The sequence below is a fragment of the Psychromarinibacter sp. S121 genome (genome assembly GCF_049801035.1).
Classification (GTDB): Bacteria; Pseudomonadota; Alphaproteobacteria; order Rhodobacterales; family Rhodobacteraceae; genus Psychromarinibacter.
The window spans coordinates 220,385-333,149 of sequence record NZ_JBNAGE010000003.1; the positions used below are offsets into that span (position 1 = coordinate 220,385).

The following is a 112,765-nucleotide window of genomic DNA, read 5'->3' on the forward strand; positions in this document are numbered from 1 at the left end:
ACCACCAGCACGCGCCGGTCTATGAAGCGGTGCGGGTTGCGGTATTCGGACGCGTGCATCACCGGGCCGGGAAAGCTGTCTAGGCCGGGCCAGCCGGGCCGGTTCGGTTGGCCATTCAGCCCGGTTGCGAAGACCACCACCTCTGCGACGTCGTCGCCATGCTCGTGGCGGACGACCCAGCCGCCATTCTCGGGATCGACGCGGTCCACGGCAAAGCCAAGGCGAACGTCCAGATCGAAGGTCTGCGCGTAGGTCTCAAGATAGGACGCGACATCGGCCCGCGACGGGTACTTCCCGGCGCTGCGCGGGATCGGCAGGCCCGGCAGACCCGAGCGGCCCCGCGAGGTGTGAAGCTTGAGGCTGTCGTAATGGGTGTGCCACGCCGAGCCGACGCGATCGTCGCGTTCCAGCACGGCGACCTCGAACCCCGCCTTCTGCAGGCAGACCGCCGTGGCAAGACCCGAGGGGCCAGCGCCGATGACGATCGCGTTGCGCGTCATGTCAGACGGTCACGGGGATCATCGTCCCCTGCAACATCGCCACGTGGGTACTGTCCTGCCCGGCATCCGCCCAGACATCGGCGGCCACGACGATCAGGCGCTTTTCCGGTTTGATCACCCGGCCCTCCGCGCGCAGGCGGTCGCCTTTCGCCGGGGCCAGCAGGTTGATCTTCATTTCAACGGTCAGAACCTCGTCGTGCTCGTTCAGAAGGGTCAGCGCCGAGTATCCCGCCGCGCTGTCTCCGATACCAAAGCTGACGGCGGCATGAGCGAAGCCGTGCTGCTGGGTTGCGGTTTCGAGGATCGGCGTGGTGATCGTGACGCGGCCCAGACCGATGTCGCCGATCTCGGCGCCGAAGGTTGCCATCAGGCTTTGCCGCGCGAAGCTGTCGCGCACCTTCGCAGCGTATCCGTCGAAACGCGGTTTCACGAGCACCGACCCGGCATCGGGATTTCAGCCGTGAACGGGCCGGTCAGGATCGCCAGCGCCTCGGGGCGCATCAGCCCGGCCAGCGCGGGCGCGTCGGTGCGCAGGCCGCCGGTGTACGTGCCGAAGGCGGGCAGGATCACCCGGTCGCTGTCATACAGGAAGCAGGGCCGCGTCACGGCGCGGCCACGGGCGTTCAGCGTCGCTTTGGGGTGGTAATGGCCCGAGACCTCTCCGCTGGCGCCGGGGCGCGCGATATGCCGGAAGCTGAGCGGCGCGTGCTGAAGCTCGGCCAGATGGGTGCCGCCGATGCTGACGGGGCCGGGATCGTGGTTGCCTTCGATCCAGACCCAGCGACGGCCCGCCATCAGGCGGTTCAGCCACTCGACCGCCTCGACGTCCAGCCCGTCCCGCGCGGCGCCGTCGTCGAAGCTGTCACCAAGGCAGATCACGCTGCGCGGATCCAGCCACTCGATCTCGGCATCCAGCCGCGCAAGGGTATCATGCGTCTCGTAAGGGGGCAGCAGGCTGCCGCCGCGCCGGGCGATGCGCTCCGATTTGCCAAGGTGCAAATCCGAGACAACGAGCAACCGCTGCTCCGGCCACCAAAGCGCGCCGGTGCTACGGGCGATCAGCTCGGTACCCGCCAGAGTGAACGTCTGTTCGTTCTGTAATTGTTCTGCTCGCATGCGCCAAGATAGACTCTGCCGAATGGCAGTCGTCAATAGGGCACACGCCAGCCGCGGCGGGGATTTGCCGTTTCGCTCTCGCCAAGCCCCGCGTCCTGCATCAGGCGCTCTGCTTCCTCGGCGACAAGGCGGTCGGTGGCCATGCCGTGAATGGGTACCTTGCCGACCTCAAGGAACATCGGCGCGGCCAGCGGGGTCACTCGGTCCAGCGTTACGTGGTCGATGCGCCCGCGCGTCCGGTCGAGCATTTCCTCGATGCGCCCGAAGTCGACAAGGCCCTTCAGCGCCTCTTCCTTCGTGATGTCGAGAAGCAGGTGATCAGGGTCATAGCGGCGAAGCGTGTCGTACAGGATGTCGGACGAGAACGTCGCCTGCTTGCCGGTCTTGCGCTGGCCGCCGGTCTGCCGGTCGATCAGCCCAGCGATCACCGCGCTGGCCTTGAAGGTCCGTTTCATCACGGCATTGCCACCCAGCCACGTGTCGAACGCCTCGCGCAGGTCGCCGGGCTCGAACAGCGGGGCGGGGTCGTCAAGCCGGTCGAGGCCCCAGATCAGCACGGCATAATCGGTCGAGACGAAACCCAGCGGATGCAGACCCAGAACCTCCATGCGCTGGGTCAGCAGCAGACCAAGCGTCTGCATCGCGTTGCGTCCCGCGAAGCCGTAGATGCAGGTATGCTCGCGGCCGTCCCAAGGAAAGCTCTCGACCAGCAGGCGGTCGGCCTCCGGCATCTTCGAGACCTCGCGCTGCAGGGCCAGCCAATCGGCGGTGTGGTCTGGAAGCTCGGGCCAGCTGTCTTGCTGGAACATGCGCAGGATGCGGTGCGACAGTTGGGTGGAGGTCGCGAACTTCGTTCCCATGAAGGCCGCGACGCGGGGCTTCGAGTGATTGGTCCGCGTGACCTCGACCGTCGTTTCGCGCAGGCCCTCGTACCGGACGATCCGCCCGGCCATCAGAAAGGTGTCGCCCTTGGTGAGCGTGGCGGCAAAGCCCTCTTCGATCTCGCCCAAGGGCTTGCCCTGGCCGCGCATGCGGACCTTCACCAGTTCGCTGTCCTGAATGGTGCCGATGTTCATTCGGATCTGCCGCGCCGCGCGCGGGTCGCGCAGCGCCCACGTCCCGTCGGGCGCCTGCTTCAGCCGCTGCCAGCGATCATAGGCCCGCAGCGCGTAACCGCCCGTGGCCACGAAATCGAGGCAGGCGTCGAACTCTGGCCGGGTCAGGGCGGCGTAGGGTCCGGCGGTGGTGACTTCGGCGTACAGCGCATCCGCGTCGATCGGGCCGGCGCAGGCGGCGATCAGGACCTGCTGGCACAACACGTCGCGCGGACCGGGGCCGCGCGGGTCGCCGTCGAGGTCTCGCGCCTTCGCCGCTTCCAGCGCCGCGACGCATTCGACGACCTCGAACCGGTTGGCGGGCACCAGCAGCGCCTTGGAGGGCGCGTTGTATCGGTGGTTGGCCCGCCCGATCCTCTGGATCAGCCGCTTCACGTTCTTCGGCGCGCCGACCTGAATGATCAGGTCCACGTCGCCCCAGTCGATGCCAAGATCAAGCGTGCCGGTGCAGACGATGGCCCGCAGTTCGCCGGCCACCATTGCGGCTTCGACCTTCTGGCGCTGCTCGCGGGCAAGGCTGCCGTGGTGGATACCGATGGGCAGATCCTCGTCATTCGCCAGCCAGAGGTTGTGAAAGAAGATCTCGGCCTGCGCGCGGGTGTTGTGGAAGATCAACGTGGTCTTGTGCTTCTTGACCTGCTCCAGCACAGCCGGGATCGCATAGGCGCCGCCGCCGCCCGCCCATGGTGGTTTTTCCTCGGTCTCCAGCATGCGGATGTCCGCATCGGGGCCGGGGTCGGCATAGAGGATTTCGCAAGGGTCGGGGTGACGGGCAAGGAAGCGCGCCAGCGCGGGCGGGTCCTCGACCGTCGCCGACAGGCCAACGCGGCGCAGTCCGGGGCAAAGCGACTGCAGCCGCGCCAGCCCAAGCATCAGCTGATCGCCGCGCTTCGATTCCGCCAGCGCGTGGATCTCGTCGACGATCACCCGCTTCAGCCCGGCGAACATGCGCGGCGCGTCCTCGTAGCTGAGCAGCAGGGCAAGGCTTTCCGGCGTGGTCAGCAGGATATGCGGCGGGTCGGCGCGCTGGCGTTTCTTCGCGGTGGCCGAAGTGTCGCCGGTGCGATCCTCGATCCGGATCGGCAGCCGCATCTCGGCCACGGGAGTCGACAGGTTGCGGCGGATGTCGGCGGCCAGCGCCTTGAGCGGCGAGACATACAGCGTGTGCAGCCCCTGGTGCCCGCCATCCGCCAGTTCCGCCAGCGTCGGCAGGAACCCGGCCAGCGTCTTGCCGCCCCCGGTCGGCGCAACCAGCATCAAGGCGGGCGCGTCGGCGCGCTCCAGCATTGCCTGCTGGTGCGGGTGAACGGTCCATCCCCTAGAGGCGAACCAGTCGGTAAAGGCGAGGGGCAGGGCGGCCATGACGCCAGAGATAGGGCAGGCACCGGGGTCGGGGAAGGGGCGACCGGGTGTGCCTAGAAGAGCGCCTGTTTCAGCGGAAGCTTCACCGTCTCGGGAAAGCCGGCGGCAAGATCGTCCCAGAACCTGCCGTGCAGCACCTCGGGGAAGACGTGCCCGTCAGGCAGCGCACCGCGCGTGAACCAAGCGGCGTCCGATATGGACTCGTCCTCTGCGGGGTTGGCGGTCACGTCGATCTCGCCCGAGACATAATCGGCGACGTACCAGAACTTCACCATCCGCCCGTGGCTGTCGATCAATTCGTCGATGTAGGCGAGATGGCGCGCCCGGGCGCGGATGCCGGTTTCTTCGAAGCATTCGCGCTCGGCGGTATGCGCCAGTTCTTCGGCGCCCTCGGCGCCACCGCCCGGCGGCGCCCAGAAATCGTATCGGCCGGGTTTGAAGTGCCGGGCGAGCAGCAAGGCCTCGCCCCGCAATACCATCGCCCCGGCCGAGATCCGGTGCGTCACGCGCGCTGCCTCAGGAGGCGCACTTGCGCGCGAGACCCTCGGCGATCTGGTTCACTTCGTCGGCAAAGCGGTCAGGGCCCACGGCCCATGCTTCGTCCGCCCATGACACGAAGCGTTCCAGCAGCGGCTTGAACGTCTTGCGTTCTTCCTCGGTCCAGCTGGACAGGAATTCGCCCATCACGAGGTACTTGAACCGCCGTACCGCATCGACGATGGCGTGGCCACGGTCCGTGAGTTCGACAATGGTGCGGCGCGCATCGGTCTGGCTGACAGCGCGACGGGCGAGACCCTTGCCGATCAGGTCCGACACCATGCGCGAGGCGCGCGACGGGTCGATGTTCAGCCGCTGTGCGACGGTGGCCACCATCGTTTCCGGCTCGCGATCCTTGCCGAATTCCTTCGACGGCGCCCAGATCGCGATCAGCACGTCCAGTTGCGGCAGGTCGATTTCCGAATCCAGCCCAAAGGCCTGCAACGCGGCGCGTCCCAGTTCGCGTTTGTTTACGCGCCGACGCCAAGCCTGCAGCGAGGCGTCGATATCCAGCGCATCTTCCGTGACGCTGCGCTCGATTCCCGCGGACGCGAGAAACTCCGCGATGACTTCATCCCGAGACGGTATGGTCTTGCCCTCCAGATCTGATCCCGCCCCTATCATACGGCGGAAATGTCTTTTTACAAATACATGCTATTGACATATATTTGTCTTCGGCACAAATATGGACGCAACACGAAGGCATCAAGGGTGCGACTCGCACCAATTCTCGGCCTTCGGCCATATTTCTTGAGGAAAACCACGTGTCACAGGATTTGCATACGCATCCTGACGGCGTGGACCGAGCGAAACTGAAGCTGACCTTCCTGGCCGTCGTTTCGGTCCTCCTTCTGGCCTCTCTCGGTCAGACCGTCGTCACCACCGCCCTGCCGATCATCGTCGGCGAACTGGGCGGGCTCGATCAGATTACATGGGTCATCACCGCCTACCTGATGGCGGCGACCGTCGGCGCGCCTGTCTTCGGCAAGCTGGGCGACCTTTATGGCCGCAAGCGCGTGCTGCAGATCGGCATCGGCGTCTTTCTGGTGGGCTCGCTGCTGTCCGCCGCAGCCGGCACCATCTGGATGCTGGTGCTGGGCCGCTTCGTTCAGGGCCTTGGCGGCGGCGGCCTGATCGTCGTCTCGATGGCCACGGTCGCCGACGTCGTCCCGCCGCGCCAGCGTGGCCGCTACCAGGGTATCCTTGGCAGCGTCTTCGGTTTCTCGACGGTCATCGGCCCGCTGGCCGGTGGTTTCATCGTCCAGCATTTCCACTGGAGCTGGATGTTCCTTCTGAACATCCCCCTTGGCCTTCTGGCCTTCACCATTCTCGCCATCGTGCTGGAGTCGCTCCCGCCGCGCCGGAAACCGGTCATCGACTATGCCGGCGCGGGACTATTGGCGGCAACCCTCTCCCTTGCTGTCGTCATCGCCAGCATCGGTGGCAATCCCGTCCCCTGGACGAGCCCGGTGATGTTGGCCCTGTATGCGGCGCTGGCCGTCGCGTTCGGGGCCTTCATCACCGCGGAATACCGCGCGAAGGAACCGGTGCTGCCGCTGCAGTTGTTCCGGATCAACAACTTCGTGGTGTCGAACACGGTCGGCACGATCATCGGCGTCGCCATGTTCGGAACGATCACCTTCGTGCCGATGTTCATGCAGGTCGTGAAGGGCCTTTCGCCGGCGGCGTCGGGTCTGTTCATCTTCCCGATGATGCTGGGCATGATCACTGCCTCGACGCTGTCGGGCATCTTCATGTCGCGCACCGGGCGCTACCGCATCCTGCCGGTCTTCTCGACCCTGCTGCTGGCGGTGGCGATGGGCGCCTTGTCGACCCTGTCGCCGTCCACGCCAAACTGGATGATCGTCGTCTGCGTGCTTGCGGCGGGGATCGGCATCGGTCCGGTGATGGGGGTCGGCGTGACCGCGATCCAGAACTCGGTGCCGGGCCACATGGTCGGCGTCGGAACGGCAAGCGCCAACATGTTCCGCCTGATCGGCGGCTCGCTGGGAACCGCGCTGTTCGGGGCGATCTTCGCCCACGGCCTGACGCGAGAGCTTGGCTCGGCGCTGGGCGGGGCCAACCCGCGCGGGCTGACGGCTCAGGCGATTGCGGCCATGGATCCGGAACTTCAGGCGCAGGTCGGTCTGGGTATCGCCCACGCCCTGCAACCAGTGTTCCTGATCGGCGCGGTGATGGCCTGCCTGGCCTGCCTTGTGGCGCTGTTGATGGTTGAACTGCCGCTGTCGGACCGCGTGCCCGACCGCAATTCGGACGAGCCGGCCGCGGTGCCGGCGGAGTAGGGCGGAGGAGCCCTGACGAGCGCCGCCCGTTCGAGGAAGGTCCGGGCGCCGCGTTCGTGGAACAAGGGGGCATGCTCGGGCCCCCTTGTTTCATTTCTGGACCCGCGACTGCGGGCTGCCGGGTCAGGCCTTGGCGGCGATGACCGTGATCTCGACGATCATGTTCGGCGCGGCAAGGTTCGCCTGACCGCAGGCGCGGGCCGGAGCGGCGCCCGAGGGCAGCCAAGCGTCCCACACCGTGTTCATGTCGTTGAAGTCGCGCATGTCGGCGAGCCAGATGATCGCCTGAAGCAGGTGGCTTTTGTCCGAACCGGCTTCGGCCAGCAGCGCGTCGATCTTGTCCAGGCAGTCCTGCGTCTGGGTCTTGATGTCGGCGCCGGCGGTGCCGACTTGGCCGGCCAGATAGACGGTGTCGCCATGCGTCACGATCTGGCTCATGCGGTCGTTGGTGTGTTTGCGTTCGATCTCGGCCATGTCGGTCCTCGGAGTTCGGGTTTCTGTCCGCGGCGATCTAGACGCGGGTCCGAGGCAAGGTCCAGAGCGGATGGATGGAAAAGCGAAGGACGGGCAGGGGCGAATGCCGCCCCGGCCTTACTTCACGATCTTCTCGTCCTTCACAAACATGTTCGCCCAAGCGCGATCGATCAATTCGGGGGTCATCTGATAGGGGATGCCCTCGAACTCGCAGATGGCGATCATCTGGTCGATCAGGAAGATCGGCTGATAGTTCGCATAGACGTTGTCGATCGTCGGGTACTTGTTCTTGATCAGGTGCACGAGGGTTTTCTCGTCCAGCGGCATCTTCTTCTTTTTCGCGACGAGCGCGAAGATTTTGAGGAAATCCTTCTGGCTCGGCCCATCGATCTTGATCTTGAAGAAGATCCGGCGAAGGGCCGCCTTGTCGAAGATCTCGTTCGGGTGGAAGTTGGTCGAGAAGATCACCAGCGTGTCGAACGGAACCTCGAACTTCTCGCCCGATTGCAGGGCAAGGATGTCCTTCGATTCTTCCAGCGGCACGATCCAGCGGTTGATCAGCGCCTGTGGCGGTTCCTTCTGGCGGCCAAGGTCGTCGACGATGAATACGCCGCCGGTGGACTTCAGCTGCAACGGCGCCTGATAGGTGCGCGAGGTCGCGTTGTAGACAAGGTCGAGCATGTCCAGCGAAAGTTCACCGCCGGTGATCACGGTCGGGCGTTCGCACAGCACATAGCGGCGGTCATAGCGGTTCGACACCCGGCGCAGTTGGGTCGGGTCGTCTACCAGCTCTTCGGCGACAGTGTGGACGATCGGGTCGTAAACGGTGATTACCTGACCCGAGTAGAACACGGCGCGCGGCACGAAGATCGTGTCGCCCAACGCATCGCGGATGCCGTTCGAGATCGAGGATTTACCGTTGCCCGGCGGGCCGTACATCAGGATCGAGCGGCCCGAACCGACCGCCGGGCCAAGCTGATCGATCAGCGTCGGCGGCAGGATCAGGTGGCCCATCGCGCCGGTCAGCTGGTCGCGCGACATGTGGATGTTGCGGATCGACTGGCGTTTGACCTGCGTGCCGTAGTCCTCCAGCGGGACGGGCATGGCGCCGTAATATTCCGACTGCGACAGCGCATCCAGCGCGCGGGCCTTGCCGGCATCGGCCAGCTGATATCCCATCTCGCCGCCCGAGGTGGCGTGCAACGTGCCCGTAGCCTCGACAAGGCGCTGGGTGCGGCAGAGGTCTACCAGTTCCTGCGTGACCTGCACCGGCAGCGCAAGGACGCGCGCAAGCTCGGTCACCTGCTCGAGATTGCGGCGGAACATGGTCTTCAGCAGGATGTCCCGCATCACCACGGTCGGCAGTCCGGTGTCCTCGAGGCTCTTCGGCGCCGGGGGTGCCATCACCGGGGCGGCTTGCATGTTCATCGACTGCTCTCCAACGATCTTCTTCGGCGGCCTGATCCTGCCGGGTGTTCCGGCCGCGACCCTTGACAGGTTGACTTGGTTGGTTTTCTGACAGGTTACTGTGGCAAAAAAATGGACACCCCAAGGGCATGAGCAGACCTAATCCCGCAGTTTTCATAGCCTTTCTCGTGGCCGTCATCGTCATCCTCGGATCGGTGACGCTGGCCAAGGGAGGGTTCTATCTGGCCAAGCATGAAGGCGACACGCTGCACCTGCTGCAGATCCTGTTCCGCATGGCCAGCGGAGAGTGGCCGCACATCGACTTCATGACGCCCATCGGCCTTTTGGCCTTTGCGCCGATCGTGTTGTTCCTCAACCTCGGGCTGGGTGTCGGCATCTCGATCCTGCTAAGCCAGGTTCTTTTGGCCTTCATCCTGCTGCCTGCCGTGTTCTGGGCGGGGATGAGCCGCCTGCCGCGCCGCGCGGCCTACCTGTTCGGGCTGTCGGTGCTGGTGCTGGTGATGGCGCTGGTCCACGGCGAGTCCGAGCGGTCGGTGTCGATCTCGATGCACTACAATCGCTGGGCTTGGGCCGTCAGCTATGTGGTGATCGTGTTGGCGGTGCTGCCCCCGCGTGAGATCCGCAACGACGTGCTGGACGGGCTGATCATCGGCGTGGGACTTGCGTTTCTTGCGTTGTGCAAGGTGACCTATTTCGCCGCCTTCCTCGTGCCCGTGGTGGTGGGGCTTCTTGCCAACGGCAACGTCAAGGCGCTGCGGGGTGCACTGGCCAGCGGGCTGGGCGTCGCTTTGATCGTGTCGGTCTTCGCGACGCTGGATTTCTGGTTCGCCTACATGAACGACCTACGCGAGGTCTCGGCGTCCTCGGTTCGCCCCGCGCCGGGCTTCGGTCTGCGCACCATCGTTATGGCGCCCGCCTATCTGGGCGCCTCGGCCGTGGCGCTGGGTGCGATCATCCTGCTGCGGCAGGCCGGTGAAATGACGCTGGGGCTGGCGCTGTTGCTGTTGGCGCCGGGCTTCATCTACGTCACGTGGCAGAACTTCGGGAACGACCCCCAGTGGCTGATGCTGCTGGCCGTCCTGCTGTTGGTGCCAGAAGTGCGCCCGGAACTGCGCAACAGCCTGGGCTGGCCGCTGGCGCAGGCGCTCATCACCGCCGCGGCTATCGCGATCGCCTTCGCCGCGCCCTCGATGCTGAACCTCGCCTACAGCCCGTTCCGGCACCTGAGCCTCGACGTGGACGACTACCAGCCGATCCTTGTGCGAAATCCCGAACACCATGACCTTCAGGTGCGCGAGATCCGGGCGAACCGCGTGGATGGGTTGGTGGCGCTGGACGTGCCGGGCTCGGGGCTCGAGGATCGCGCGGGCAAGGCCAAGCGCGACGAAGAGCGGGTGAGCTTTCAGGGCACGCCCTTGCCCTATTGCGAGTTGCAGATGGGCATCATCGCTTGGTTCGAGGCCATCGTGACGGATCTCGAGGAAAACGGGCTGGCAGACAACAAGCGCGTGTTCGTCGCGGATCTGTTCATGGGGCACTGGATGTTCGGAAGCCTGAGCCGGCTGGAGCACGGTGCGCCGTGGTACTATGGCGGCCTGCCGGGGATCGAAAGCGCGGATTACCTTCTGGTGCCGCTGTGCCCGACGTCGCTGAGTGTCCGGAAGGACATTCTGGAGACCATCGAAGAAGCGGGGATCGCCGTGACAGAGGTGCGCAAGGCGCCGCTGTACTGGCTGTATTCCTTCGACCGGGAAGGCTGACGGCCCTCCCGGCGGAGCAGGGCGGTCAGCCGCCCTGCGCGAGGCTCTCGATCTGGCCGCGCAGGCCTGAGATGTCATAGCCCGCATCCGCTGCGGCCGTCAGCAGCGCGTCGGTGGGCTGCGCGCCCGCATTGCTGAGTGCCCAGACGATCGTCGACCGGGTGCCCGAGCGGCAGTAGGCGAACACGGGGCCCGTGGCGTCGGTGATCGACTGGCCCTGCGTGGTGACCATGTCCATCGTCATCGCGCCGTTCACGACCGGGTTCTCGACATAGGTCAGCCCGGCGGCCTCGGCCGCGGCGCGCATCGCGTCGGACTGGTGCGTCGGAGGCACTTCGTCGTCGGGACGGTTGTTGATGACCATGGTAAAGCCCTGCTCGGCGAGCAGGGCCATGTCGGTCGGTTCGATCTGCGGCGAGACCGCGTAGTCGGGGGTGATGTGCCGGATATCCATGCCGGAATCCTTACGACGACGCAGCGATCCCGTCTACCCAACTGCGCACCGGCGGCGCGACGAGCATGCCGACGATCATGGATGCCACAAAAAGAGGCCCCGACCAGCCCGCGAAGGTCAGCGATGCCATTGCCGGGCCGGGGCACAGGCCGGCAAGTCCCCAGCCGGCGCCGAACAGAACCGAGCCCACGACAAGGTTGTGGCCGATGCGCGGGTTGGGCTTTTCCGGGAAGGTGCCGCCAAGCTTCGGCGCGCGTCCGATCGTGAACCGCCACGCAATCGCCATCGGGATGATGGCGCCGCCCAGAACGAAGGCCAGCGTCGGGTCCCAGTCCCCGAACACGTCCAGCCAGCCTTGAACCTTGGCGGTGTCGACCATGCCCGACACAAGCAGACCGGCGCCGAACAGGCCGCCGGAGATCAGCGCAAAGAAAGCCCGCATCAGATCACTCCCAGGATGTGCTTGAACAGCAGGACCGAGATACCGCCCGCCATCAGGTAGAAGACGGTCGCGACCATGCCCCGCAGCGAGAAGCGCGAGATACCGCAGACTCCGTGCCCCGAGGTGCAGCCGTTCGCCAGACGTGTGCCGATGCCGACCAGAAGGCCCGCGGCGATCAGCACGGCGGGATTGGTCGAGATATGCGTGTCGACCTCGGTATAGATCGGCAGCATCAGCAGGGGCACGACGATCAGCCCCGCGATGAAGGCCGCGCGTTCTGTCCAGTTCGATTTGCCCGAGCCGTCCACCAGCCCGCCGAGAATTCCCGACGCGCCCATGATGCGGCCGTTAACGAGAAGAAAAAGCGCCGCGGCGCTGCCGATCATGAGGCCGCCGACGAGGCCCCAGATCCAGTCCTGTTCGATCATGTCTTAACTCCTTGCCGCGCCATGCTTCCGCACCCCGGCGGGCGCGCTCGGCGGCTGTCCGCGACTTCATATAGCAATTGCTGCATGTGTTGCAATGGCAGCGCCTCCGGCTCCCGCAATCTTGACCTGAATCAAGGCCCGCCGGAAGCCGCCCGCCTATTGTCGCGCAAAGGGAGAAAACTGAATGCCCATGACGACTACGGAAGAACGCCGCAAGGTGCTGGAACGCCGCTTGGCGGAACTCGAAGCGCGGCTCGACGGAATCGAGGCCGAAATCGATTCGCACCAGTCGAAAGACTGGGAAGATCTGGCGACCGAACGCGAGACCGATGAGGTGCTCGAAAGCCTCGGGACCAGTGGTCAGGTGGAGATTTCCATGATCCGCGCGGCTTTGGAACGGATCGACACGGGCGAATACGGATTCTGCGCACGCTGTGGCGAAGTGATTCAACCAGAGCGGCTTGATGTGGTACCCTATACCCCATTGTGCCGTACCTGCGCGGGGGCGACGGCCCGGTCCTGAGGGGGAGCCGACCGGACGATCCGCCACGCGGTTGCAGCTTGCCAGACCGAGAAGGAGGACGCGGAAATGGCATTCGAAAGGTTCAAGGCAACGGTCAGCGGACTGCTGGACGAAATTCAAAGGCACCCCGAAAACCGGGCGATGCTGCAGGAACAACTGCGGCGGACGCTGGCGGAATACGAGGCGCTGGGGCTGCCGCTGCCGGAAGATTACGTGCGTCTCAGCCGCCGGCTGGAAGACGAGGACACGGACGAATTCTTCGACAACGTGCCGGTCTAGACGGGCTTCTCAGCCGCCGGGGCTGAAGTTGGCGGTCGGGCTAAACCCCGACCGTCGTTAAGCCATGTGTCGTTGCTGGGCGCCGGGCCGGCTTGGCTTCGCAGCGCGGCTTGGTCTTCAGCCAAGCACGATCCCGAACACGATGATGATCAGCCCGAACACGGACAGCAGCAGCGCGCCCATGTTCAGCGGAATGACGCGGCGCACGCGGTCGCGCAGTTCGTCGTCGCTCAGTTTCTGACGCTTCGCCCGAACCACGATCGCGATGCACCAGACAAGCCCCGCGAGCCCCACCAGCGACACCGCCGCACCAAGCCAGATCAGCCACTCCATCGCGCTCTCCCGTCAATACGCCCGGTGCGGGTACCCCGGAACCCGCCCACGGGCAAGTCTGCCCCTTGCGGGACGGGGGGGCGGGCGGTAATCCGGAAAGCCAAGAGGCCGGACATCAATGGCCAGAGCAGGAGACCCGCGGAATGGACGACATCGACAACACCCCGCCCGAAAGCTACCGCGTCACCGCCGACGAGCTGCGCCAGTTCATAGAGCGCTACGAGCGGCTGGAGGCCGAGAAGAAGGACATCGCCGATCAGCAGAAAGAGGTGATGGCCGAAGCCAAGGGGCGTGGCTATGACACCAAGGTGATGCGCAAGGTCATCGCGCTGCGCAAGCGCGAGCCCGACGACATCGCCGAGGAAGAAGCGGTTCTCGACATGTACAAGCAGGCGCTTGGCATGGGCTGACCCTGCGGGGTCCTGCTGCGCGGGGCGCGCTTCGACCGGTGCGCGCCCGCGTGGGTTTCTTGACGAACAACGAACCTGCATCGCCCCCCACGGCCGACCGCCGCCGCTGGACAACGGGCGGGGCGACGGGATAACTGCCGGGCATGTCCGGAGAGATCCTTCAGGGGAGCCGGCCGCGGGTGCGGTGGCGGGCGGACCGGTGGTCGGTCGGCGCGGCGGTAATCGCGGCGCTGGTGGTCATGCCGATCCTCTCGGTGATCTGGATCGCCTTCCACCCGACCGAGAACATCTGGCCGCACCTCGTCTCGACGACGCTGCCGCGATACCTTGGCAATACGCTGCTGCTGACCCTGTCCGTGGGCCTGATCTGCGCCGCGACCGGGGCCGGGCTGGCGTGGATCCTCGTGATGTACCGTTTCCCCGGCTCGAAGCTGCTGCAATGGCTGAACCTGCTGCCGTTGGCGATCCCGGCCTATGTCGGTGCCTATGCGCTGGTGGATTTTCTCGAATACGCGGGGCCGGTGCAGACCGGCCTGCGCGGCGCATTCGGTTGGCAGACGGCGCGCGATTACTGGTTCCCGGAAATCCGCTCGCGCTGGGCCGCCATCGTGGTGCTGTCGGGGGCGCTTTATCCCTACGTCTACCTGCTGGCGCGGCAGGCGTTTCGTGACCAGTCGGGCAGCACCTTCGAGGTGGCGCAGGCGCTGGGCGCGGGCCCGTTCCGCCGGTTCTGGCGGGTCGGCCTGCCGCTTGCCCGTCCGGCCATCGCCGCCGGCACGGCGGTTGCCATGATGGAGGCGGTCAGCGATTTCGGGACGGTCGACTATTTCGCGGTCCAGACCCTGACCACCGGCATCTTCAGCGTCTGGCTTCAGTCCGGCAACGCAGGCGGCGCGGCGCAGATCGCAAGCGTCATTCTGGTGCTGATCCTGCTGCTGGTGGGGCTGGAGAAACTCGGCCGTCGCCGCAGCCGGTTCTACCGCATGTCGCGTTCACAGCGCCCGGTCGAGCCGCAGCGCCTGCGGGGCGGGGCGGCGATGCTGGCGCTGGCCATCTGCTCTTTCCCCTTTGCGCTGGGCTTTCTGCTGCCGGGCGGCGTGATCCTGAGCCACGCGCTCGACAACCCGGAACACTGGGTCGATCGCGGGTTGCTGCTGGCCCTGTGGCACACGCTGACCGTCGGCGGCATCGCTTCGGTCATCACCGTGGCGGCGGCGCTGTTTCTCGTCTACGGCGTCCGGCTGGCCCGCAGCGGCGTGCCGCGCGCGCTGCTACCGATCACCACCATCGGCTATGCCGCACCCGGCGCGGTGCTGGGGGTCGGCCTGCTGATCCCGATGGCCACCGCCGACAACGCGATTGCCGACGCGGTCGAAACTGCGACCGGCTGGGACATCGGACTGGTCATGACGGGCTCGGCCTTTGCCATCGTCTATGCCTACGCGGTGCGGTTCTTCGCCATCGCACAGGGCGCGGCGGACGCGGCGATGGGGCGGGTCTCGCCGAACCTGCCGATGGCTGCCCGCTCGCTGGGCCGCACCGCGGGTGGCGCGCTGCGCGAGGTCTACGTGCCGCTGATCAAAGGCTCGGTCGGCACCGCGCTGCTGCTGGTCTTCGTCGATTGCGTGAAGGAATTGCCCGCAACGCTGCTGCTGCGTCCGTTCAACTACAACACGCTGGCAACGCGGGTACATGAGAAGGCATCGCTGGAACAGATCGGCCAAGCCTCGCCCGCGGCCTTGCTGGTGGTTCTTGTCGGACTGATGGCGGTGCTGCTGCTGGCGCGGACGAACCGCTAGCGGCCCGTGCCACGGGCCGTGGGCAATCGCCCCCCAGCAACTCTCTGTCGTGCTGTCGTGGTGCCGGCGGAGGGACTCGAACCCCCGACCCCTTGATTACAAATCAAACGCTCTACCAGCTGAGCTACACCGGCCACGGAGCGCGGTGTAGCGCGCCGCGCTGTCGTGGGCAAGATGGCTGCGACATTCCGGGAGGGCAGGCAGGCTTGTTCCGGTCCTGCCAGCGCTGCGGCCCCGCGCCAGTTCACCCGTAGACCAGAAACGTCTCCAGCAGGTCGGCCCGGTTCAGCATGCCCACCAACCGGCCGTCCTGTAGGACGGGGTAGGCGCGGAAGGGCTGGTCTATGAAGGCCTCGGCGGCGGTGACGATGTCAGTGTCGGCAGGCAGGCTGTGGACCGCCTCGGTCAGATACTGCGCGACCGTGCCGGACCACTGCTGATAATAGCTGGCGTTCAGCGCAGAGCGGAAGCAGTCCTTCTGCGTGAGAATTCCCACAAGCGTTCCGGTGTCATCGACCACGGGCGCGGCGGGCGTGCCGTCGTTCAGAAGTTTCCGCACCGCGTCGCGGATCGGCATCTCGGGCGTCAGGCGAAGGAAGTCGGTGGACATCACCGAAGAGATACGGGTGTCGGGTGTCATCCCCGTTCCCCCTCTGCTGGCGTACGGCGAACAGGGCCCCAGTCCTCCAGAGGAAAAGCGATCGCGACGAATACATCGTATGTCATTCAGCACCTCCCATGACGCTAGGTAAGACGTTGCCGCGCTGTGTCGAGGGGCGCAGTTCGCGGGCAAGGTGCACGGCATGCATCCCTCAGATCCCGAAGTCGTCGTTGAAGATCGCGCTGCGCTCGACGCCCAGCCGGTCGAGCATCGCGAAAACGGCCGAGATCATCACTGGCGGGCCGCAAAGATAGTATTCGCAATCCTCTGGCGCCGGGTGGCGCGACAGGCGGGCGCGGACGATCTCGTGGATAAAGCCCGTCTCGCCCGTCCAGCGGTCGCCCGGAGCGGGGTCGGACAGGGCGGGGGTCCACGTGAAGTTCGGATGCGCCGCCGCGATGGCGTCGAATTCCTCGACATAGAACAGGTCGGCGGCGGTGCGCGCGCCGTAGAAATACGACATCTTCCGGTCGGTGCCCTTGCCGATCTGCTCGTGGATCATCGCCCGCAGCGGCGCCATCCCTACGCCGCCGCCGATGAAAACCATCTCTTTTGCGGTGGGCTGCACGTGGAATTCGCCGAAGGGGCCGGAGCAACCGATGGTGTCGCCGGGCTTCAATGAGAAGATGTAGGACGAGACCGCGCCCGGCGGGATTTCTCCCTCGTGGCCTGCGGGCGGCACCGCGAGGCGGATGTTGAACACGATGCGCCCGGCGTCCTCGGGCCGGTTGGCGATGGAATAGGCGCGGGTCACCGGTTTCGAGGACTGCGCGGTCAGGCGGTCCCAGCGGTTGATCGTCCATGTCTCGCGAAACGGTTCGGGTACGTCGAACCGCGAGAAGTCCAACGCGTAGGGCGGGGCGGTCAGCTGGCCGAAGCCCCCGGCGCGGAAGTCGAAGGCGCGGCCCTCGGGCAGTTCCAGAACGAACTCGCGGATCAGCGGGGCCAGCATCCGGTTCGAGAGGACCTTGCAGTCGAAGGTTTCCGCCGCCAGCACGTCGCCCGGCACCGTCACCTGCGCCGAGCCGCGCAGCACCGTCTGACACGCCAGCCGCACATTCGCCCGCCGCTCGCCTGCGGACAGCACGCCCATCTCGGTCGCCTGCGGAAGGCCCGCGCCCTCGCCGGTGGCGGTGACGCGGCACAGCCCGCAAGTGCCGTTGCCGCCGCAGCCCGCCGGAATGCCGATGCCCGCGCCGTGCAGGACCGACAGCAGCGTCTCTCCGCGCGCCGCCGCGATGTGGCGGGTGTCGTTCACCACGACCTCGACCGCGCCCTGCGGGACCAGCCGCCTGCGCGCAGCCAGCAGTCCGACGGTCAGCGCCATGACAAGGCCGATGATGACAAGGCTGCCAAGGAGGATCTCGTTCATGGGGCCACCATCTGCGCGAAGGACGAAAAGCCCAGCGACATCATCCCGGCAAGGATGAAGGTGATCCCCAGCCCCCGCAGCCCGGCGGGCAGGTCCGCGTAGGCCAGCCGCGCCCGGATCGCGGACAGCAGCGTCACGGCCAGTGCGAAGCCCGCGCCCGAGCCCAGCCCGAAGGCGAGGCTTTCCACCGTGTCGAAGCTGCGTTCCACCATGAACAGCGACCCGGCGAGGATCGCGCATTGCACGGTCAGCAGCGGCAGGAACACCCCGAAGGCGGCATGGATCGAGGGAAAGAACCGCTCCAGCAGCATCTCGAGCAACTGCACCGTCGCGGCGATCACGCCAATGAATGCCAGCAGCGACAGGTAGCTAAGGTCGATCTCGGGGAAGCCCAGCCACCCCAGCGCGCCGGGGGCGAGGACGGCGGCGTAGATCAACTGGTTCAAGGGCGTCACCACCCCCAGCACGCCGATCATCGCCACGCCCAGCCCGATAGCGGTGCCCGGCCGCTTCGACAGGGCGAGGAAGGTGCAAAGGCCCAGGAACAGCGTCAGCGGCATGTTCTCGACGAACATCGCGCGCAGAAACAGCTCTCCGAAGCCGCTCATTGGCGCGTCTCCGCCACTTCGGGGGCGGGAAACTCTGGCGCGTCGGCCTGTTCCGGGCGGATCGAGCGGATGGCCCAGACCAGACCGCCCAGCAGGAAGAAGGCAGAGGGCGCCAGCAGCATCAGCGGCAGCGGCGTGAACCAGCCGCCGGTGTCGGTCGTGGGCAGCACCTGGTAGCCCAGCAGCGCACCCTTGCCGATCAATTCGCGGATCGCGCCGATCAGGCACAGCACCAGCGAGTAGCCCAGCCCGTTGCCCAACGCGTCAGCCATCGCCGGAAGCGGAGGATTCGACCGCGCGAAGCTTTCGGTGCGCCCCAGCACAAGGCAGTTGGTGGTGATCAGGCTGACGAAGACCGACAGCCGCTGCGAGATGTCGAAGAAGAACGCCTGAAGCACCTGGTCGATGACGATGACCAGAGAGGCGACGATGACGATCTGCACGATCAGGCGGATGCTGTTCGGGATGTGCTTGCGGATCAGGCTGACGATGCCGGCGGCCAGCACCACCACCACGGTCAGCGACACCGACATGGTCAGCGCCGTGTCCAGCGACGTGGTGACGGCGAGCGCCGAGCAGATGCCAAGGATCTGCAGCGTGATCGGATTCTTGCGGACCAGCGGTTCGGTCAGGGTGGCAAACAGCGCGGTCATCAGAACTCGCCCCGCTCGATGGCGTCCAACAGCGGGCCATAGCCGTCCGGGCCCAGCCAGAACCGGACGATCCGGCTCATCGCGTTCGAGGTTCGCGTGGCTCCGGTTATGCCGTCGACCTCGTATTCGCTGGCCGACGGACCGCGGGCGACCGAGAACCGCATCACGCCTGCGGCGTCTTCCCACCGCTTCCCGGCAAAGCTGGCCTGCCACGTCGGCTCTTCGATGCGCCCGCCAAGGCCCGGTGTCTCGGACTGTTCCGTGATGGTGATCCCCGCGATGGTCTGCATGTCGCCATGGATCGCCAGCATCGCCTGTATCGGACCGTTGTACCCCGCGCCGAAGATCGGAAGGATCGCCAGCGACACGTCCTCGTCCGCGTCTTTCAGCAGGTAGATCTGCGCAAGGTTGGGGCGTCCGCCGATGCCCGCCATGTCGCGTTCCGGGGTCAATTGCGTCCAGTAGGCCGGATCATCAAGCGCCGTGCTCAGTTCGGCGGGTGTCATGCCGGGGACCGCGTCTGCCTCTTCCAGATCGACGATCACCGTCGAGGCGTGGCCGTCGCTTCCGGCGAGAATGGCGCTCATGCCGGGAATGGCCGCGATCAGCGCCTCCAGCCGTAGCTGCTGTTCCGCCGCGCGGTTGGCCTGCTGGATGGGGCGAAGTACCACCGTCGCGCCGGTGACGGCGAAGGCGCAGGCGGCAGAGACGATAAAGGCCATCGCGACGGTCTTCGGTCGGCTTTCGTTCGGCAGCGCCAGAAGCCGCCGCCACAGCGTGATCGGGTTCAAGTCAGCCAAGGCGTTTCCTTCGGGCAAGCCAGAGTGCGATTGCAAATTCATCAAGCAGGGGCGCGGCGAGCGAGGTCAGCAGCGCCGCCGAGACAGCCGCCTGAACCGGCGCGGCGGTGTCCCAGAACACGGCGAACAGCGCGATCAGCAGGGCATAAAGCAGGCCGTTCAGCCATCGGCCAAGCCCCGTCGCCGCGCTTGCGACGGGGTCGCATACCAGCAGCATCAGCGCCACCAGCGCGCCGGTCCACACCGCCGTCAGGTCGAGACCGGCAAGCATCGCCGCCGCAAAGCCCAAAGCCGCGCCCGCAAGCAACCGCAGCGATGTGACGCCGAACACCACGCCGATCGCGGCTGCCGGCCATGCGGCCCACCCCAGTTGCACCGGCAGTTCCGGCCACGGCGCTGCCGGATAGCTGAAGCCGAGGAAGGCCAGGGCAATGGTCGCCGGGTTCAGCACGTTGCGGCCCCAGCCCCCGAAGGCCAGTTCCGCCATCACGACCCCGAAGCTTGTGCCAAGCAGCAGGGCGAACAGACCAAGGTCTTCGGGCGCAAGCATCGCGATGGCCAGCGCGGTCAGCGCCCCGGCAAAGGACGGCGGCTGTGCGCGGGCCAGCATCCACAGGACATGCCAGATCCCCGCGACCACGAGAAAAAACAGCAGCCGTCCCGCGGCCTCCAGCCCGCCCGCGATCAGCCACGACGCACCCATCGGCAACATCGCGGCCAGCAGCGTAAGCGCGATGGTCTCGCGGTCCCACAGGCCCCGGATCATGCGGGCTCCTCTTCTGCCTGCACCCTGTCGAGCAGGCTGCGCAGCAGCCGTGCAAGGCCCGGATCGGCGTTCGAAACGTAGTCGGCCAGCGCCAGATCCTCTTCCAACAGCGACAGCGCGCCAAGGCGGACGGCGGTTTCGGTGTCTCCCGCTGCAAGCGCACGCAGGAAGGGCATCACCGGCAGCGCCTGGCCCATCGACTGTTCCAGCGCCGCGTTTGGCACCAGCGGCATCGGTCGCGAGGCGAGCCGCAGCGCCGACAGGAACCAGTGACCCTTGTCGTTGCCGGGAACCGGAGACATCACCGAAACCTGACGGTCGCGCGGCCGAAGCCAGCGTGCCTCTTCCCCGTCAAGCGGAGAGCCCGACAGGATGCGGTGCGGACCGGGAACGGTATGGGTATAGGACAGCGCGCGCAGATCGGCGCCCGGCTGGCAGCGGACAAGCCGCGGCTTGGTCAAAGCGGTGCCGGTGACGGCAACCATCCGGGTCTCTGGCACAAGCCCCTCACGCAGCAGCGTCCCGAACGCGGCCACGTCCTCGGCGTGAATGTCCCAGACCGGCCGCCCCACGCGGGCGGGGTGGCGGGCGTGGATCTGGTATCCCGGCAGCCCGTGCGGATGAACGTGGCGATCCGTCACGACGCGCAGCCTGTCCGAGAACCTTGGTTTGCCGACCAGTTCCTCACCCTCGTCCTGACACAGGAAGACGGGGCCGCCGGTCAGCAGGAACAACGACCGCAAGCCACGCTCGAAGTCGGCCTGAACCTCGTGCAGAACGGTGCGCGGGTCGGGGGCCAGAGGCCGCGTGTCGATCGCCATCACGAAGATCGCCGACGGGTCTTCGGCCACCGGCGGCACCCGACCATAGGGCCGCGACCGCAGCCGCCGCCACAGGCCGGACGCCAGAAGCAACGCCCGCAACCGGTCGCTGTCATCTTCCGCGCCAGTCGGATCGAACTGCCTTCGACCCGCGCCCGGTTCGTGGAAGAACTTGATCGACGACAGCCGGTGCCCCGGGCCCAAAGTGATCTCGGCGACCCGTCCCGGCACCGGTGCGGTCACCATGACGTCGGGCTCGCGGCGCGACCGCAGAACCGGCGCGCCCTGCTGGAGCAGATCGCCCTCGCGCACCAGCGGTTCCACCCGGAAATCGTCAGCCGGACGCGCAGTCAGCGCGCATTCGTCCGTGATCGTAAGCTCTGCCGGAAGTCGCGCAGGCGCCTCCTCCGAAAGTCGGAGCAAAAGTCCGGCTGAAGAGAGCCTGGGCACCCTGCGTCTCCTTTTGGGTAAAGGTCAGATATGAATGTAATGCGACACGTGATTGTCGCGAAGCATGTGTTTTGGTACGCTGAGCGTAGCAATTCATTCCAGCATACAGCAAGGTCAGCCATGCGTGAGCAAAGCGAATACTGTCCGACCGCAAGAATATTGCGGGCCGGATTAAAAGTTGCATTTTCAATACTTGTTTTGGGAACGCTCCCAAATGCTGCAATTGCACAAGATGCGGCGTCCACAACGGAAGCCGCCGGCGAAGAGCCCGCATTCGTGATGCCGAACAGCGGCCCGTTCTCTCCCGAGTCGATCCGCATTCCCAACGCCATCGCGATTGGCAACTGGGCGCGGTCCGGGCACAGCGATTCGTCCACCGAGGCGTTTCGTCACTGGGATGAGGATGGCGAAATTCCCGCCACCTGCGCGACGTGCCACTCGGGCTCGGGCTTCCGGGCGTTTCACGGGCTGGACGGCAGCGCGCCGGGGAATGACCAAGCCGTCGCCGTGGGCGGCGTTGTGGATTGCGAGACCTGTCATAGCCCCGGCATCGCGGAAGTGACGGAAATCACCTTGCCGTCGGGCGTGGTGCATCCGGTCAACGGAGGCGAGGCGGCCTGCACGACCTGCCACCAGGGCCGCGCGGCGGGCACAACCGTTGCCGGCGCTATCTCCGGGCTGGAAGAAGACACGGTGTCGGCCGACCTGGGCTTTATCAATCCGCACTACAACATCGGCGCGGCCACGATGCTGGGCGGTTACGGGCAGGTGGGCTATCAGTATCCCGGCAAGACCTATTCGGGCCGGTTCCTGCACGCCAAACCCGTGGCGACCTGCGTGTCGTGCCACGATCCGCACAGCCTTGAGATCACCGAGTTGACCTGCCTGACCTGCCATCAGGCCGATGACCCGATGGACATCCGGATCTCGCGGACAAGCTACGATGGCAGCGGCGACGTCTCGAAGGGGATCAGCGCCGACATCGAGGCCAACGCAGAGGTGTTGATGGAGATGATTGGCGAATATGCCGCCGAGGTGGCCGGCACGCCGATCATCTACGACGGTGCGCACTATCCGTATTTCTATGCGGATTCGAACGCAGACGGTGTGGTGGATCAGGCCGAGGGGCGGGCGACCCGCTACGCAAGCTGGACCCCGCGCCTGCTGCGGGCGGTCTACAATTGGAAGGTCGTGACCGCAGACCCGGGGATCTTCGTGCACAACCCGCACTACGCGCTGGAGTTGTTGTACGACTCGATCGAGGATCTCTCCGGTCCGCTTGGCGCCGATATGGCGTCGATGGGGCTCGTCCGCTGACGGGCCCCACGGTGGCAAACGGAGCGCATCGCGGCGCGTTGTGCTGCTTGGGAAAGCGGCGCGCCTGCGAATACTGAAGCGAGCGAAGCGCAAGGCGCAGCGCCGGGGCAGGGTCAAGAATTCCACCATTGCCCCGCGCATGCGCAGCGATAGTCTGCCCGGATGATTGCTCCGCTGATCTTGGTTCTGCTTTCACTGGGCGCGGTTGCTGCCGCGCTGGCGGTGCCCGCCTACAGCGACTTTCTGCTTCTGGCCGCGCCCTGCGCGATCGCAAGCCTCATTCTGCTGGGCGTTTCGCTGATCCGCGAACGTCGCGCCCGCAAGAAGACCGGCCTGCGCTGGATCCTTGTGGATGGCTCGAACGTCATGCACTGGGACGACGGAACCCCGAAAATCGCTCCGGTGGTGAAACTGGTCGAGCATCTGTCGCAGGCCGGCTACGAGCCCGGCGTCGTGTTCGATGCCAATGCGGGGTACAAGCTGGGCGGTCAGTACATGGACGACCGCGCGCTGGCTCAGAAGCTGAACCTGAACCTGAACCGGGTCATGGTGGTGCCCAGAGGCACGCCGGCGGATTCATTCATCCTGAATGCGGCGCGTGAATTGGGCGCGACGGTCGTGACCAATGACCGGTTCCGCGACTGGGCCGAAGATTATCCGGAGGTGCGAGAGCCCGGATATCTGATCAAGGGAAGCTATCGCGCGGGAAAGCTGAACCTGCGGTTCCCTGCGGAGACATGACACGGGCCGTGCGCTGATCGTCAGCTTGTCGGTTTGCCTCAGTCCGGCGCGGCGGTTGTCACCGCAAGACCGTCCACGAACACGTCAAGCAGGCGCGTCACCGTGGCCTGCCAGCCGTCGCCCTGCTGCATGTAGCAAATCGCGAGAAACGCGCGCATCACCTCTTCCGGCGGCACGTCGCCCCGCAACCGACCCGCGTCGATGCCCCGCTGCATGAGGTCGGCAACCGCCTTGCGCAGCCGCGCCGAGCGCTCGGCGAAGAACTCGGCCGATCCGTCCGTGCTGGGCGCCAGCGCCGTCAGCATGCCGCGTTTCCTGGCCACCATCCGCACGCTCGCATGCATCCAGCGGCGAAGCGCGGCGACGGGATCGTTGCTTTCGGCGCAGAAGGTCTCGGCCAGTGTCACAAGTTCGTCGACCTCGCGCGCATAGACTGCCTGAAACAGCGACTCGCGCGTCGGAAAGTGGCGGTAGAGCGTGCCGATGCCGACGCCTGCCGTCTTCGCCACCGCCTCGAGACTGGCGTCCGGACCGCCGGCGGAAAAGATTTCGGCGGCCGCTTCAAGCAGTTTTTCGCGGTTGCGGATCGAATCCGCCCGCGGCTTTCTGCTTGTTTTCTTGGGTTCGCCGTCCATCTCGTACATCCGAAAGCCCGCCGCGACAGCGACGGGGTTGATAAACGGAGGGTGCCTCCGTATATTGATCTCAGCGGGCACGAAGCCCCGCGTCAAGTCTGCACCGATACAGGCCGGGGCGAAAGAGCCCCCGCCAAGGCCCCCGGGCATCTGCCGCAACGACATCCAACATTCGGAGGGATCATGACCCTTTCCATCAGCCTTACCGTCAACGGCGAACGCCGTGACGTGCCACTGGAGGACCCCCGCGCCACGCTTCTGGACGTGCTTCGCGAGCGGATCGGCCTGACCGGAACCAAGAAGGGCTGCGACCGCGGCCAGTGCGGTGCCTGCACCGTTCTGGTGGACGGACGCCGCATCAACTCGTGCCTTGCGCTGGCGGTCAGCCACGACGGCGCCGAGGTCACGACCATCGAAGGGCTGGCGCAGGGCGACGAGTTGCACCCGGTGCAGGCGGCCTTCGTCGAATGCGACGGCTTCCAGTGCGGTTATTGCACGCCGGGCCAGATCATGAGCGCGGTGGGCCTGATCGCGGAAGGCGGGGCGGACGACCCCGAGCGTATCCGCGAAGGCATGAGCGGCAACATCTGCCGCTGCGCCGCCTATCCGGGGATCACCGCCGCCGTGCAGGACGCGCAAGAACGCATGGCCGCCGAGGAAAGGAAATCCGCATGAACATCTTCGACTACGTGCGGCCCGCCTCGGTGGACGAGGCCGTGACGGCCGGGGCGCAGCCGGGTGCGGCGTTCCTTGCCGGTGGAACCAACCTGATGGACCTGATGAAGATCGGTGTCGCGCAGCCGGGCACGGTGGTCGACATCACCCGCCTGCCGGGGCTCGACGGGATCGATACCTTGCCCGATGGCGGCTGGCGGATCGGCGCTCTGGTCCGGAACTCCGACCTCGCCCGCGATCCGGACTTCGCCGCGGCTTGTCCGGCGGTTGCAGAGGCTTTGCTGTCCGGTGCCTCTGCGCAACTGCGGAACGCGGCGACCGTTGGCGGAAATCTGATGCAGCGGACGCGGTGCAGCTACTTCCAGGACCCGATAAGCGCCTGCAACCGGCGTGAACCCGGTTCGGGATGTTCGGCGCTGGGCGGCGTGACCGAAAGCCACGCGGTGCTTGGCTGGACCGACAAGTGCATCGCCACGCATCCCTCGGACTTCTGCGTGCCGCTTGTCGCGCTGGGTGCGCTGGTCGAGATCGCGGGGCCTGGCGGCAGCCGCGAGATCGCGCTGGAGGACTTTCTGGCGCTGCCGGATGACGAAGGTCCCGGCGGGGCGCAGCTTGGGGCTGGTGAACTGATCACCGCGCTGATTTTGCCGGAAGGCAGCAGCGCCTTCGCCGCCAACGCCCGCTATGTGAAACTGCGCGAGCGGACCTCTTACGCCTTCGCGCTGGTCTCTGCCGCCGCGATGCTGCGGATCGAGGATGAAACCATCGCCGAGGCGCGGATCGCGCTGGGGGGCGTCGCGGCGCGGCCGTGGCGGGTCGCCGCCGCAGAGGCGGCGCTAGCCGGAAAGGCCGCCGTTGCGGACGCCTTCGCGGAAGCCGCCGACCAGCTCGTCGCGCGCGCCACGGCGTCGGGCGACAACGCCCACAAAATCGAACTTGCGCGCCGGATCGCGGTGCGCGCGCTGACACTGGCGGCCGAGGGCACGCCCGCGCGGATGCCCGCGCTGCCCGCATCCGTCTTCGCGAATGGAGCAGACGCCCATGCCTGATACGCTGAACCCCACAGCCGGCCACGTGAAGCTTGGCTCGAACTCCGGCCAGCCGATGAGCCGCCGCGACGGTGTCGCCAAGGTGACCGGCGCTGCCACTTACGCCGCCGACAACCGTCCAGACGGGCTGCTGTACGCGGTCTATGCCGGGGCAGGGATTGCCCGTGGCCGTGTCACCTCGCTGGGCGTCGGCGCCGCCAAGGCGCACCCCGGCGTGGTCGAGGTGATGACGCCCGAGAACCGGCCACCGCTTGCGCTGGACCCGGACGAGAAACACCACTTCTTTGCGTGGCGGATCGAGGCGTTGCAGAACGATACGGTGCGCTATGCCGGGCAGCCCATCGCGGTTGTGATTGCCGAGACGCTGGAAGCCGCGACCGAAGGCGCGCGGCTTCTGGCACCAACCTACGACGAGGAACCGGCTCGCATCGGTTTCGACGGCGGCGAGGCCTATGACCCGCCGACCGTCGGCATCGGCGGCAACCCGACCTTCGAGAAGGGCGATGCCGAGGCCGCCGAAGCGAGGTCCGCGAAGGTGGTTGAAACCAAGATCGCCACCCCGATGCAGTACCACAACGCGATGGAGCCGCATGCGATCGTGGCCCAGTGGGACGGTGACCGGCTGACCATCGACACCCCGAACCAGGCGATTGTCATGGCGCGCGGCGGCTTCGCGGCCTACTTCGGCATCCCGCCGGAAAACGTCACCCTGCGCAGCCCGTTCCTTGGTGGGGGCTTCGGCTCGAAAGCGATCCTCGTCGGTCCGCAACTTCTTTGCATACTCGCCGCGAAGCTGACCGGCCGTCCGGTGAAGCTGACGCTGCGCCGGGATCAGATGTACGGCCCGGTCCAGCACCGGGGCGCAACGCGGCAGACGGTGACGCTGGGCACGGATGGCGACAACCGGCTGACGATGATCAAACACCACTCGGTCGCGACGACCAGCAGCTTCGACGAGTTCATCGAAGGCGCGGCCAACGCCTCGCAGAACACCTATGCCACGCCGGTGCTGAAAAGCAGCCATGGGGCTGTGCGGCAGGACACCGGCACGCCGGGCCCGATGCGCGCGCCGGGCGAGGCGACGGGGTCCGCAGCGCTGGAGGTCGCGATGGACCGGATGGCGGAAGAGGCGGGGATGGACCCGCTGGAGTTCCGCCTGCTGAACTATGCCGAAACCGATCCTGCCTCGGGCAAGGAATACTCGTCGAAGAACCTGCGCGAGTGTTACGCCGAAGGGGCAAAGCGGTTCGGCTGGGCTGGCCGCCCGCTGACGCCGGGGATGATGAAGGACGAGCATGGACGGCTGAAAGGCTGGGGCATGGGCACCGCGATGTTCCCGGCGCCGATGTTTCAGGCTCAGGCGCGGGCTGTGCTGAAGGCGGACGGCACCGCCGTTGTGGAAACCGCAGGTGCGGACATGGGGCAGGGCGCATGGACGGCGCTGGCCCAGATCGCGGCGGACGGCGTCGGGCTTCCGGCGGACAAGGTCGAGTTCCTGTCCGGTACCTCGGACCAGCCGGACGGCGGTGTCGCCGGTGGCTCGGGTCACACCGCCACGGCGGGCAGCGCGCTGTTCGCCGCGGGTTCTGACGCCGTGGCGAAGCTGGCCGAAATCGCGATGAAAGACCCGGACTCGCCGGTGTTCGGTGCCGATAACGCCGGCGTCGAGGCGCGGGAGGGGCGGCTGGTGCGGCTGGACGATGAAAGCCGGTCGGACAGCTACGCCGACATCCTCGCGCGGGCGGGTCTGTCCGAGATCGAGGGCAACGGAACCGGCGCCCGCAACCCGGCGGATGCCGAGGCGCGGGCGATGTTCTCGCATGGTGCCGTCTTCGCCGAGGTGCTGATCGACCCGGACCTGTACCAGATCCGCGTCAGCCGCCTTGTCGGCGCTTTCGCCGCGGGCCGGATCATCAACCCCAAGCTGGCCGCAAGCCAGTTGAACGGCGGGATGATCTGGGGCGTCGGCTTTGCTCTGCACGAGGAAGGCATCCACGACCCGCGCACGGGGCGGCCGGTGAACGGCGATCTGGCCGGCTACCACGTTCCGGTGAATGCCGACGTACCCTTTGTCGAGACGCTTCTGATCGACGAGGAAGATCACTTCGTCAACGCGCTGGGCGTCAAGGGCGTGGGCGAGATGGGCATCTCGGGCACGGTCGGGGCTATCGCCAACGCTGTGTGGCATGCGACGGGAAAGCGGGTGACGTCCTTCCCGATCCACATCTCGGCGTTGCTGTAAGACACGCGGCCCGCGGCGGTGACGTCGCGGGCCCTACGCTTGAGGCCTAGCCCTGAAGCCCCCGAAGTTCCTCGCGCTGTCGCTGCATGAGGCGGAAGGCATCGTAATCACGGTCGTATGCCTTGGCGCGTTCCGGTTCGAATCGGGTGGCTCCGCGCCGCATCGCCTGAGCGGCGGCGGGCAGGTCGGGGAAGAGCCCCGATGCGGTGGCGGCGGCCATGGCTGTTCCCAGCATTACCGTATCCGGCGCGTCCGGGCGCAGGGCTGGCAGCCCGCAGCAGTCCGCGAACAAACGTGTCAGCAGGTCCGACCGCGTCAGCCCTCCGGCGATGGTCAGCGCCTCTGCCGGGTGACCCGCCGCGCGGAACTGATCGACGATCTGCCGCACACCGCAGGCCAGCGCCACCGCAGTCCGCCAGTACAATGCGCACAGCCCGTCGAAGCTGCGGTCCAGCGACAGCCCGGAGATCACGCCAAGCGCAAGCGGATCCGCCAGCGGCGATCGGTTGCCGTTGAAATCCGGCAGCACGTCCAGCCCGCGCCCGAAGGCGGGCCCGTCGCGACCGACGAGTGCCTCCAGCCGCGACAGAACCGCGTCATGCCCGGGCGCTGCCGCACCGTTGTTGCGCGGCCAGCTTGCAAGAACATGGTCCAGAACCGCCCCGGCGGCGGATTGCCCTCCCTCGGTCACCGAGTGGCCGGGCAAGATCGCATTGCGCAGCGGTCCCCACAGGCCGGGGGCCGCGCAGGGCGTGGGCGTCATCGCCATCACGCAGTTCGACGTGCCGGTGATCAGTGCCAGCGTCGACACGGGATCTTCTGCCGAGGCCAGCCCGCCCAACGCCCCCGAGAAGGCATCGACCAGCCCGGCGCCAACCGGTGTTCCGGGCCGAAGCCCAAGTTCGGCGGCTGCGTCTTCCCCCAGTTCACCAACCCGGCTGCCCGGCGGCGCGACCGGATCGGAAAGCCCGGCCCGTTCGGACAGATCGGACAGGCCGACCGTGTCGAGGAAGTCCTGCTGCCAGCCGCCAAGGTCCGGGACATAAGCCCACTTCGCGGTCAAGGTGCAGGCGGACCGGACAGGCGCGCCGATTGCGCGCGAAGTCAGGTGGTCGGTCAGATCCTCGGCGCGGGTCAGCGACGCCCAAAGGTCGGGCCGGTTCCGCTTGACCCACATCAGCTTGGGCGTCTGCATCTCGGGCGACATTGCGCCGCCCTGCCGGTCGATCAGGGGGTGTTCGGTCGCGGTACAGTCCTGCGCCTCGGTCAGACCACGGTGGTCGAACCATGCGATCGTGTCGCGCCCGTCGGGGCCAAGCGGCACGCCGCCCGTCAGCACCAGCGAGCAGGTCGCATCGAAGGCAAGCCCCGAAATCTCGGACGGTGGGATACCGGCGGCGGTAATCGCGCGCTGGACAGCGCCGCAGACGGCCTGCCAGATCTGGTCCGAGGCATATTCGCCATGGCTCGCGCGCTCGGAATGGAAGACGATCTCCGACACTTCGCGCGAAAGCTGCAGGCCGTCTTCAGCGAAGACCCCCGCGCGTACGCTGCGCGTACCGACATCGACGGCACAGAAGTGACGCGCCATCTCCTCCCAATCCTTCTAGGCGTTCCCCTGCAGGACTGCAGGCAGATCCGCCATCGCCGAGATGATGGCGTTCGGCGCGAGATTTGCAACCGCCTGACGCAAATCGGCCGGTTCTGCATGCGCGCCGCCCACGAAGGCTACGACGCGCATGCCCGCGGCCTTGGCGGCCCGAATGCCGGCGGGGCTGTCCTCGACCACCACGCAATCGGCTGGCGCGACGCCCATCTGTCGTGCGGCGTGAAGGAACAGATCGGGCGCAGGCTTGCCGTGTTCGACCATGGTGGCGCTGAAGATATGCGGGTCGAACAGGGGAAGCAGGCCGGTAAGGTCCAGTGACAGGCGAATGCGGTCCGGTTGGCTGGACGAGGCGACGCAAGCCGGGCAGGGGAGCGCGGCGACGGTCTGCGCCACGCCCGCGATGGGTTGCAGATCGGACCGGAACCGTTCGAACAGGCGTGCACGCAGCCGGGTTTTCATCGCGTCATCAAGATCGACGCCATGTTCCTCGCGCAGCCATCGCGCCACGCTGGCCAGCGAACGGCCAAGGAAGCGGGCGTATCCGGTCGACAGGTCAAGCGGACAGCCTTCCTCGGCCAGAACCTCCAACGTGACGGCCAGCGAGATCGGTTCAGAGTCGACCAGCACGCCATCGCAATCGAAGATCACGAGGCCGGGTGGCCGCGTCCAGACCATGCCTCAGCCGTCGCCAAGGTAGTTGCGGAGCGTCTCTGCGGTCCCCTTGGCCCACAGGCTTTCCAGCCAGCAGGCGAACGGACCGGCGAAACGAGGGTCGTTTCCAAGGTCGCCGTAGATCGCCTTTTGCTCCAGCCATGCCTGCGGCCGTTCCCGGGCGGCAAGCGCGACCGGAACCAGCGCGTCCCAGTTGGGATCGTTCGGCTCGATCACCGCGCCGCTGTCGGTGGTTCCGGCGCAATACCGGCACCACAGCGCGCTTTCCAGCGCCAGACCGTCGACCGGGCCGCCGCCCTTCAGCGCATCGCGCAGCGTCGGCACGATGAACTTCGGCTGCCGGTTCGACCCGTCCAGGCACAGCCGCCGAACGGTGTCGCCGATCTTGGGATTCGAGAAGCGCCGTTCGATCAGGTCGAAATAGTCGGCCAGATCGGTGTCGGGCACCGGCGGCACGTTCGGCATGATCTCGGTTTCTTCCAGCTTGCGCAGGAAGGCGCGGACAAGGTCGTTCTCCATCGCCTCGTGGACGAAATGGATGTCCATCAACCCGGCGGGGTAGGCGATGGTCGCATGGCCGCCGTTGAGGATGCGCAGCTTCATCAGCTCGAAGGGCGCCACCTCGGGCACGAACTGCGCGCCGGCCTCCTCGAACGGCGGGCGGCCAAGGGGGAAGTCGTCTTCCAGAACCCACTGGGTGAAGCCCTCGCAGAACACCGGCCAGCCATCCTCGACACCGAAGTCGTCGGCAAGGATCTTGCGCTCGCGGTCGGTGGTGGCCGGGGTGATCCGGTCGACCATCGAATTCGGGAAGGACACGTTCGCGACGATCCAGTCGGCGAACTCCGGGTCGGACATCCGCGCAAGGCCGGTCAGCGTGTTGCGCGTCACCGTGCCGTTGTGGGGGATGTTGTCGCAGCACATCACGGTAAAGGGCGGCAGCCCGGCGTCACGGCGGGCGCGCAGCCCCTGAAGGATCATGCCGAACACCGTCACGGGCGCGCCGGGGTTCTTCGCGTCGGCCACCATCGCGGGATGCGTCGGGTCGAACCGGTCGGAACTGTCGAGGAAATAGCCGCCCTCGGTGATCGTCATCGACACGATGCGGATGTCACTCTGCGCCATGCGGGCGATGATCGCGGGGGCGTCGGCGGGCTCGATGAAGTCGATCATCGAACCAAGCACGCGGGCCTCGCTGTGGTTGGCCTCTTGCTCGACAAGGGTGGTCAGCCAGTCCTGCGCCTCAAGCACGGCGCGGCCCTTCTTCTCGCCCTCGAAGACGCCGGCGCCGACCAGCGCCCAGTCCTGCGCCTTGCCCATCGACATCAGCTTGTCGAGGTACATCGCCTGATGCGCGCGGTGGAAGTTGCCCACGCCGAAATGAAGGATGCCGGCGGACAGGTCCGCGCGGGCATAGGCCGGGCGGCCCACGCCTTCGGGCAATGCGTCGAGATTTGCGAGGGAAAGTTTCACGGACATATCAGTCTCTCAGCTCATCCACTGGCCGCCGTCGACGTTGTAGGTCTGGGCGACGATGTAGTCGGCCTCGGGCGAGGCCAGGAAGATCGCCATGCCGGTCAGGTCGTCGGCCGTACCCATGCGACCGAAGGGAACGGCCTCGCCGACTTCCTTTTTCTTCTGGCCGGGGGCCTTGTTTTCGTACTTGGCGAAGAATGCATCGACGCCGTCCCAGTGCTCGCCGTCGACGACGCCGGGCGCGATGGCGTTCACGTTGATGCCGTGCTCGATCAGGTTCAGCCCCGCCGACTGGGTCAGCGAGATCACGGCGGCCTTGGTCGCGCAGTAGACCGCGACCAGCGGCTCGCCGCGACGACCCGCCTGGCTGGCCATGTTGATGATCTTGCCGCCGCCGCCGCGTTCGATCATGTGGCGGGCCACCGCCTTCATGGTGAACAGGACGCCGCCCACGTTGATCGAGAACACGCGGTCGAAGTCGGCGCGTTCGATCTCGACGATAGGGGAGGCGGTGAACAGGGCGGCGTTGTTGATCAGGATGTCGATCCGGCCGAGCATCGCCACGGTTTCGGCCACCGCCGAGTCGATGCTGGCCTGATCGGTCACGTCCATCTTCACGGCGATGGCGGCGTCACCCAGTTCGGCTGCGGCGGCGCGCGCGCGGTCAATGTCGATATCCGCGATGGCCACACGCGCGCCTTCGGCGACGTAGGCCTTCGCGAAGGCAAGGCCGATGCCCCGCGCCGCGCCGGTGATCAGCGCGCATCTGCCGTCGAGACGGTTCATGCCAGTCGCAGTCCCTGTGCGTCGAAGCGGTGGATCTTGGCGGGGTCGGGCGTGCAATAGACGGTGTCGCCGTGGCGCACGTTGAACTCGCCGGTCGCGCGCACGGTCAGGGGGTCGGCGACGCCGGGGGCGTGGACGTGGAGGAACGTATCCGAGCCCAGATGCTCGGCGACGCCGACCGTGCCCTTCCACTGACCCTCGGTCGTGGAAAGCGCGATGTGTTCGGGACGCACGCCGATGGTGTGTGCGTCATGTTGCGCCGCCTCGGCCCCTTCGACGAAGTTCATCTTGGGCGAGCCGATGAAGCCCGCGACGAACTTGTTCCGGGGCGTGTTGTACAGCTCCAGCGGGCTGCCCACCTGCTCGATCAGGCCGGCCTGCAGCACGACGATCTTGTCCGCCATGGTCATTGCTTCGACCTGGTCGTGGGTGACGTAGATCATCGTGGTCTCAAGCGTGTTGTGCAGCTCGGAGATTTCCAGCCGCATGTTCACCCGCAGCGCGGCGTCGAGGTTCGACAGCGGTTCGTCGAACAGGAACGCCTCGGGCTCGCGGACGATGGCGCGGCCGATGGCGACGCGCTGGCGCTGGCCGCCCGACAACTGGCCGGGCCGGCGGTCGAGGTAATCCGACAGGTTCAGCACCTTCGCCGCGTTGGCGATGCGCTTTTCTTGCTCGGCCTGCGGCATGCCCGCCATCTTCATCGGGAACGCGATGTTCTTGCGCACCGACATATGCGGGTACAGCGCGTAGGACTGGAACACCATCGCCAGCCCGCGCTTGGCGGGGGGCACAAAGGTGGCGTCCTTACCGTCGATCTCGATATGGCCCGAGGACACGTCCTCCAGCCCCGCGATCAGGCGCAGCAGGGTGGACTTGCCGCAGCCCGAGGGGCCGACGAAGACCACGAACTCGCCGTCGTTGATTTCAAGGTCCAACGGCGGGATGACGTTCACTTCGCCGAAGCTTTTCGTCACCTGTTTCAGCGTGATGCTGCCCATTGGTCAGTCCCCCCTTTATTTCACCGCGCCGAAGGTCAGGCCGCGGACGAGTTGTTTCTGGCTGAACCAGCCAAGGATCAGGATCGGCGCGATGGCCATGGTCGAGGCCGCCGAGAGTTTCGCGTAGAACAGCCCTTCGGGGCTGGAGTAGCTGGCGATGAACGCGGTCAGAGGCGCCGCTTTCACGGTCGTGAGGTTCAGCGTCCAGAACGCCTCGTTCCACGCCAGGATGATGTTCAGAAGCACCGTCGATGCGATGCCGGGCACCGCCATCGGGGTCAGCACGTACAGGATCTCTTCACGCAGGCTGGCGCCGTCCATCCGGGCCGCTTCGAGGATCTCGCCCGGGATTTCGCGGAAGTAGGTGTAAAGCATCCACACGATGATCGGCAGGTTGATCAGCGTCAGAACGGTGATCAGCAGGATGTAGCTGTCGAAGATGCCCAGCGTCCGGGCGATCAGCACGATCGGGAACAGCACGCCCACGGCAGGCAGCATCTTGGTCGACAGCATCCACAGCAGGACGTCCTTGGTGCGGCGGCCCGGCACGAAGGCCATGGACCACGCGGCGGGGACGGCGATGATGATGCCGACGATCGTCGAGCCGACCGACAGGACCACCGAGTTCCACAGGAACCGCAGGTAGTTCGACCGTTCCTGAACGACCGCGTAGTTCTCGAGCGTCCAGTTGAAGAACAGGAAGCTGGGCGGGTCGGCGATGGCCTCTGCCTCGGTCTTGAACGAGGTCAGGATCGTCCAGAGGATCGGGAAGAAGATCAGCAGTCCGACGATCCAGGCGGCGGCGGTGGTGATCGCCTTGCGGCGGTTGGTGACAGCGCGGGCCATGTCCGGTTCCTCCCCTTACTTGTCCAGGTTCTTGCCGACGATCCGCATCAGGAAGATCGCGATGATGTTGGCGAGGATGACGGCGATGATGCCGCCGGCCGAGCCCAGGCCGATGTTCTGGCTTTCCAGCACGCGCTGGTAGACCAGGTAGGTCAGCGTCCGGGTGCCGAAGCCGCCCGAGGTGGTCACGAAGATCTCTGCGAAGATCGACAGCAGGAAGATCGTCTGGATCAGGATCACAACGGTGATCGCACGGGCGAGGTGCGGCAGGATGATGTAGAAGAAACGCGACAGCACCGGCGCGCCGTCCATCTCGGCGGCTTCAAGCTGTTCGCTGTCCAGCGACTGGATCGCGGTCAGCAGGATCAGCGTCGCGAAGGGCAGCCATTGCCACGACACGATCAGGATGATCGAAAACAGTGGCGCCGCCGTCAGGAAGTCGAACGGCTCTAGTCCAAGGAACTCGAACCCATAGGCGAAAAGGCCGTTCACCGGGTTCATGAACATGTTCTTCCAGACCAGCGCCGACACGGTGGGCATGACGAAGAACGGCGCGATCACCAGGATGCGCACGATGCCCTGACCCCAGATCGGCTGGTCAAGCAGCAGGGCCAGAAGGATGCCGCCGATCACCGTGATCAGAAGGATGCCGCCCACCATGACAAGCGTGGTGATCACGCTGTCCATGAAGGCGGACGAGGTGACGAACCGTTCGTAGTTCTGGAAGCCGACGCAGCATTCGAAGATGCCGCGCAACGGGCGGTAGTCGGTGAACGAGAACCACAGGGTCAGGACCAGCGGCACAAGCATCCATCCAAGAAGGACGATCACCGCCGGGGCCATCATCATGCGGGCCGCGGATTTGGAATGCTGGGTTGCCATCTGGCGGTCCTCCCCCCGTTTCTGGCGCGTACGGCGTACCGGTCTGTCTGACGACTGCGTTGTCGTGGCCGGTCGGCGCTTGGCGATCGCCCCGCTGCGGAAACGCGCGGGCAGGGCGACGGCAAAACGTGGCCGGGGCGGGTGAGGGGGCGAACGTGCCGCCCCCTCTGGTCCTTCGGGAGAAGTTTAGCGGTAGCCTGCGGCTTCCATCTCGTCGGTGGCAAGCGCCTGAGCCGCTTCGAGCGCCTCTTCAGCCGACTGCTGGCCGGCCAGCGCTGCCGAGAACTCCTGACCCACGAGGGTGCCGAGGCCGGCGAACTCGGGGATCGCGACGAACTGCACACCGGTGTAGGGAACCGGGTCGACCGTCGGGTTGGTCGGGTCCGCGGCGTTGATCGACTGCAGCGTCATCTCGGCGAACGGAGCGGCCTCCTGGTAAGCCGGGTTCTCGTACAGCGAGGTGCGGGTGCCCGGCGGGACGTTCGCCCAGCCTTCTTTCTCGGCGACCAACTCGGTGTAGGCCTTCGACGTAGCCCATGCGACGAACTCTTTCGCGGCTTCCGGAGCGTCGGTGCCTGCCGGGATGGCCAGCGACCATGCCCACAGCCAGTTGCCGCGCTTGCCGAGGCCGTTGTCGGGCGCCAGCGCGAAGCCGACCTGATCGGCGACGGTCGAGTCGTTGGGGTTGGTCACGAAGGAGGCCGCCACGGTGGCGTCGATCCACATGCCGCACTTGCCCTGCTGGAACAGCGCCAGGTTCTCGTTGAAGCCGTTGTTGGCGGCGCCCGGAGGACCGTAGTTGGTCATCAGGTCGAGGTAGAAGCTAAGAGTGTTGGCCCAGGCTTCGCTGTCGAATTGCGGCGCCCAGTCCTCGTCGAACCAGCGTGCGCCGAAGCTGTTGGACATGGCGGTCAGGAAGGCCATGTTCTCGCCCCAGCCGGCCTTGCCGCGCAGGCAGATGCCGTAGACTTCGTTGTCCTCGTCGGTCATCGCCGCCGCGGCTTCCTTGATGAAGTCCCAGGTGGGGGCTTCCGGCATTTCGAGGCCGGCGGCTTCCATCAGGTCCTTGCGGTACATCACCATCGAGCTTTCGCCGTAGAACGGCGCGGCATACAGGGTGCCGTCAACGGTCAGACCGCCGCGGATCGCGGGCAGCAGGTCGTCGGCGTCCCAGTCTTCCGGCAGATCGTCAAGGCTGACGAGCCAGTCCTGCGCGCCCCAGATCGGAACCTCGTAGGTGCCGATGGTCATCACGTCGAACTGGCCACCGTTGGTCGAGATGTCGGTGGTCACGCGCTGACGCAGCACGTTCTCTTCCAGCGTCACCCATTCGACCGCGATATCGGGATGTTCTGCGGTGAATTCTTCGGTGAGGCCCTGCATCCGGATCATGTCGCCGTTGTTCACGGTGGCGATGGTGATCGTGGTTTCCTGCGCGGTGGCAGCAAAGCCGATGGCGGTCAGGGCAGTAGCGCCCATCAGGGCGCGAATGGTCTTGGTCATGGATGTCCTCCCAAACTGAGCAATTGCCAAGCTCACGGGCAAAAATTCATTTTATGGTGCAACCTGTCAACAGCAATTCGTCGCCGCAGCGCGGCGCGCGGCAACAAATCTGCGATTAAGTTTTTGTTAATGCTTTTATTTTTCGAGCGTGGCCGGCAGGTGGTCAGGCTGTTAGCGCAACCGCAGTGTCCTCGTCCGTGATAAGGCCGTTCACCAGTTTCCCCGTCAGCGCGGCTCGAATCGCGCCCACTTTCTCGGGGCCGTTCGCGGCGGCGATGGTCGGGAAACCGGGGTCGGGGCCAAGGTCGGCGCTGCTGACCCGGTCGTTGATTTCGTCGTCCAGAAGCCGCCCGTTCGCGTCATAGACGTAGCCCACGATCTCGCCCGCCGCGCCCTTGTCGCGCAGCCGCTTCTGTTCTTCGCGGGTGATGAACCCGTCGATGACCAGCGGCGCGGTCTCGGTGATCGGCCCGACGCCCACGAACCGTACGTCGGTGCGCGCCGACAGGTCGCGGGGCGCGCGGATCATCTTCTGGCTCAGAAGCGCGTCGCGTTCTTCGCGCGAGGCCGCGATCACTGGCAGCGGAATCGGGAATGTCGGCGCGGACACCTTGTCGGCGATGGTGAACAGCACGTTGTAATAGGCCGTCGAGCCGTCCTGCGTCACGTTGCCCGTCAGCGAGACGATCCGGTGTTGCGGGCAGTCGAGATGCGGCAGATGCTCCACCGCCGCGCGCAGCGTCCGCCCGGTGCCGAGACCGATGATCGTTGGTTCATCGCGCGACAGCCAGCGCTCGAGGTGATCGCCGGTAGCATGGCTGACGGCGACACCCGAGTCCTCGACCGAATGAAGCGACGGCACGACTTCGCAGGTCTCCAGCCCGTAAGCGTCGCGCAGGACGCGGGCCAGTTCGAGACAGCGCGCGATGGGATGGTCGATACGGACCTTCACCAGCCCCGCCGAAAGCGCCTGCGACACGAGCCGTTGGGCGGACTGCCGCGAGATACCCATGATCTGCGCGATCTCGTCCTGCTTCAGCCCGCCGACATAGGCCAGCCAGGCGGCGCGGGCCGCGTCGTCCAGTCGTCGCTCGGTCGATGCCATCGGGCGGCGGCCCCTTGTCCTTCAAATTCCGTCAGAGCGTCGGCACATCGTGCGAAGGTGCGCGCGGTTTGGCAAGGGGGCAGCGAACGCCCCTTCGGGGCGTGCCTCCGGCGGGGATATTTGAAGACCGAAGAAGCCTTTCGATGCCCTTCCCGGCAAGGGCGGAGACCTTTGGGGCGAAGGACGCGGAGGCGCGCAAGAGGGGTTGCGGGAGGGCAGGGAGCATGTCAGAAGGTGAGGTATGTTATAACGTAACGATGTTGGCGTTCCGGGATGTGCTCCGAGGCGCCGGGTCGAACGTGAAAGAGATGTTGGCCCGCTAGCCCTGGCAGGAAAGAGGGTCGACGGCCGGGGACGCTGGAAGCCGTCCCCGGCCATCTTTTTCAGGTTGAGCCGCTACATCAGCCCCTTGGCCCAGCCCGCCGCGCGCGATGCCATGGTGGCCATGTGGTCCGCGGCGGTCAGCCCGGTCACGCGCTTGCGGGGCTTCAGGTCGTGGTCCCCGTCATCCAGCCACAGGATCTCGATCGTGGGCGAAAGCGGGTAGCCGGGCACTTCGTCCCTGGTGCCGAAGGGGTCGCGGGTGCCCTGCGCGATCAGGGCGGGGCAGGACAGCGTTTCCATATGCGCGGTGCGCAGGGTCTCGGGCTTGCCGGGCGGATGGAACGGATAGCCAAGACACAGGACGCCGAGAATGCGCCCGGCTGCATGCAGCTCGTCGGCCAGCATCGTCGCGACACGGCCACCCATCGACTTGCCGCCGATGATCAGGGGGCCGGGCGGCAGGGCGTCGACGGCGGCGCGGTATTCGTCCAGCAGCTTGTCGGCGCGGGGTGGGGGTTTGCGGCTGCCGCCGGTCCGCCGGGCGGCCATGTAGGCGAACTCGAACCGGGCCACAGCAAGGCCCTGCGCCGCCAGCGCCTCGGCAGCGGCGGTCATCGCGGGCGCATCCATCGCGGCGCCCGCGCCATGCGCCAGCAGGACGGTCAGCGGCGCGTCTTCGGGGCCGTTCCGGAGGAAGTCGGTCATCTGGGCCTCTTGCCGGTCGTGTCCGGCGGAGGCTGCGCCGGCAGGGCCGCCGGCGCAAGGGGTCAGTAGTACAGCTCTTCGGCCGTGACGCCGGCCAGCAGCAGCTGTTCGCCAAGGGCCGAGGTGATCAGCAGGCTGTCGGCGCTGTCATAGGTGGTCTCGGTAAACGTAAAGCCATCGCCGGGCGTACCGCCTTCGCGGAAGGTCTCGAACGCTTCGGCGAAGCGATCCTCGGGGTCACAGTTGAACACCAGCCGGTCGCCCTCGGAAAGGTCGAAGTCCAGCACGACGTTCTCGCCCTCGGTCCCGACGAAGGTATCCGCCCCCGCATGGCCGGTCAGTAGGTCGCTGCCCTCGCCACCGACCAACGTGTCGTCCCCATAGCCGCCGTGCAGGAAGTCGTCTCCAGCCTCGCCCAGCACGATGTCGTCGCCGTGCATGCCAAGCATCCGGTCATTGCCGCCCGCACCCTCCAGCCGGTTGTCGGCCGCATTGCCCATCATGTGATTGCGCATGTCGTTGCCGACCGCGTCGATCTCGCCGGTGCCGGTCAGTGTGAGGGCGTTCAGGTTCGTGCCCATCAGGGCAGAGACGTCGCTGTATTCCCGTTCCCATCCCGGATTGCCGGTCAGGTCGGCGAAATCGTCGCCGCCTTCGGTCTGAAACACCGGCGCGATGGCCATGGCCGTTGTGCCCACGCTATCGGCATCCAGTTCCGTGCCGTCGAACACCACGTAGTCCACGTCGACCAAGCGTGTCTCGCCATAGGCGCCGCTGACCACGAGAACCGACCCGGACCGGTACGTCTGGTAGTCGTCCAGGCTGCCCGCGAAATAGACCGTGTCGTCGCCCTTGCCGCCGTAGACCGTGTCATCCCCCCCGGAGGCGTACAGAACGTCATGACCGGACCCAAGCGAAACCTTGTCGTCGCCCGCCCCGGTATAGACGACGTCCGCCGACTTGCGGGTGGCGATCACCGCGCCTTCGTCGGATGCATAGACAAGGTCCGCGCGCACGGTTCCGGTGACGTAGTCGAAGGTGACCGTGTTGGCGTCCGGATCCGTCGGCGCGCCATAGCTTTCACCTTCGTTGAAGAACAGGGTCGAGCCCATGTAACCGACCTCGTCTCCGGTCCGGAGCGAGGTGTGGACGGTCACGGTGTTGTCCTGATCCAGCCCGCCATGGAAGTTGATGTCGCGGTTGGTGTAGTCGACCTCGATGGTGTTGCCGGTCGCGCTGGAATAGCTGGCGAACAGCACGGCGTGGCGGGTGTCCGTGATCTCGAGCCCGCTCAGCGTGCTGTCATAGACGTCGCGGATCCAGACGCCATAGCCATTGCCGCCGGTCCCCTTGTTGTGGCTGCCGTCGACCGTCAGGCCGGTCACTGTGACTTCGCGGGAATCGGCCAGCGTCAGCCCGTGCGAGGCTGCGTCCTCGATTGCGATGTCGGTCACGACGGTACCGCTGGTGCCGGCGACAATGATCATCGACGCGCCCTTGGCGTTCCCGATGGTGTTCGAGAAGTCCGAGGCGTCGGGTTCGCCCCAGCCGCCCTGAACCGTGAAGCCGCCGATTGTGACGTCCTCAACAATCACGCGCTCCTGCACCTCGGTCAGCGCAGGGTCGAAGTCGAAGTTCAGCGCGCTGGTCAGGGTCACCGTGTTGCCGTCGACCGAGGCGACCTCGACAAGGATCGTCGTCAGATCCTTGTCCTTGCGCCACTCCTCGTCGCCGATGGCATCGAACAGTTCGTCGGTGTTGTCCTGCGTCAGGTACAGGAAGTCGCCGGCCTGTACGTCGTGCCCCTCTGCAAGGTCGATCGCCGTGTCGCCAGCCGCGGCGGACGCAGCGAGGCTGTAGGTGTCGACCGTCTCGGGCGAATGAAGATCGTGTCCGACCTGGATCGCGGGATCATCGCCAAGCTTTTCGTCGGCGATGATGATCGTTTCTCCGCTGCCCGCTCCGATCAGCGAGATGTCGTTGCGCGCGACCGTCACCGTCTCGGTGAAGGTGAAGGTTCCCGCGCCAAGTTTGATCGTGGCTCCTGCGGGCGCGTTGTCGATGATGGTCTGCAGTTCGGACGCGGACGTGCCGGGTCCGACCGTGATGGTGGTTGCTGTCATAACACTGTCCGTTGTGAGGGGAGGGAATCACCCTAAAGTTGTGTTACGCGGCAGTGCAGAAATTGTGAATCAATCGGCATAAAAGTGTGGCGGTGGGCAAAGAAATGCCTAGGCGCGATTAATTTCCAATCGCTTGGTGGTCAAAGCGACGGCCTTCGTGCAGCTTTCGGGAACAGATCGGAATTTGCCCTTGGCGCATGGCCAGGTGTGACTGACGATCTATCTATATCAATCAGATGCCGAGCTGGGGCTGCCTGCATCTACGTCAGGAAAGGTTATCGTGAAGCGGACGGCGCGCGCGTGTCGTCAGGGGAAGGGGACACAGCGCTTTGGTCGGGCGCGAACGGATCCGGACCCGTCGTAGTTGGTACGCGAGTATACAACCTTAGGGAGGGTTAACAGGTGGTTTCCGGAAGGACCAGACATGGCAATCGAGCGTCAGATCGCACCGACCAGCGCTGCTGCGAGCGACGGACATGGACCCGCTCAGAGCGGCGTCAGAAACATCATCTTCTTCGACAGAAACCGGGCCTTCTGCGAGATGCTGGCACAGCAGCTGTCGCATCCCGGCACATTCCGCTGTCACGGCCATTCGGTCGACGCGGATCTTCTGAAATCGGTCAGGTCGCTTGAACCCGACCTGTTGGTGGTCGATCCCGTTCACCTTGATCTCAACCACACCCACGATCTTTCGGACTTCACCCGCGCGGTGAAGGCGGCTTGCCCGACGACACGGATCATCGCCTACAGTTTCGAGGTCTCACCCAAAAGCGCTCGTGCGACGCTGGAGGCTGGCTTTCTTGGGTGTTTGTCGAAATCCTCCAATCTCAGCAGGCTGGAACTGGCGATTGCGGCGGTGCTGGATGGGGGAATGTTCTTCGATCAGGAGTTCGGTGCGCAGTTGCGTCCGCTGCTGAACGGTGAAGAGGGCAAGGACGAAATCCTGAGCGAGCGCGAAAAGGAAGTGCTGGTGATGATCGCCCGCGGCCACGGCGCGAAGCAGATCGCCTACGAGCTGAAGATCAGCACCAAGACCGTCGACACCTACAAGGCGCGCGCGGTGCAAAAACTGGGTCTTGGAAGTCGCGCGCAGCTGGTCGAGTACGTGATCGACAACGGCTGGATCTCTTAGGCTCATATCACAAAATACAACCTTAAATTGAATAGCCGTCCGATTGCAGCGCAGTCGGGCGGCTTATTGCTGCCCTATTGTCGCTGCAGGGCGGCATAGAGCAACATATTGCTATATCACGTAAAAAATTCCCCTACGCTGTAGGGTTTTTTCCTGACTGGTGGGTTGTCGCTGCATTGCGGCAGGGTTGTGTCATGCCCAGGACGGGCGATTTGATTCAGCTTAGACGAGGATGGAATGGCCCGTATCAGCATATTCGGAATCGGCTACGTCGGCGTTGTCGCGGCGGCCTGCCTGGCGAAGGACGGACACGATGTCATCGCGGTGGATGTCGACCCCGGCAAGATCGACGCGATCAACAACGCGAAGTCGCCCATCGTCGAGAAGGGACTGGGCGATCTGGTGAAAGAGGTGGTCGAGGCCGGCCGCCTGATCGCCACCGACGACGTTCAGCACGCGATCGACAACACCGATGCCAGCTTCGTCTGCGTCGGTACGCCCTCGGCGCCGGACGGATCGGTCGGACTGACGTATGTCTCCAGTGTTTGCGAGTCGATCGGCAAGGCGCTGGCGAAGAAAGACGCCTTCCACTCGGTCATCATCCGCTCGACCATCGTGCCGGGCAGCACCGAGGGCACCTGCATCCCGGTGCTTGAAGCCGCGTCCGGCAAGACGGCCGGCACCGACTTCGGCATGGGCTACTACCCGGAGTTCCTGCGCGAAAGCACCGCGATCGAGGACTACTACGATCCGGGCCTCATCGTGTTCGGCGCGCTGGAAGACAAGACCGCCGCAATCCTGACCGAGATCAACGCGCATCTCGGCACCAAGATCCACGTGGTCGACCTGCGCACCGCCGAGATGGTCAAGTACACCTCGAACACGTGGCGTGCGGTGAAGGTCACCTTCGCCAACGAGATCGGCAACATCGCCAAATCCTGCGGCCTCGATGGCCAGACGGTGATGGAGATCCTGTGCTCCGACACCAAGGTGAACATCTCGCCCTACTTCATGCGCCCGGGATTTGCCTTCGGCGGCTCTTGCCTGCCCAAGGACGTCCGTGCCCTGCGCCATCTGGCCCAGACCCGCGAGGTCAAGTCGCCGATGCTGGACGCGGTGGTCGAGGCCAACGAGGCCCAGATCGCCAAGGCCGAGCAGATGGTCGCAAAGGCGAACGCCAAGAAGGTCGGCTTCGTCGGCATCAGCTTCAAACCCGGCACCGACGACCTGCGGGAGAGCCCGCTGGCGGAACTGGCCGGGCGCCTGATCAAGTCCGGCGTCGCGGTCGAGATCTACGACCCCTTCGTGCACGAAGCCTATGCAAATGCGAATTCGACGGCGGGCCGTGGCAACGACGTCGTGCCCGATCTTGCCGACCGGCTGGTGCCTGAACTGGGCAAGCTGATCGAAGGCTCTGACGCCATCGTGGTCGGCAACCTTTATAAAGAGACTGTGGCCGAGCTGGACAAGGTGTCCGGGTCCAAGCCGATGGTCGACCTTGCCCGCCTGCGCCGCGATCTGGTCAGCCAGGGCGGCTACGAAGGCATCTGCTGGTGATCCCCGCGATGCTTGGCCATCTCGCATATATCTCGGTGATCGTCCTTCTGGCGTCGCTGGTTCCGCCCGCCCTGCTGGGCGAGGCGGCGGCCGGGCTGCTGGTCGTCGGCGCCATCGGGGCATGGCGGTATAGCTGGGCGTCGATCAACTTCACCCGTGCGGTGATCTTCCGGCGCTGGGCCTACCCGCGCCGGAAGGCCAAGGCGAACGCGGCCTATGCCGCCAAGCCATTGCGCGCGCACGCCTATTTTCTGACGACCTCGTACAAGATCGAGCCCGAGGTGACGTTGCCGGTCTATCGCAGCATCTTCACCGCCGCCGCCAACTCGGAAGCGGGCGCGACCATCGTCGCCTCGGTCGTGGACGGCGCGGACGAAAGGCTGATCCGGCAGATCTTCGCGACCTCGCCCGAGGACATGACGAACGTCCGTCTGATCGTCGACCGCATCCCCGGCACCGGCAAGCGCGACGCGCTGGCGCGGTCGCTGACCCTTATCGCGCGGCAATGCCCGACGCGGCACGATATCGTGCTGTTCGTCGACGGCGACAGCTGCGTTCCGCCCGATGTCGTGGCGCAGTCCGCGCCGTTCTTCACCAACCCGAAGATCGGGGCGCTGACGACCGACGAGGCCGTCAGCATCCCGCAACCAGGCCTGTTCCGCGACTGGTTCGAACTGCGCTTCGACCAGCGGCAGGTGATGATGTGCTCGATGGGATACGGCAACCGCGTGCTGACCCTGACCGGTCGCATGTCGGTATTCCGCGCCGACCTCGCGACCGACCCGGATTTCATCAACCTCGTGCAGTACGACCACATCGACCACTGGCGGCTGGGGCATGTGAAGTTCCTGACCGGCGACGACAAGTCGACGTGGTTCTGGCTGATGAAGAACGGATACGAGATGGCCTATCTGCCCGACGTCCGGTCGAGCAGCATGGAAACGCAGCCCAAGCCCACGTTCATCGGCAGCGCCGCCGCGCTGATGGTCCGCTGGTTCGGCAACATGCTGCGGACCAATGGCCGCGCGCTGGAACTGTCTCCGAAAGAGATCGGCCTGTTCACCTGGTGGTCGATCTTCGACCAGCGCCTGTCGATCTGGAGCACGCTGGCGGGCCCGCTGTCGGTGATCGTCGCCGGGATCTTCTTCGATCCGCTGGTGCTGCCCATCTACTTCGGCTGGGTCATGTTCACCCGCTACGTGTTCTGCTGGATCATCTGCGGCTTCCGGGGGCGGACCTTCCCGATCACCTATCCCTTCCTGCTGTACTTCAGCCAGCTGTTCGGCGCCTGCGTCAAAAGCTTCGTCTTCTTCCGGCTCGACCGGCAGAAGTGGACGCGGCAGGCGGCGGCCACCGGCAGCGGCGGCGCCCCGGTGCCGCTGGGCCAGCGGATGGCGTCCATGGGCTCTGCCTATCTCCACTTCCTCGCACTCGGATGGCTGACCGTGGCCGTCCTGTTCCTCACCGGCGTTCTGTGACGCGCCGCCCGACACCGACACAAGGACCGAACCATGAGTGACACCGACATGACCCTTTCGGACACCCCTGCCAGCCGGACCGCCGTGCCGGACGGGTTCGTCCACGATGCCGAACACCCGCAGATCCCGGTGCCCTTCACGGCCGTCATCGGCGACCGCCGGATGGAAGGCCGCAGCCTGTCGGTGACCGGAGCCGTCGTGACGGGGCTGCTGCCGCCCAACGCCGAGGGCGGGGTCCGGCCGGTGACGCTGCGCTTCGACTTCGAAGGCTTCTCGACCAACCTTTACCCCGAGGTCCGGGTTCTGCGGCTGGGCAACGAGGCCGACGCGACCTACGAACTGCGGTTCACCGATCCGACCGCCGGCCATCTGGCGCCGCTGCGGTACATCCTGAACAGCGCCATCGCGGGCGACCTCGTCTCGATCGGACAGATGCTGGGCTATACCGGTCCGACCAAGGTCAAGGCGCAGCCGCCCAAGGTGCAGCGCGGTTTCGCGGGCCGGGCGGGCAACGGTTTCAAGCGTTTCGCGATCCTTGGCCTCAGCGTCGGCCTACTGCTGGTCGCTGGGCAGGTGATCCACAACCGCGTGATGTTCAGCTACGAGGGCCAGCCGGTCATGGTGTCGGTCCCCGGCGAAACGCTGCGGTCCACCGCGGCGGGCCAGATCACCTATGTGAACCCGGACGCCGGCGCCGGCGACGTGATCTACTCGATCAGCGCCAACTCCGGAGACTTCCTCAGCGTCGAGATGCCCTGCGACTGCGAACTGGAACCGCTGCCCGACTTCTACGAGGGCGCGACCATTCTGCCGGGTACGGCCCTGGTCAAACTGGTCGAGGCCGATGCGGGGCTGGAAGCGCGTACTCAGATCAGCTTCGAGGGCGTCGCGCGCATGTTCGCGGGCGATAGCGCGGAACTGGTGCTGGCCAGCGGCGACGTTGTGCCGGTGACCGTCGCGCTGATGCAGGGCGAGGCGGCCGAGCCGGGGGACACCGTGCCCGCCGACCTGACCCTGCCCGACAATGTCGCCGGTACGCTTCAGCCGGGCACCACCGCCCGTCTGCGGTTCCGCCGTCACCTGTTGCCCGACTGGCTGGGCGGCACGTGGAAGAATGCAGGCACTCGGATCGGGGGCGCTTGGACCGCGTTGGTCAGCGACCTGACCGAGGAATGATTTCCAAACGTAAAGACCCCCCGGCCGAAAGCCGGCACGGGATGGCACAGGAGGCCAAAGATGAACAGTGATATTCACCCGGTCGTACTTTGTGGTGGTTCGGGATCGCGCCTTTGGCCGATGTCCCGGGCGCAAAGCCCCAAGCAGTTCCAGTCGGTGAACGGCGCGGGCTCGCTGACCTTCTTCCAGGCGACGGTGCAGCGGCACCGGGGCGGCGTGTTCGCCGATCCTTACGTCGTCACCTCGGCGCAGCACGCGGTGGTCGTCCGCCGCCAGCTGGACGCGCTGCAATGTCCGGCCACGGTTCTGGCCGAGCCGGTCGCGCGCAACACCGGGCCCGCGGTTCTTGCCGCAGCGCTTGAAATCGCGCGGAAGGATCCGAAGGGCCTGATGCTGGTCCTGCCCTCGGATCACGTCATCATCGGCAACCTGAACACGCCGATCATGCAGATGCGGCAGGCGGCGCAGGACGGGCGGATCGTGATCTTCGGGATCAAGCCGACCTATCCGGAAACCGGTTATGGCTACATCACGGACGGCGGCAACTTCACCGAGCACAAGGACCTTCACCGGGTCGCCGAATTCGTCGAGAAGCCGCCGCTCAGCCGCGCCGCGCACCTGATACAAAGCGGGTTCGCCTACTGGGCCTCGGGCATCTCGCTGTTCATGGCAGAGACCATCATCGAAGAGTTCAAGAAGCTCGACCGCACCACATATGACGCGGTCAGCAATGCGCTGGAACGCGGCGAGCAGGGCTTCCACGCCTTTGAGCTGCACGCCGACAGCTTCCGTCGCGCAACCAACGAGCCGACCGAGCGGAACATCTTCGAACGGTCCTCTGCCGTGGCGCTCGCTCCGCTTGACGTACAATGGAGCGACGTCGGCTGCTGGACATCGATGCACTCCATCGGGGCGCAGGACGAAAGCGGCAACGTGCTGCATGGCGACGTGATCACCATCAACACGGAGAACGCGCTGGTGAAGGCCGAGAAGCGGCTGGTCGCGGTGGTCGGTATGTCCGACGTCATCGTGGTCGACACGCCCGACGCGGTTCTCGTGACCCAGCGCGGCATGTGCCAGAACGTGAAAGAGGTGGTCGAGACGCTGAAAGAGGAGCAGCGGATCGAGGCGGTGCGCCATGTGACCCGCGATCACGATTGGGGGCAAAGCCACCAGCTTTTGAACAACAGCGACTACGACATGTCGGTGATCCGTATAAATCCGGGCGCCTCGATCAGCGTCGACCCGCTTCCGGGCCGCCAGCTGATCTCGGTCCATGGCAAGCTGGAAGTGTTCGACGGCCTCAGCCGCCGCAAGCTGGAGGCGGGCGAGCGCGTCGTGCTGGAGCCCGATGGCAGCGCGCATCTGACCAACACCGCCAACGATCCCGTCGAGGCGCTGCTGGTCACGATGAACTCGGCCCTGATCGCCGCGCCGGAGATCGTGCGCCATGGCTGATCTGCGGCGGACAGGGAGGCTTGGCCGGCTGACGGCCCCGCTTCTGGGCGCTGCGCTGGCCACGATGGCCTGCGCGACGGCCCAGGCCCAGGCGGTGGATCGCTACGCCGAGTTGCGGCGCGGCATCGTCGGTGCCTACGCCACCCTGTCCGGCGCGGCGCACACGGCGGAGGGCCTGTCGGCCCTTCCCGACCTCGGCCACGCCGACGGCATGCAGATCCTGCCGCCCCCCGTCGACGTGCGCTATGACACGCTGACCTTGCTGCCCGACGCCCACATTTCGCTGATCGACGTACGGGTGACGCTTTTGCAGATGTCGCAATCGGCGGGCGCGAACGGTCAGTTGATGGTTCTGCGCGCCCAGCATGGCGACACGCCCAAGGCTATCGCGGTTCAGGACGGCACGATCTCGCTGGCGGATCTGATGCGGACCCCCGAGGTCATGGACGCCAGCGGCCCCGACGGCCTGACCCTTCCGCTGGTGATCTGGCCCGGCGCGCGGCTGATCGTCGGCAAGGGAGAAACGTTGAAGCTCAGCCGATCGGACGGCGCATTTCTTGCGAACTTCGGCGCGCTCGTCGTCAACGGCGGCGCGATCGAGGGGGCAGGGGGCGAACATGCCGAAGTCCCGGAGTTCGCGCCATTCGTGATCACCGCAGGTACCGGCCACATGGTCATCCGCAACGCGCGGCTGGAACACCTTGGCTTCGACGTCTCGCCGGCCTTCGCGGGGCTGACCCAGTTCACCGGCGGGCTTTACCCCGCCGAGGATCGCACTCTCGTCACCGGCTCGGTCCTGCGCGACGTGCTGTCGGTGACGTTGAAGGGTGCCACCGCGCCGGTGGTGACCGGCAACCTGTTCCACGGGATGCATGGCGAGGCGGTAGAGCTTCGCGCCACGCAGGACGCCGTCATCGCGGGCAACCTGTTCATCGACGGCGCACAAGGCAACGCCATCCGGGTGACCGACGCCTCGACCGGCACCGAGATCGCCGACAACCGTATCTTCCGCGCCGGTGGCGGCGCGATCCGCGTCGACGATGCCAGCCACGAGACCCGCATTTTTGGCAACATCGTCTGGGGCAGCGACGGCGTCGGTATCACCGTCGAGGCCAGCGATTGCGCGGTGCTTGCGGGCAACGTCGCGCTGGAGAACCGAATGAAGGGCATCTCGCTGCGTGCCGTCCGCGCGGGCGTGGTGCGCGACAACCGCATCCTCGCCAACGGCAGCGCCGGTCTGTTCGTTGCGGACCAGCCGGGCGAGGTTCCTACCCTGGTCGACGCCAACCTGTTCGTCGGCAACCGCGCCGGTCTGGACAGCGCTTCGGGCGGCAAGCTCGCGCTGCGCGGAAACGACCTCACCGACCAGTTCCCCCGCTTCTTCGACGGCGACCTCAACGGGCTGACCCCCGAGATCGTCGGCAATCTCCGGGGCGAGACCGACATGCTTTTAAGCGTGGGACACGCCCCGCGCGACGGTCTGGCACCCCTGTCCTGCAGCCCCGAACAAGAAAGCTGACGCGATGGTCTTCTCTTCGGAATCCTTCCTGTTCCTGTTCCTGCCGGTGTTTCTGGCGGCCTACTACCTGACTCCGGCAAAGCTGAAGTCCTACACGATCCTCGCCGGTTCTTATGTCTTCTACGCGTGGTGGCGGGTCGACTTCCTTGGCCTGCTGTTCCTGACCACCGCCTTCGCCTATGTCGTTGGCCAGCAGGTCTCGAAGCACCGCGGCACCAAGGCGGGCCGCGTCTGGCTGGGCATCGGCGTCGCCGGATGTCTCGGCGTCCTGGGTGTCTTCAAGTACCTGAACTTCTTCATCGACAGCTTCGCGGCCCTGATGGGCACCGACGCGGCCGGGCTGGGCGTGCACTGGCATCTGATCCTGCCCATCGGCATCTCGTTCTACGTGTTCCAGGCGCTGAGCTACCTGATCGACGTCCATCGCGGCGACGCCACCGCCGACGCCAGCTTTATCGACTTCGCCGCCTTCATCGCGCTGTTCCCGCAGCTGATCGCCGGGCCGATCCTGCGCTACAAGGATCTCGAGGACCAGTTCCGCGAGCGTGAGCACTCGGTCGAGATGTTCTGCGACGGCCTCGCCCGTTTCCTGATCGGGCTTGGCAAGAAGGTTATCCTCGCCGACGCCGTGGCGCCGCTGGCCGACGTGGTCTTCGGCGGCGGCGAAGTGGGCATGGCGCTCGCATGGGCCGGGGCGCTGGCCTACATGCTGCAACTGTACTTCGACTTCTCGGGCTATTCGGACATGGCCATCGGGCTGGGCCGGATGATGGGCTTCCGCTTCCTCGAGAACTTCCGCTTCCCCTACATCAGCCGCTCGATCACCGAGTTCTGGCGCCGCTGGCACATCTCGCTGTCGAACTGGCTGCGCGACTACCTCTACATCTCGCTGGGCGGGAACCGTAAAGGGCCGGGCCGCACCTACTTCAACCTGATGGCGGTGATGGTGCTGGGCGGCCTGTGGCACGGCGCGAACTGGACCTTCGTTCTGTGGGGCTTCTGGCACGGCGGTCTGTTGGCGGCCGAACGCTATACCGGCTGGCACAAGCGCGCGGCGGACAGCTGGATCTCGCTGCCGCTGACCCTGTTCTTCGTCCTGATCGGATGGGTGATGTTCCGTGCCACGACCGTCTCGGAAGGGTTCGAGGTCTATGCGGGCATGTTCGGAGCGAACGGCCTGACCGGCGACCCGGCCCTGTGGATGGAGGTCACCCGCGAAAGCGTCGCGTTGGCCCTGATCGCCGCAGTTGTCGTGTTCCTTGAGCCGCATATCCAGGTGTACTTCACCAAACCCGCGAAGGACGCCCCGGTGTCCCATGACGGCACGGTGATCGTGGAAAGCTACGCGGCGCAGGGCACGCTGATGCAGACCGTCTCGGTGGTCGCGGTGCTCGCCATCGGGGTGCTGACCGTCCTGAAGCTGGCCGAGCAAAGCTTCTCGCCCTTCCTCTACTTCCAGTTCTGACCGGAGATCGCAGATGTCGCTTCGCCTTGCTCTGAAACTGACCCTTCCCGTCGCCTTCTTCGGCTACGCGGCTTTCGCCAACTACAGCCTGTTCACCTCGGACGTGGAGGGGCCGAAGTGGGCCGGTCTTTGGTCGGGCGAAGTAACGCAGGAGATCGACTCGATCTACCGCGCGAACCTGCCGCACCGCGAGCCCGCCGTCGGCATCATCGGCGCCGTCCGCTACATCGCGCTGGGCGAGGGGCGTGATGGCGTGGTGGTCGGGCGCAATGGCTGGCTGTTCTCGGACGAGGAATACCGCCCGCTGGCCACGGCCGAGCACGGGCTGGACGAGACGATCGGTTATATCGCAAGTGTCCGTGCCACGCTGGAAAAGGCGGGCGCCCAGCTGGTCGTGGTTCCATTGCCCGCGAAGCTGGATATGGAGCGCGCGCAGGCGGACGATGACAACCAGCCCGCGCGGATCGAGAAGGACTATGCAGCCTTCCTCGCGGCGCTGGACGGTGCGGGCGTCGAAGCCGTGGACACCCGCCCGGTGCTGTCGAAGCGCGCGGACGCCTTCTTTCGCACCGATACGCACTGGACCCCCGACGCGGCTTTCGACGTCGCCGAAGCGGTCGCGGCTTCGGGCCGGGTCGCCATTGGCGATGCGTCTTTCGACGTGGTGCAGGGCGCACCGGTCAGTTTCACCGGCGATCTCGTGACCTTCGTTACGTCGGACGAGCTTGCCCCCTTCGTGGGCCTGCGTCCCGAGCATGTGACGCCCTACGTGGCCGAGGCGGTCTCCGATGACAGCGATGGCGGTATGGACATCTTCGGCGGCGGCGGCAGCGACGCCTATGCCCTTGTCGGCACCAGCTATTCCGCCAACCCCAACTGGAGCTTCGCCGAGGCGTTGAAGCTGTCGCTGGCGCAGGACGTTCTGAACTACGCCGAAGAGGGGCAGGGCCCGGTCGCGCCGATGGCCGCGTTCCTGTCGCGCATAGAGGCGGGCACGGAAGAGGTGCCGCCAGTGGTGATCTGGGAATTCCCGGTTCGTTACCTGACCGACCCGGCGCTGATGGAGCGCGCCGAGGAGGAGACGGATGCGTAAGATTATCCTCACCGCGACTGTCGCCTTGCTGGCGGGTCCGGCGGCGGCGCAGGTCGTCGACCTGAACACCGCAGGCAGCGCGGCCGACCCCGAGGCCAAGCGGATCTCTGTCGAACTTGCGCCGGGCCTCCAGTCCACCCGGCAGCTTCCGTGGAGGCTTCAGCAGGCGCGCCGGCGGCTGCTCGACGGCGGCTCTGTCTCGCTGACGGACCTGCGCCGGATCGCGGACTACGGCGACGGTTTCGCCGCCTACCGGTTCGCCGAACGGCTGATGAAGACCGGCAACCCCGATCTCGCCGATGATGCCGCCCATTACTACGGCATGGCGGCGGCCACCGGTCGGGCCGGGGCGATCTTCGGGATGGTGCAGGCCATCGACGCCATCGAGGACTTCGACGCCGTACCGCCCCGCCGCATGGACGTGATCCGCGACATCCTGCTTGCCTACGCCCGCGCCGGAAACAGCCGCGCCATCGACGCGGTGCTGCAATATCACCTCGCGGGCAAGCCCTTCGGCAGCTTCGGCGACGATGTCGAGCGGTTGGTTTTGAACGGCAGCGGCGACGGCGCGGCGGGCGTGTCGCTGCAACTGGCCACCGCGCTGTTGCAAAAGCCGGATCCGACCCGCGCGGAACTTGAGCGCGCCCGCGACTATCTCGAACTGGCGCAGGCGTCGGACTCGATGCGCATGACCCTGATCGCCGGGAACCTGATGCCGGGCGTCGAGACGGCGCTGGCCGCGTTGCCGGTGCCAATCCCCGAGACGGATGACGCCCCCACGACGGAGGACACCGAATGAAACACCTTCTGACCACCGCCCTGATCGCGCTGGCCGCCCCTGCACTGGCCGAGACGCCCTCGGCCTTCGGCTGCACCGGGCTGGAAACCGACAAGGAACTGCCGACCATCGAAGGCCGCGACGGGGTGTTCTACCGCATTCACGCCGACCTTCGCCTGCACCATTCGTTCTCGGACAAGGTCGTGGCGGACATGGCGGAACTGAGCCGCGCGCTGGCCGAGCGGGGGACAACGCTGATCTACGTGCCGATCCCGACGAAAAGCGCCGTTCTGCCGGAACTCCTGCCGGACGAGGCGCGGCTTTACGGCTTCGACCTCGACATCGCCAACTGGACCCATGACGAGATCATCGCCCGCCTCGAAGAGGCAGGCGTGCTGACCGTCGACGCCCGCACCGCGATGAAAGACGCGCCGGGCGATGCGCTGCCGTTCTTCCGGGCGGACTTTCACTGGACGGCCAAGGGTGCCGACCTGACCGCTGCGGCGATTGCCGACGTGATCCGCGCGCAGCCGGAATACGAAGACCTGCCGAAAACCACCTTCGAAACCGTCGAGACGGGCACGGATATCGCCTTCTCGGGGATGCGCCGCATCCTGCAAAAGCACTGTCTCGACACGCTGCCCGAGCCGCAGACGATGACATACGACACGATCATCTCGAACGGGTCGGTCGATCTGGGCCTTGGCGAAGGCGGGGCAATCGACATCGGGCTGGGAAATGCCGAGGACGACGCGCCGGTCGATATCGGCCTTGGAGACACCGCCGAAGCGCCCGCGTCGGAGGATCCCGGCATCGACATCGGACTTGGCGATGACGAAAGCGCAGGCGGCGGCTTCGACCTGTTCGGCGAGCAAGAGGCCGCTGTGCCGGTCGCTTTGCTTGGCACGTCCTTCTCGGACTCGCCCATCAACAACTTCCCCGGTTTCCTTGCCCAGCACAGCGAGTTGGAGGTCATCAACTACGCGATCACCGGCGGCAACCAGTTCGGCGCGATGATCTCGTACATGACCTCTGCCGAGTTCCAAGAGAACCGGCCGCGGTATCTGGTGTGGGAAAACCCGATCTACAACAACCTCGCCCAGTACGGCGACCAGCCCATGCGCGAGCTGATCGCAGCCGCGCGCGGAGCCTGCGACATCCCGCTGGACGCGACCCTGAACGAGAGCCGCACCGTCCTGACCGCCGACCTGAGCGGGCTGGACCTTGATGCAAGCGACAGCCTGTTCCTCGACACCTCGGGGTCGGCGGGGCTGGAAGCGCGGTTCACCTTCGTCTCTGCCGATGGCTACCGGCGCACCAAGTCGGTGGCCCGTGGCGAGCGTCTTCGCCGGACCGGGCGGTTCTACATGCCGCTCTCGGCCCTTTGGCCCGACGGCCCGGCGCAAGTCGAAATCGAGATGTCCCAGGTCTACGGGGCAGCTCCGACACTTTCCGTGTGTTCCAATCAAAGCGAGGAAAAGTCATGAAGTCTCGTCGTTTCGTTCTGGCCGGGGTGCTGGCCATCTCTGCCGCGGCCGGTCCGGCCTTCGCGCAGGATGACGGCCTGTACCAGGATGTGTTCGACCCGAACTCCAGCTTCATCCGTGTGCTGGCGCCGGGCGAGGCCTTCGCCACGGTCGACGGCACCGAGGTGCGCAATCTGGACGAGGGCGTATCGTCCTACGTGAACGTGATGCCGGGGACCATCGAAGTGGCGCTGCCCTCGGCCACCACCAGCATCGAGGTCGCGCCCAGCAGCTATTACACCGTGGTGCTGTCTGAGACAGGCGAGCCCGAGGTGCTGACCGACGAGATGGTGAACAGCCCGTCGAAGTCTGACGTGAGCTTTTACAACCTCACCGGCAATGACGCGGTCGAACTGTACGTCCCTGCCGCCAAGGCGGTGGCTATCGAGGACGTTGCGCCGGGTCTGGGCAAGTCCGTCGCCCTGAAAGCACCGCTGACGCTGGACTTTGAACTGCGCGCCGGGGGCGAGACGCTGGCCTCGGTGCCGGCGGTCGAGCTGAAGCGCAAGGCCGGCGTGTCCATCGTTCTGACCGAACTGGACGGCGCTTATACCGCCGTCGCGGTTCCCAACAGCTACACCCAGTAAGACGACCAGCCCGAGGGGGGCGAAACGCATGACATCCCAATCCCACCTCTGTCCTGTCCGGCGCTTTGCCCGAACCCTCGTGCTTGCGGCGGCGCTGCCCATTGCGGTAGCGCCCCGTGCCCCGGCGGAAACCATCGATCTGGTCTTTCGCCCGCCCGAGATGGCCCCGCAGGACGTCTGCATCGCCCGCCCGCCGGACGAAGAGACCGTCGCCCTGTGGTCCGCGTGGGACGGCGGCGCGCTGCCCGAGATGGACTCGGACTTCGTCCGCCGCGACCTGAAGCGGCTGCAACAGATCGACCCGCGCCGCTGGTACGGCACCATCGACGCGATGATCGACCGGCTGGCCGAACGCGACCCCAAGTTCGCGGGCCGCAACGCCCTGCTGACCCGTATTCAGGCGATGGAAGACGCGGGCCGCTACGAAGAACTACGCTCGCGTCGGCTGGTGATGGAACTGGCGCGCATGGAAGGTTCGGATTCCCCGCGCATCCAGAACGCCCTGTCGCGGTTCTACCGCGATGGCATTGGCGTGGAACGTGACCGCGCCCGCGCGAACGAACTGCTGATCGCGGCGGGCTACGGCGGCAACGCCGACGCGCTGCTGGCGCTGTCGAAAATGACAGCCGAAGGCCGCGCGCCCGAGGGCTGGGACGTGCCGGTCGATCTTGCCGTGACCATGGCGTTCGGCTCGCTGGTTGGCGAGCTTAACTCGACGATCTGCGACCGGACCTCTCGCATCGCGCGCGAGTACCACAACGGCGAGGTCGTCACCCACGACGCCGGTCTGGCGCACGACTGGTACCGGTTCACTGCCGACCTCGGCGACGACTATGCCGCGTGGAAGGTTGTCGAATACCACATGCAGGCCGAGGGCTTCGAGAAGGACAACGATGTCCTGCTTGATTACCTGACGCAGGCGTCCGACGGCGGGCTGAGCTATGCCCAGATCGAACTGGGCCGTCTTTACGAAGCGGGATCGCTTGTCGAACGCGACCTCGACCACGCGCTTGACCTGTACGAGGCGGCGGCCTCTGGCGGGGGGCGCCCTGGCCTGACCCGCGTCGCGCTGTTTCTTGAAGAGTACAAGGCGCAGTACCCCGACAAGCAGGCCGAACGTATCGACGCCCTGACCGCGATTTCCGAGATGAACGACGCGCCCGGCTGGGTGTTCACCCGTCTTGCGCAGAACGTGCTGGAAACCAGGGGCCGCTGGGCTGGCGAGGCAGAGGCGATGGCGCTGCTGGAAGAAGCTTCGGCCCGTGGCGACCTCGACGGCATCACGCGCCTTGCGACCATGCTGATCGCCCGCCGCCAGTCGCCCGAGGAATTCGAGCGCGCGGTCGGCATGCTGAGCCGCTCGGTGTCGGTCTACGGCGGTGTGACGCCGTCCAAGCGACTGGCCGCGGCCTTCATGTGCCAAGCCGCCGACAGCCCGCGTCTGGAAGAAGCCGCCTATTGGTCCGATACCGAGGAAGCCACCGCATCGGCCAACATCGAGATCCCGGCAGCGCGGCTTATCGCGCTGACGCCCGAGGACAACCCGCAGGAAATCGCCATCATCCAAAGTCAGGCGCTGTATGGCCGCCCAAGCTCGCTGGCGAGTTGGCTGAAGTACCTCGACTACGCGGACTTCGCCGACGACGAAATGCGCGCGTTCTGGCAGGACTATTCCGAGCGTTACAGCGACGTGCTGAACGCGCTGGCGAAGCTGGAACTGCAACTGGCCAGCAACCGCGAACAGCGTCTTGCCGCCTTCGACATGCTGCGGCGCGAGTACCAGCAATCGGGCGCGCCCGCCGCGCTGGAACTGGCGCAGGCGTTGCTGGACTACGAGGCCGTGGGCGACGACACCACCCGCGAAGAGATCCTTGCCCTGCTGCGCGAACCTGCCGAGGCCGGGATCGGGGCCGCGATCCAGCTGATCGCGAACCTCGACGCCGACGCCGAGCACCGGCAGCGGATCTACGACGAATACGCGCAGGTGATCGCGGACAACGGCGATTTCGATGCGCTGGTCTTCGCCGCGCCCTACGTCGAAGGCGACACGCGCGATCTTTACCTGTCCCGCGCGGCTGGCGTGATGCGCTGTGACTACAAGCACGCGATGTCGATGGCGCAACTGTCCAACACCCTGGGCGATGACGCCGAGGTTTCCCACTGGCTCGACATTGCCGAGCATCTGACCGGGCAGAATGCGTGGGCGATGCGCGGGCTGGCCGAGATGAAGATGGACGCGGGCGGACCGGACGCGGCGGCCGAGGCGCATGCGCTGCTGGAGCGGGCCTTCGCGCTGGGCGACGAAAGCGCCGCGCGCGAGCTGTTCGAACTGGCGTTGATGCAGGACGCGCCGACCTATGACCCGGACCGCGCCGTCGCCATGATCGCGGACGCCCGCGACGCCGACGAGTGGGAGATGCTTTCAAGCTACCTCAGCCGCTACCGTGGTGCCGACGCGGCGGTGAAGGAACGGATCGAGGCGATGCTCGATATGCCGGACCTTTACCGCACCGCGGCGGCGAACGGCGACATCTACTCGATGCGGGCCTATGGCCAGTATCTGCAGGACACCGCCGAGAATGGCGCCATGCTGGCCGAGTCGACCGACTGGCTGCGCAAGGCGGCAGAAGGCGGCGACACGACCGCGATGGCCGAATACGGCGAGGCGCTGGCCTTCGGCATCGGCATCGAAGCGAACCCGGCCGAGGCCGTGGCCTGGCTGGAGAAGGCCGCCGCGGGTGGCAGCCGCAAGGCAACCGAAATCACCGCGCTGATCAGACTGAGCGAGGAGAGCTGACCATGACGACCCGCACACTGACCATCTGCCTTGCCGCCGTGGCGAGCCTTGGCATCCCCGCAGCCCCGGCAAGCGCCGCGACAGAGGACGCCTGCACCGTGGCTCCGGACCCCGTGATCAGCCTGTCCTACGGCAGCCGCTACATCGACGACGACGACAGCCGGTCGGTGGTGGACGAGGAATCCGAGCAGGCGGTGAACGAAGCCCTGAAACCAATCGACGATTTCCTGCGCGACCTGACCTCGGACGCCAACGATGTCCTGCGGGGCGGCGGCGACCAGCAGCAGAAAGCCGATTGCGTGGTCGCGGCCATCGCCAAGTGGGCCGAGGCCGACGCCCTGTCCGATCTGGGCACATTCAACGCCGGCCTGACGGTCGGCGCCCGCTATGCCGGTTTCGCCATGGCCTACCGGCAGGTGCGCCCCTACAGCAGTCTGATCGCCGACGGCGAAGTGATCGAGGCGTGGCTGTCCGAACGCATTCACGAGCAGATGACATTCTGGGAGGAAGAGGCGACGCCGGGGGCGAAGACCGGCAATCTCCGCGCCTGGGCCTCGCTGGCGGCGAACCTTGTGGGGGATGTGACCGGCGACGACGATGCGCTGTTCTGGTCTGCGTCCTCGATCACCCACGTCATGTGCACCGCGTTGGAAGACGGCAGCCTGCCGCAGGAGATGAAGCGCGGGAAATACGCGCTGCACTATCAGCTTCACGCGATCTCGCCGCTCGTGGTCACGGCGGCGTTGCTGGAAGAGCAGGGCTTGTCGATCAAGGACAACTGCGGCGACGCGTTGCAACGGATTGTCCTCTACGCCCTGAACGACATCCAGAACGAGGGCGCGGCGGCGATGGAGTATTCGGGCAAGGAGCAGAGCTACTGGGATGGCACCGAAGAGTTGGAAAGCCACGAGATGGCCTGGCTCGAGGCCTATCTCACGCTGTTCCCGGACCCCGAAATTGACGACTACGCAGAGCAATTCCGCCCGCTTGGAAACTCCAAGCTGGGCGGATCGCAATCGCTTCTGTGGGGCACGCCCACGAACTGACGCGGGCGGGCGTCAGTCCTTCCGGGGGTCGTCTTTCATGACGCCCTCTAGATTGACGCCCACCGCATCGCCGATCTTCTTCAGCGCCGGCAGGGACACGGCCATGTCGAGGATCGCGCCGACCGTCTGATCCACCGGCGAACCGCCGGTGTCGCCCGCCGGACGGTCCAGCCCCGAGATGTGGTTGATCGAGATGCCCTTTATCTTCTCGGCGGGCTTCACCATCTCGCCGACGATGCCGGGCAGAGCGGCCAGCCGCGCCTTTTCCATCTCCATCGCGGTCAGAGCCTCGGACCGGGTGTTTTCGGCCGCGATGCGGGCCTTCTCGGTCTCGGCAGCGGCAAGGCGCTCCAGCTTGTCGGTCTCGATCGTCTCGCGCCGGATCACGGACTTGGTCTTCGCAACCTCCTGTTCGGACGCGGCGCGCTTGGCCTGACCTTCGGTTTCCTGCTCGACAGCCACCAGCGACAGACGCTTGCGGCGTTCGGCCTCTGCCATCTGGCGCAGCGTGGCAAGGTGTTCCTCGGCCTCGACCAGCGCGGCGCGGGCGGCGGTCGCCTCGGCCTGTGCGCGGCTTTGCTCTTGGCTTTTGGCGGCGGTCTGGATCGTCTTGTCCTGCTCGGCCATCTCAAGCGCCCGAAGCTGGGCGATCTCGGCCTCGCGCACCGCCAGTTCGCGTGCGATGTTCGCGGCCTGGATTTGCTGCTCCATGCGGATGCGGGCCTGCGCCGCTTCCTGTTCGGCCTCGGCCTTCCGGCGGGCGACCTCGGTCAGCTGCGCCGCCAGCAACAGTTCGATCTCCTGCGTCTGGGCGATCTCGGCCCGGCGCTGTTCCAGCTCGATGTCCAGCTTGCGGCGGTTCGAGTCCACCTCGGCCCGGCGCACAGCGACCTGCGCGTCGCCCTCGATCTCGGCGCGTTCCTTCTTCGACTGGGCGATGACCTCGGCCAGTTTCCGCATCCCAACGGCGTTGAACGCGTTGTTCTCGTCCAGCGAGTTGAAGGGCGTCTGGTCCAAAGTGGTCAGAGAGACGCTGTCCAGTTGCAGCCCATAGCGCGACAACGTGTCGGTCAGCGCCTCGCGCACCTCGCGCACGAACTCGGCGCGGTTTTCGTGCAACTCGTCCATCGACATCTGGGCGGCGACCGCGCGCAGGGCGTCGATCATCATCCCGTCGATCAGCGTGGTCAGCTGATCGGGCTGGAACGTCCGTTTGCCCAGCGTCTGACTGGCACGGGTGATCGCGTCGGCGTCAGGAATGACAGAGGCATAAAACTCTGCACCGACGTCGATCCGCATCCGGTCGCGCGTGATCAGAGAGTTCTCGCCCAGCCGCGACACGTGCATCCGGATCGTCTGCATGTTGACGCGGCTGACCTGGTGGAAGAAAGGTACCGCCAGAAGCCCGCCGTCGATCACCACGCGGCGCCCGCCGGCACCGGTGCGGACAAGGGCGACCTCGTTGGTGGCGCGTTCGTAAAACCATGCCGCCAGCGCCACCAGCGCGGCGGCGACGATGAGGATCAGGATGATCCAACCCAAGGCGCTCATGTTCGTTTCCTCCCATTATCAGGGCAAAAGACCGCAGATCTTTGCCCGAATTGGTTTGTTTGTATAAGCCGGTTTAGAACGCCGGCGGGAAGTGGCGGCCGCCGCGATCCAGCGTGATCCAGCGCAGTTCGGTAAACGCGTCCAGCGACCAGCGCCCGCCGTAGCGACCGACGCCCGAGGCTTTGACACCGCCGAAGGGCACGTGCGGCTCGTCGTTGATGTTCTGGCAGTTCACGTGGGCGATGCCGGTCTCCAGCCGCGTCGCAAGACGCAGGGCCCGCGCTTCGTCGCGGCTCCAGACCGCGCCGGTCAGCCCGTATTCGGTGTCGTTGTTCAGCGCGACCGCCTCGTCATCGGTGCCGAAGGGGCAGACCACGACGACCGGCCCGAAGGTCTCGTCGTGCCAGATGTCCATCGAACTGTCGACGTTGGTCAGGACGGTGGGCTCGACGAAGTTGTCCCACGCCTTGCCGCCCAGTTCGACCGTCGCGCCGCGCGCCACGGCGTCGTCGATCAGCGCCTTCACCCGCAGCGCCTGCCGGTTGTTCACCAGCGGCCCGATCACGTTATCGCGGTCCTTGGTGTGCCCGGTCCGCAGCTTGCGGGCGCGCGACAGGAAGCGGGACATGAAGTCGTCGTAAACGCTTTCCTGCACCAAAAGCTTCTCGGTCGACATGCAGACCTGGCCCTGATGCATGAACGACCCGAAGTTCGCGGCGCGGGCGGCGGCGTCCAGATCGGCGTCTTCCAGCACGATCATCGAGTCCTTGCCGCCCAGTTCGACGCAGGCCTTCTTCAGATGCGCCCCGGCCTTTGCCGCGATGTGACGGCCAACGGCGGTAGAGCCGGTGAAGCTGATGGCTTTCACGTCCGGATGCTCGATCAGAACGTCCCCGACCGCGCCCACGCTTTCGCGCGAGCAGGTGACGACGTTGAACACACCCGGCGGAATGCCCGCTTCTTCAAGGATCTCGGCGAAGTACAGCCCGCCTGCGTGCGGCGTGTCCTCGGAAGGTTTCAGCACGACGGTGTTGCCCACGGCCAGTGCGGCGGCGAACCCGCGCGAGGTCAGGATGCCGGGCATGTTCCACGGCGAAATCACCGACACGACCCCCAGCGGGAAGCGGGTGGCGGTCATGAACTTGCCGTGCTCGGACGGCAGCACCTCGCCAATGTTCTGATAGCAAAGGGCCGAGGCGGACCGGAACACTTCCGAGACATAGCCTGCCTCGAACATGCCCTTCCCGAACCAGCCCCCGCCTTCGGCAACGGCGGCGGTGACGAACGAGTCCTTCCGGCGGTCCCAGACGTCGGCGATCTTCAGCAGCGCATGGGCGCGTTCATGGAACGGGCGCTGCGACCATTCGGGGAACGCCGCCTTCGCCGCAGCGATGGCCGCGCGTGCGTCGTCGGGCGAACCGTCGGGGATGCGTGCGTACAGCGTATCGTCGGACGGGTTCAGGTCGTCGAAGGTTCGGGCGGCAGGGGTCCACCTGCCGCCGATGTACATGCCCTTGATCTCGGGGCTGCTGGTCTGGTCAAGCATCGGTCATCTCCGCTTGGGGTTGGTGGGCCGCCACGTCTCGGCACGCCGGGCGGCGCCTTCGATCTCGGACAGCAACGCGGACAGCCGGTCGCCAGAGGCGGTCGGGCCGGGTGTGGAGGCAGCCGGACGCGGCGTTGCCGGTGCGGACGGGACCCGTCCATTGGTCGCGTGCTCGCGACGGCTGGAGGCCGAGGACGCGCGCGCCACGAGGTCGCCGACATCGGTGCCAAGCAGGTCGCTTGCACTGGGCGCGTCGGGGCGCGGCGGCCGGGGTTCCGACGGCGGCACGGGTTGCGGTGCGGGCCGCGGTTCGGGCTTTGGCGCCGGGGCGGGCGACGGGCGCGGGGCAGGGGCCGGACGCGGCGGCTTGTGCCCCACGGTCTTCAGCGCGGCGGCGGCGATCTCGGACGGATCGGCGGACTTCTGGTGCATGGTGTGTGCCTCCGGTTTGCGTTTCGGGGCCTCGGACGCCGCCGCGCCGCCCAGATAGGCGCGCTGCACGGCGGGGTCGTTCAGCAGGGCGTCAGCACGGTCCTCGTGCACGATCTGCCCGTTCTCCAGCAGGTAGCCTCGATCCGCGATGGCAAGGCTCTGCCGGGCGTTCTGTTCCACCAATAGCATACCCAGCCCCGCATCGCGTACCGCGCGAAGGCTTTGGAACAGTTCCTTGCACAGCAGCGGCGACAGGCCGAGCGAAGGCTCGTCCAGCGTCAGGATAGACGGGTTCGACATCATGGCGCGGCCGATGGCGACCATCTGCTGCTCGCCGCCCGACATGGTCCGCGCCTGCTGGCGGCGGCGTTCTCGCAGTTTCGGGAACAAGGCGTAGACCCGATCAAGGCTGCCGGCCTCTTCGTCCCGTGCGCGTTCGGAATAGGCGCCCAGTGTCAGGTTCTCGCCCACCGTCATGTCGCCGAAGATGCCGCGGCCCTCCGGCACCAGCGCGATGCCCTCCTCGACGATGCGATGTGGTGGCAGACCCGCGAGTTCCTGCCCTTCCAGCGCGATCTCGCCGGACACGCGGCCCTCGCACACGCCCGAGATCGCCTTCAGCAGCGTTGACTTGCCCGCCCCGTTGGCGCCGAGGATGACGACGATTTCGCCCCGGTTCACGCGAAGGGAAACATCCTCCAACGCCCGGTGCTGGCCGTATCCGGCGGAGAGTCCGTTGATCTCAAGCATCTTCGGTCCCCAGGTAGGCCTCGATGACTTCGGGGTCGGACAGCACCGCCTCGGTGTCGCCCTCGGCGATCTTGCAGCCCGACGACATGACAACGCAGCGGTCGCAAAGCGACCGGATCGCATCCATCACGTGTTCCACTAGAATGATCGTCCGGCCTTCGTCGCGCAGCGCGCGGATCAGGCTGATACCTTCTTCCAGTTCTGTGGGGTTCAGGCCCGCAAGCCATTCGTCGAGCAAAAGCACCTTCGGCTCGCCTGCCAGCGTGCGGGCCAGTTCCACGCGCTTGGTGTCGATATAGGTCAGCTGCCCCACCGGAGCCTGCGCGCGGCGTTCCAACCCCACCTTTTCCAGCATCTGCATCGCCTGCGCCTCGGCGTCGTGACCCCAGCGGCGGCGGTGACCGAAGACGGCGCCGGCCATCACGTTTTCCAGTACATTCATCGACGGAAGCAGCCGCACAAGCTGGAACGTCCGCGCCACGCCGCGCCGGGCGATGTCCTGCGCGGGCAGGCCCGAGATTGCGCTGCCGCGCAGGCTGATCGTGCCCGAAGTCGGACGCAGCGCGCCTGAGATCAGGTTCAACGTGGTCGATTTGCCCGATCCGTTCGGCCCGATCAGCCCCAGCACCTCGTGCTCGGCCACGTCGAAGTCGAGATCGTTGACCGCGACCAGCCCGCCGAACCGTTTCGTCGCTCCGCGCAGGGAAAGGACGGTCGTCATGCGAAGCCCTCCCGCCGGTTCACGCGGTTTCGCGCGCTTTGCATCAGACCCACGAAGCCTTTCGGCAGCAGGTAGACGATGACAAGGAACGAAAGGCCCAGAAGAAGCGTGGTCTGGTTCGGGAACGTGCCCGAGATCGCTTCCCACAGGAAGGTGAAGGGAATGACGCCCACGATCGGCCCCCACAGCCGCCCGGTCCCGCCCAGCAGCGCCATGATGACGACCTGGAAGGACAGCATCGGCGTGAAGGCGATGGCGGGCTCGATATAGACATAGCGCGGGGCAAGGATCGCACCGGTGATCGCCGCGACGGCGCCCGGCACCATGAACAGCAGCACCTTGACGCGGGCGGTGTTGATCCCGGCGTGCCGGGCGACTTCCTCGTCGTCGCCAAGGATGCGGACGGCGAAGCCCAGCCGCGACCGCCAGATCGCCCAGCCGGTCAGGAACACCAGCGCGGCAAGGCCGACAAGCTGCCAGTAGATGTGTTCCTCGGTGATCGCGGTCAGCACGTACAGGCCCTTCTGGCCCGAGATGTTCTGGAACCACGTGATGATCTGGCGCACCAGTTCCGCCAGCCCCAGCGTGAAGATCACGAAGTACACGCCCGACAGGCGCAGCGTCGCGATCCCCACCAGCGCCGCCAGCACCGCGCCGATCAGGCCGGCGATGGGCAGCAGCAGCCAATAGGGCAGGTGCTCGATCCCCATACCGGTGACATAGGTGCCGATCCCGAAAAAGGCGGCGGTGGCGAGCGAGATGTAATGCGTCGGGCCCGAGAACAGCGCCCAGCTTGTCGCCAGCACGGTGTACATCGCGATGGTGACGCCGATGGACAGCAGGTAGGCGTCCGAGACGAAGGGTAGGCAGGCAGCGGCGGCCAGAAGGGCGGCGGCAAGGGCGACCTGCTGGATCTCTGTGCGGGTCATGAGCGGCTTTTCCCCAACAGGCCCTGCGGCCGCAGCAGCAGGATCAGAACGAACAGAAGATAGGCGGCGGCCAGCGTCAGGCCGGGATCGATGATGCGCGCGACGAAGGTCTCGAGCACGCCCAGCAGAAGCGCGGCGACAACGGTGCCGCGAATGTCGCCGACGCCGCCCATGATGACGATGATCAGCGCCTTCAGGGTGAAGATCACGCCGGTCGACGCGTCCAGCGTCAGAAACATCGAAACCAGCGCACCGCCCATCGCGGTGATCGCGCCGCCAAGCGCGAAGGCCAGCGCCGACAGGCGCGGCACGTTGATGCCCACCAGTCGGGCGCTGTCGGGCGCAACGGCGATGGCGCGGACCGACATGCCGGCGCGGCTGTTGTACAGCCACAGCCACAGCGCGCCGCACAGGATCACCGCCGAGACGAAGGCCACCACGCGGTTCAGGCCGTAGGTGTCGCCGACAAAGTGCACCGGACGCGCGAGATAGGAATACGAGAAATAGTCGCCCCCGAAGACCGCCAGCATCACGCCGACCGCCACGAAGGACAGGCCGAACGTGGTCAGGATCGCATCGGTTTCCAACTGGCCGCGCGATTTCGCGCGTTTCACCAGCGGGCGCAGGATCACGACGTAGATCAGCCAGTTCAGGGCGAAGGCCAGCGGCGCCACCACGAAGACGGTCAGCAGCGGGCTGACCTGGCTGGTGGTCCAGAACCAGAACGCGCCGAAACCTCCGGCGACAAGCACCTCGCCATTGGCAAGGTTCATGATCCGGGCCATGCCGTATTGCAGGTTCAGCCCCATCGCGATCAGCGCGTAGGTGCCGCCAAGCAGCAGGCCGGTGAAGAGAATGTCCATCAGGGTCTTTCCGGGTCGTGGGTGCGGGCCCCGTCACAGGGGCCCGCGGTCAGGCTTGGATTACTCCCAGCCGTCCTTGAGGATGGGATCGACCGCGCCGTCGCGGCCGGTCGATGCGATGCCGGTGTAGACACCGTCCTGCCATTGGCCGACGGTCCAGTAGGCGGCATTGTTGTTGTTCTCGTCCCACGAGATCGTGCCGATCAGGGTCTCGAAGTCGTTGTCGGCGATGAAGGCCGCAACGTCTGCCTTGTCCACGGACCCCGCGCCCTCGATGGCCTGCTCGTAGATCTGGAAGGTCGAGTAGACCATCGCCGAGGCCCAGTTGTCGGGCTTCGCGCCGGTGACTTCCTCGTGGCGTGCGGCGTATTCCTGGAAGGCCGGGTCGAAGGCGTTGACGCCGCCGATGCCCATCACGCCGTTTGCCGCCGCGCCGAAACGCCCGCCATAGGCCGGGAAGGCGGTGGCGACGGCGGTGTAGAACACCTTGACGTCAAGGTCCTCGATGATCGCCTGCTCGGTCAGCGCGAAGGTGTCGGGCGGATACGAGAAGGCGACGAAGCTGTCCGGTGCGGCCTCTTTCGCGCCGCGCACCACGGGCGAGATGTCCTGCGTGCCCAAGGGATAGCTGGTGTCATAGACGATCTCGAACCCAGCTTCCTCGAAGGCCGGACGCGCGGCTTCGGCCAGTTCGATGCCGAAGGCGTCGGCGACGTTGACCATGGCGACGGTGTTGCCGATCTCGCCCGCCTCGCGCAGCGCGCTCATCACGTCGACGAGGCCGCCGACCATGCCATCGGCGGCGCCGAGGGTGATGTAGAGGTTGGGGAATTTCGACGACAGGTCCGCCACGTTGCCGGTGTTCGCGGTCGAGGTGACCTGCGGATAGCCGAAGCGGTCATAGATCGGCGCCGCGGCAAGGTTCAGGCCGGTGGAGTAGGGCGGCAGGATGAAGTCTGCCTCGTCCTGCGTCGCAAGGCGCTGGACCGCAGCGATGGTCTGCGCCGGGTTGGTCTGGTCGTCGTATTCGACGATCTCGACCATGTACTTGGTGCCGTCGACATCCAGCCCGCCACGCGCGTTGATGTCATGCGCCCAAAGCTGGACGTTGGGCCAGTAGGTCACCGCCGCACCGCCTGCGAGCGGTCCGGTCTTGGGGCCCACGGCGCCGATGGTCAGCGTCTCCTGCGCCGATACGGCGCCTGCGGCCATGGCCAGCACGGTCGCCAGCCCGAGAATGTGTTTCGTCATCTTGCTTCCTCCCTTTGGTCTTCTGTTTCGCCGGTGTTCAGCGGGTCCTCGGCCCGCTGGGTGACCACCTGGCATTCGGTGAATTCGCGGATCGCCTCGTCGCCGCCGAACCGGCCATAGCCCGAGGACTTGACCCCGCCGAACGGCATCAGCGGGTCGTCGAACACGGTCGAGCGGTTGATATGGCCGATACCGGTCTCGACGGTGCGCAGCATCGCTTCGGCGCGTTCCGTGTCTTGGCTGAACACCGACACAACCAGTCCGAATTCCGTGTCGTTGGCCAGCGACAGCGCTTCTTCCGCGTCTCCCGCGCGGATCACGCCGACGATGGGGCCGAAGGCTTCCTCGGCATAAAGCCGCATTCCCGGCGTCACGTGGTCCAGAACGGTGGGCTGGAACGTGGCGCCAAGGCTGTCGCCCCCGGCGACAAGACGCGCGCCGTGGCTCAGCGCGTCGTCGACGATTCCGCGCAGGCGCAAAGCCGCACCGGGGCTGACCAGCGCGCCCAGCGGCGACTTGCCGGGCGCCTGCGCCCGCAGCCCGTTCGCATGGGCCACGAGGCGCTCGGTAAAGGCCGGCGCGACCGAGGCTTCGACCACGATGCGTTCGGTCGACATGCAGATCTGGCCTTGGTTGAAGAAGGCTCCGTGCGCGGCTTCCTCGGCCGCGAGGTCAAGATCGGCATCCGCCAGAACCACCATCGTGCCCTTGCCGGACAGTTCCATCAGGCACGGCTTCAGGTGACGCGCCGCGGTCACAGCGATTTCGCGGCCGACGCGGGTCGAGCCGGTGAAGTTCACGCGCCGCACGGCCGGGTGGGCGATCAGGGCGGCGACGACCTCTTCCGCGTGGTCGGGGGCGTTGGTCACGAAATTCAGTACGCCCGGCGGCAGGCCGGCGTCGATCAGGGTCCGCGCCACCCACTCGTGGGTCTTCGGGCAAAGCTCGGATGCCTTCAGCACCACCGTGTTGCCGCAAGCGAGGGGCGCGGCGACCGCGCGGGTGGCAAGCGTGACCGAGGCGTTCCACGGCGCGATGGCCAGCACCACGCCCGCGGGGCGTCGCCGCACCAGCAGTCGCGCTCCGGGCAGGGCGCCGGGCATCTCTGCCTCGGTCATGTGGGCGGGAAGCTCGGACGCCTGCCGCAGGATCGCGACCGCGATCTCGACGTTGAAGCGGATCCAGTCGGCGGCGGACCCGACCTCTTTCGCTGCAATCGCCACCGCCTCTTCCTGCCGTTCCAGCATCAGCGAGGCGGCGCGGCGAAGGATCGCGCCGCGTTCGTCGGGTGCGGTCCCCGACCAATGGTGAAAGGCGGCGGCAGCGGCGGTGGCGGCGCGGCGGGCATCCGCCGCGCGCGCCGCGCTGGCTCTGGTCACGACGTCGTCCGACAGTGGCCCGCGGCGTTCGAACACCGGGCCGGGAACTGCGGATTCCGACTCCCCATTAATGATCAGATGCGACTGAAACAGCGTTCTCCTCCCCAGGACCCGCGGCCAGCCATGCCAGCGTGTTCATGAAGAAAGCGCTATGCGCGGGTCATAGTAAATGTCATCTTGTGGGAAACGGTTGGCTATTTGGGGGAGGTGAGCCATGCCCAACGCAGCGGAAAGAGCTTTCCAGACCGAATTGATCCGAGGCAAGGCCTTTTCCGGCGGGCTGTGGCCCGTCGTTCTGGGGCGCGCGGACTCGTTGCCGGTGCGGTCCCGCGCGGCGCTGTTTCTCGAGGAAGGCACGGCGCGGCTGGAGACGCCGGACGGCGGACGCGAGATCGTGGGGCCAGCCCTTGCGTGGATCGCGTGGCCCGAAGCGGCGCGGATCGTGATCTCGCCCGGCTCGGTCGGGTCCTTCATGGTGGTTGGCGTTACCACGCTTCTGAACGCTATCGGTCACACGCCCGAGGCCGCCGAACTGCGCGGTTTCGCCGAGCGGGACATGCTGTTGCCCCTGGCCGGAAAACCACAGCTTCAGCGCCGCCTGAACGCCGGCATCGGTGCGATCCTCGACGAACGCGCCGGGGCGGCCGCCGCGGCAAGAACCATCATCGAGTCGCATCTTCGGATCATGCTCGTCCGTCTGTGGCGCGCGCAGGACGTGGCCGGAACGGCTGGCAACCCGAGGTCTCCGGCAGAGCAGATCTTCAACCGCTTCAACGGTTTGCTGGAAGAGCACTATCGCGATCACTGGACGGTGCAGGGCTATGCGCGGGTGCTGGGGGTGTCGCGCGACAGGCTGGGTGACATCTGCCGCCGGATCGACGGACGGTCGCCGAAAGAGATGTGCGCCGCGCGTCTGGCGCTAGAGGCGCGGATGCTGCTGGAACGCTCGACGCATTCGGCCGAACAGATTGCCGGGCTGCTGGGCTTCGCGACATCATCGCAGTTCTCGCGCTTCTTCAGCCGCGCCGCCGGGATGCCGCCGGGCCGGTTCCGCGCTGAACTGCCGCGACAGCGCCGCGAGGCGGAAGAGGCGGGCGCCTTGCACGCGTGGCCCTAGGCGCAGGGCGATATTCGGTTAATGTCATGCGACGGCCCGGTGACACGGGCCGCTGTCTTGTGGAGGAGTAAGACACATGTCGGAATGGATCGACGCCGGTGCGGCGGACGATATCGACGAGGAGGACGTCGCCCGCTTCGATTACGAGGGGCGCACATTCGCGATCTACCGCAGCCCGGAGAACAGTTTTTACTGCACCGATGGCCTGTGTACGCACGAGCAGGTGCATCTTGCCGACGGGCTGGTCATGGATCACGAGATCGAATGCCCAAAGCACAACGGCGTCTTCGACTATCGCACGGGCGCAGCCATGCGCGCCCCGGCTTGCGAGAACCTTGCAACCTATCCCGCGAAGGTCGAAGGCGGGCGGGTGCTGATCCGGATCTGACGCGGATCAGGCGCTGAGCCCCTCCAGAACCAGTTCGAGAAGTCGCTGGGCGACCGGGCTCAGCGGTCGGCTTTTCAGCCGGATCAGGTGATACGGGGGCAGGGTGATCGGCTCGTGGCTGAAAAAGGTCGCGACGCCATCCGCCCGCATCGCGCGCACAAGGTCCGAGACCTCGCGCGCGGCGGGCGAAATCGCATCCGTCTCTGAGATGAAGGCCAGCACCACCAGCAACGAGGCCGAGTTCACCACGTCCTGCGGCGGAGGCAGCCCGGCGGCGAGGTGGGCGCGGTCCACCGCCTCGCGGATCGGCATGCCGGGCGCCTGCACGACCCATGTGTAGTCGGCAAGCTGCTTCAGCGAGGGGCGGGGACCGCCTGCCAGCGGATGCCCGGCCCGGACGAGGAATTCCATGTGCTCGGGACGGCCGCGCAGCACCTGCAACTGGGTGGCGTCGATGCCGGGCGTTACCCGCGACAGGACGAAATCGTACTCTCCCTGCATCAGCCCCTGCATAAGGTCGACGCTGGGCGCGACGTCGACGCGGACCTCGGGATTGCCGGCCTCCTGCTTCAGCCGCCGGATCGCGGGGACCACGAATGCGACCGACGCGCCGGTGACGGCGCCGACACGAACGACGCCGGTCGCGCCCGAGCGAAAGGCCTCCAACTCGTCGGCGGCCTGATCGAGACCGGACAGAAGCAGCCCCGCGTGGCGCACCAGCACTTCGCCCACCGGCGTCGCGGTCATGCCCTTCGGATGGCGGAGGAAGACCGGCGCGCCGACAAGCCGTTCTACCTCGGACAAAGAGCGCGAGGCGGCGGGCTGGGTCATCGCCAGACGCTCTGCCGCAAGCGACAGCTGACCGAGGTCGTCGATGGTCCGGATAAGCTGAAAATGCCTGAGTTGAAGGCGCGCGATGGCTGATCTCATGCGCTAACATACCGATGTTGGTATGCTGAATGCCAGAAAAATCAATTGAACGTTATGAGGATGGGCAACATAGAGTTGCGCGGGGTGCATATCGGCCCTGCAATTTTCATCCTGCACTGCAGGGGGCGGTCCGGAGGAAGGGCTGTCCGACACCGGGAGGACATCATGAAAAAACTGACCCTGGGGCTTTCCGCCCTGGCTCTTGGCGCGTCGCTGTTTGCCGCGCCGGCAATCGCCCAGGACAAGGGCCTGATCGGCATCGCGATGCCGACCAAATCCTCGGCCCGCTGGATCTCTGACGGCGAATCGATGGTCGAACAGTTCGAGGCTGCCGGTTACGAGACCGATCTTCAGTACGCCGAAGACGACATTCCGAACCAGCTTGCCCAGATCGAGAACATGATCACCAAAGGTGTCGACGTTCTGGTCATCGCGGCAATCGACGGCACCACGCTGTCGAACGCGCTGGAGAACGCGCACTATGCCGAGATCAAGACGATCGCCTACGACCGCCTGATCCGCGACAGCGAGTTCGTCGACTACTACGCGACCTTCGACAACTTCCAGGTCGGCGTGCAGCAGGCCACTTCGCTGGTCGAGGGCCTCGAAGAGCGCTTCCCCGATGCGGAAAGCTGGAACGTCGAACTGTTCGGCGGTTCGCCCGACGACAACAACGCCTACTTCTTCTACAACGGCGCGATGTCGGTGCTCGACCCGCTGATCGAGGAAGGCAAGGTCAACATCGTGTCTGGCCAGATGGGCATGGACACCGTCGGCACGCTGCGTTGGGACGGCGCCGTGGCGCAGGCCCGCATGGATAACCTGCTGTCGGCCCACTACACTGACGCTCAGGTGCATGGCGTGCTGTCGCCCTACGATGGCCTGTCCATCGGCATCCTGTCCTCGCTGAAGGGTGTGGGCTATGGCTCGGGCGATCTGCCGATGCCGATCGTCACGGGTCAGGACGCCGAGCTGCAGTCGATCAAGTCGATCATCGCAGGCGAGCAGTACTCGACCATCTTCAAGGACACCCGCGAACTGGCCCGCGTCACCGTGGGCATGGTCGAAGCCCTGCTGGAAGGCGGCGAGCCCGAGATCAACGACACCGAAACCTACGACAACGGTGTGAAAGTCGTGCCCAGCTACCTGCTGAAGCCGGTTCCGGTCGATGCCTCGAACTACGAGGAAATCGTGATCGACTCCGGCTACCACTCGGCCGACGATCTCTGATCGCGACGTGACTTCGCCCCTGCCCGCAACAGGGCAGGGGCACACGGAATTCAGAAGACATTCTTAGGGGGGAGCCCGATGGGCACGCTGCTGGAGATGCAGAGCATCACCAAGACCTTTCCCGGCGTGAAGGCGCTGGACGAGGTCAACCTCCGGGTTCAGGAGGGCGAGATCCACGCCCTCGTCGGCGAGAACGGCGCCGGCAAGTCGACGCTGATGAAGGTTCTCTCCGGCGTCTATCCCCACGGCTCGTACGACGGCGAGATCCTGTATGCGGGCAATCCGGCCCGGTTCGCGGGCATCTCGGACAGCGAGCGCGAAGGGATCATCATCATTCACCAGGAGCTGGCGCTGGTGCCGCTTCTGTCGATCGCCGAGAACCTGTTTCTCGGCAACGAGCGCGCCAAGGGCGGCATCATGAACTGGCAGGAGACCTTCCGCCGGTCCGAGGAACTGCTGCGCCGTGTCGGCCTGAAGGAAGCGCCGGGCACGCTGGTCGACAAGATCGGCGTCGGCAAGCAGCAGCTTGTCGAGATCGCCAAGGCGCTGGCAAAGGACGTGCGGCTGCTGATCCTCGACGAACCGACCGCCGCGCTGTCGGAATCCGACAGTCAGGCGCTGCTGGACCTCCTGCTGGAACTGAAGGCGCAGGGCGTCACCTCGATCATCATCAGCCACAAGCTGAACGAGGTGCGGCGGGTGGCGGACTCGATCACGGTGATCCGCGACGGGTCTACCGTGTCGACCATCGACGCGAAGACCGAGAAGGTCACCGAAGACCGGATCGTCCGCGACATGGTCGGGCGGGATATGTCGCACCGCTATCCCGATCGCGAGCGCCGGGCAGGAGAGGTACTGTTCGAGGTGAAGAACTGGAACGTCTTCCACCCCGAGCATTCCGAGCGCCAGATCGTGCAGGACGTGAACTTCACCGTCCGCGCGGGCGAGGTCGTGGGCATCGCGGGCCTCATGGGCGCGGGCCGTACCGAGCTGGCGATGAGCATCTTCGGCGGCAGCTACGGTCAGAACATCAGCGGCGAGGTCTTCCTGCGGGGCCAGCCGATCAACACGTCGAGCGTGCGCAGCGCCATCGACAGCGGGCTGGCCTATGTCACCGAGGACCGCAAGGAACTTGGGCTGATCCTCGAAGAGACAATCCAGACCAACATCACGCTGGCGAACCTGCCCGGCGTGTCCTCGAGCGGCGTGCTCAACGGCGCCGAGGAAACCAAAGTCGCCGAGCGCTACCGCAAGGCCATGAACATCCGCACGCCCAGCGTGGTGCAGCGGGTCATGAACCTGTCGGGCGGCAATCAGCAGAAGGTCGTACTGTCAAAGTGGCTGTTTGCCGGGCCCGAGGTGCTGATCCTCGACGAGCCCACGCGCGGCATTGATGTTGGCGCGAAATATGAAATCTACAACATCATCAACGATCTCTCCCGCGAGGGGAAAGGCGTGCTGATGATCTCGTCCGAGATGCCCGAACTGCTGGGCATGTGCGACCGCATCTACGTCATGAACGAAGGCGAATTCGTCGGCGAACTGACCGCCGCCGAAGCCAGCCAAGAGCGCATCATGTCGCTCATCGTCACCGAATAGGGAGGCAGGAATGTCCGACACGGTTTCCCCCAACGAGGGGCAGGCAGAGGCAGGCGGCAAGGGCCTGTCCGGCTATCTTCTGGGTCACATGCGCGAATTCGGGCTGCTGTTCGCTCTGATCGCGATCATGGTCTTCTTCGAGATCGTGACCGGCGGCACCCTGATGCGGCCGATCAACATCACCAACCTGTTCCTGCAGAACAGCTATATCATCATCATGGCGCTGGGGATGCTGATCGTCATCGTCGGCGGCAACATCGACCTGTCGGTAGGGTCCGTGATGGGCTTCATCGGGGCTCTGGCGGCGGTGATGATCGTGAACTGGGACTGGTCCGTCTACATGGCCATCCCCGCCTGCCTGCTGGTGGGCGTCCTGATCGGCGCGGCTCAGGGCTATTGGGTCGCGTACTGGAACATCCCCTCGTTCATCGTGACGCTGGCCGGGATGCTGGTGTTCCGCGGCCTGTCGCTGTGGCTGCTGCAGGGCCAGTCCATCGGTCCGTTCCCGCGCGAGTTCCAGGCTCTTTCGACGGGCTTCATTCCTGACCTGTTCGGGGTGAACCGCCCGAATGTGACCGCGCTGGTCGTCGGCGCGGTGGTGGTGGCGATCATCGTCTGGACCGGCCTGCGCAAGCGCAACCGCAACGTGGCCTACGGGATCGAGGCGGAACCGATGCCCTTCTTCGTGGTTCGCAACGCCATCGTGGCCGGGGCGTTTATGTTCCTCGTCTACAAGCTGTCGACCTTCCGGGGCCTGCCGAACGTGCTGATCACCATGGGCGTGCTGTTCATCATCTACGCCTTCATCACCGAGCAGACGACGCTGGGCCGGCGGATCTATGCGCTGGGCGGAAACAAGAAGGCCGCCAAGCTGTCGGGCATCGCGACCGAACGGCTGACCTTCCTGACCTTCGTCAACATGGGCTTCCTTGCCGCGCTCGCCGGCCTGATCTTCGCGGCCCGCCTGAACACGGCGACGCCCAAGGCCGGCTTCGCGCTGGAACTGGACGTGATCGCGGCGGTGTTCATCGGCGGCGCCTCGATGTCGGGCGGCGTCGGCAAGATCGTCGGCGCGGTGGTCGGGGCCTTCATCATGGGCGTGATGAACAACGGCATGTCGATCATGGGGATCGGCATCGACTATCAGCAGGTGATCAAGGGTCTGGTGCTTTTGGCCGCCGTGATCTTCGACGTCTACAACAAGCAAAAGCAGGGGTAGGGCGGGCGCTTCCCCCCTCCCCAACCCTCCCCCTTGAAGGAGGAGGGAGTCAGGACGGTGCGTCTGGCGCCGTCAGGTACAGGTCCCCGACGGGACAGGAGCTGGAAACATGACCTTCAAGCCTGCCGAATGGCCCCGCAAGCTGCGCTCGCAGGAGTGGTACGGCGGCACGTCGCGGGACAACATCTATCACCGCGGCTGGCTGAAGAACCAAGGCTACCCGCACGACCTGTTCGACGGGCGTCCGGTGATCGGCATTCTGAACACCTGGTCAGACCTGACGCCTTGCAACGGTCACCTGCGCGAACTGGCCGAGAAGGTGAAGGCGGGTGTGTGGGAGGCCGGCGGCTTCCCTGTCGAGGTCCCGGTGTTCTCGGCATCCGAGAACACCTATCGCCCTACGGCGATGATGTACCGCAACCTTGCCGCGCTGGCCGTGGAAGAGACGATGCGCGCACAGCCGATCGACGGCGCAGTGCTGCTGGTGGGCTGCGACAAGACCACGCCCTCGCTGATCATGGGCGCGGCCTCGACCGACTTGCCGTCGATCGTGGTGACGGGCGGACCGATGCTGAACGGCTGGTTCCGGAGCGAGCGCGTGGGGTCGGGAACGGCGCTGTGGCAGATGTCCGAGGACATCAAGGCCGGCAAGATGACGACCGAGGATTTTCTCGAAGCCGAACAGGCGATGAGCCGGTCGTCGGGCACCTGCAACACGATGGGCACCGCGTCCACGATGGCCAGCATGGCCGAGGCGCTGGGAATGGCGCTGTCGGGCAACGCGGCCATTCCGGGCGTCGATGCCCGCCGCCGGGTGATGGCGCAGATGTCCGGACGGCGCATCGTGCAGATGGTGAAGGACGATCTGAAGCCGTCGGACATCATGACCAAACAGGCGTTCGAGAACGCGATCCGCACCAATGGCGCCATCGGCGGGTCCACCAACGCCGTCATTCACCTGATGGCGATGGCGGGCCGCGTGGGCATCGACCTGACGCTGGACGACTGGGACCGTCTGGGCCGAGACGTTCCGACCATCGTGAACCTGATGCCCTCGGGCAAATACCTGATGGAGGAATTCTTCTATGCCGGTGGCCTGCCCGTCGTGCTGAAGCGGCTGGGCGAGGCGGGGCAGTTGCACAAGGACGCGCTGACCGTGTCGGGCGAAACCGTGTGGGACGAGGTGAAGGACGTCCGCAACTGGAACGAGGACGTGATTCTGCCCGTCGAAAAGGCATTGACCCAGCAGGGCGGCATCGCGGTGCTGCGCGGCAACCTTGCGCCCGCAGGGGCGGTGCTGAAGCCGTCCGCGGCCAGCCCCGCACTGATGAAGCACCGGGGCCGGGCCGTGGTGTTCGAGGACATCGACGACTACAAGCGCAAGATCAACGACGAGGCGCTGGACATCGACGAGACCTGCGTGATGGTCCTGAAGAACTGTGGCCCCAAGGGTTATCCCGGCATGGCCGAGGTCGGGAACATGGGCCTGCCGCCCAAGGTGCTGAAGAAGGGGATCACCGACATGGTCCGCATCAGCGACGCCCGCATGTCGGGCACCGCCTACGGCACCGTGGTGCTGCACGCCTCGCCCGAGGCGGCGCGGGGCGGGCCTTTGGCCATCGTGCGGGACGGTGACATGATCGAGCTGGACGTGGCCGAGCGCCGGTTGCATCTCGACCTGACGGACGAAGAGATCGCGGCGCGGCTCGCCGAATGGCAGGGACCGCCCGAAGTGCCCGCCGCCGGCTACGCGAAGATGTTCCACGACCATGTCGAGGGCGCTGATACCGGGGCCGATTTCGACTTTCTCAAGGGCTGCCGGGGGGCGGCCGTACCGAAGGACTCGCACTGATGGCGCACAAGATCGCGATTGTCGGCGTGGGCAAGATCGCCCGCGACCAGCACATTCCCACTTTGGCGGCCAGCGACGACTTCGAGCTTGTCGCGACGGCCAGCCGCAATGCGGGCGTCGAGGGCGTGGACCGGTTCGAGGATCTCGGTTCGCTTCTGAAGGCGCGCCCGGACGTGACCTGCGTCTCGCTGTGCACCCCTCCGCACGTCCGTTACGACGACGCCCGGATGGCGCTGGAAGCGGGCAAGCATCTGATGATCGAGAAACCGCCCGGCGCGACGCTGAGCGAAGTCCACGATCTCGAGGCTTTGGCGGCCGATCAGGGTCGTGTTTTCTACGCCACGTGGCATTCGCGTCACGCGGCCTCGGTTTCGGCGGCAAAGGCGTGGCTGGCCGACCGGCGCATTCACAGCCTCGAGGTGCGTTGGAAGGAAGACGTGCGGTTTTGGCATCCGGGGCAGGACTGGATCTGGGAGGCCGGCGGCCTTGGCGTGTTCGACCCCGGCATCAACGCGCTGTCGGTGCTGACCGAGATATTCCCGCGCGGCCTGTTCCTGCGCGGCGCGGACCTGCACTTTCCCGAGAACCGGGACACGCCGGTCGCGGCCGATCTTACCTTCTGCGACCCCGGCGGGGCGCGGGTGTCGGCACAGTTCGACTGGCTGAAGGACGGCCCGCCGGAATGGGACATGCACATCGAGACCGACAGGGGCTATGCGCTGCTAAGCGAGGGCGGCGCGCGCCTGACCATTGACGGTGTCGAGGTCGACGCCCATCGCGGCCCCGAGCTTCAGGGCGAGTACCCCGCGCTGTACGCCCGCTTCGCCGAACTTCTGGCGACAGGTCAACGCGATGTCGATCTGTCCCCCATGCGTCACGTCGCGGACGCCTTCACACTTGGGCGCCGCAAGGTCGTGGCCCCGTTCCACTGGTAAGAGGATCCACCCATGACCCAACCGCTGACCGGCATCCTTCCCGTCGCTCCGACGCCCTTCCACGCCGATGGCCGCGTCGACGAAGAGGGCATGCGCCGCGTGCTCGACTGTCTGATCGATCAGGGTGTCGATGCGATCTGCATCCTCGCCAACTATTCCGAGCAATTTGTGCTGTCGGACGAGGAACGCGCGACGCTGATGAAGATCAGCCTCGAACACGTCGCGGGCCGGGTGCCGGTGATCGTCACGATCAGCCATTTCTACACCGGCATCGTGGTCGAGCGCGCGAAGGCCGCGAAAGAGATGGGCGCGGCGATGGTCATGATGATGCCGCCGTACCATGGCGCGGCGCTGAAGGGCGACGACACTGGCATTTACGAGCAGTTCGCGGCGGTGAACGAGGTCGGCATCGATGTCATGGTGCAGGACGCGCCGCTGTCGGGCGTCACCCTGTCGGTGCCGCTGCTGGCGAAAATGGCGAAAGACCTAGAATACGTCAGCTACTTCAAGATCGAGTGCCCCTTCGCCGCCGACAAGCTGGCGGCGCTGATCGAGGCGGGTGGCGACAACATCCTCGGGCCGTGGGACGGTGAGGAGGCGGTGACGCTTCTGGCCGACCTTGACGCGGGCGCGACGGCGACGATGACCTCGGGCCTTCAGTGCGAACACATTCGGCCCATCGTCACCAACTACCTTGCCGGCGACAAGGACGCGGCGCTGGCCCAATGGGGCAAATGCCTGCCGCTGATCAATCACGAGAACCGCCAGTGCGGCCTGCGCGCCTGCAAGACGGTGTTCATGGAAGGCGGCGTGATCGGGTCCGACCATGTCCGCCACCCGCTGAAGCCGATGTCGCAGCGTACCAAGGATCGCCTGCTGTCGCTGTCGCGCGAACTGGACCTGATCGCGATGAAGTGGGGCAAGTAGGCCGGGGCCGCCCGGTTCCAGTGTGAAGCTTTTCTGACAACCCCGCGCCGCGCCTTGCGGCGTCCCGCGCGGGGCGCTAGCGGTGCCGCGTTCTGGCGGGGCGGGAAGCATGTCGGTCGAGATCAGCGGCGCGGAAAAGACTTTCGGCAAGCACAAGGCGGTGAACGGCGTCAGCGTCGATCTTGCCGATGGCGAGTTCTTCGTCGTGCTGGGCCCCTCGGGCTGCGGCAAGTCCAGCCTGCTGCGCCTTGTTGCCGGGCTTGAGCGCATCGACGCGGGCGAGGTGCGGCTGGACGGGCGGCTGGTCTCGAGCCCGGATGTTCATGTCGCCCCAGAGGATCGCGCGGTAGGCGTCGTGTTCCAGTCCTATGCTCTGTGGCCGCATATGTCGGTGCGCGACAACGTCGCCTTTCCGGCGGAAGCGGGCGGCGCTTCGCGGGCCGAGGCACGGCGGCAGGCGGACCGGCATCTTGAGACCGTGGCGCTGGGGCCGCTGGCAGAGCGGCAACCCGCTGCGCTGTCGGGCGGGCAGCGGCAGCGCGTGGCGCTGGCGCGCTGTCTTGCGGGCGGTGCGCGCACGATCCTGATGGACGAACCGCTGGCGAACCTCGACCCACACCTGCGCGGGCGGATGGAGGTCGAGATCTCACGCTTCCATCGTGAGGCCGGGGTGACCACGCTGTACATCACCCACGATCAGCGCGAGGCGATGGCGCTGGCCGATCGTATCGCGGTGATGGGCGAGGGGCATTTCCTACAGGTCGCTCCGCCGCAAGAGATTCACGACCGTCCCGCGACCGAGGCCGTGGCCCGTTTCATCGGGCAGGCGGCGGTGCTGGATGCCGTCGTCGCCAACGGTATTGCGCGGGTCGGGCCGCTCAGCGCGCCGGTCGCTGCGGCGGACGGGCCCGCGCGGCTGGTGGTCCGACCGGGCGACGTGCGGCTTGGCGACGGAACGCCGGCACGGCTAGAGGCTGCTTTCTACCGGGGCGGCGGCTGGGAAGCCCGTGCGCGGGTCGAGGGGCTGTCCGAGCCGATCCCCGTTCATGCGACCGCGCCGCTGCGGGATGGCGACACCCTGCGCGTCACACTTTCCGGCGGTTGGGTTCTGCCCGGCTAGCGATGTTTCGGGCCCGTCCGGACCCGAGCTTGATCAGATCCGCCAGGGCACCACGCCGGCAGGCAGCTTCCGACCGGCCCGATCGAGCACGGCCATCAGCACGACGGTTGCCAGCACGGTCACGCAGGACATCGCCGACGCCAGCGTGGTATAGCCGCCGTCTTCGTAGTTGAAGATCGCCGTCCCGATCGTCTCGTTCCCCGTGGACCACAAAAGCGCGGACACCGTGACCTCGTTGTACGCCGTCAGGAACATCAGGATCGCGCCCGAGGCCGCCGCCGGCGCCATCAGCGGCGCAAAAATCCGCGCCATGCGTCGGCCGAACCCGGCCCCCGACACTCGCGCGGCATCGTCCAGCGCCGGGTCGAGCTGTCCGAAGGCGGCGACCACAGGCTTCAGGGTGATCGACAGGAAGGCGGTGAGATAGGCGAGGAATATGATCGCCATCGTATTGTAAAGCGACACATTCAGCAGAGGCAGCGGTCGGATGAAGGTCAGGATGAATGCGATAGAGATCACGAGACCCGGAATCGCATAGCTGACGTCCGCCAGCGTTGCCAGCGTTCCGCCGACCACGCGCGGAAGCCGGGCGCGCCGCGACAGGGCATAGGCCACCAGCACGGATACCGACGCCAGCACCAGCGCAGCCGCGGCGGCGGTCAGGGTGGAGTTGGTGAAAGCGCGGACAGTGGACGACTGCCGGAACAGGATCTCGGCGAAGTTGCCGAAGGTCAGCGTCTCGGCGTTCAAGGGCACGCCATAGGTCTTGACCAGCGCGGTGGCGGTCAGCGCCATCAGCGGCAGGACCAGCGTCGCGGCGATGTAGGCCGCCAGCGCGCCCTCCGCCAGCGGACGGGTCCGGCGCAGGGCAATGCGCAAGGGGGGCTGCGGCGGACCGGAGACCTGGGCGCGGAACCGGCGTTGCAGCCATGCCTGCAGGGCGATTGCGGCGACGGCCACGATGGCCAGAAGGATCGAGATGACGGCCACATCGGTCAGCACACGCGGTCCGAAACTCGACAGCCTTTGCCAGATCAGCACCGGCAGCGTCGTGTAGCGCGCGGGGATGCCGAGGATCGCCTGAATGCCGAAATTGCCAAGCGCCGATACGAAGGCCAGCATGAAGGCCGCGACCAGTGTCGGGGCCAGCAGCGGCAGCAGGATGCGCCTCAGCAGGCGCGTGGGGCGGGCGCCGGCGATGCGGGCGGCCTCGACCATCTCGCGCGGGAGGGTGCGCAGGGCGGCCAGCACCACGAGGAAGACCAAAGGCGTGTGCTGGACCGTCAAAAGCAGCATCACGCCGAAAGGGGTGTACAGAGGATGCGGGCTGCCCACGGGGGGCGCAAGCGACAGCCAGTTCAGCACAGGGCTGCCGGGACCAAGCGCCTGCACCCACGCGATGGCGGTCACCTGCGGCGGGATCATCATCGGCAAGAGCAGCAGGAACACCAGCAAGCCTTTGGCGCGCACGTCGGTCAACCCGATGACCAGCGCCAGAGCGGTACCGAGGACCAGCGCCGCAAGACCGGAAATGGCCGAGCTTTCAAAGCTGTGCCATGCGGCGCGCTGAACCGAGCCGCTCGCCAGCGCCTCGATCAGCGGCGCAAGCGAGGGCAGGGCGCCATCGGTCAGGCCGACGCGCGCCAGAAGGCCCAGGGGCACGACGAACAGCACCAGCGCGAAAAGGCAAAGCGCGGCGAGGGACAGCCCCTCGCCGCGCCGCGACACTGACGTCAGGATCTTAGCCACCGAAGATTTCGACGAACCGTTCCTTGTTGTCCTGATCGTTCGCCAGCGCCGCGGCCGGGTCGAAGCCCATCAGCTTGATCTCGTCCAGCGACGGGAAGCCCTCTGGCGGCGAGACGGCCGGGTGCGCGGGCAGATAGCCCATCTCGGACGCCAGCTGCTGACCTTCTTCCGAGATCAGGAAGTCGACGAAGGCCTTCGCGGCGTCGGGGTTCTGGGCGGTCGACAGGATCGCAACCGGCTCGGTCACCGCCGAGACGCCTTCCTCGGGGAAGACGAACTCGACCGGTGCGCCGTTCATCTTCTCGCGGATCGGCAGGAAGTCGACGACGAAGCCGTACAGCTTCTCGCCGCCCGCGATCGCGTTGTAGGTGCCGCCGTTGCCGCCCTGCGGGTTGGCGCCCTGCTCGGCGAGGCCTTCGTAGAACGCCCAGCCCAGCGACGGGTCGGCAGTCAGCGCGGCCATGTGGATCGTCGCGGCGCCAGAAGTCAGCGGCGACGGCATCGCGATCATGCCCTTGGCTTCCGGCTTCAGCAGATCGGCGTAAGAGGTCGGCACCATCGGCGCTTCGGTGTTGTAGATGATGCCGGTGGTGATCAGCTTGGTCGAGAAATAGTGGCCCTCGTCATCCATCAGCGCGGGGTCGTAAGCCGAGGTATCTGCCTCGGTGTAGGCCATCAGGCGACCGTCGGCTTCCAGCGATTCCATCGTGACCATGTCGGCGATCAGCAGAACGTCGGGCTGCGGCTGGCCGGCTTCGAACTCGGCAAGAAGCTTGGCCATCACCTTCGTCGTGCCTTCACGGAACCACTCGACCTCGACCTCGGGGTACTTCGCCATGAAGGCGTCGACGGTCTTCTGGGCGTCTTCGTTCGGTTGCGAGGTGTAAAGAACCAGCCTGCCCGACACGTCCTGCGCCAGGAGAACGGTGGGCAGGGCGGTCGTGGACAGGCCGGCGACAAGCGCGGCGGTCAGGAGTTTGCGTTTCATGGGTGTCCCGTATGTGTCTGCGGTTCGGAGCGTGAGAGGTTGCTCCGAGGCTGGCTAGCAGCGGAGTGTTGCACTTCCTTGACAGTTTGCAGGTCGCCTGTGGGTAACGGGGCGCCGCCCGGTTCGGGCCTTCGTGGCGATCCTTCATCGGACGCTTGCGCAGACGGGCTGGCGGTCGCTGCGCCCGCCTTGCCTGCGTGTTGACAAATCATCTCGTCCATCGCTACGGTGTTCATGTTGAGGAATCAACAAGCGCTGCTGGAGGGCGGCGCGAGGGAGGACAGCTTTCAGGTCGGGACCAAACGATTGCGCGCATCTGCGCGCGACCGTGCTCTGGTCGCATGGCCGAACCAAAGCGGAACCTCACGCCAGTAGATCAAGCCGCGTGTCCGGGCGACCCGGGCACCGGCATCCAAGCGGCAGTTCCTGCCACAACGACACGAAGCACGTGTCGGCGGTCGCATCGGTGCGGGCGCCGGACGGTAGAGCTTTGTCCAGCCCCTGGAGGAGGGGCACACAGGGCGGCCGGCGAACAGGCCGCCACAGGGAGGAAGACATGAACACAACACGCAAGACGGCCGGCGCAATCGGTCTGGCCCTTGGTCTATTCGCGGCGTCCGGTGCGGCGGCGGATACGATCAAGGTCGGTGTGATCGCGCCGTTCTCGGGCCCCTTCGCCCAGTATGGCATCCAGTACCAGCAGGCCATCGAGACCTACGTGGCCCAGAACGGGGCCAGCGCAGGCGAGCACGAGATCGAGTTCATTTACAAGGACGTGGGCGGCGTGAACCCGGACCAGTCCCGCAGTCTGGCGCAGGAGCTGCTGATCCGTGAACAGGTGGATTACCTTGCCGGGTTCACCTTCACGCCCAACGCGCTGGCGGTCGGGCCGATCATCACCCAGTCCGAGACCCCGACGGTTATTTTCAATGCCGCGACGTCGGTCATCAACAAGGAAAGCCCCTTCTTCCTGCGCACCAGCTATACGCTTTGGCAGGTTTCCGCACCGATGGCGGAATGGGCCTATGATCAGGGGCTGCGGACGGTCGTGACGACGGTCAGCGACTATGGTCCGGGCATTGACGCAGAGGTCTCGTTCAAGGCGGCGTTCGAGGCGAAGGGCGGCGAGGTTGTCGACACCATCCGCATGCCGCTGTCGACCACCGATTTCACGCCTGTCATCCAAAGCGTGAAGGATCAGGCGCCCGACGCGGTCTTTGCCTTCCTGCCGGGTGGCCCGCCCACCTTCACCTATACCAAGACCTACAACGAGAACGGCTTGCGCGATGCGGGCATCATGTTCCTTGGCACCGCCGAGACGGAAGAGTCGAACCTTCAGGGGCTGGGCGACATGGCGATCGGCCTGACCACCGCCTATCACTATTCCGCCGCCCACGATTCCGACCTGAACCGCGAGTTTCAGGCCAAGCTGCACGAGTTGCACCCGGACGGGATCATCAACTGGGCGTCGGTCGGCGCCTATGATGGCGTGCACCTGATCTACGAGATGGTGAAGGCCGCCGGAAGCGATGGCCCCGCCGCCGTCGAGGCCGTGCTGGGCATGGAATGGGAAAGCCCGCGCGGTCCGCTGACGATGGACCCGGAAACCCGGACGGTCATCCAGAACGTCTATATCCGTGAGGTCGAGCGCAATGCCGAGACCGGACTGCTTGAGAACGCCGAGAAGGGCGTGATCGCCACCGTCGGCGATCTTGGCTGGGACCAATAACCGAAGCGCCGGGCCGGTCGTTTCCGGCCCGGCGGCACGGTTGGGTGAGAACCAATGGATCTTCTTCTGAACATCGCGGTCGATGGCATCGCCTACGGCATGATCCTGTTCATGATCGCCGTCGGCCTGTCGGTAACCATGGGGCTGATGCGGGTGGTGAACCTTGCCCACGGCGGTTTCGCCCTGATCGGTGGCGCGCTGGCGCATTGGCTGGGAGCGGAACTGGGACTGGGCTTCTGGCTGGCCGCGCCTTTGGCCATCGCCGGAACCGTGCTGATCGCCCTGCCGCTGGAACGCGTGCTCTACCGCCGGATCTACGGCTTTGGCGAACTGCAGCAGGTGCTGGCCACCATCGGGCTGACCTTCCTGATGATCGCTTCGGTGAACTACCTGCTGGGCTCGACCCTGCTGCCGATAGAACTGCCGCCCGCCCTGCGCCAGACGGTCGATCTTGGCTTCCGCCAGCTGACCGCCCACCGCGCCGCCGTGATCGTCGTCGGGCTGGTGGTGATCGCCGGGCTGTGGGGCCTGCTGGACCGCACCCGCTTTGGTATCCGTCTGCGCGCTGCCGTGGACAACCGAGACTCCGCCTCTGCCATCGGGATCAACACGTCCAGCATCTACATGCTGACCTTTGCGCTGGGCGCGGGGCTGGCGGCGCTGGGCGGCATTCTCGGGGCCGAGCTTCTGCCGATCGACGCCTATTACCCGCTGCGCTACATGGTGCTGTTCCTGATCGTGGTCGCCATCGGCGGCATGGGCTCGATCCTTGGCTCGTTCGTCGCCGCGCTGGCCATCGGCGTGATCGAGACCGCCAGCCGCTATCTGGTGCCGGACCTCGCCACCATCGTCTTCTTCGGCTTCGTCATCCTGTTCCTCGCGGTGCGCCCGCGCGGCCTTATGGGGAGCGCCTGACATGCTGCGCCGATATGGATCGCAATACGCGCCCGCCGTCCTGATGATCGCCGTCGCGGTCGCGGCCTTCTTCGCCTTTCCCTTCAACCTCGCGTTCCTGACGCGGATCCTGATCATGATCGTGCTGGTCCTGTCGCTGGACCTTGTGCTTGGCTACGCCGGGATCGCCACGTTGGGGCAGGCGGCCATGTACGGCGCCGGGGCCTATGCGGCGGGGCTGTTCGCCATCCATGTCTGGGCGGACCCGGTCGCGGGGCTGCTGATCGGGGCGCTTGCCGGGGCGGCGCTGGCGGCGCTTGCGGGGCTGGCGTTGATGCGGACGCACGGGCTGACGCTGATCATGCTGACCATCGCGGTGGCGCAGATCTGTTCCGAGATCGCCAACCGCGCCCGCGACATCACCGGCGGCGCCGACGGGCTGCGCGGTATCCGGATGCAACCGGTGCTGGGCATCTGGGAATTCGATTTCATCGGCCGCACAGGGTACTGGTACGCCTTTGCCGTGGCCGCCGTGATGATGATCCTCCTGGCGGTTCTGGTGCGCTCGCCCTTCGGGCTGTCGCTGCGCGGCATCCACCAAAGCCCCGAACGGATGCTGGCCATCGGCGCGCCGGTCTACTGGCGGCGCCACGCGGCCTATACGCTGGGCGGCGGCATCGCCGGGATCGCGGGGGCGCTGACGGCGCAGATCACCCAGCTGGTCAGCCTGGAGACCTTTTCCTTCGCGCTGTCGGCCGAGGCGATGATCATGCTGATCCTCGGCGGCACCGGGCGCCTGTACGGCGCGGTGATCGGCACGGTGATCTTCATGTGGGTGCATCACACCGCCGCCGCCAACGATCCGTTCAACTGGCTCTTCGTGATCGGCGCGATGGTGCTGGCTGTGGTGTTCTTCCTGCCCGCCGGCCTGATCTCGCTGCCGCCCGCGCTGAAGCGGCTTGCCAAGGGAGGTCGCCATGCAGGGTCTTGAGGTTCGCGGCCTGTCCAAGCGCTTCGGCGGGCTGGTGGTGTCGGAGAATATCGACTTCGACCTGAAGCCCGGTGACCGGAAGGCGCTGATCGGGCCGAACGGGGCGGGGAAAAGCACCTTCGCCAATCTCGTCACCGGCATCCTTGCGCCATCGGGCGGGACGATCCGCTTCGATGGGCAGGACATCGGCGGGATGGGCGAGGCGCATCGCGTCAAACTTGGCATCGCCAAGACCTTCCAGATCACCACGCTGTTCCCAGAGATGACAGTGCGCGAGAACCTGCGCCTGCCGATCCTGGAACGCGAAGGGCGCGGGTTCCGGATGTTCCGCCGTGCCTCGGGCGATGCGGCGGTGGAGGACGAGATTGGCACGCTTATCGCGCAGTTCGATCTTGGACCGCTGGCCGACCGTCCCGTTCGCGACCTGGCCTATGGTCAGCAGCGGCTGGTCGAGATGGCGCTGACGCTGGCGCTGAAGCCTCGTGTGCTGATCCTCGACGAACCCGCCGCAGGCGTGCCGTCCAGCGAAACGCACCTGATCACGGACGCCATCGAACGGCTGCCGGAAGACCTGGCCGTGCTGGTGATCGAGCATGACATGGATCTGGTCTTCAAGGTCGCCCGCTCGATCGTGGTGCTGGTGCAGGGCCGCATCCTGACCGAGGGCACACCCTCCGAGATCGCCGGAAACGCGCAGGTGCGCGAGCTTTACCTTGGGGGCGGCCATGACTGACACGGTTCTGGATCTCGTTAACGTCACCGCCGGTTACGGCCCCACCCACGTGCTGCGCGGCATCGACCTGCATGTCCGCGCCGGCGAACGGCTTGCCGTGATCGGGCGCAACGGGGCGGGGAAGACCACGCTTCTGGGCACGATCATGGGGCTGACCAAGCTGCACGAAGGGTCCGTCCGCCTGCGCGGCCAGCCCATCGACCGGCTGGCCCCGTTCCGCCGTAATGCGCTGGGGCTCGGTCTTGTGCCGCAGACGCGGGATATATTCGCCTCGCTCAGCGTGGAAGAGAACCTGCTGGCCGCGATGCGGGGCGATGCCTCGCTGGACGAAGCCTATGCCCTTTTCCCGCGCCTGAAAGAGCGCCGCCGCAATGGCGGCCGGCAACTGTCGGGCGGCGAGCAACAGATGCTGGCCATCGCCCGCACCCTGATGACCCGGCCCGAGATCATCCTGCTGGACGAGCCGCTTGAAGGGCTGGCGCCGGTGATCTGCGAACAGCTGATGTCCGTTTTCGAGGACTTGGCAGCCGATGGCACGCGGTCCGTCGTGCTGGTCGAACAACATGCCGAGGCGGCGCTCGCCTTCGCGACCCGGGCGATCCTGATGGCGAATGGCGCCGTCGTCTGGGAAGGCGCCGCAGAAGACCTGAGACGCAACCCTGATCTGCTGCACCGCCACGTCGGTGTCGGGGTCGAGGCGTAAGGAGGAGATAACATGACACTGATCGAGGGCCACAAGCCGATCACGCCCGCCGATGGCATTCCGGTCTGGGACGTCGACCCGTATGACGAGGACATGCTGCGCGCGCCAGAGACGTTTTATGCCGACCTCCGCGCGAAGGGTCCGGTGGTCTTTATCCCGGCCTATTCGATCCTTGCGTTGGGCCAGTACGAGACCACGCAGAAGGTATTCAGCGACCACGAGAATTTCGTGTCCTCGCGGGGTGTCGGACTGAACGATTTCAAGCTGGAAGAACCCTGGCGGCCGCCCTCGATCATCCTCGAGGTCGATCCGCCCGACCACACCCGGACGCGGCGGATCATGGCCAAGGCGCTATCTCCGAAAGTGGTGCGCGGGCTGGCCGACATGTTCCGCACCACTGCCGAGGAAATCGTGGACGACCTGCTGACCAAGGGCAGTTTCGATGCGGTGACCGACCTTGCCGAACGCTTCCCGGTCTCGGTCTTCCCGCGCGCGGTAGGTATGCGCGATGTCGATCAGCGCAACCTCGTCGACTACGGCGCCTGCGTGTTCAACGCGATGGGCCCCGACAACCGCCTGCGCCGCTGGGCGCTGGAGCGCAACAAGCAGATCGCGCCGTGGATCATGGCCGCCTGCGCCCGCGACCGGCTGACCGATGACGGGCTGGGCGCGATGATCTATGCCGAGGCCGCCGCGGAAGACGCCGCGATCACCGAGGCCGAGGCCGCCATGCTGGTCCGGTCCTTCCTGTCGGCGGGGGTGGATACCACCGTGACCGGGATCGGCAACGCGCTCTGGTGCTTTGCCACCAACCCCGGCGAGTGGGACCGCCTTTGCGCCGATCCGAAACTGGCGCGTCCGGCGATCGAGGAAGTGCTGCGCTTCACTTCTCCGGTCCACACCTTCGGGCGCACCGCCGGGCGGGACACCGAAATCGCCGGTTACCCGGTCGAGGAAGGCACCAAGGTCATCTGTGTCCTCGGCGCGGCCAACAGCGACCCCGACAAGTGGGGCGACCCGGAAGCCTTCCGCATCGACCGCCGCCCGCTGGGCCACATGGCCTTCGGCGCCGGTATCCACGGCTGCGTTGGCCAGAACATCGCGCGGGGTGAGATGGAGGCGCTGCTGTCGGTCATGGCCGAGAAGGTCGCGCGGATCGAACCGGCAGGCGAGGCCGTCTGGCGCCCGAACAACGCAATTCATGCGCTGGACAAGCTGCCCCTGAAACTGATCCCGAAGTGAGGCCCAAGATGGTGAAGGTAACCTATATCGAGCATGACGGCACCGAGACCACGGTCGAGGCGGCCGAGGGCGACAGCGTGATGAGCGCGGCCATCGCCAACGGCATCGATGGCATCGTCGCGGAATGCGGCGGCTCGATGATGTGCGCCACCTGCCATTGCTACGTCGATGACGCCTGGACCGACAGCACCGGCCCGCGCAAGGAGGGCGAAGACGACATGCTGGAAAGCGCGGCCTCGGAGGTGAAGGAGACCTCGCGCCTGTCCTGTCAGATCAAGCTGACGGCAGACCTTGATGGGCTGGTCGTGCACCTGCCGGAGGAGCAGGTGTGACCGACACCCCCGATCCGGGCCGCGTCGTCATCGTCGGCGCGGGGCAGGGCGGCTTGCAGGCTGCCATCAGCTTGCGGCAAGAGGGGCATACGGGGCCGATCACGCTGATCGGTGACGAGCCGGGGTTGCCCTATCAGCGGCCGCCGCTGTCCAAGGCCTATCTGAAGACTGGGGTGGCCGAGCAGTTGACCCTGCGGCCGGAAAGCTTCTTTGAAAAGAAGGACATCACCCTGCGACCCGGCCTGCGCGTCGACCGGATCGACCGGGAAAACCGGCAGGTCGTGGCCGGGGGCGAGGTGCTGGATTACGACCACCTGATCCTTGCCACCGGCACACGCAACCTACGCCCGCCGATCCCCGGCGTGGAGCGTGCGCTGGGTCTGCGGACCTTGGCGGATGCCCGCGCCCTGCGGGACGCGCTCGACACGCCGCAACGCGTCGCGGTGATCGGCGGCGGCTTCATCGGGCTGGAATTCGCGGCGGTTGCCCGCGCGCTTGGCCACACCGTTCACGTCGCCGAAGCCGCGCCCCGCCTTATGAGCCGCGTGATCTCTCCCGAGATGTCGGAACGGTTCCGGTGCCTTCACGACAGCCTCGGCACGGTCCTTCATCTTGGCAACGGCGTCAGCGACGTATCCGGCGACGGGCTGGTCCTGTCCGACGGCACCGAAGTCGCCGCCAATCTGATCCTGCTGGCTGCCGGTGTCCGCCCCAATACGGAACTGGCCGAGGCCGCCGGCCTGATGGTGGACAACGGCATCGTGGTCGACACCCGGCTGCGCACGGAAAATCCGCACATTTACGCGCTGGGCGACTGCGCTGTCTTTCTCGATCCGGCCACCGGCCGCCCGGTCCGGTTGGAAAGCGTGCAGGCCGCAACGGACCACGCCCGCGCCATCGCGAAATCCATCGTCCACGACGCGGCCGATCCCTATGCGGCGGTCCCTTGGTTCTGGTCCGATCAGGCGGACTGGAAGCTTCAGATCGCCGGGCTCGCCACGGCAAGCGATGACAGCGTTCCGGTGGGCGAGGATACGGTCCTACGCTTCGCCGGAGATCGCCTGACTGCCGTCGAATGCATCAACAACGCCAAAATCCATATGAAAGCCCGCCGCTTGCTGGCGCAACCCGACGTGCCGACCCGTGACATGCTGGCACGGGAGACTTATGACCTGACGAGTTTCTGAGTCAGATGGACAACGCATGGTGACCGACACGAGACAGGACCGCATCTCGAGCCCGACGCGCGACCGCGACGGGATCGAGATTCTCGATATCGATCACTACGCGCCGTTCCTGTTCAACGCGGTCAGCGGCGCGTGGCATCGCAAGACCTCGGCCATATACCGCAGCCAGTTCGACCTTGGCATCGTCGACTGGCGCGTGATCGCGATGCTGAACATCGAACCGGACATCACCGCCAGCCGCGTGTGCGAGGTGATCCGGCAGGACAAGGCCGCCGTCAGCCGGTCTCTGAAGCTGCTGCACAGCCGGGGACTTGTCGCCTACGAAGCAGCGATGAACGACCCCCGCAAACGCAGCTGGTGGCTGACCGACGAGGGCCAGCGCATCCACGCCGAAATCATGACCATCGCCTTGGCGGCCGAGGCGCAGATGCTCGAGGATGTGCCGCCCGAAGAACTGGAGATCTTCCTGAAAACATTGCGCCACATGCTGCGGAACCTCGACCGGCAAGCATAGCGCCAGCGGGCCGCGTCGGGCGTTTCCGGATGCCGGTACATCGGACCCGTCCCCAGTGCGAGGGTTCCTGCCGAATGGGAAGATGATGGATCGGTAAGCTGTTGGTGGAAAAGTGAAAAGTCCCGCACCGAAAACCCGGTCGCCAATGCCGTCGCCTTCGCCAAGACTTCCGCCGCACGCCAGCCTCGCAAACCATGGGTATTGCGCGATCTGGCGGTCTACCCCTTCGCCACGCATCTCGCACAAGCCAACGCCGGGCTCCGCTTGACGATGCCAAACGCATGATCTAGACACCGATCCTGCTGAGCGGGCGTCGTATACTGGCTATTACCTCAGCCTTCCAAGCTGATGAAGCGGGTTCGATTCCCGCCGCCCGCTCCAAGCTTGCTCCCGCATGACATACCGCCGAAGACCGCCGCGTGCTGGACGTGTTCCTTGTCTATGGCACAGGGACGGCTGTAGCCTGCGACGGGGCACAGGCTGGCTTCCGTTGCGCCCGAGGCGGTGTGACGCGCTTGCCGATCAGCGCCGGGTTGGCTATGCGGCCTAGGGACGAGGGGGGCATATGGCACGCAATCAGCCGTCGAAAGACGACCGGGAAAAGTCCAAGCGCATCGGCGCGCTGCGTGGGCTGGCGCCGTTTCTGAAACCCTATCGCGGGATGATGGTCGCCGCGATCTGTGCGCTGGTGCTGACCGCGATGGTCTCGCTGGCGTTGCCGCTGGCGGTGCGCCGGGTCGTTGACGGGTTCGAGACCTCGGCGGAACGCCTGCTTGACAGCTATTTCGTTGCCGCCCTGATCATTGCGCTGCTGCTCGCAGTGGGCACGGGTGTTCGGTACTACCTTGTGACCCGGCTGGGCGAGCGTGTGGTGGCCGACATCCGCAAGGCCGTGTTCGACCGGATGGTCGGGATGTCGCCCGCCTTCTACGAGAAGATCATGACCGGAGAGGTCCTGAGCCGGATCACGACGGACACCACGCTGATCCTGTCGGTCATTGGCTCTTCGGTGTCGATTGCGCTGCGCAACCTGCTGATCCTGATGGGCGGTATCGTCCTGCTTCTGCTGACTTCGGCCAAGCTGACGGGGCTGGTGCTGCTGATCGTTCCGGTGGTCATCGTGCCGATCGTGCTTCTGGGCCGTCGTCTGCGCTCGCTTAGCCGCGAGAACCAGGACTGGATCGCGGCGTCTTCGGGCAGCGCGTCCGAGGCGCTTCTGTCGGTGCAGGCGGTGCAGGCCTTCACCAACGAACCCGCCACGCGCCGCAGCTTTTCTGACGTGACAGAGCGCAGCTTTACCGCCGCCCGCAAACGCATTGCGACGCGCGCGGCGATGACCGTCATCGTGATCGCGCTGATTTTCTCCGGTGTCGTGGGTGTCTTGTGGGTCGGTGCGCGGGATGTGCGGGCCGACGCGATGTCGGTGGGCGAACTGGTGCAGTTCGTGATCTACGCGGTGATGGTCGCGGGGGCGACCGGCGCCCTGTCCGAGATCTGGGGCGAGTTGCAGCGGGCCGCCGGTGCGACCGAGCGGCTGGTAGAGTTGCTGGGCGCCGAAGACACCGTGAAGGACCCCGAGCACGCGATGCCGCTGCCCGACCAGTGCCGTGGAGCGATCACCTTCGACAACGTGACCTTCCACTATCCGACCCGGCCGGATGTGTCGGCGTTGGACAACGTCTCGCTTGAGATCCAACCGGGCGAGACGGTAGCTCTTGTGGGCCCGTCCGGAGCGGGCAAGTCGACCATCATCCAGCTATTGCTGCGCCACTACGATCCGCAAAGCGGCGCTGTGCGGATCGACGGCCAGCCGCTGACCGGGATGGCCCGCGCCGACTTCCGCCGCGCCATCGCGCTTGTGCCGCAGGACCCGGTGATCTTCGCCGATACCGCCCGCGAGAACATCCGCTTCGGTCGCCCGGGCGCGACCGACGAAGAAGTCGTCGAGGCCGCGAAGGCCGCCGCTGCCGACGATTTCCTGTCGAAGCTGCCGGATGGATACGGAAGCTACGTCGGCGAGCGCGGCGTGATGCTGTCGGGCGGTCAGAAGCAGCGCATCGCCATCGCGCGCGCGATCCTGCGCGACGCACCGATCCTGCTGCTGGACGAGGCCACCAGTGCGCTTGATGCGGAAAGCGAACGTCTGGTGCAGGCGGCGGTCGACCGGCTGTCGCACGACCGCACCACGCTGATCGTCGCGCACCGGCTTGCGACGGTGAAGAAGGCGGACCGCATCGTCGTGTTCGACGAGGGGCGCATCGTGGCCACCGGCACGCACGCCGAACTGGTGTCGCAGGACGGGCTGTATGCGCGGCTTGCGCGGCTTCAGTTCACCGAGGGTCTCGCGGCGGAATAGCACCGCGAACCCACGCCTGACCCTGCGTCGCACGGCTGTCACCGTGGCGTTTACCTTGCGCACGCGACGAATTGTCACCATTTTTCCAAGCAGTCACGTCGCCGGGAACGGCCGGCGGCCAAGGGGAGGAATTGGCAATGGCGGACTATGCGAGCTGCGTCGATCGTGACGCGATCACCAATGAAATGCCGTGGACCGAGCGAGACGTGCCGCCGACGCTGTACGGGCTTCTGACACGCACGGCTGAACGGTTTCCCGACCGCAATGCCATGACGTTCCAGATGTTCTCGGACCCCGGCGCGCGGGCCGAGACGCTGACGTGGCGCCAGATGCGGTCGCAGGTGACGCAGGCCGCGAACCTGTTCCGCGAACTCGGCGTCGGCGAAACGGACACCGTCGCGATCCTGATGCCGAACTGCACCGAGTGCTTCGTGGCGCTGTACGGCGCACAGGTCGCCGGCATCGCCAACCCGATCAATCCGTTGCTGGAACCGGAACAGATTGCCGGCATCCTGCGTGAGACCGGCGCGAAGGTTCTGGTGACGCTTCGGGCGTTCCCGAAGACGGATATCGCCCAGAAGGCGGCAGAGGCGGTGCGGCTTGCGCCCGGCATCGAGACGGTCATCGAGGTCGACCTGCTGCGCTATCTCGACTTTCCCAAAAGCTGGATCGTGCCGCTGATCCGCCCCAAGGCGCATGCCCGTCATCGCGCGCGGGTCCTGCGCTATGCGGACGAAGTCGCACGGCAATCGGACACGCTCGATTTCGCCGACAGTACCGGGGACCGCATTTCGGCCTATTTCCACACCGGCGGCACCACCGGGATGCCGAAGGTCGCGCAGCACAAGTATTCGGGCTTCGTCTACAACGGCTGGCTGGCAGAGCGGCTGCTTTTCACAGAGGAAGACACGCTGATCTGTCCGCTGCCTTTCTTCCACGTCTTCGCTGCGGTCGTGGTCGGCGGAGCGGTCATGAGTTCGGGCGCGCATGTCGTGTTGCCGACGCCCGCCGGGTATCGCGGCGACGGCGTGTTCGACAACTTCTGGAAGCTGCTGGAGCGGTGGAAGGTGACCTTCGTCATCACGGTGCCCACCGCCATCGCCGCGCTGATGCAGCGGCCCGTGAACGCCGACCTCTCCGCGCTGAAGATCGCGTTTTCCGGCTCGGCTCCGCTGCCGGTCGAGTTGTACAACCGCTTCCGCGCCGCGACCGACGTGACCATCGTCGAAGGCTACGGTCTGACCGAGGCGACCTGCCTTGTCGCCGTGAACCCGCCCGAGGGCGAGAAGAAGGTGGGCTCGGTCGGATTGCCGTTCCCCTATACCGATGTGCGCATTTTGCGGTGCGACGACTCCGGGGCAATCCAGCAAGAGATGGGCGTCGACGAGGTGGGCGAGATCTGTGTGTCGAACCCGGGCGTGTTCGAGGGGCAGACCTATCTTGAGGCCGACAAGAACCGGGGCCTGTTCGCCGAAGAGAAATGGCTGCGCACCGGCGACCTTGGCCGGATCGACGCGGATGGCTATCTGTGGATCACCGGCCGGGCGAAGGACCTGATCATCCGGGGCGGTCACAACATCGACCCGGCCGAGATCGAAGAAGCGCTGACCAGCCACGAGGCGGTGGCCGTCGCCGGCGCAATCGGCCAGCCGGACGCGTTCTCGGGCGAACTGCCCTGCGTCTATGTCGAACTGGTCGACGGTGCGGATGTCACCGAAGCCGCGCTTCTGGAACATGCGCAGCACAAGATCCACGAACGTGCGGCGCGGCCCAAGTATCTGGAGATCTTGCCCGAACTGCCCAAGACAGCCGTCGGCAAGGTGTTCAAGCCCGATCTGAGAAAGCGCGCCATCGCCCGCGTCTACGATGCGGCACTAAAGGAACGTGGGCTTGCCGCCCGCGTTGTGTCGGTCGTCGAGGACAAGAAGCGCGGGCTGGTCGCCAAGCTGGAGCGCACCGGCGAGGTGGACGCCGAGGCGATGGGCCACTGTCTTGGCGAATTCTCGCGTCCGTGGGACTGGGCCGAGAGCGCTGAACGCGGCGGCGAAGGCGCTCGCGCAGCCGAGTGATAGTCTGTGCCGGCAGGCGGGGCGGTCCTTCCGTCTGCCGGGGCGGCTGCCGTGTCACCCACCCAGCGTTATGTCGTTGCAAAGCGCCGTGATCGGGTCCCAGCCTTCGCTCATCCTGACGGCATACCGGGCCGACAGCCGGATCAGCGCAAGCAGTTCGTCGCGTCTGGACTCAAGGATCTCGGTCCGCATCGCGTCGTAGTCCTCGGCCATTCGGGTTTCCAACAGTTCCAGAGCGGCGGCGGACAATCCGATGATCGTGTCGTCGGGCAGGGGGGCGTCGGACAGCATCCCCTCGGCCACCTCTTGCAGCGGCATGGCGCGTGCGATGTTCACCGCGTTGCGTTGCATAGTCAGACGGTCGATACGTTCGTTCTCTGACTCCGGGGGTTCGTCGAGGAAGTAGTATCCCCGCTCCGCCTCCAGTTGGTCCAGCCATCCGGCGTATCTTGACGCCAGCAGCACCTCGCGTTGGGCGGGCGTCGGGTCGGACAGGGTGCCGAAGTCCAGCACCTGCCGCACCGCGCAGCCTTCGAGTTTGGCCAAGGACTGCTCGAAGGTCTTCACCAGCGCAACGGCGTCGCGCAATTCTTCCAGCGTTGCGGGGATCAGTGTGACCTCTCGCGGATTGCCGCGCCGGCCTCCCTGCGCAAGCGTCCCGCCACCTGCGTCCATGTCCAGCATCGCGCCGTCGATGAATTCGTCCAGCGCGCCGTAGATCGTGATCGGGTCGATGTCCGGACGGTCGATGGTCATGCCTTCGCCACTTGCATGGGTCGACGCGTTCAGTGACAGGCGCCCGTCCCAGCTGACCTGCTGCGTTAGCCCCTGCACGACCGTCTGGCACTTGCCGAAGTTCTTGCACATGTCGTCGGTTGCCGGGAAGCCGGTGAAGAACCGCCATTCCAGCGTGTCGGCGGTTGTGGTGACGTGGGCGAAGACCGGCACCATCAGGCCCTCGTTAACGGCGGGGAACACGTCGCCGACCACAGCGAAGGTGCCCTCGGGCAAGTCTTTCGCTGCGGCGGGCGCGGCGAGAGCCGCAAACGCGAGGGCAGAGGCGAGAATGCGCATGTCTCAAATTCCTGACTTAAATGGCTTCAATTCCGGGATAGCCGGGGTCCGCCGTGTCAGGCAAGGCCGGCATTCCGGAACGGATCGGCGGGTTCGGTCGTTGGGGGGGCAGACCGCAATGACGGATGCCCGAAAGGAGGCTGCCATGACCCATACCCTGACGCTGAAAGCCATCGAGCCAGTGACCCACGACGTGAACCACCTCGTCTTCAACCGCCCCGAGGGCTACGAGTTCAAACCCGGACAGGCGACCGACTTCGCGCTGGACAAAGAGGGCTGGCGCGACGAACAGCGGCCCTTCACCTTCACGAACCTGCCGGACGCGAACCGGCTGGAATTCGTGATCAAGTCCTACCCCTCGCATGACGGCGTGACCGAGCAGATCGCCGCGCTGAAGCCGGGCGACACCGTGCTGATCGAGGACGCGTGGGGCGCGATCGAGGACAAGGGGCCGGGTACTTTCATCGCAGGCGGCGCCGGCATCACACCCTTCATCGCCATCCTGCGTGCCCGCCATGCCCGCGAAGGCTCGCTGGACGGCTGTCAGCTTATCTTCTCGAACGACGAGAAGCGCGACATCATCCTGCGCGAAGAATGGGACGCGATGCCGGGCCTCAAGACGACCTACACCGTCACCGGTGAAGACGCCGAGGGTCTGCCGCACCACAAGATCGACGCGGGCTTCCTGGACAGCCACGTCGCGGACTGGTCGGGCGTGTTCTACGTCTGCGGCCCCGACAAGATGGTCGAAGAGATCGAACAGATACTGAAGGACAAGGGCGTGCCTGAAGACCGTATCGTGGTCGAGGCCGCCTGAGGCGGCACAAACGGGGCGATCCCTGCGCCAGTTGACCCGACGGGACCCGTTGGGGCTTTGCGCCCGGTGTCCACGCTGCTAGCGTGGGCCGACCGGATCAACAGGGGGTCCCCGACATGTTCGCACGACTGAAGTTTACCGTGGCCGCGCTGGCGCTTACCGCCGGTGCGGCGGCGGCGCAGCAGACCGACATCACCATCGGCATGCAGCTTGAACCGCCCAACCTCGACCCGACCGGCGGCGCCGCCGCCGCGATCGACGAGGTGGTTTATGCCAACCTGTTCGAGGGGCTGACCCGCTACACCTCTGACGGTTCCATCGCGCCCGCGCTGGCCGAAAGCTGGGACATCTCCGAGGACGGCACCGAGTACACGTTCCACCTGCGCGACGGTGTGACCTTTCACGACGGCAGCACGATGGACGCAGAGGACGTGAAGTTCTCGCTCGACCGGGCGCGCGCCGAGGACTCGACCAATGCCCAGAAGGCGCTGTTCGCCGGGATCGAGAACGTCGAGGTCGTAGATCCGCTGACGGTCAAGGTCACGCTTTCCGGCCCGAACTCTGCCTTCCCGACCAACATGGCGTGGGGTGACGCGGTGATCGTTGCGCCCGAAAGCATCGACAGCGCCGCCACCGCGCCGGTCGGCACCGGCCCGTTCATGTTCTCGAACTGGGTGCAGGGCGACCGGGTCGAACTGATCGCCTATGACGGATACTGGGGCGAGAAACCGGCCCTGACCGCCGCGACCTTCAAGTTCATCTCGGATCCGACGGCGGCCTTCGCCGCGATGATGGCAGGCGACATCGACGCCTTCCCCGGCTACCCGGCTCCCGAGACGCTGGTGCAGTTCGAGGCCGACCCGCGCTTCAAGCTGCTGATCGGCTCGACCGAGGGCGAAACGATCCTCGGGATGAACAACAAGTCCGAAGCGCTGTCCGACCCGAAGGTCCGCGCGGCGATCGCCCATGCCATCAACCGTCAGGAAATCATCGACGGTGCGATGTTTGGCTACGGGACGCCCATCGGCACGCACTTCGCGCCGCACAATCCCGATTATGTCGACCTGACCGGCCTGTCGGACTATGACCCCGAGAAGTCGAAGGCGCTTCTGGCCGAGGCCGGGCAAGAAGGTCTGACCCTCTCGCTCAAACTGCCGCCTCCGTCCTACGCCCGCCGTGGCGGCGAGATCATCGCGGCGCAACTGCGCGCCGTGGGGATCGAGACGCAGATCGAGAATCTCGAATGGGCGCAATGGCTGGAGCAGGTGTTCAAGGGCAAGGACTTTGACCTGACCATCGTCAGCCACACAGAGCCGATGGACATCAACATCTACGCGCGGCCCGACTATTACTTCCAATACGGGAAGCCTGAGTTCATCGAACTGATGGACGCGCTGAACCTTGCCACCGATGCGGCGGAGCGGTCCGAGATCCTGAAGAACGCGCAGACGATGATCGCCGAGGACTACGTGAACGGCTACCTGTTCCAGCTGGCCCGCACCGGTGTTGCCAACGCGAACATCGAAGGACTGTGGGAGAACTCTCCGACGCAGGCCAATGACCTTACCGGCGTAAGCTGGTCGCAGTAACGCGATGGCCGGCCGGGATCGCCCCGGCCGGCCACCTTAGGCGGCCGCCGTGCAAGCCCCTTTCGCCGCACCCGCATCCCGCCTAACGTCCTCCACATGCTTCGCTATCTCCTTTCGCGCCTGATCTCGCTGGTCCTCAGTCTGGCCGTCGCCAGTCTGGTGATCTTCGCGATGCTCGAGATCATTCCCGGCGATCCGGCGGCGGTGATGCTGGGCCTGAACGCCGAGCCCGAGGCCGTGGCCGCGCTGCGCACCGAGCTTGGGCTCGACCTGCCGCTGGCACAGCGTTACGCGGCGTGGGTCGGGCGGATGCTGCAGGGCGACTTCGGCACCTCCTACACATACCGCGTTCCGGTGGCGGACTTGATCTCGGCGCGGCTGGGCGTGTCGCTGCCGCTGACGCTTTACGCGATCTTCCTGTCCACCGCGCTGGCGATCCCGCTGGGCGTCTGGGCCGCATCGCGGCACGGAAGGCCCGCCGACCTTGCCATCATGGGCGTGACGCAGCTGGGCATCGCCGTGCCGAACTTCTGGTTCGCGATGATCCTTGTCCTGATCTTCGCGATCCGGCTGGGCTGGTTCGCCTCGGGTGGCTTTCCGGGATGGGACGCGGGCCTGTTCGCGGGGCTCAAGGCGCTTACCCTTCCCGCGCTTGCCTTGGCGCTGCTGCAAGCGTCGATCCTTGCCCGCGTCATGCGCTCGTCGCTTCTGGAGACGCTGCACCGAGACTACATCCGTACCGCCCGCGCCAAGGGCCTTAGCCGCAGCCGCGCCATCCTGCGCCACGCCTTCCGCAACGCGCTGATCCCGGTAATGACCATCCTCGGGATGCAGGTTTCGGTGCTGATCGCGGGGGCCATCGTGGTCGAGAACGTGTTCTTCCTGCCGGGCCTCGGCCGCCTGATCTTTCAGGCCGTGACCCAGCGCGACCTGATCGTGGTCGAGGCGGTGGTGATGCTGCTGGTCTTCGCGGTGGTCGTGGTGAACTTCCTTGTCGATCTCGCCTACGCGGTGGTCGATCCGCGCCTGAGGCGGCGCGCATGAGGGTTCCCGCAGGCTTCCTGATCGGCGCGGCGCTCAGCGCGCTGTTCCTTCTGATGGCGATGGTGTCCTTCATCTGGACCCCGCACGACGTGACCGTGCTGGCGGTGGCCGAGCGGATGAAGGTGCCGGGCGACGGCTATCTTTTAGGGACCGATCACCTTGGGCGGGACATCCTGTCGATGCTGATGGTGGGCGCGCGCACCTCTATCGGCGTGGCGCTTGTCGCCGCCGGGATCGGTCTTGCGGTGGGCGTGCCGCTGGGCCTGTTCGCCGCCGCCCGGCGGGGCGGCTGGGTGGACGAGATCATCATGCGCGGCAACGACCTTGTCTTCGCCTTCCCGCCGCTGGTCATGGCGATCCTGATCGCGGCGGTGTTCGGCCCCTCGGCCCTGAACGCGATGCTGGCCATCGGGGTGTTCAACATCCCCGTCTTCGCCCGCGTCGCCCGGGCGGGCGCGATCAGCCTTTGGACGCTCGATTTCATCATGGCCGCCCGCGTCGCGGGGAAGGGCGCGGCGCGGATCAGCGCCGAGCACATCTTCCCGAACATCGGAAACCTGCTGATCGTACAGGCAACGATCCAGTTCTCGGTGGGCATCGTGTCGGAAGCGGCGCTTAGCTATTTCGGACTGGGCGCGCAGCCTCCGGTGCCGTCGTGGGGGCGGATGCTGGCCGACAGCCAGACGATGATCGGCCTTGCACCGCACATGGCGCTGATCCCCGGCCTTGCCATCGTGCTGATGGTGCTTGGCCTGAACCTGATGGGCGACGGTCTGCGCGACATGCTCGACCCGCGCATGCGGCGCACGGCATGAGGGGCGCGGGATGCTGAAGGTCGAGGGCCTGTCGATGCAGATCGGCGACACCCGGATCCTGAACGATGTGACGTTCCAGATCGCGCCCGGCGAGGTCTTCGGCGTGGTCGGCGAAAGCGGCTCGGGCAAGTCGATGACCGCCCTTTCGGTGATGCGGCTGGAGCCGCGTGCGGCCCGTCTGTCGGGCCGGGTGGAGTTCGAGGGCCGCGACCTGCTGACCGAGCCGGAACGCGGCCTGAACGCGATGCGCGGGCGCGACGTTGGCATGATCTTCCAAGAGCCGATGACGGCTTTGAACCCGCTGAAAACAATCGGCGATCAGGTGGCCGAAACGCTGCTGGTACACGGCGCCGCCGACCGGGCAGGCGCGCGCGCGGCGGCAGAGGAACGGTTGGCGCGCGTCGGTCTCGACCCCGCCCGCGTGCCGCTGTCGCGCTATCCGCACGAGTTGTCCGGCGGGCAGCGCCAGCGCGTCTGCATCGCGGCGGCGGTGGCGCTGCGGCCCAAGTTGCTGATCGCGGACGAACCGACCACGGCGCTTGACGTCACCACGCAGGCGCAGATCCTCGACCTGCTGAAGGACCTTGTCGAAGACGAAGGCATGGCGCTGATGCTGATCACGCACGACCTTGCGGTTGTCGCCGGTACGGCCGACCGGGTCGCGGTCATGCGCGGCGGCGCGGTGATGGAACAGGGGCCGACCGAAGCCCTGTTCCGCGCGCGGGCGCATCCCTATACCGCCAAGCTGTTTGCCGACAGCCGCCACGTTCCCGACCGTGATGCCGCGTCCGGCGGCGCGCCGGTGCTGGACGTCCGCGACGCCGTTCGCATCTATCCCGGTCGCCGAGGTGGTCTGTTCGGTCGATCCGAGCCGGTGCACGCCGTCGATGGCGTCTCGCTGACCGTCGCCGCGGGCGAAAGCGTCGGGCTGGTGGGCGAGTCGGGTTGCGGCAAGTCCACCCTGACCCGTGCGATCCTCGGGCTGGAACCGCTGCAGGGCGGTGCTGTGCATCTGGATGGCCGGCCGGTCGTGGCGGGCAGGGTGCCGTCGGACCTGCGCCGCCGGATGCAGGTGGTGTTTCAGGACCCCTACGGATCGTTCGACCCGCGCCAGAAGGTGTCTCGGCTGGTGGCCGAGCCGTTCCACCTTGAACCCGTGTCCTCGGAAGAACGCCGCACCCGCGTGGCGGAAGCCCTGGACGCGGTGGGCCTGAAGCCCGAGGACGGCAATCGCTATATCCACGAGTTTTCCGGCGGGCAGCGCCAGCGCATCGCAATCGCCCGCGCCATCGTCATCCGCCCCAGCCTTGTGATCCTCGACGAGGCCGTGTCGGCGCTTGACGTCTCGATCCGGGCGCAGATCCTCGACCTGTTGGCGGACCTGCAACGGCGCTTCGGCCTCAGCTACCTGTTCATCAGCCATGACCTGTCCGTGGTCCGCGCGATCACCGACCGGGTGCTGGTGATGAAGGCGGGGCAGATCGTCGAGGCGGGCGAGACCGAACACGTCCTGCATGCGCCGGCTCAGGACTATACCCGCAAGCTGGTCGCGGCTGTGCCGACCCTGCCGGAAGCGTGGGGCGTCTGAGCGTCAGCCCAGCCGCACGTCGGCCAGCGCCAACGCACGGTCGGCAGCGCCAAGAAGGAAGGCGCGAACGCGGCCCTCGTTGCGCTTTTGTAGCGCAATGCGGAATGGATCGCCCATCTCCAGCGGCGCCATGAACCGGCATTTCAGCATGGCGAGCCGGGCGCCGGGAAAAGCGGCCTCGACCGCTGGCTGCACCAGCGACAACAACAGCACGCCCGGCACGACCGGCGCGGACAGCCCAAGCGCGCGGGCGGCCTCTGGATCGCTGTGGATCGGGTTGCCGTCGCCCGACAGCGCAAGGTAGCGGTCCGTCTGCGCCTGCGTGATTGCGAAGGCTCCCGAAACGGCGGTGTCTTTCAGCATCTGCGGCCGGAACGGGGCAGGCTCTGCATCCGCCAGGGCCGCAAGCGGGAACAGGCGCAACACCGTGCCCAGCGTGACGGCGTCGCTTAGCGTAAAGCGATAGTCGGCCATCCCGGCGTCCCGCTTCGTCGTCACCGCCGCCGTCAACGGCGTGTCGAGCGGCAGGGGCGCCGCAATCTCGAGGCTTTGGTGTTCGTGGATCAGAACCTCGTCCGGCCCGGGCCGGGGCAGGTCAAGCCGCACCTGAAGGTCGGGATCGGCGAACAGCAGGGCGGGGGCAAGCCACGGCGGGGCGGCCAAGGGGCGTGCGGCGATCTCGCCGACAAGCGCCGCCATCGCGTCCACCGTGCCGGACGTCAGGCCACGCGGCAGGGTCGCCGTGATGTCGGGGACCTTGGTCACGCCGGTTCAGAGCCGCGCAGCGCTGCCCAGGATCAGCGAGGCGTTGATCCCGCCGAAGGCGAACGAGTTGGTCAGCGCGAAATCCTGCGCATACTCCCGCGCCTCGCCATGCACCGGCTCGAAGCCGATGGCCGGGTCGGTTTCATTGAAGTTGCCGGAAGGCGGCGCCAGCCCGGCCCGCAGCGATTCCAGCGTGATGATCGTCTCCAGCGCCCCGGCCGCGCCAAGCGCATGGCCGTGAACCGGCTTTGTCGACGACACGGCCAGCCCCTCGAACGCGTTGCCGAACACGTTCCGCATCGCCTGCGTCTCGGACAGGTCGTTCGCCACTGTCGCGGTGCCGTGCGCGTTGACATAGCCGATCTCGGACGGATCGACGCCCGCATCCCGGATCGCGCGGCTCATGGATCGCGCCGCGCCGTCCGGATCGGGGCGCAAAAGGTCGCCCGCATCCGAGGTGGTGCCATAGCCGACGATCTCGGCCAGCGGCGTCGCCCCACGCGCTTCGGCGGCTTCCAGCGTTTCAAGGACCAGGACCCCGGCGCCTTCGCCCAGCATCATGCCATTGCGGTCGCGCGAGAACGGGCGGCAGGCGTCGGGCGACAGCACGCGCAGGATCTCCCAGGCGCGGAACACGCCGGGCACCACGCAGGCTTCGGTCCCGCCGGTGATGCAGCGGTCCATCGCGCCGCCCTTCATCAACTGATAGGCCAGCCCGATGGACTGGCTTGCCGACGAACAGGCGGTGGAATTGCAATACAGCGGCCCGCGCGCGCCATAGGTCATCGAGATCCACGACGCGGCGGCGTTGGTCATGATCTTCGGGATCGACATCGCGTCCATGCGCTGGGTGACGCCGGTCAGATGCTGTTCCGAGAACTTGCGGTAGTTGATGTCCAGCGTCTCGGCGCCGCCGAAGCCAGAGCCGACGATCACGCCGCACTCTTCGCCGAAATGTTCGTCGGACAGGCCCGCCTGCGCCACGGCCTCGGCGGCGGCGACCAGTGCGAAGCCGGTCACGCGATCCTGGAACCGGGGCTTCGCGCCCGTCGCGGCGGCCGCGTACTCGGCGTCCGAGATATAGGCCGCGCGGGTCACCTTCTGGTCTGGGATCGTGTCGAAACGAAGCTCGCGCGCGCCGGACCTGCCGTCACGCGCCGCGGTCCAAAGGGCGTCGACCCCGGACCCGCAGGGCGAAAACGCCCCGGCCCCGGTAATGACGATGCGGCGGTCCGTCATGCGTCGGATTTTTCCCGGATCTTCCTCGATGCCACTGCGAGCAGGTCCTGAACGGTCTTCAGCTCGGTCATCTCGTTATCGACCGAGATGTAGACACCGTATTTTTCCTCGATCGCCATCAGGATCATGATGAAGTCGGCGGACGCGATATCGAGATCGGCCAGCGCGGCCTCGGGCGTCAGCGTCTCGCGCTCGATCATGCCTTCCTCGGCGACGAGATCCAGAAGCTCTTGCTCGAGTTTTTCGGTGTTGGCGTCGACGTTGCGCATCTGCGCTCCCTGCGCGATAAGGCCCGGCGCCATTTCTCAAGCATCAAGGCGGGGAATGCAATAACCATGACCGGTTTAACTCTCGCACCGGCGATAATCAGAGCACGGAGCGCGTTGTATTTTCTGCTTTCCGTGGCGGTAACGCTGTGTTTCCTGCCGACCACCGTTCTGCTGGCCGCGCCGATGTCATGGGCATGGCCGGTCCTGCGCGCCTACGTCGCGATCCAGCTGTTCCTGCTGCGCGTGATCTGCGGCCAGAAAGTACGGGTCACGGGCGCCGAGAACCTCGGGCCCGGTCCCAGCCTGATCGCCGCCCGGCACGAGGCAATGTGGGAAACGCTTTTTCTGCCCATCCAACTTGGCAACCCGGCGGTGATGCTGAAGCAGGAGATCCTGACCTACCCGCTGGCGGGTCCTGTCGCGCGCAAGCTTGGCTATATCGGCATCGACCGCAGCGGCAATCTTGAAGCGGCGAAGCGGTCCTTTGCACAGGCGCGGTCAGCGGTGGATGCGGGCAGGCGGGTGCTGATCTTCCCTTCTGGCACGCGCGATCCCGCGCGGCGCGACCAGTTGCAGGCGGGCGTGGCGGTGATCTATCGCCAGTTGGGCGTTCCCTGCGTGCCGGTGACGCTGAACTCGGGCGATCTCTGGCCGCACAGGTCCTGGCTGAAACGCCCCGGAACCGTCGATGTGCGGATTTGTCCGCCGATCCCGCCGGGGCTGAAAACCCGCGATTTCATGGCGCGGCTGAACGAAGATCTCGGCCCGGACACGCGGCCCTGAGCGGGGAGGGGGCGCTGCCCCCGTCCCGCTGTGCGGGACTCCCCCGAGGTATTTGCAAAGAGAAGAAGCAGGGCGCGGTCGGCGGGTCTTCTTTGGTCTGGAAATATCCCGGGGAGCGCGAGGGGCTGGCCCCTCGCTTCCCTCTTTCTCAGAGATCCCGGCACTCCGGCACGGGGGTCCGCGCCTTGCCGGTCTCGAGCATGTCGATCAGGTTGTCGACCACGAGATCGCCCATCGCCGCGCGGGTTTCGACCGTGGCGCTGCCGACGTGGGGCAGCAGCACGACGTTGTCCATCGCCTTCAGCGCGCCGGGGATCTTGGGTTCTTCCTCGAACACGTCGAGCGCGGCGGCGCCGAGTTTGCCCGACTCGAGAGCGGCGACCAGCGCGGTCTCGTCGACCACGCTGCCGCGGCCGACGTTGATCAGCAGGCCGTCGGGCCCCAGCGCTTCCATCACCTGGGCGTTGACGATGTGATGCGTCGAGGCGCCGCCCGGCGCGACCGAGATCAGGATATCCGCGTCGCGGGCCATCTCTTCAAGGTCGGCGTAATAGGCGTAGGGCACGTCCTTACTGGACCGGTTGTGATAGACTACCTTCACCCCGAATGCGCCCAGCTTTTCGGCCAGCGCCTCGCCGATGCGGCCCAGTCCGAGAATGCCGACCGTCGCGCCCTTCACCGAGCGGGACAGCGGCGCGGCGCCCTGTTTCTCCCACGTGCCGGAGCGGGCCCAGTCCTCGTCATGGCGGAAGTTGCGCGCGGCGGCGAGCATTAGCAGGATCGCGGTATTCGCGACCTCGTCGTTCAGCACGTCCGGCGTATGCGAGACGATCACGCCCTTCGAGGCCGCGTGGGCCGCGTCGATGTTGTCGTAGCCGACCCCGAAGTTCGAGATGATCTTGAGATCGGGCATCGCGTCGATCTGCGCGGCGCGCACGGAGGCACCGCCCTGTCCGCAGCAGATGTAGGAGGCGCCCAGCAGCGCCTCCGGTACACCGCCCGCGCCGGGGGCGTGGACGGTGAATTTCTCGTCGAGCCGGGCGCGCATCCGCTCGGTCACGGTGCCCAGAACGATGGCGTCCGGCTTGCCGCTCATACGTCGGCCTTCACGGTCTGGCGCTGCTTGCCGAGGCCGGCGATCTCAAGCTCCATCACGTCGCCTTCCTTCAGGTAGACCGGCTCGGGCTTGATGCCCATGCCGACACCCGGAGGCGTGCCGGTCGAGATCACGTCGCCCGGTTCCAGCGTGAACAGCTGGCTGAGGTGGCTGATGATCTGCGCCACGGTGAAGATCATCGTGTTGGTGTTCCCGGTCTGCATCCGCTTGCCGTTCACGTCGAGCCACATATCGAGGTTCTGCACGTCCTCGATCTCGTCGCGGGTCACCAGCCACGGGCCGGTCGGGCCGAAGGTGTCGCAGGACTTGCCCTTGGTCCACTGGCCCGAGATCTTCGCCTGGAAGTGGCGTTCGGACACGTCGTTGATGGTGCAGTAACCGGCGACATAGTCCAGCGCCTCTTCCTCCGAGACGTACTTGCAGTTCTTGCCGATCACGACGCCCAGTTCGACTTCCCAGTCGGTATGGGTCGAGCCGCGCGGCATCACCACGTCGTCGTTCGGGCCGACGATGGCCGAGATGGCCTTCATGAACAGGATCGGGTTTTCCGGAATGTCCGCGCCGGTTTCGGCGGCGTGGTCGGAGTAGTTCAGGCCGATACACATGAACTTGCGGGTGCCGCCGACGCAGGGGCCGAAGCGGGGGGTGGTCTTGACGATCGACAGCGAGTTCACGTCGATCCCGCGCAGGCGGGCCAGCCCTTCGTCGGACAGCGCGGCGCCCGCGATGTCATGGACGTGGGGCGACAGGTCGCGCAGGTTGCCGTCGGCGTCGATCAGGCCGGGCTTTTCTTCGCCCGGGGCTCCGTAGCGGCAAAGTTTCATGGTCAGTCTCCTCTCTCTTCGCCGTCTGGCGGCGAACTTTCTTAAAATTCAGGGGTATCGATTCAGTGGTTGTCGCGTGGCGTGTACTTGCGCGCAATGTCCTTGTAGGCGTCGGCGCCCTTCAGGGTCATGCCCTTCGAGAACGGCTCGACCTTCTCGCGGAAGATCTCCTGCCACGGCGACTGGCTTTCGGGTGCGTAGGGATGCGTGCCAAGCGCGCTTGCGCGGTTCGCCAGTTCGTCCGCGGGCACGTCCATGTCCGCGGTGCATTTGTTCAGGTCGATCCGCACCCGGTCGCCGGTCTGCACAAGGCCAAGCCCGCCGCCATCCGCCGCCTCGGGCGAGGCGTTCAGGATCGAGGGCGAACCGGAGGTGCCCGACTGCCGCCCGTCGCCGACGCAGGGCAGCGCCTTGATGCCCTTCTTCAGCAGATACGCGGGCGGGCGCATGTTCACCACCTCGGCGCCGCCGGGATAGCCGATGGGTCCGGCGCCGCGCATGATCAGGATGCAGTGCTCGTCGATCTCCAGCGCCGGGTCGTCGATCCGCTTGTGATAGTCTTCGATCGAGTCGAACACGATCGCGCGGCCCTCGAAGGCCATCGGGTCGTCCGGGTTCTCGAGATAACGCTGACGGAACTCCTGCGAGATCACGCTGGTCTTCATGATCGCGCTGTCGAACAGGTTGCCCTTCAGGTTCAGGAAGCCCGCGTCCTTCAGCATCGGCGCGGCGACGGTCTTGATGACGTCGGTGTTGATCGAGCGTTTGCCTTCGCAGTTCTCGCCCATCGTCTTGCCGTTCGCGGTCAACGCGTCCGGGTGCGGCAGCAGCCCGGCTTCCAGCAGTTCCGCGATCACGGCGGGCACGCCGCCGGCCCGGTGATAGTCTTCGCCAAGGTATTCGCCCGCGGGCTGCAGGTTCACCAGCAGCGGGACCTTGTAGCCCAGCCGTTGCCAGTCGTCGTTGTCCAGTTCGACACCCAGGTGGCGGGCGACGCCGTTCAGGTGGATCGGCGCGTTGGTCGAGCCTCCGATGGCCGAGTTAACCACGATGGCGTTCTCGAACGCCTCGCGGGTCATGATCTTTTTCGGCGTCAGGTCCTCTTCGACCATCTCGACGATGCGCTTGCCGGTCTGATAGGCGATCTGCCCGCGCTCGCGGTAGGGCGCCGGGATGGCGGCAGAGCCGGGCAGCTGCATCCCCAGCGCCTCGGCCAGCGAGTTCATCGTGGTCGCGGTGCCCATCGTGTTGCAGTAGCCGGTCGACGGCGCGGACGAGGCCACAAGTTCCATGAACTGGTCGTCGTCGATCTCGCCCGCGGCGTGCAATTCGCGCGCTTTCCAGACGATGGTGCCCGACCCGGTGCGCTCGCCGCGGAACCAGCCGTTCAGCATCGGGCCGACCGACAGCGCGATCGCCGGGATGCCCACGGTGGCGCAGGCCATCAGTAGGGCGGGCGTGGTCTTGTCGCAGCCGATGTTCAGGACGACGCCGTCGATCGGGTAGCCGAACAGCGACTCGACGAGGCTCAGGTAGGCAAGGTTGCGGTCGAGCGACGCGGTGGGCCGCTTGCCGGTCTCCTGGATCGGGTGAACCGGGATCTCCATCGTGGTGCCGCCGGCGGCGGCGATGCCGTCACGCACGCGCTTGGACAGTTCGATATGGTGCCGGTTGCAGGGCGACAGGTCGCTGCCGGTCTGGGCGATGCCGATGATCGGCTTGTCGGACTGCAGCTCTTCGCGGGTCAGGCCGTAGTTCAGGTAGCGCTCGAGATACAGCGCGGTCATCTCGCGGTCGTCGGGGTTGTTGAACCACTGGCGAGAACGGAGTTTCGGTTTGTCGGTCATCTGGCTGTGTCCCCGTCAGATCGACCAGCCGCCGTCGATGACGTGCGCCTGGCCTGTGGTGTAGCTGGAGTCGTCGGAGGCGAGGTAGACCACCAGTGCGGCGATCTCCTCGGCGCGGGCGATGCGGCCCATCGGCTGACGCGCGTTGAAGGCGGCAAGCGCGGCCTCGTAATCGCCGGTGACCTGCAGGCGTTCGTGCAGCGAGGGGCTGTCGACGGTGCCGGGGCAGATGCAGTTGCAGCGGATGCCCTTGGTCACATAGTCCATCGCGACCGACTTGGTGATGCCGACAACCGCGGCCTTGGACGCGGTGTAGATGAACCGGTTCGGCGGTGCGGTCACCGAGGACGCGACAGAGGACATGTTGATGATCGAGCCGCCGCCGCGCTCCAGCATGCCGGGCAGCGCCGCGCGGATGGTGTGGAACTGCGCCTTGGCGTTCAGGTCGAAGGCAAAGTCCCATTCGTCATCGGTCGCCTCGAGAATCGTACCGTTGTGGACGAAGCCCGCGCAATTGAACAGCACGTCCGGCTGCGCCCTTTCGATCCCCGCCTTCACGCTTGCGTCGTCGAGCACGTTCAGCACGAAGGTCTCGATGTTCGGGTGGTCGATTTCGGCCAGCGCGGCCTCGTTCACGTCGGTCGCGAAGACGGTCGCGCCCTCGTCGGCCATCGCCAGAACCGAGGCAAGCCCAATCCCCTGGCCTGCCGCGGTCACGAGCGCGCGCTTGCCCTCAAGGCGTTGTTTCGTCATGCATTTCCTCCCAATGGAACGCTAGTCGGAACGGGCGCATCCGGTCCGGTTTCCGTTAGCGCACATCAGGCCTATTCCAAAGCTTTGCAAAAAGCTAGGGTCGCCGGCGATTGACACGGCACGAGGAGGAGAGTGGCCATGCGCAGGGTTCTGATCATCGGTGGCGGAGGCATGGTCGGCCAGAAGCTGGCCCATCGGCTAAGCGCCGAAGGGCTGGACGGCGACACCGACATCGAGGTGACGCTGTTCGACATGGCCTATCCCGAAGCGGGGGCTCCGGCCGCGGAACGGATCGTCGGCCAGCTGGGCAATTTCGACGACATCGACGCGCTTGTCGCGGCCCGGTTCGACGTGATCTTCCACCTTGCGGCCATCGTGTCGGGCGAGTCGGAATCGGATTTCCAGAAGGGCTGGCTGATCAACGGCGCGGCGTTCCTGCACTTCGGGATGAAGCTGGAGGAAGAGCATCGCGTCTCGGGCGGCGCCTATGTGCCGCGGGTGGTGTTCACCTCGTCCATCGCGGTGTTCGGCCCTCCGTTCCCGGACCGGATTCCCGACAACCAGCCGCTGACGCCGCAGACGTCCTATGGCGCGCAGAAGGCCTGCGCCGAACTGATGATGAACGACCTCGGGCGCCGGGGCATCGTCGAGGCGATCTCGATCCGCCTGCCGACCATCGTGGTGCGGCCGGGCAAGGCGAACCTCGCGGCGTCGTCTTTCTTCTCGGGCATCATCCGCGAGCCGCTGAACGGGCAGGAGGCGATCCTGCCGGTGGACGATACGGTGCGGCACTGGCACGCCTCGCCCCGGACGGCGGTGGGTTTCCTGATCCACGCCGCCGGGCTGGATACCGCGCTGCTGGGCGACAACCGCGCGCTGTCGATGCCGGGTGTCAGCTGTACGGTGGCCGAGCAGATCGAATCGCTGCGCTCGGCGGCGGGCGACAAGGCGGTGGCCCTGATCCGGCGCGAGCCGAACGAGACGATCCAGCGGATCGTCGGCGGCTGGGCGCGCGACTTCGACCCGCAGCGCGCACTGGCGCTGGGCTTTGTCGCGGACTCGAACTTCGACGCCATAGTGCGGGCCTACATCGAGGACGATCTGTCGGACTGACCGGGCACGGGGGCGCTGCACCCGTCGCACCGGAGGTGCGCACTGGGATCGGGCGCGGGGGCGCTGCCCCCGTCGCTTCGCGACTCCCCCGAGGTATTTTGGAAGAGAAGAAGCCGCGTCTTCTTTGGTCTTGAAATATCCCGGGGAGCGCGAGGGGCTGGCCCCTCGCTTCGCGTCGGCTGTCAGGCCGTCATCGTGTCTTCGGACCGGGCGTCGGGGTCGGGCATCAGGTTGCGCCGCAGGTGGCGGTAGATCGCATCGTGGCTTGCGGCCACGTCGCGGTCCAGCGCGGCTTCGAGAATGCGCTGGTGCTCGATGATGTTGCCCTCGCGGTGGGCGTAGCTGCGCTCGGGCGAGACGATCTGCTGACGGAAGCGGGCGTAGACCGTGCGGAAGCTCTGTTGCAGGATCGGCAGGTCCGCGGCGCCCATCAGCGAAAGGTGAAAATCCAGTTCCGCGTCGTTCCAGTGTTTCAGCACGCCGACCACGTCGCCGGTGCGGCGGATGCGGGCCTCGATATGCGACAGCTTGTGGTGCGCCGCGGCCATCTGTGCTTCCCATTCGATGCCGCCCCGGGCGATCGACCGCTCCACTCCGCACTGTTCCAGTACGATCCGGAATTCGGTGATCTCGTGCAGCAGCCGGTCCGAGGCGCCCACGACCCGGAAGCCGCGCTGATCCTCGTAGTCCAGCAGCCCTTCGGCAGAGAGGCGCAGCATGATTTCGCGGATCGTGTTGGCCGAGACCCCGAACTCTGCCGCGACCTCGGACGGGCGCAGTTTCTGGCCGAGACGATAGTGCGCCATGATCAGCCGGTCGCGCATCTGCTGCAGGATATCCGGGGTCTGTTGCTTCAAGGGGCAGCCTTCACGGGCGGTTGCACAATTCCTTGGCGAGATTGAAACAGAAAAATTGCCATTGCAATGAAATTTCAAAATTTCGGGGATTGCAGATTTTTTGTTTGCGTGAGGCGCGGGGCTTGTTACAACTCCGGTGTTGGCGTCAGCGGGAGGGAGCCCGGAGCGCGCCGCAAACTGGGAGGAGACCTATGAATACGTTCTGCAAGGCGGCGCTTGCCGCCGGTACCCTTGCGCTTGCCGGTACGACCGCCATGGCGCAGACCACCCTTCGCATCCAGACGCACTATGCCCCCGAGACCGTGTCGGGCAAGCTGGCGGCGGAATACGTCGACAACGTCCAGACCATGTCGAACGGCGAAATCGAGATCGAGATGTTCTACTCGTCCTCGGTCGTGGCTACCGTCGAGACCTTCGACGCCGCGTCCAACGGCATCATCGACTGTGACATGACCGGCGGCGGCTACCAGACCGGCAAGAACCCGGCCTTCCAGTTCGTCGGAGACATCATGGGCGGCTATTCCACCCCGTACCAGCAGCTGAGCTGGCTGTATTACGGTGGCGGTCTGGACGCGGCGCAGGAGCTGTACAACCAGTACGGCATGCAGCTTGTGGGCTGGTGGGTCTACGGCCAGGAATCGCTGGCCTCGTCCAAGCCGATCCGCAACGCCGAAGACTTCAAGGACTGGAAATTCCGTTCGCCTCCGGGCATGGAAACCAAGATCTTCGAAAAGCTGGGCGCCTCGCCCATCGTGATGGACTTCACCGAGATCTTCACCGCGCTTGAAACCGGCATCATCGACGGCGCCGACGCGTCGGGCATTGCCAACAACATGGGCATGGGCCTGTACGACATCGTGAAGCACGCGAACTTCCCGGGCTTCCACTCGATGCCGTCCGACCACCTGACCTGCAACAAGGCGGTGTGGGATGGCATGCCCGAAAGCCACCGCCGCATCATGTCGGTCGCCATGGAATCGCTGGCGCTGCGCACCGCGCTGACCTTCGAGAAGGCAAACGCCGAGGCCGTGGCCCAGCTGAAAGAGCAGGGCGTGACGATCCACACCTGGGCGGATGAAGACCTGCAGGCCTTCCGTGACGCGGCCCAGGCCACCTGGCCCGAGTTCGCGACCTCGCCGGAAGCCGAGGCGCTGGTCGAGAGCCACATGGAGTACCTGCGTCAGCTGGGTCTCGTCTCCGAGATGAACTGAGCCGCGATGCGTCGCGACTGACCACAACATTTCGGCGAGCCCTGTACAAGGGCTCGCCGTTTTCGACAGGGCGCGGCGACAGCGCCCGTTGAACGGGAAGGCGCGGGGAAGCGCCGCTGTGGAGGCTTTCATGGAAC

104 protein-coding genes and 2 tRNA genes (2 of these 106 cut by a window edge) are annotated in these 112,765 nt (G+C 66.1%); 54 read left to right on the plus strand and 52 right to left on the minus strand.

Annotated elements, in window-relative coordinates:
• The 6 genes in view from ACP156_RS14810 to ACP156_RS14835 are tightly spaced (at most 59 nt apart) and all read right to left on the minus strand, a layout consistent with a single transcriptional unit that may run on beyond the window.
• Positions 1-500, minus strand: partial view of a flavin-containing monooxygenase gene (locus ACP156_RS14810; protein WP_425052130.1) — the beginning only. It extends 622 nt beyond the left edge of the window; only the first 500 of its 1,122 coding nucleotides appear in the window; its start codon is at positions 498-500; its stop codon lies off the left edge, out of view.
• A gap of 1 nt (position 501) precedes the next feature.
• A complete protein-coding gene (locus ACP156_RS14815) occupies positions 502-867 on the minus strand; it encodes a PaaI family thioesterase (RefSeq protein ID WP_425052843.1) in 366 nt (121 codons plus the stop codon).
• A gap of 59 nt (positions 868-926) precedes the next feature.
• Positions 927-1,616 carry a ligase-associated DNA damage response endonuclease PdeM gene (gene pdeM, locus ACP156_RS14820; RefSeq protein WP_425052131.1) on the minus strand — a complete coding sequence of 230 codons (690 nt, stop codon included), beginning with the start codon at positions 1,614-1,616 and terminating at the stop codon, positions 927-929.
• 32 nt (positions 1,617-1,648) lie between these two features.
• Positions 1,649-4,093 (minus strand): ligase-associated DNA damage response DEXH box helicase, encoded by a 2,445-nt coding sequence (locus ACP156_RS14825; RefSeq protein ID WP_425052132.1) that lies wholly within the window; start codon positions 4,091-4,093, stop codon positions 1,649-1,651.
• A 53-nt stretch (positions 4,094-4,146) separates the two neighbouring features.
• On the minus strand, positions 4,147-4,599 hold the full coding sequence (locus tag ACP156_RS14830; protein WP_425052133.1) for an NUDIX domain-containing protein: 453 nt from the start codon (positions 4,597-4,599) through the stop codon (positions 4,147-4,149).
• A 10-nt stretch (positions 4,600-4,609) separates the two neighbouring features.
• The gene (locus ACP156_RS14835; protein ID WP_425052134.1) at positions 4,610-5,254 is read right to left on the minus strand and encodes a MarR family winged helix-turn-helix transcriptional regulator; all 645 of its coding nucleotides are present in this window, start codon (positions 5,252-5,254) and stop codon (positions 4,610-4,612) included.
• Between the two features lie 140 nt (positions 5,255-5,394).
• Here ACP156_RS14835 and ACP156_RS14840 point away from each other — a divergent pair, with 140 nt between their 5' ends.
• Positions 5,395-6,933 carry an MDR family MFS transporter gene (locus ACP156_RS14840; RefSeq protein WP_425052135.1) on the plus strand — a complete coding sequence of 513 codons (1,539 nt, stop codon included), beginning with the start codon at positions 5,395-5,397 and terminating at the stop codon, positions 6,931-6,933.
• 123 nt (positions 6,934-7,056) lie between these two features.
• Here the strand turns inward: ACP156_RS14840 and ACP156_RS14845 are convergent, their stop codons facing one another.
• Both ACP156_RS14845 and ACP156_RS14850 read right to left on the minus strand, forming a co-directional pair.
• Positions 7,057-7,407: a RidA family protein gene (locus ACP156_RS14845; RefSeq protein ID WP_425052136.1), complete on the minus strand. Its 351-nt coding sequence runs from the start codon at positions 7,405-7,407 to the stop codon at positions 7,057-7,059.
• A 117-nt stretch (positions 7,408-7,524) separates the two neighbouring features.
• The gene (locus ACP156_RS14850) at positions 7,525-8,835 is read right to left on the minus strand and encodes an ATPase (RefSeq protein ID WP_425052137.1); all 1,311 of its coding nucleotides are present in this window, start codon (positions 8,833-8,835) and stop codon (positions 7,525-7,527) included.
• 128 nt (positions 8,836-8,963) lie between these two features.
• On the opposite strand from ACP156_RS14850, the gene ACP156_RS14855 reads away from it, so the two are divergent.
• Positions 8,964-10,595 (plus strand): hypothetical protein, encoded by a 1,632-nt coding sequence (locus tag ACP156_RS14855; RefSeq protein ID WP_425052138.1) that lies wholly within the window; start codon positions 8,964-8,966, stop codon positions 10,593-10,595.
• A gap of 25 nt (positions 10,596-10,620) precedes the next feature.
• Here ACP156_RS14855 and ACP156_RS14860 read toward each other — a convergent pair whose 3' ends face one another.
• From ACP156_RS14860 to ACP156_RS14870, 3 genes are read right to left on the minus strand one after another with little or no spacing between them, the layout of a single operon-like run.
• Entirely contained in the window at positions 10,621-11,049 is a 429-nt protein-coding gene (locus ACP156_RS14860) for a TIGR01244 family sulfur transferase (protein ID WP_425052139.1), read from the minus strand.
• A gap of 10 nt (positions 11,050-11,059) precedes the next feature.
• Positions 11,060-11,491: a DUF6691 family protein gene (locus tag ACP156_RS14865; RefSeq protein ID WP_425052140.1), complete on the minus strand. Its 432-nt coding sequence runs from the start codon at positions 11,489-11,491 to the stop codon at positions 11,060-11,062.
• Positions 11,491-11,916 carry a YeeE/YedE family protein gene (locus tag ACP156_RS14870; RefSeq protein WP_425052844.1) on the minus strand — a complete coding sequence of 142 codons (426 nt, stop codon included), beginning with the start codon at positions 11,914-11,916 and terminating at the stop codon, positions 11,491-11,493. Before ACP156_RS14870 ends, ACP156_RS14865 begins: the two co-directional genes overlap by 1 nt.
• 193 nt (positions 11,917-12,109) lie before the next feature.
• Between ACP156_RS14870 and ACP156_RS14875 the strand changes: the two genes are divergently transcribed.
• Together ACP156_RS14875 and ACP156_RS14880 are read left to right on the plus strand one after the other, a co-directional pair.
• Positions 12,110-12,442: a TraR/DksA family transcriptional regulator gene (locus ACP156_RS14875; protein WP_425052845.1), complete on the plus strand. Its 333-nt coding sequence runs from the start codon at positions 12,110-12,112 to the stop codon at positions 12,440-12,442.
• Between the two features lie 66 nt (positions 12,443-12,508).
• Entirely contained in the window at positions 12,509-12,721 is a 213-nt protein-coding gene (locus ACP156_RS14880; RefSeq protein WP_425052141.1) for a hypothetical protein, read from the plus strand.
• 117 nt (positions 12,722-12,838) lie between these two features.
• Here the strand turns inward: ACP156_RS14880 and ACP156_RS14885 are convergent, their stop codons facing one another.
• Positions 12,839-13,054 carry a hypothetical protein gene (locus ACP156_RS14885; RefSeq protein WP_425052142.1) on the minus strand — a complete coding sequence of 72 codons (216 nt, stop codon included), beginning with the start codon at positions 13,052-13,054 and terminating at the stop codon, positions 12,839-12,841.
• A 143-nt stretch (positions 13,055-13,197) separates the two neighbouring features.
• Here ACP156_RS14885 and ACP156_RS14890 point away from each other — a divergent pair, with 143 nt between their 5' ends.
• On the plus strand, positions 13,198-13,464 hold the full coding sequence (locus tag ACP156_RS14890; RefSeq protein ID WP_425052143.1) for a DUF2312 domain-containing protein: 267 nt from the start codon (positions 13,198-13,200) through the stop codon (positions 13,462-13,464).
• A gap of 143 nt (positions 13,465-13,607) precedes the next feature.
• On the plus strand, positions 13,608-15,263 hold the full coding sequence (locus tag ACP156_RS14895) for an ABC transporter permease (protein WP_425052144.1): 1,656 nt from the start codon (positions 13,608-13,610) through the stop codon (positions 15,261-15,263).
• Positions 15,264-15,321: 58 nt separating this feature from the next.
• On the opposite strand, the gene ACP156_RS14900 is transcribed toward ACP156_RS14895, so the two are convergent.
• From ACP156_RS14900 to ACP156_RS14935, 8 genes are all read right to left on the minus strand, one after another.
• Positions 15,322-15,397, minus strand: a tRNA-Thr gene (locus ACP156_RS14900).
• Positions 15,398-15,507: 110 nt separating this feature from the next.
• On the minus strand, positions 15,508-15,903 hold the full coding sequence (locus ACP156_RS14905; RefSeq protein WP_425052145.1) for a CBS domain-containing protein: 396 nt from the start codon (positions 15,901-15,903) through the stop codon (positions 15,508-15,510).
• A gap of 172 nt (positions 15,904-16,075) precedes the next feature.
• Positions 16,076-17,296 (minus strand): NADH:ubiquinone reductase (Na(+)-transporting) subunit F, encoded by a 1,221-nt coding sequence (gene nqrF, locus ACP156_RS14910; protein ID WP_425052146.1) that lies wholly within the window; start codon positions 17,294-17,296, stop codon positions 16,076-16,078.
• Positions 17,293-17,904 (minus strand): NADH:ubiquinone reductase (Na(+)-transporting) subunit E, encoded by a 612-nt coding sequence (nqrE, locus tag ACP156_RS14915; RefSeq protein ID WP_425052147.1) that lies wholly within the window; start codon positions 17,902-17,904, stop codon positions 17,293-17,295. The genes nqrF and nqrE overlap by 4 nt, the downstream gene beginning before the upstream one ends.
• Positions 17,901-18,557, minus strand: coding sequence for an NADH:ubiquinone reductase (Na(+)-transporting) subunit D (locus ACP156_RS14920; RefSeq protein ID WP_425052148.1), 657 nt, complete (start codon positions 18,555-18,557; stop codon positions 17,901-17,903). The genes nqrE and ACP156_RS14920 overlap by 4 nt, the downstream gene beginning before the upstream one ends.
• The gene (locus tag ACP156_RS14925) at positions 18,557-19,357 is read right to left on the minus strand and encodes an FMN-binding protein (protein WP_425052149.1); all 801 of its coding nucleotides are present in this window, start codon (positions 19,355-19,357) and stop codon (positions 18,557-18,559) included. The genes ACP156_RS14920 and ACP156_RS14925 overlap by 1 nt, the downstream gene beginning before the upstream one ends.
• Positions 19,350-20,123, minus strand: a complete 774-nt coding sequence (locus ACP156_RS14930; RefSeq protein ID WP_425052150.1) for an RnfABCDGE type electron transport complex subunit D — start codon at positions 20,121-20,123, stop codon at positions 19,350-19,352. Before ACP156_RS14930 ends, ACP156_RS14925 begins: the two co-directional genes overlap by 8 nt.
• Positions 20,120-21,367, minus strand: coding sequence for a Na(+)-translocating NADH-quinone reductase subunit A (locus ACP156_RS14935; protein ID WP_425052151.1), 1,248 nt, complete (start codon positions 21,365-21,367; stop codon positions 20,120-20,122). Before ACP156_RS14935 ends, ACP156_RS14930 begins: the two co-directional genes overlap by 4 nt.
• Positions 21,368-21,673: 306 nt before the next feature.
• Here ACP156_RS14935 and ACP156_RS14940 point away from each other — a divergent pair, with 306 nt between their 5' ends.
• Positions 21,674-22,711: a cytochrome C gene (locus ACP156_RS14940; RefSeq protein WP_425052846.1), complete on the plus strand. Its 1,038-nt coding sequence runs from the start codon at positions 21,674-21,676 to the stop codon at positions 22,709-22,711.
• A 180-nt stretch (positions 22,712-22,891) separates the two neighbouring features.
• Positions 22,892-23,452 (plus strand): NYN domain-containing protein, encoded by a 561-nt coding sequence (locus ACP156_RS14945; protein ID WP_425052152.1) that lies wholly within the window; start codon positions 22,892-22,894, stop codon positions 23,450-23,452.
• Between the two features lie 38 nt (positions 23,453-23,490).
• Here ACP156_RS14945 and ACP156_RS14950 read toward each other — a convergent pair whose 3' ends face one another.
• Positions 23,491-24,087, minus strand: a complete 597-nt coding sequence (locus ACP156_RS14950) for a TetR/AcrR family transcriptional regulator (protein ID WP_425052153.1) — start codon at positions 24,085-24,087, stop codon at positions 23,491-23,493.
• A 183-nt stretch (positions 24,088-24,270) separates the two neighbouring features.
• Between ACP156_RS14950 and ACP156_RS14955 the strand changes: the two genes are divergently transcribed.
• Genes ACP156_RS14955 through ACP156_RS14965 form a run of 3 tightly spaced genes read left to right on the plus strand, consistent with a single transcriptional unit; the run spans position 24,271 to position 28,053 of the window.
• A complete protein-coding gene (locus tag ACP156_RS14955; protein ID WP_425052154.1) occupies positions 24,271-24,762 on the plus strand; it encodes a (2Fe-2S)-binding protein in 492 nt (163 codons plus the stop codon).
• Positions 24,759-25,811: an FAD binding domain-containing protein gene (locus ACP156_RS14960; RefSeq protein ID WP_425052155.1), complete on the plus strand. Its 1,053-nt coding sequence runs from the start codon at positions 24,759-24,761 to the stop codon at positions 25,809-25,811. The genes ACP156_RS14955 and ACP156_RS14960 overlap by 4 nt, the downstream gene beginning before the upstream one ends.
• Complete coding sequence (locus ACP156_RS14965) at positions 25,804-28,053, plus strand: xanthine dehydrogenase family protein molybdopterin-binding subunit (RefSeq protein WP_425052156.1); 2,250 nt, start codon at positions 25,804-25,806, stop codon at positions 28,051-28,053. Before ACP156_RS14960 ends, ACP156_RS14965 begins: the two co-directional genes overlap by 8 nt.
• A 46-nt stretch (positions 28,054-28,099) precedes the next feature.
• On the opposite strand, the gene ACP156_RS14970 is transcribed toward ACP156_RS14965, so the two are convergent.
• The 11 genes from ACP156_RS14970 to ACP156_RS15020 all read right to left on the minus strand — a co-directional run bounded on the left by ACP156_RS14970 (position 28,100) and on the right by ACP156_RS15020 (position 41,085).
• Positions 28,100-29,644, minus strand: coding sequence for an FGGY family pentulose kinase (locus ACP156_RS14970; RefSeq protein WP_425052157.1), 1,545 nt, complete (start codon positions 29,642-29,644; stop codon positions 28,100-28,102).
• A gap of 15 nt (positions 29,645-29,659) precedes the next feature.
• Complete coding sequence (locus ACP156_RS14975; RefSeq protein ID WP_425052158.1) at positions 29,660-30,337, minus strand: HAD family hydrolase; 678 nt, start codon at positions 30,335-30,337, stop codon at positions 29,660-29,662.
• Between the two features lie 3 nt (positions 30,338-30,340).
• Positions 30,341-31,813 carry a mannitol dehydrogenase family protein gene (locus ACP156_RS14980; protein WP_425052159.1) on the minus strand — a complete coding sequence of 491 codons (1,473 nt, stop codon included), beginning with the start codon at positions 31,811-31,813 and terminating at the stop codon, positions 30,341-30,343.
• A 9-nt stretch (positions 31,814-31,822) separates the two neighbouring features.
• The gene (locus ACP156_RS14985) at positions 31,823-32,596 is read right to left on the minus strand and encodes an L-iditol 2-dehydrogenase (RefSeq protein ID WP_425052160.1); all 774 of its coding nucleotides are present in this window, start codon (positions 32,594-32,596) and stop codon (positions 31,823-31,825) included.
• Positions 32,593-33,597 carry an ABC transporter ATP-binding protein gene (locus tag ACP156_RS14990; protein ID WP_425052161.1) on the minus strand — a complete coding sequence of 335 codons (1,005 nt, stop codon included), beginning with the start codon at positions 33,595-33,597 and terminating at the stop codon, positions 32,593-32,595. The genes ACP156_RS14985 and ACP156_RS14990 overlap by 4 nt, the downstream gene beginning before the upstream one ends.
• A 15-nt stretch (positions 33,598-33,612) precedes the next feature.
• Positions 33,613-34,443 carry a carbohydrate ABC transporter permease gene (locus ACP156_RS14995; RefSeq protein WP_425052162.1) on the minus strand — a complete coding sequence of 277 codons (831 nt, stop codon included), beginning with the start codon at positions 34,441-34,443 and terminating at the stop codon, positions 33,613-33,615.
• A 15-nt stretch (positions 34,444-34,458) separates the two neighbouring features.
• Positions 34,459-35,325, minus strand: coding sequence for a carbohydrate ABC transporter permease (locus tag ACP156_RS15000; protein WP_425052163.1), 867 nt, complete (start codon positions 35,323-35,325; stop codon positions 34,459-34,461).
• A 186-nt stretch (positions 35,326-35,511) separates the two neighbouring features.
• Positions 35,512-36,828, minus strand: coding sequence for an ABC transporter substrate-binding protein (locus tag ACP156_RS15005; RefSeq protein WP_425052164.1), 1,317 nt, complete (start codon positions 36,826-36,828; stop codon positions 35,512-35,514).
• 163 nt (positions 36,829-36,991) lie between these two features.
• Complete coding sequence (locus ACP156_RS15010; protein ID WP_425052165.1) at positions 36,992-37,933, minus strand: sugar-binding transcriptional regulator; 942 nt, start codon at positions 37,931-37,933, stop codon at positions 36,992-36,994.
• A gap of 396 nt (positions 37,934-38,329) precedes the next feature.
• Positions 38,330-38,962 carry an alpha/beta fold hydrolase gene (locus tag ACP156_RS15015; RefSeq protein ID WP_425052166.1) on the minus strand — a complete coding sequence of 211 codons (633 nt, stop codon included), beginning with the start codon at positions 38,960-38,962 and terminating at the stop codon, positions 38,330-38,332.
• Between the two features lie 62 nt (positions 38,963-39,024).
• Complete coding sequence (locus ACP156_RS15020) at positions 39,025-41,085, minus strand: hypothetical protein (protein ID WP_425052167.1); 2,061 nt, start codon at positions 41,083-41,085, stop codon at positions 39,025-39,027.
• A gap of 424 nt (positions 41,086-41,509) precedes the next feature.
• Between ACP156_RS15020 and ACP156_RS15025 the strand changes: the two genes are divergently transcribed.
• The 13 genes from ACP156_RS15025 to ACP156_RS15085 all read left to right on the plus strand — a co-directional run bounded on the left by ACP156_RS15025 (position 41,510) and on the right by ACP156_RS15085 (position 58,697).
• Positions 41,510-42,217 (plus strand): DNA-binding response regulator, encoded by a 708-nt coding sequence (locus tag ACP156_RS15025; protein WP_425052168.1) that lies wholly within the window; start codon positions 41,510-41,512, stop codon positions 42,215-42,217.
• 237 nt (positions 42,218-42,454) lie between these two features.
• Positions 42,455-43,774, plus strand: a complete 1,320-nt coding sequence (locus ACP156_RS15030) for a nucleotide sugar dehydrogenase (RefSeq protein WP_425052169.1) — start codon at positions 42,455-42,457, stop codon at positions 43,772-43,774.
• Positions 43,771-45,252, plus strand: coding sequence for a glycosyltransferase (locus ACP156_RS15035; RefSeq protein WP_425052170.1), 1,482 nt, complete (start codon positions 43,771-43,773; stop codon positions 45,250-45,252). The genes ACP156_RS15030 and ACP156_RS15035 overlap by 4 nt, the downstream gene beginning before the upstream one ends.
• Positions 45,253-45,285: 33 nt before the next feature.
• Positions 45,286-46,428, plus strand: a complete 1,143-nt coding sequence (locus tag ACP156_RS15040) for a hypothetical protein (protein WP_425052171.1) — start codon at positions 45,286-45,288, stop codon at positions 46,426-46,428.
• A 60-nt stretch (positions 46,429-46,488) separates the two neighbouring features.
• Positions 46,489-47,886, plus strand: a complete 1,398-nt coding sequence (locus ACP156_RS15045) for a mannose-1-phosphate guanylyltransferase/mannose-6-phosphate isomerase (RefSeq protein ID WP_425052172.1) — start codon at positions 46,489-46,491, stop codon at positions 47,884-47,886.
• Positions 47,879-49,405, plus strand: a complete 1,527-nt coding sequence (locus tag ACP156_RS15050) for a NosD domain-containing protein (RefSeq protein ID WP_425052173.1) — start codon at positions 47,879-47,881, stop codon at positions 49,403-49,405. Before ACP156_RS15045 ends, ACP156_RS15050 begins: the two co-directional genes overlap by 8 nt.
• A 4-nt stretch (positions 49,406-49,409) precedes the next feature.
• A complete protein-coding gene (locus tag ACP156_RS15055; protein WP_425052174.1) occupies positions 49,410-50,870 on the plus strand; it encodes an MBOAT family O-acyltransferase in 1,461 nt (486 codons plus the stop codon).
• Positions 50,871-50,883: 13 nt separating this feature from the next.
• Complete coding sequence (locus ACP156_RS15060; RefSeq protein ID WP_425052175.1) at positions 50,884-51,963, plus strand: alginate O-acetyltransferase AlgX-related protein; 1,080 nt, start codon at positions 50,884-50,886, stop codon at positions 51,961-51,963.
• Complete coding sequence (locus ACP156_RS15065; RefSeq protein ID WP_425052176.1) at positions 51,956-52,762, plus strand: hypothetical protein; 807 nt, start codon at positions 51,956-51,958, stop codon at positions 52,760-52,762. Before ACP156_RS15060 ends, ACP156_RS15065 begins: the two co-directional genes overlap by 8 nt.
• On the plus strand, positions 52,759-54,228 hold the full coding sequence (locus tag ACP156_RS15070) for an alginate O-acetyltransferase AlgX-related protein (protein ID WP_425052177.1): 1,470 nt from the start codon (positions 52,759-52,761) through the stop codon (positions 54,226-54,228). The genes ACP156_RS15065 and ACP156_RS15070 overlap by 4 nt, the downstream gene beginning before the upstream one ends.
• Complete coding sequence (locus tag ACP156_RS15075; RefSeq protein ID WP_425052178.1) at positions 54,225-54,854, plus strand: alginate O-acetyltransferase AlgF; 630 nt, start codon at positions 54,225-54,227, stop codon at positions 54,852-54,854. Before ACP156_RS15070 ends, ACP156_RS15075 begins: the two co-directional genes overlap by 4 nt.
• Before the next feature lie 28 nt (positions 54,855-54,882).
• A complete protein-coding gene (locus ACP156_RS15080) occupies positions 54,883-57,651 on the plus strand; it encodes a tetratricopeptide repeat protein (RefSeq protein ID WP_425052179.1) in 2,769 nt (922 codons plus the stop codon).
• Positions 57,652-57,653: 2 nt separating this feature from the next.
• The gene (locus ACP156_RS15085; protein ID WP_425052180.1) at positions 57,654-58,697 is read left to right on the plus strand and encodes an alginate lyase family protein; all 1,044 of its coding nucleotides are present in this window, start codon (positions 57,654-57,656) and stop codon (positions 58,695-58,697) included.
• Positions 58,698-58,709: 12 nt separating this feature from the next.
• On the opposite strand, the gene ACP156_RS15090 is transcribed toward ACP156_RS15085, so the two are convergent.
• From ACP156_RS15090 to ACP156_RS15125, 8 genes are all read right to left on the minus strand, one after another.
• Positions 58,710-60,248 (minus strand): flotillin family protein, encoded by a 1,539-nt coding sequence (locus ACP156_RS15090; RefSeq protein ID WP_425052181.1) that lies wholly within the window; start codon positions 60,246-60,248, stop codon positions 58,710-58,712.
• A gap of 73 nt (positions 60,249-60,321) precedes the next feature.
• Positions 60,322-61,794 carry an aldehyde dehydrogenase family protein gene (locus tag ACP156_RS15095; protein ID WP_425052182.1) on the minus strand — a complete coding sequence of 491 codons (1,473 nt, stop codon included), beginning with the start codon at positions 61,792-61,794 and terminating at the stop codon, positions 60,322-60,324.
• Positions 61,795-61,797: 3 nt separating this feature from the next.
• Positions 61,798-62,976, minus strand: coding sequence for an ABC transporter ATP-binding protein (locus ACP156_RS15100; protein ID WP_425052183.1), 1,179 nt, complete (start codon positions 62,974-62,976; stop codon positions 61,798-61,800).
• The gene (locus ACP156_RS15105) at positions 62,969-63,697 is read right to left on the minus strand and encodes an ABC transporter ATP-binding protein (protein ID WP_425052184.1); all 729 of its coding nucleotides are present in this window, start codon (positions 63,695-63,697) and stop codon (positions 62,969-62,971) included. Before ACP156_RS15105 ends, ACP156_RS15100 begins: the two co-directional genes overlap by 8 nt.
• Entirely contained in the window at positions 63,694-64,626 is a 933-nt protein-coding gene (locus ACP156_RS15110; RefSeq protein WP_425052185.1) for a branched-chain amino acid ABC transporter permease, read from the minus strand. The genes ACP156_RS15105 and ACP156_RS15110 overlap by 4 nt, the downstream gene beginning before the upstream one ends.
• Positions 64,623-65,489: a branched-chain amino acid ABC transporter permease gene (locus ACP156_RS15115; RefSeq protein WP_425052186.1), complete on the minus strand. Its 867-nt coding sequence runs from the start codon at positions 65,487-65,489 to the stop codon at positions 64,623-64,625. Before ACP156_RS15115 ends, ACP156_RS15110 begins: the two co-directional genes overlap by 4 nt.
• Positions 65,490-65,549: 60 nt before the next feature.
• Positions 65,550-66,740 (minus strand): amino acid ABC transporter substrate-binding protein, encoded by a 1,191-nt coding sequence (locus tag ACP156_RS15120; protein WP_425052187.1) that lies wholly within the window; start codon positions 66,738-66,740, stop codon positions 65,550-65,552.
• Positions 66,737-68,155: an aldehyde dehydrogenase family protein gene (locus ACP156_RS15125; protein WP_425052188.1), complete on the minus strand. Its 1,419-nt coding sequence runs from the start codon at positions 68,153-68,155 to the stop codon at positions 66,737-66,739. The genes ACP156_RS15120 and ACP156_RS15125 overlap by 4 nt, the downstream gene beginning before the upstream one ends.
• A gap of 178 nt (positions 68,156-68,333) precedes the next feature.
• Here ACP156_RS15125 and ACP156_RS15130 point away from each other — a divergent pair, with 178 nt between their 5' ends.
• Together ACP156_RS15130 and ACP156_RS15135 are read left to right on the plus strand one after the other, a co-directional pair.
• Entirely contained in the window at positions 68,334-69,236 is a 903-nt protein-coding gene (locus ACP156_RS15130) for a helix-turn-helix domain-containing protein (protein ID WP_425052189.1), read from the plus strand.
• A gap of 76 nt (positions 69,237-69,312) precedes the next feature.
• Complete coding sequence (locus ACP156_RS15135) at positions 69,313-69,624, plus strand: MocE family 2Fe-2S type ferredoxin (protein ID WP_425052190.1); 312 nt, start codon at positions 69,313-69,315, stop codon at positions 69,622-69,624.
• A 6-nt stretch (positions 69,625-69,630) separates the two neighbouring features.
• On the opposite strand, the gene ACP156_RS15140 is transcribed toward ACP156_RS15135, so the two are convergent.
• A complete protein-coding gene (locus tag ACP156_RS15140) occupies positions 69,631-70,554 on the minus strand; it encodes a LysR family transcriptional regulator (protein ID WP_425052191.1) in 924 nt (307 codons plus the stop codon).
• Positions 70,555-70,719: 165 nt separating this feature from the next.
• Between ACP156_RS15140 and chvE the strand changes: the two genes are divergently transcribed.
• The 7 genes from chvE to ACP156_RS15175 all read left to right on the plus strand — a co-directional run bounded on the left by chvE (position 70,720) and on the right by ACP156_RS15175 (position 79,436).
• Positions 70,720-71,784, plus strand: a complete 1,065-nt coding sequence (gene chvE, locus ACP156_RS15145) for a multiple monosaccharide ABC transporter substrate-binding protein (RefSeq protein ID WP_425052192.1) — start codon at positions 70,720-70,722, stop codon at positions 71,782-71,784.
• A gap of 78 nt (positions 71,785-71,862) precedes the next feature.
• Positions 71,863-73,383, plus strand: coding sequence for a multiple monosaccharide ABC transporter ATP-binding protein (gene mmsA, locus ACP156_RS15150; protein ID WP_425052193.1), 1,521 nt, complete (start codon positions 71,863-71,865; stop codon positions 73,381-73,383).
• A gap of 10 nt (positions 73,384-73,393) precedes the next feature.
• Entirely contained in the window at positions 73,394-74,602 is a 1,209-nt protein-coding gene (gene mmsB, locus ACP156_RS15155; RefSeq protein ID WP_425052194.1) for a multiple monosaccharide ABC transporter permease, read from the plus strand.
• Between the two features lie 109 nt (positions 74,603-74,711).
• Positions 74,712-76,454, plus strand: a complete 1,743-nt coding sequence (araD, locus tag ACP156_RS15160; protein WP_425052195.1) for an L-arabinonate dehydratase — start codon at positions 74,712-74,714, stop codon at positions 76,452-76,454.
• Positions 76,454-77,389, plus strand: a complete 936-nt coding sequence (locus tag ACP156_RS15165; RefSeq protein ID WP_425052196.1) for a Gfo/Idh/MocA family protein — start codon at positions 76,454-76,456, stop codon at positions 77,387-77,389. Before araD ends, ACP156_RS15165 begins: the two co-directional genes overlap by 1 nt.
• 12 nt (positions 77,390-77,401) lie before the next feature.
• On the plus strand, positions 77,402-78,316 hold the full coding sequence (locus tag ACP156_RS15170; RefSeq protein ID WP_425052197.1) for a dihydrodipicolinate synthase family protein: 915 nt from the start codon (positions 77,402-77,404) through the stop codon (positions 78,314-78,316).
• Between the two features lie 109 nt (positions 78,317-78,425).
• Positions 78,426-79,436, plus strand: coding sequence for an ABC transporter ATP-binding protein (locus ACP156_RS15175; protein ID WP_425052198.1), 1,011 nt, complete (start codon positions 78,426-78,428; stop codon positions 79,434-79,436).
• Positions 79,437-79,469: 33 nt separating this feature from the next.
• Here ACP156_RS15175 and ACP156_RS15180 read toward each other — a convergent pair whose 3' ends face one another.
• Positions 79,470-81,185: an ABC transporter permease gene (locus tag ACP156_RS15180; protein WP_425052199.1), complete on the minus strand. Its 1,716-nt coding sequence runs from the start codon at positions 81,183-81,185 to the stop codon at positions 79,470-79,472.
• Positions 81,178-82,173 carry an ABC transporter substrate-binding protein gene (locus ACP156_RS15185; RefSeq protein ID WP_425052200.1) on the minus strand — a complete coding sequence of 332 codons (996 nt, stop codon included), beginning with the start codon at positions 82,171-82,173 and terminating at the stop codon, positions 81,178-81,180. Before ACP156_RS15185 ends, ACP156_RS15180 begins: the two co-directional genes overlap by 8 nt.
• A 556-nt stretch (positions 82,174-82,729) precedes the next feature.
• Here ACP156_RS15185 and ACP156_RS15190 point away from each other — a divergent pair.
• The 12 genes from ACP156_RS15190 to ACP156_RS15245 all read left to right on the plus strand — a co-directional run bounded on the left by ACP156_RS15190 (position 82,730) and on the right by ACP156_RS15245 (position 94,923).
• Complete coding sequence (locus ACP156_RS15190) at positions 82,730-83,902, plus strand: ABC transporter substrate-binding protein (RefSeq protein ID WP_425052201.1); 1,173 nt, start codon at positions 82,730-82,732, stop codon at positions 83,900-83,902.
• Positions 83,903-83,956: 54 nt separating this feature from the next.
• The gene (locus ACP156_RS15195) at positions 83,957-84,817 is read left to right on the plus strand and encodes a branched-chain amino acid ABC transporter permease (protein ID WP_425052202.1); all 861 of its coding nucleotides are present in this window, start codon (positions 83,957-83,959) and stop codon (positions 84,815-84,817) included.
• A gap of 1 nt (position 84,818) precedes the next feature.
• Positions 84,819-85,787: a branched-chain amino acid ABC transporter permease gene (locus ACP156_RS15200; RefSeq protein WP_425052203.1), complete on the plus strand. Its 969-nt coding sequence runs from the start codon at positions 84,819-84,821 to the stop codon at positions 85,785-85,787.
• Positions 85,774-86,520 carry an ABC transporter ATP-binding protein gene (locus ACP156_RS15205; protein ID WP_425052204.1) on the plus strand — a complete coding sequence of 249 codons (747 nt, stop codon included), beginning with the start codon at positions 85,774-85,776 and terminating at the stop codon, positions 86,518-86,520. The genes ACP156_RS15200 and ACP156_RS15205 overlap by 14 nt, the downstream gene beginning before the upstream one ends.
• Positions 86,513-87,223, plus strand: coding sequence for an ABC transporter ATP-binding protein (locus ACP156_RS15210; RefSeq protein WP_425052205.1), 711 nt, complete (start codon positions 86,513-86,515; stop codon positions 87,221-87,223). The genes ACP156_RS15205 and ACP156_RS15210 overlap by 8 nt, the downstream gene beginning before the upstream one ends.
• Before the next feature lie 12 nt (positions 87,224-87,235).
• Positions 87,236-88,465, plus strand: coding sequence for a cytochrome P450 (locus ACP156_RS15215; RefSeq protein ID WP_425052206.1), 1,230 nt, complete (start codon positions 87,236-87,238; stop codon positions 88,463-88,465).
• Between the two features lie 8 nt (positions 88,466-88,473).
• Complete coding sequence (locus tag ACP156_RS15220; RefSeq protein WP_425052207.1) at positions 88,474-88,797, plus strand: 2Fe-2S iron-sulfur cluster-binding protein; 324 nt, start codon at positions 88,474-88,476, stop codon at positions 88,795-88,797.
• Entirely contained in the window at positions 88,794-89,984 is a 1,191-nt protein-coding gene (locus ACP156_RS15225) for an NAD(P)/FAD-dependent oxidoreductase (RefSeq protein WP_425052208.1), read from the plus strand. The genes ACP156_RS15220 and ACP156_RS15225 overlap by 4 nt, the downstream gene beginning before the upstream one ends.
• A 19-nt stretch (positions 89,985-90,003) precedes the next feature.
• On the plus strand, positions 90,004-90,498 hold the full coding sequence (locus ACP156_RS15230; RefSeq protein WP_425052209.1) for a MarR family winged helix-turn-helix transcriptional regulator: 495 nt from the start codon (positions 90,004-90,006) through the stop codon (positions 90,496-90,498).
• A gap of 306 nt (positions 90,499-90,804) precedes the next feature.
• Positions 90,805-90,879, plus strand: a tRNA-Gly gene (locus ACP156_RS15235).
• 184 nt (positions 90,880-91,063) lie between these two features.
• A complete protein-coding gene (locus ACP156_RS15240; protein WP_425052210.1) occupies positions 91,064-92,854 on the plus strand; it encodes an ABC transporter transmembrane domain-containing protein in 1,791 nt (596 codons plus the stop codon).
• Positions 92,855-92,991: 137 nt separating this feature from the next.
• Positions 92,992-94,923 (plus strand): acyl-CoA synthetase, encoded by a 1,932-nt coding sequence (locus tag ACP156_RS15245; protein WP_425052211.1) that lies wholly within the window; start codon positions 92,992-92,994, stop codon positions 94,921-94,923.
• Positions 94,924-94,977: 54 nt separating this feature from the next.
• Here the strand turns inward: ACP156_RS15245 and ACP156_RS15250 are convergent, their stop codons facing one another.
• Positions 94,978-95,997, minus strand: a complete 1,020-nt coding sequence (locus ACP156_RS15250) for a hypothetical protein (protein ID WP_425052212.1) — start codon at positions 95,995-95,997, stop codon at positions 94,978-94,980.
• Positions 95,998-96,142: 145 nt separating this feature from the next.
• Here ACP156_RS15250 and ACP156_RS15255 point away from each other — a divergent pair, with 145 nt between their 5' ends.
• The 5 genes from ACP156_RS15255 to ACP156_RS15275 all read left to right on the plus strand — a co-directional run bounded on the left by ACP156_RS15255 (position 96,143) and on the right by ACP156_RS15275 (position 101,850).
• Positions 96,143-96,814, plus strand: coding sequence for an FAD-binding oxidoreductase (locus ACP156_RS15255; protein WP_425052213.1), 672 nt, complete (start codon positions 96,143-96,145; stop codon positions 96,812-96,814).
• 116 nt (positions 96,815-96,930) lie between these two features.
• Positions 96,931-98,403, plus strand: coding sequence for an ABC transporter substrate-binding protein (locus tag ACP156_RS15260; protein ID WP_425052214.1), 1,473 nt, complete (start codon positions 96,931-96,933; stop codon positions 98,401-98,403).
• A gap of 96 nt (positions 98,404-98,499) precedes the next feature.
• Positions 98,500-99,447 carry an ABC transporter permease gene (locus tag ACP156_RS15265; RefSeq protein ID WP_425052215.1) on the plus strand — a complete coding sequence of 316 codons (948 nt, stop codon included), beginning with the start codon at positions 98,500-98,502 and terminating at the stop codon, positions 99,445-99,447.
• Positions 99,444-100,262 (plus strand): ABC transporter permease, encoded by an 819-nt coding sequence (locus ACP156_RS15270; protein ID WP_425052216.1) that lies wholly within the window; start codon positions 99,444-99,446, stop codon positions 100,260-100,262. Before ACP156_RS15265 ends, ACP156_RS15270 begins: the two co-directional genes overlap by 4 nt.
• A gap of 10 nt (positions 100,263-100,272) precedes the next feature.
• Positions 100,273-101,850, plus strand: a complete 1,578-nt coding sequence (locus tag ACP156_RS15275; RefSeq protein ID WP_425052217.1) for an ABC transporter ATP-binding protein — start codon at positions 100,273-100,275, stop codon at positions 101,848-101,850.
• Positions 101,851-101,853: 3 nt separating this feature from the next.
• Here ACP156_RS15275 and ACP156_RS15280 read toward each other — a convergent pair whose 3' ends face one another.
• The 3 genes from ACP156_RS15280 to ACP156_RS15290 are packed head-to-tail and all read right to left on the minus strand — an operon-like array spanning position 101,854 to position 104,123.
• The gene (locus ACP156_RS15280; protein WP_425052218.1) at positions 101,854-102,615 is read right to left on the minus strand and encodes a MaoC family dehydratase; all 762 of its coding nucleotides are present in this window, start codon (positions 102,613-102,615) and stop codon (positions 101,854-101,856) included.
• A gap of 6 nt (positions 102,616-102,621) precedes the next feature.
• Positions 102,622-103,854 (minus strand): beta-ketoacyl-[acyl-carrier-protein] synthase family protein, encoded by a 1,233-nt coding sequence (locus tag ACP156_RS15285; protein ID WP_425052219.1) that lies wholly within the window; start codon positions 103,852-103,854, stop codon positions 102,622-102,624.
• A complete protein-coding gene (locus ACP156_RS15290) occupies positions 103,851-104,123 on the minus strand; it encodes an acyl carrier protein (protein WP_425052220.1) in 273 nt (90 codons plus the stop codon). The genes ACP156_RS15285 and ACP156_RS15290 overlap by 4 nt, the downstream gene beginning before the upstream one ends.
• Before the next feature lie 114 nt (positions 104,124-104,237).
• Here ACP156_RS15290 and ACP156_RS15295 point away from each other — a divergent pair, with 114 nt between their 5' ends.
• Positions 104,238-104,906 carry a lysophospholipid acyltransferase family protein gene (locus ACP156_RS15295; protein ID WP_425052221.1) on the plus strand — a complete coding sequence of 223 codons (669 nt, stop codon included), beginning with the start codon at positions 104,238-104,240 and terminating at the stop codon, positions 104,904-104,906.
• 148 nt (positions 104,907-105,054) lie between these two features.
• Here the strand turns inward: ACP156_RS15295 and ACP156_RS15300 are convergent, their stop codons facing one another.
• The 4 genes from ACP156_RS15300 to ACP156_RS15315 all read right to left on the minus strand — a co-directional run bounded on the left by ACP156_RS15300 (position 105,055) and on the right by ACP156_RS15315 (position 109,447).
• Entirely contained in the window at positions 105,055-106,002 is a 948-nt protein-coding gene (locus ACP156_RS15300) for a 2-hydroxyacid dehydrogenase (RefSeq protein ID WP_425052222.1), read from the minus strand.
• The gene (locus tag ACP156_RS15305) at positions 105,999-106,847 is read right to left on the minus strand and encodes a fumarylacetoacetate hydrolase family protein (RefSeq protein ID WP_425052223.1); all 849 of its coding nucleotides are present in this window, start codon (positions 106,845-106,847) and stop codon (positions 105,999-106,001) included. The genes ACP156_RS15300 and ACP156_RS15305 overlap by 4 nt, the downstream gene beginning before the upstream one ends.
• A gap of 62 nt (positions 106,848-106,909) precedes the next feature.
• Positions 106,910-108,694, minus strand: coding sequence for an IlvD/Edd family dehydratase (locus ACP156_RS15310; protein WP_425052224.1), 1,785 nt, complete (start codon positions 108,692-108,694; stop codon positions 106,910-106,912).
• Positions 108,695-108,709: 15 nt separating this feature from the next.
• A complete protein-coding gene (locus tag ACP156_RS15315; RefSeq protein ID WP_425052225.1) occupies positions 108,710-109,447 on the minus strand; it encodes an SDR family oxidoreductase in 738 nt (245 codons plus the stop codon).
• Between the two features lie 138 nt (positions 109,448-109,585).
• On the opposite strand from ACP156_RS15315, the gene denD reads away from it, so the two are divergent.
• A complete protein-coding gene (gene denD / locus ACP156_RS15320; RefSeq protein WP_425052226.1) occupies positions 109,586-110,560 on the plus strand; it encodes a D-erythronate dehydrogenase in 975 nt (324 codons plus the stop codon).
• A 182-nt stretch (positions 110,561-110,742) separates the two neighbouring features.
• Here the strand turns inward: denD and ACP156_RS15325 are convergent, their stop codons facing one another.
• Positions 110,743-111,417, minus strand: a complete 675-nt coding sequence (locus ACP156_RS15325; protein ID WP_425052227.1) for a GntR family transcriptional regulator — start codon at positions 111,415-111,417, stop codon at positions 110,743-110,745.
• A gap of 191 nt (positions 111,418-111,608) precedes the next feature.
• Here ACP156_RS15325 and ACP156_RS15330 point away from each other — a divergent pair, with 191 nt between their 5' ends.
• Together ACP156_RS15330 and ACP156_RS15335 are read left to right on the plus strand one after the other, a co-directional pair.
• On the plus strand, positions 111,609-112,628 hold the full coding sequence (locus ACP156_RS15330) for a TRAP transporter substrate-binding protein (protein ID WP_425052228.1): 1,020 nt from the start codon (positions 111,609-111,611) through the stop codon (positions 112,626-112,628).
• Between the two features lie 130 nt (positions 112,629-112,758).
• Positions 112,759-112,765, plus strand: partial view of a TRAP transporter small permease subunit gene (locus ACP156_RS15335; protein WP_425052229.1) — the 5' end (the start) only. It continues 815 nt past the right edge of the window; the window shows 7 of its 822 coding nt (coding positions 1-7); it begins with the start codon at positions 112,759-112,761; its stop codon lies beyond the right edge, outside the window.

Bases quoted from the DNA above. Each gene is read 5' to 3' on its own strand.
- ACP156_RS14815 (WP_425052843.1), bottom strand. From the start codon at position 867: ATGGCAACCTTCGGCGCCGAGATCGGCGACATCGGTCTGGGCCGCGTC.
- pdeM (WP_425052131.1), bottom strand. From the start codon at position 1,616: ATGCGAGCAGAACAATTACAGAACGAACAGACGTTCACTCTGGCGGGT.
- ACP156_RS14825 (WP_425052132.1), bottom strand. From the start codon at position 4,093: ATGGCCGCCCTGCCCCTCGCCTTTACCGACTGGTTCGCCTCTAGGGGA.
- ACP156_RS14835 (WP_425052134.1), bottom strand. From the start codon at position 5,254: ATGATAGGGGCGGGATCAGATCTGGAGGGCAAGACCATACCGTCTCGG.
- ACP156_RS14845 (WP_425052136.1), bottom strand. From the start codon at position 7,407: ATGGCCGAGATCGAACGCAAACACACCAACGACCGCATGAGCCAGATC.
- ACP156_RS14850 (WP_425052137.1), bottom strand. From the start codon at position 8,835: ATGAACATGCAAGCCGCCCCGGTGATGGCACCCCCGGCGCCGAAGAGC.
- ACP156_RS14855 (WP_425052138.1), top strand. From the start codon at position 8,964: ATGAGCAGACCTAATCCCGCAGTTTTCATAGCCTTTCTCGTGGCCGTC.
- ACP156_RS14860 (WP_425052139.1), bottom strand. From the start codon at position 11,049: ATGGATATCCGGCACATCACCCCCGACTACGCGGTCTCGCCGCAGATC.
- ACP156_RS14865 (WP_425052140.1), bottom strand. From the start codon at position 11,491: ATGCGGGCTTTCTTTGCGCTGATCTCCGGCGGCCTGTTCGGCGCCGGT.
- ACP156_RS14875 (WP_425052845.1), top strand. From the start codon at position 12,110: ATGACGACTACGGAAGAACGCCGCAAGGTGCTGGAACGCCGCTTGGCG.
- ACP156_RS14880 (WP_425052141.1), top strand. From the start codon at position 12,509: ATGGCATTCGAAAGGTTCAAGGCAACGGTCAGCGGACTGCTGGACGAA.
- ACP156_RS14885 (WP_425052142.1), bottom strand. From the start codon at position 13,054: ATGGAGTGGCTGATCTGGCTTGGTGCGGCGGTGTCGCTGGTGGGGCTC.
- ACP156_RS14890 (WP_425052143.1), top strand. From the start codon at position 13,198: ATGGACGACATCGACAACACCCCGCCCGAAAGCTACCGCGTCACCGCC.
- ACP156_RS14895 (WP_425052144.1), top strand. From the start codon at position 13,608: ATGTCCGGAGAGATCCTTCAGGGGAGCCGGCCGCGGGTGCGGTGGCGG.
- ACP156_RS14905 (WP_425052145.1), bottom strand. From the start codon at position 15,903: ATGACACCCGACACCCGTATCTCTTCGGTGATGTCCACCGACTTCCTT.
- nqrF (WP_425052146.1), bottom strand. From the start codon at position 17,296: ATGAACGAGATCCTCCTTGGCAGCCTTGTCATCATCGGCCTTGTCATG.
- nqrE (WP_425052147.1), bottom strand. From the start codon at position 17,904: ATGAGCGGCTTCGGAGAGCTGTTTCTGCGCGCGATGTTCGTCGAGAAC.
- ACP156_RS14920 (WP_425052148.1), bottom strand. From the start codon at position 18,557: ATGACCGCGCTGTTTGCCACCCTGACCGAACCGCTGGTCCGCAAGAAT.
- ACP156_RS14930 (WP_425052150.1), bottom strand. From the start codon at position 20,123: ATGATCCGGGGCCTGTGGGACCGCGAGACCATCGCGCTTACGCTGCTG.
- ACP156_RS14940 (WP_425052846.1), top strand. From the start codon at position 21,674: ATGCCGAACAGCGGCCCGTTCTCTCCCGAGTCGATCCGCATTCCCAAC.
- ACP156_RS14950 (WP_425052153.1), bottom strand. From the start codon at position 24,087: ATGGACGGCGAACCCAAGAAAACAAGCAGAAAGCCGCGGGCGGATTCG.
- ACP156_RS14955 (WP_425052154.1), top strand. From the start codon at position 24,271: ATGACCCTTTCCATCAGCCTTACCGTCAACGGCGAACGCCGTGACGTG.
- ACP156_RS14960 (WP_425052155.1), top strand. From the start codon at position 24,759: ATGAACATCTTCGACTACGTGCGGCCCGCCTCGGTGGACGAGGCCGTG.
- ACP156_RS14965 (WP_425052156.1), top strand. From the start codon at position 25,804: ATGCCTGATACGCTGAACCCCACAGCCGGCCACGTGAAGCTTGGCTCG.
- ACP156_RS14970 (WP_425052157.1), bottom strand. From the start codon at position 29,644: ATGGCGCGTCACTTCTGTGCCGTCGATGTCGGTACGCGCAGCGTACGC.
- ACP156_RS14975 (WP_425052158.1), bottom strand. From the start codon at position 30,337: ATGGTCTGGACGCGGCCACCCGGCCTCGTGATCTTCGATTGCGATGGC.
- ACP156_RS14980 (WP_425052159.1), bottom strand. From the start codon at position 31,813: ATGTCCGTGAAACTTTCCCTCGCAAATCTCGACGCATTGCCCGAAGGC.
- ACP156_RS14985 (WP_425052160.1), bottom strand. From the start codon at position 32,596: ATGAACCGTCTCGACGGCAGATGCGCGCTGATCACCGGCGCGGCGCGG.
- ACP156_RS14990 (WP_425052161.1), bottom strand. From the start codon at position 33,597: ATGGGCAGCATCACGCTGAAACAGGTGACGAAAAGCTTCGGCGAAGTG.
- ACP156_RS14995 (WP_425052162.1), bottom strand. From the start codon at position 34,443: ATGGCCCGCGCTGTCACCAACCGCCGCAAGGCGATCACCACCGCCGCC.
- ACP156_RS15000 (WP_425052163.1), bottom strand. From the start codon at position 35,325: ATGGCAACCCAGCATTCCAAATCCGCGGCCCGCATGATGATGGCCCCG.
- ACP156_RS15005 (WP_425052164.1), bottom strand. From the start codon at position 36,828: ATGACCAAGACCATTCGCGCCCTGATGGGCGCTACTGCCCTGACCGCC.
- ACP156_RS15010 (WP_425052165.1), bottom strand. From the start codon at position 37,933: ATGGCATCGACCGAGCGACGACTGGACGACGCGGCCCGCGCCGCCTGG.
- ACP156_RS15015 (WP_425052166.1), bottom strand. From the start codon at position 38,962: ATGACCGACTTCCTCCGGAACGGCCCCGAAGACGCGCCGCTGACCGTC.
- ACP156_RS15020 (WP_425052167.1), bottom strand. From the start codon at position 41,085: ATGACAGCAACCACCATCACGGTCGGACCCGGCACGTCCGCGTCCGAA.
- ACP156_RS15025 (WP_425052168.1), top strand. From the start codon at position 41,510: ATGGCAATCGAGCGTCAGATCGCACCGACCAGCGCTGCTGCGAGCGAC.
- ACP156_RS15030 (WP_425052169.1), top strand. From the start codon at position 42,455: ATGGCCCGTATCAGCATATTCGGAATCGGCTACGTCGGCGTTGTCGCG.
- ACP156_RS15040 (WP_425052171.1), top strand. From the start codon at position 45,286: ATGAGTGACACCGACATGACCCTTTCGGACACCCCTGCCAGCCGGACC.
- ACP156_RS15045 (WP_425052172.1), top strand. From the start codon at position 46,489: ATGAACAGTGATATTCACCCGGTCGTACTTTGTGGTGGTTCGGGATCG.
- ACP156_RS15050 (WP_425052173.1), top strand. From the start codon at position 47,879: ATGGCTGATCTGCGGCGGACAGGGAGGCTTGGCCGGCTGACGGCCCCG.
- ACP156_RS15055 (WP_425052174.1), top strand. From the start codon at position 49,410: ATGGTCTTCTCTTCGGAATCCTTCCTGTTCCTGTTCCTGCCGGTGTTT.
- ACP156_RS15060 (WP_425052175.1), top strand. From the start codon at position 50,884: ATGTCGCTTCGCCTTGCTCTGAAACTGACCCTTCCCGTCGCCTTCTTC.
- ACP156_RS15065 (WP_425052176.1), top strand. From the start codon at position 51,956: ATGCGTAAGATTATCCTCACCGCGACTGTCGCCTTGCTGGCGGGTCCG.
- ACP156_RS15070 (WP_425052177.1), top strand. From the start codon at position 52,759: ATGAAACACCTTCTGACCACCGCCCTGATCGCGCTGGCCGCCCCTGCA.
- ACP156_RS15075 (WP_425052178.1), top strand. From the start codon at position 54,225: ATGAAGTCTCGTCGTTTCGTTCTGGCCGGGGTGCTGGCCATCTCTGCC.
- ACP156_RS15080 (WP_425052179.1), top strand. From the start codon at position 54,883: ATGACATCCCAATCCCACCTCTGTCCTGTCCGGCGCTTTGCCCGAACC.
- ACP156_RS15085 (WP_425052180.1), top strand. From the start codon at position 57,654: ATGACGACCCGCACACTGACCATCTGCCTTGCCGCCGTGGCGAGCCTT.
- ACP156_RS15090 (WP_425052181.1), bottom strand. From the start codon at position 60,248: ATGAGCGCCTTGGGTTGGATCATCCTGATCCTCATCGTCGCCGCCGCG.
- ACP156_RS15095 (WP_425052182.1), bottom strand. From the start codon at position 61,794: ATGCTTGACCAGACCAGCAGCCCCGAGATCAAGGGCATGTACATCGGC.
- ACP156_RS15100 (WP_425052183.1), bottom strand. From the start codon at position 62,976: ATGCTTGAGATCAACGGACTCTCCGCCGGATACGGCCAGCACCGGGCG.
- ACP156_RS15105 (WP_425052184.1), bottom strand. From the start codon at position 63,697: ATGACGACCGTCCTTTCCCTGCGCGGAGCGACGAAACGGTTCGGCGGG.
- ACP156_RS15110 (WP_425052185.1), bottom strand. From the start codon at position 64,626: ATGACCCGCACAGAGATCCAGCAGGTCGCCCTTGCCGCCGCCCTTCTG.
- ACP156_RS15115 (WP_425052186.1), bottom strand. From the start codon at position 65,489: ATGGACATTCTCTTCACCGGCCTGCTGCTTGGCGGCACCTACGCGCTG.
- ACP156_RS15120 (WP_425052187.1), bottom strand. From the start codon at position 66,740: ATGACGAAACACATTCTCGGGCTGGCGACCGTGCTGGCCATGGCCGCA.
- ACP156_RS15130 (WP_425052189.1), top strand. From the start codon at position 68,334: ATGCCCAACGCAGCGGAAAGAGCTTTCCAGACCGAATTGATCCGAGGC.
- ACP156_RS15135 (WP_425052190.1), top strand. From the start codon at position 69,313: ATGTCGGAATGGATCGACGCCGGTGCGGCGGACGATATCGACGAGGAG.
- ACP156_RS15140 (WP_425052191.1), bottom strand. From the start codon at position 70,554: ATGAGATCAGCCATCGCGCGCCTTCAACTCAGGCATTTTCAGCTTATC.
- chvE (WP_425052192.1), top strand. From the start codon at position 70,720: ATGAAAAAACTGACCCTGGGGCTTTCCGCCCTGGCTCTTGGCGCGTCG.
- mmsA (WP_425052193.1), top strand. From the start codon at position 71,863: ATGGGCACGCTGCTGGAGATGCAGAGCATCACCAAGACCTTTCCCGGC.
- mmsB (WP_425052194.1), top strand. From the start codon at position 73,394: ATGTCCGACACGGTTTCCCCCAACGAGGGGCAGGCAGAGGCAGGCGGC.
- araD (WP_425052195.1), top strand. From the start codon at position 74,712: ATGACCTTCAAGCCTGCCGAATGGCCCCGCAAGCTGCGCTCGCAGGAG.
- ACP156_RS15165 (WP_425052196.1), top strand. From the start codon at position 76,454: ATGGCGCACAAGATCGCGATTGTCGGCGTGGGCAAGATCGCCCGCGAC.
- ACP156_RS15170 (WP_425052197.1), top strand. From the start codon at position 77,402: ATGACCCAACCGCTGACCGGCATCCTTCCCGTCGCTCCGACGCCCTTC.
- ACP156_RS15175 (WP_425052198.1), top strand. From the start codon at position 78,426: ATGTCGGTCGAGATCAGCGGCGCGGAAAAGACTTTCGGCAAGCACAAG.
- ACP156_RS15185 (WP_425052200.1), bottom strand. From the start codon at position 82,173: ATGAAACGCAAACTCCTGACCGCCGCGCTTGTCGCCGGCCTGTCCACG.
- ACP156_RS15190 (WP_425052201.1), top strand. From the start codon at position 82,730: ATGAACACAACACGCAAGACGGCCGGCGCAATCGGTCTGGCCCTTGGT.
- ACP156_RS15195 (WP_425052202.1), top strand. From the start codon at position 83,957: ATGGATCTTCTTCTGAACATCGCGGTCGATGGCATCGCCTACGGCATG.
- ACP156_RS15200 (WP_425052203.1), top strand. From the start codon at position 84,819: ATGCTGCGCCGATATGGATCGCAATACGCGCCCGCCGTCCTGATGATC.
- ACP156_RS15205 (WP_425052204.1), top strand. From the start codon at position 85,774: ATGCAGGGTCTTGAGGTTCGCGGCCTGTCCAAGCGCTTCGGCGGGCTG.
- ACP156_RS15210 (WP_425052205.1), top strand. From the start codon at position 86,513: ATGACTGACACGGTTCTGGATCTCGTTAACGTCACCGCCGGTTACGGC.
- ACP156_RS15215 (WP_425052206.1), top strand. From the start codon at position 87,236: ATGACACTGATCGAGGGCCACAAGCCGATCACGCCCGCCGATGGCATT.
- ACP156_RS15220 (WP_425052207.1), top strand. From the start codon at position 88,474: ATGGTGAAGGTAACCTATATCGAGCATGACGGCACCGAGACCACGGTC.
- ACP156_RS15240 (WP_425052210.1), top strand. From the start codon at position 91,064: ATGGCACGCAATCAGCCGTCGAAAGACGACCGGGAAAAGTCCAAGCGC.
- ACP156_RS15245 (WP_425052211.1), top strand. From the start codon at position 92,992: ATGGCGGACTATGCGAGCTGCGTCGATCGTGACGCGATCACCAATGAA.
- ACP156_RS15250 (WP_425052212.1), bottom strand. From the start codon at position 95,997: ATGCGCATTCTCGCCTCTGCCCTCGCGTTTGCGGCTCTCGCCGCGCCC.
- ACP156_RS15255 (WP_425052213.1), top strand. From the start codon at position 96,143: ATGACCCATACCCTGACGCTGAAAGCCATCGAGCCAGTGACCCACGAC.
- ACP156_RS15260 (WP_425052214.1), top strand. From the start codon at position 96,931: ATGTTCGCACGACTGAAGTTTACCGTGGCCGCGCTGGCGCTTACCGCC.
- ACP156_RS15265 (WP_425052215.1), top strand. From the start codon at position 98,500: ATGCTTCGCTATCTCCTTTCGCGCCTGATCTCGCTGGTCCTCAGTCTG.
- ACP156_RS15270 (WP_425052216.1), top strand. From the start codon at position 99,444: ATGAGGGTTCCCGCAGGCTTCCTGATCGGCGCGGCGCTCAGCGCGCTG.
- ACP156_RS15275 (WP_425052217.1), top strand. From the start codon at position 100,273: ATGCTGAAGGTCGAGGGCCTGTCGATGCAGATCGGCGACACCCGGATC.
- ACP156_RS15285 (WP_425052219.1), bottom strand. From the start codon at position 103,854: ATGACGGACCGCCGCATCGTCATTACCGGGGCCGGGGCGTTTTCGCCC.
- ACP156_RS15290 (WP_425052220.1), bottom strand. From the start codon at position 104,123: ATGCGCAACGTCGACGCCAACACCGAAAAACTCGAGCAAGAGCTTCTG.
- ACP156_RS15300 (WP_425052222.1), bottom strand. From the start codon at position 106,002: ATGAGCGGCAAGCCGGACGCCATCGTTCTGGGCACCGTGACCGAGCGG.
- ACP156_RS15305 (WP_425052223.1), bottom strand. From the start codon at position 106,847: ATGAAACTTTGCCGCTACGGAGCCCCGGGCGAAGAAAAGCCCGGCCTG.
- ACP156_RS15310 (WP_425052224.1), bottom strand. From the start codon at position 108,694: ATGACCGACAAACCGAAACTCCGTTCTCGCCAGTGGTTCAACAACCCC.
- ACP156_RS15315 (WP_425052225.1), bottom strand. From the start codon at position 109,447: ATGACGAAACAACGCCTTGAGGGCAAGCGCGCGCTCGTGACCGCGGCA.
- denD (WP_425052226.1), top strand. From the start codon at position 109,586: ATGCGCAGGGTTCTGATCATCGGTGGCGGAGGCATGGTCGGCCAGAAG.
- ACP156_RS15330 (WP_425052228.1), top strand. From the start codon at position 111,609: ATGAATACGTTCTGCAAGGCGGCGCTTGCCGCCGGTACCCTTGCGCTT.